Raw genomic sequence first — 115343 nt, 5'->3', positions numbered from 1 at the left:
AGCTTAGCCGCCGTTTCCAAGGCGCCCAGCCATTCCGCCTTGGTAGAAGATGATCGACCCATATTCCCCTTTCAAAAAGGCAGGAAATGAGTTTACAATTGTAGGCGAACAAAAAGCAATATAATTCTTGTCTGATTCGCCACACGGCTGTTTCCAAGCCTCTCCGGGATGGCCCACACGCGTCGCCTTCTCGCTCATCCTCCTCTTGTTACAATGTTCCCATGCCTCGTATGGTCAAATGCGCAAAGCTGGGACGCGAACTCCCCGGCCTGGATGAGCCCCCTTTCGATACCGAACTGGGACAGAAAATTTATGAAAATGTGAGCGCCGAAGCCTGGAAGATGTGGGCCGAGCACTCCAAGATGCTGCTCAATGAATATCGCCTGCAGCCCTGGAAGCCCGAAGCACAGCAATTCCTCGTCGAGCAGATGCAGCAGTATTTCTTCGGCGCGGGAGCGCAACTGCCCAAAGAGTTTGTTCCGCCACCCAAATAAGGCCACGGATGGCCGGCTCTCATCGGAATTTCATCTGGCAGCTATATTTTTCGCCGATCAGGGCTGCACTATACAAATGGCTGCACCCTTTCGGGGTTGGATTGTTTATCAAATCAACCCCGCAACTTTCCTTCAGCGTGTTGGGCCTTTGCTGGGCGCCGTTCATCTGCTCAATCGGCCAATGTTATAATCAAAGCGAACTTTCCGCTGTGAATCACCCCATTTCTTGCGCAGCGGACTTTCCTTTGTCGTCGGGACGTGGCTCAGCCTGGTAGAGCACTCGCTTGGGGTGCGAGGGGTCGGCAGTTCAAATCTGCCCGTCCCGACCATTAACCCCAGCCTTCACCAATCAGCCGTCAGCAATCAGCTTTTTCAGCTGCCGACCGCGAGCACTCCAAGGCCATCGCGGCGAAGCGCAGCGGAGACGCGCAAATAAAAGCCTTGCGAGGGGTCCGTCACGCAGTGACGCACGCAGTTCAAATCTGCCCGTCCCGACCATTAACCCCAGCCTTCACCAATCAGCCGTCAGCAATCAGCTTTTTCAGCTGCCGACCGCGAGCACCCCAAGGCCATCGCGGCGAAGCGCAGCTGAGACGCGCAAATAAAAGCCTTGCGAGGGTCCTGCGCAGTTCAAATCTGCCCGTGCCGACCATTCTTGATTTTTGGCTCTTTGAAAGATGATATCGAAGGGCTTTCTATATGTAGGATAAAGACTTGCGCCATCTACACGGCAGTTCAAAAGTACCTTTTTGAGTAATTTGCCCTGTTCTGACGGATTCTGCGTAAGATATAGAAAATAAGCCTGATGTGCGAGTTCTAAAGTCCTTTTTGCAGTAAAAAGAGTATCAGGACTCGACTGTTCCAAGCCCTGCATAGCGAAAAGAATCTGCTGTTCTTCCTGCTGCCACTCGGCATTTTTGCGCTGCCAGAAGTCCTCGGGGATTTTTCCGTCTAGTTTGTCCATATAGGATTGGTCAATGCGCTGGCGCACTGCGGAAAGGCGCTGCTCTAGCTTCTGGCGCTGTTGTTTTTTCACGCTCTCGCTGCTGGTGTGGCCTTCATTCATGCGCTTTTCAATCTGCGCCAATGCGTCATCGGGAATATGGATGTTCTTGAGCACGTCGCCTAAGCGCTTGCCTAGCTCGGCCTCAGTCATGCGGGGCAGATCGCATTTGCCCTTGTATCCGGTGCAACGGTAATAGGTGTATTTCTGCTTCTTGAATTCAGCGGTCACCATGCAATCGTCATAAGCGCAGGTAAGCAGTCCACCAAAGGCGAAGTCATGCTTCTGGTACTTGGGCTTGTTGTGGCCGTCTAAAACGTCCTGAACGCGCTGGAACAATGCGGGGCTAATGATGGCGGGATGGGTGCCCTTGTGCTGTTCACCGTCCCAAGTGAAGAAACCAAGATAAAAACGGATTGCGGAGAATGCCGTCATGGATGTGGCTCTTAGCGATGGCCTTTCCGGTTTCCGTGTGTATGATCTGGCGCAACTCGGCCAACGCGCAATTGCCGTTCGCGTATAGCTCAAAGATGCGTTTTACTACTTCGGCGTTTTCGGGATGGATTTCAATATTGCGCTGAAGCTGGTTGTTGCGATAACCCAAAGGGGCGCGGCCTGGGTAGACGCCTTGAGCGGCCTTCTCTTTCATGCCCTTTCTGACTTCCTCGCGCAAGTTCTCAATGTAGTTACGGGCCATGAGAACCTGAAAACCGTGCATCAATTTGGCCTGAGACTTGGAATCTTTATTAAGTACCTGACCTTCTTTGGCGAGATGGATTTCCACGCCTAAATCTTCGAGAGTCACGTAATCACGGAAATTGCGATACAGGCGGTCGGTCTTCTCGACAATGACAATACGGCAATCCGGGTGCTTTTGGAAAAAGCGCACCATCTCATCAAACTGCTTCCGGCCTGTACACTTGGCCGTTTCCACGTCCACAAACTCACGGACAATCTTGATTTCGCGCTTGAGACTGCAATCTTTGTTGAGTTTGATCTGTGCCGGGATGGAAAAGCCTTCGCGTTCCTGCTCACGGCTGGAAACTCTGGCGTAGATGACACCCTTTTTCATAAGTTCTCCGTTATACAAAAAATACACTGCTGCGCACAAAATTTTTTTTCTTCATTTTTCCCATAAGCAGGGCGAAGACAGGAGCGCGGAAGGGAGCTTTGTCAAGGCCGCTGGTTTCTGGCGCCGCGCTAGCGGTCGAAGCGCAGCGGAGAGCCTTTACTAAGCTCCCGCGCTCCGTAGCATCTGCGGGGGAAAAATGAAGGTGAGATTTCTTCCGCTTGGAAGTCATGCGATTTTCCTCTTTCTGTCCCATTCATCGAGCAGCAAGAGAAATTCGCAGATGGCGTCTAGCTCCTCTTTGCTGAAAGGGCCATCGGGCACAGGCAAATTGTCAGGGTGAGAGTCAACCCTTGGGGGGACGTGCTCGGAATCATCGAATTGGGGCCGGGTGGCCATAACTGCTGCCTGCTACTCTCCGATAGAAATACCCTGGCCCTCGGACATGGACGGTGCGTTGCCTGCTTCGCTTGCCATTGCTTCGCCCGACTGCTGTTCGGCGATTCCAGTGCTTTGCTCCGGGCTTATCTCTTCCCCGGCGTCTGTGGCGGTTGAGTGCGTGGCCTCGCGGCTGAGGTCGTGGGCCAGCTCCGTTTGGTCGTTGGTGTAGATGTGGGCATCATAGCGGGCGCGTGAAATAGAGACATAAGCCATGCGCTCATTAACAAGCTGTTCTCCAAGTTCGGTATCCACGTGAACCAAAACGCGGTCGGCGGTCTGGCCCTGGCTGCTATGGCTGGTGAGGGCGTAGCCGTAATCGAGATGTGGATGGTTTTGGACATTAAATTCAAGATGCCGCCCAGAATCGGTGTGAATGCCGATCTTGCCGCTTTCGTCCACATGTTCAATGGTGCCTAGCTCCCGGTTGGCAACGTGCAATTCTTTCGACGGCGCGGTGAACTGTACGCGGTCGCCTTCAGAGAAATCGCGTTCGGCCTGACGATAGACGGAGACACCCATCAGGTCACGCGGGTTATAGGTAAGTTCTTGTCCGTCCTGGCGTTCTACAGTCAAGCGGTTTTGCTCGTGGTCTATCGCCGTTACAGTGGCATATTCGCCGGACTGGATGCCTACGGCCTTGCTGCCTCGGGAATACCTGAGCACGTCATCTTGCGCGTACTGCGCGGCCCAAGCGCGGTCTGCACCCGTTAATTCCTGCCGTGGTTCCAATACGGTGAAGGTATGCGCCTGTTCGCTCGCTTGGCCGCGCTGCTGCATCTGGCGGTGAATCAGCAAATTCAGGTCGCGCCGGGATTGGTTATCGGGCGAGATGACCAACGTATTTTCCGGTTGCCGTGCGTAGTTGCTGGCGATCTGCTGAAGCCGCTCTTGGCGGTCCTCGATCTGGTGAATTCTGCCCTGCTGTTCCAAGCTACTGACGGCCTCGCGGACTTCGCCGCGGGAAAGCCGTTCTACGGCATCTTTTAACGCCGGGTCTTTCTGCCTGATGATTTCATCTAACTGCGCCGTCCGCATCCCGGCTTCCTGTAACTGGCTGTACGGCCGTCCGGCTTCTACGGCTTCATGCTGGCGCACATCGCCCACCAGCAGAACGCGGTCTTTCTGGCCCAAGCGACTCAAAAACTCATTCACCTGACGGGTTCCGGCAAGGCTCGATTCATCGACCACGTAAAGACGCCTTTGCTCGGCTTCCTGCGGCTGGCCGCGTGTCAGATGATGTTGCAAGGTGTGAGATTCAATCCCTGCTTCCTCAAGCTTCTGCGCGGCGCGGGATGTCGGGGCAAAGCCTTCCACCTTGTAGCCGTCGCGCTCCGCGCCATGACGAATGGCGGTGAGCGATGTGGTCTTTCCCGCGCCTGCTACGCCTTCAAGCGCGGTGATGCGGTCACGGCTGGACAGGATCTCCTCAACTGCTGTCCGCTGACTGTTCGACAAATGCGAGTATTCCTGTTCAATCTGGCGGCGCGTCTCAAAGCTAGTCAGCGCGGGATGCTGATTTTGTCCCTCGCGCATGGCGCGGATGTTCTGGCGTTCAAGCTCTTGCATTTCTTCGGTCGTGAATCTCCGCGCTGCCGCTCCCGGCTGGTTGGCCGTCTCGATAAAGCCGCGCTGCTCAACTTGGCGGCTGAATTCCTGGCGCATCTCAGAGAGCGTTGCTTCGCCCAATCCACGGCGCAAGGCATCACGCATGATGGCGCGTTCGTCGGCTACGGCATCCCGCTCAAGGTTTCTTTCCCGCGCATACCGAAGAGCTTCTTGGATGGCCTTTTGTTTCTGCTCTTCGCTTGCCCGTTCGCCGTGCTGGTTCCGGTCCTTGGCTTCTTCGATGACGCGCTGCGGCTGGTCGCCATACTGCGCGGCCATATCCTGATGGCGGCGCTGCATTTCCTCATGTGGGATATTGAGCTTCGGGTCGCGGGTGCGGTGCTGCGCGATCTCGGCGGCTCCCGCGCCGGCGAATCCGGCCTGCTCCAAATGTTCTTGGATTTGCTGCCGGCGCGGGCTGGACGCGGTGAGATATTCCTGGCTGTAGCCTTTGATTTCCGGCGCTCCCTTGGCGCTCAGTTCAACTTCGTAGCCTAGCTGCTTCAAGCGCAGCGACAATTCGGCGCGATAGATGGCCGTTCCATATTGCTGAGAGCGGTACAACTCGCGGGGCTGCAAGGCGCGCGTCTCGCCGTTCTCCCGCTCGGTTAGGTTGAAGAAAACCGTATGCGTGTGCAGCTGCGGCGCGGCGTAGCCATCGACAGGACGGCTGGAATCATGCTCAAACTTGGCGGCAACCCATTTGCCCGTAGTCTCTGGCGGGTTGTTTCCTCCGATTCGCGCCTGAACGTATTTTTCCATTTCATCAAGGGCCACATTCACAGCTTCCCGGTGCGCCTCCCGGACGCGCTCATCACCTCCAACCAAAGCTGTAACGCTGACGCTTTTGGGCGCTGCGAATGTGGCATCCCACCCGGCGCGGTGCTCCATCGTTTTCACCTTCTCGCCGTTTTCCTTGGTGTACTCATACGGGGCGCGGAACTGGACAAGCTGCTCTCCGGTTAAAGGGTGCTGACCATCGGCCAAGCGTTTGAACTGCTCGGCGTCTACATCACCATTGAGGCCCCATTGCTCGGCCAGCTTGCCTTGCCACTGGCCACGCACACGGTCGCCCTCGGTGTAGTAGTTGTCCTTCGCATTGGCAAACTCTTCCCGGTGATAGCTTGCGGCTTGGCCGGAAGAGAGCGGTTTGGAGATGGTCAGCATACCCGGTTAGTCGTTTTCAAAGATTGATTGTGTCTCCTCTGGCTTCTGCTCCTGCGCCGGAGCACCGTTATGGCTGGGGCCAAAGCGGTTTCGGTCTGGCGGAGGCGGCAGATCGGGCGGCGTGTCTTTGCGGGGAATAAAGCCGTTTGTCCGCTCTCCTTGGGTTGTAGGCCGGGTACGGAATTCCACCACAAGATTGCCGTGCTTGATATAGCCGTGCAGCGCGTCTAGTCCCATGATTACGGAGTCCATCACCAACGGCTTTTTGAAGGTTTGCCGCTGGAAGCTGCGCGAATCACGTTCGCGGCCATCGGTGCGGGTTTCCTGCACACGCTCAAGCTCCACGTCTCCGATGGCTTCCATAATCCATTTGGCCGACTTCGGTTCGCTGGTGCGGAGAAACACTTTGGTTGCAGGTTGCGAGAGCATGGCTTCAGAGTCCAGTCCGTAACGCGCTTCTAGCTGGCTGCGGCCCTGAAAGCCCAGCACCACAGGGTTATTCGATTTCCGGTTCTCCGTGACTGCCGTGTGCAACTGCGGGAGCCGTTGCAGGCTTGCCAGCTCGTCCAGAAGGAACCAGACCGAGCGTGGTCCTGGCCTGCCTTGATTCATCAAGCGCAATACCAGCAGATCAAGCCAGAGGCTTGTCAGCGGTAGCAGGCGCTTGCGTACCTCTGGCGTACTGGTGACGAAGATCCAGCCTTGGCGCTGCTTCGACCATTCGGCGGCGGTCCAGATGCGGGATACCTCCTGCTTCCTCGGCAGCATCTTCAAGCTGTCGGCTACCATGTTGAGCGAAGCCAGTACCCCGGCGCGTTGTGCCGATGCGCCCTGATAAATCATCGCGGCAAGCTCCGTGCCTTTCAGTCTCCGGTCTAGCTCCTGTTCGTGCGAGAGCCACCACACCAATTCATCAGGCGATGGCTTGAGCGTGAGCAAGTAAGCAAACACCTTGCGCGGGCCTTCGACAAAGAAGGGATTTTCCCGGTGACTATCAGGGAATAATGAGGCGGCTACGGTCAGCGCCTCGGCTTCGTGCTGGATTTCATCGGCAGGCGACCAGTACGGCATTCTGGCGTCCAGTGGATTCAAGATGATGTCGCCGCGTGATTGGTCGTAAAACTCCGTCACGTATTCGAGCGCCGGGTCATAGATGATGGCCGAATCATTACGCTCCTCGATCTGCTGCGCGAACTGGCGCATGATGACGGATTTTCCGGTGCCGCTGTCGCCCATGAGCAGAAGATGGGAGCTCTCTGCCTGATAGGGGATGCGTAGCATACGCGCATTACGGCGCAACACCCATTCCCCAAACGTCCTCCGCACGGTGTTGACGATGCCTATTCCGCTGGCGTGGAGCCTGCGATTAAAGGCGGCAACGGTCACCAGTTCCGGGCCCTCCAACCGGATACCCTCGCGTCGTTCCCGCGCATGTCTCAGGTCTGATGGGATCGAAAGCAGAAACACGCCAGCGAACACACCCAAGCCCCACCATAGCGGCACTGCTGCCATCTGCTTCAGTGATTCATCGGCATAGACATAGTGCCGCAGCTGGCCTTCAAGTTGGCGGTTGTCATATTTTCCAGAGGGCAAAAGCGTAAGCTGATACCCACGTTGATATGCCTGCTCGGTGATGACAAGCGGAATCACACGCCCGTTGTCCGCTCGGGTTCTGCCCGGTAGAACATCCTGTTCTCTGGGCACGAATGTTTGGGTTCCACGGACTTCGGCTAAAAGACGATAGTTGCTGTGCTCAACACCAATTGCGGGCGCGAGTGTGGCCCAAAGATAAGTGCGAAACCAATAGCTTTGTAACGGAGTCGATTGCTGGACTTTGTAATAACCTGCGCCTAGCAGTGCAATCAGCCCCAGGATGGATGCGAGAATAAAACCCCTGGGCGTGGCGCGATGCCATGCCCCTGATAAACCCTTGTTTCTTGGCATACAACAACCCCTGCTTTCTTTCTCCTTTCCGGCTGCGCCAGTTCATTTCTTGTTCAACTGGTGCAAACGGTCTATTGCTCGGCGCAACTTCTCACGGTCTGCCAACTCGGTCAAATTTGTCAGTTTTTCGCGGGAAATCGTCTCGCCGGAACCCAAAGAATGCAGCAGGTTGACAGTAATGGTGCGTAAAGCCAGGACTTCGGCTAGCAGGAGAGCGGTTTCATTTAGCGTATAAGAATTGCCGTTTGAATTTATTAAATTGGCCCGGTCTAGCAGCGCCTTCCGGCACCACTCACTGCGGCTCATCCCACTTGCACTCCACAACTGTTCAAGCTGCTTGAATTCTGTGGCCGTCACTTTGGTTGTGATGGCCTTTACAAAGCTTTCCGCATCTCGTTTCATATTGCCGTTCGCGCATCTCGGCTTCTGGTATTGACGCGGCTGAGTATCCGTCTGATTCGGCGCTCGGTCAAAAAATGGAAACTTCGTAAAAGAAAGTGAAAAATATTGACTGTATGGACAATATTGAAAGTCTTGTCATCACCATGGCCGGGGCGCTGTGCGTCACCTGCGGCTATAGACGTATTCCGAGGTATGGCCGATTCGGTCTTCGGAGCAAATTGACAAAGAGAACCAAAGATAGATGAAGACAGACAATCCGGACTAATCCACGTCACGCACGCCATACCCCGGTATAGACGTTTCAGAATGTCTGCTTGACTCGACGGCTCGGAGAAATGCGCACTCCTGCGCACGTTTGCGCACAAATGGCCACTAATGTCACAAGAGGCAGCGCGGGACAGAATGCAGCTTCCAGACCTGAACTGATATGGATCAACAGAAGCTCTGCATCTCGATCCTGGGAGTATCTAGGTTTTGAGCGAACTGGACTTATTACTGGGCCAGATCGCGGATGAGCGGTGGCCACGAGAAGGATGAGGCGTTTGGGTACGGGACCCAGAAGATTGTCGCCATGTAACACGCTGCTGAAAAAATGACCCGAATGATTTTGCTTTTTCTGAGTTGTCAGGACTGAAACCGTCCAATACGAACCTGTGTTAAGCTGCACGCATGAGCATACGAAGGTTCTACGAATCTGAAGGACAACGGACAGAGCAAGAAGGATATGAAACGGCACAGATTTGCGAGAACGGTCACATTATCACCAGCAGTGCCGACTCTTTTCCCCACTACCAAGAGGATCATTGCTCCAAATGTGGCGCGAAGACAGTGAAGACGTGCGCAAATTGTAATGAACGCATTCGCGGCCATTTGCGTGGGGTATTGCCAAGTGTCCATGAGGCACCTCCGCCGAGTTTTTGCCATAAGTGTGGTAACCCGTATCCGTGGACCGAGAAAGGGATCACTGCTGCCAGAGAAATGCTTGCTGAGGTAGAGACACTTACTACCGAAGAAAAGAGGTTCTCAACAAGAGCTTGGATGATCTGGTACGCGATACTCCAACCACTCAGGTGGCAGTAGTTCGGTTTAAGAAATTCCTGCCAAAAGCAGGACGGGAAATAGCCGAAGGTCTACGATCAATCCTAATCAACATTGTCAACGAAGCTGCTAAAAAGGCGCTCTGGCCATAATGACGACAATCGGCATTGTCCATTTGCAATCAAAGAGGAGATCAGCAATTTGTGAACACAAAAGAGAGACCAAATTGTCGCAGAATAATCATCAAAGATGGTTGGCAGCCAAATCCTAAACCCGAAGCTTGGGACGGCAAGACAGCTTTGACACAAGATGGGGAAGAGGTTCGCCTAAACCCCTGGCTTTCGGAAGCAGATGGGAAAGATGATTCAAGAAGGACATTGGGGGAAACCGCTACCGTTGCATAAGATCAAAACAGTCAAGGAGACAAGCAAGGAGCGAGAACGCCGTTTGCAGGAATTGTGCGACAAAATGTTAATTTTGGACGATGCTCGCCCTATTCCTGTTAATTCCGGTGACAAGCTTGTCCGCGTAAAGCACGCATGGCCTTGGCAGTGCGAGTGGGACTGGGACGTTGCCGATCACGTCGCAGTTAAACAGCCGCCATTTCACTACGTGCCAGCCTGGGTTTTCGAAGAGGATAACCCGGTTTCGGCCACTGGAAGAATGGTCTTTGCTTTTCTGTGCAGTCGTGGCTTGCTAGACAAAGAGAACGTGAATGATGGTCCCACGGATGTAGGTGTGTCCAAGAAGGATATTGGACGCGCACTTTTGATTTCAGATAGTGTTGCGGAGCGTGCGCTCCTTGAGCTAGAGGATTTAGGAATCGTAAACATTGAACGATGGAGTCTCAAGTTTAAAGGGCATGAAGGATACTGCAATTTTTACAATGCAAATTCTCTTAAAGCAATCGAGGACCCAGGGCGTTGGGCCCGAATCAAAGCTGCCCAAACACAAGCCGGATTCGTTAGTGGCCAGATCGCGGACGAGCATTGGTCGCGGAGAAAGATGAGGGGTTTGGGCATGGGGCCCAGATGATTGTCGCCATGCAACACGCTATTAAAAAAATAAATCGGCTGTGTCTCGGCTAGACCATGTGTCTATTCAAGCCGCTGTGCCTCCTCGACAAGCGCTTTACGGCGCGATTGCGCTGCCTCCTGGATGGCCTTGACTTCGGCTCTCTGACTGCTGATATGTTTGAAAATCGGAATAAACCTTTGCTTCTCCGCCAGAGCACTCTTACATGCTGTCTCCCAACTTTGGACGGCTTGCATGGTCGCACCGCTCCGCATGAACTGCTCAGAAAGGCCACACCTCTCATTCCAGTTTGCAAAGGTTTGATAGAGGCTTTGGCCGTTGCTCAGTATCGACAAATCCCAAACCTGTTCCACTTGAAGATCGGCCTGCCCGCCCGCTAAATCGCCCTGGCCCACATCCAGTGAGACTTGCGTTCTCGTCACAGAATCGACCGTCTGCCTTTCTCGGGCAATCAAGGCCTGCATCTGGCGTTCGATCTGCTCATAAGAATCTTTGATTCGCGGAATCCTGCGCTCATGCAATTCCGCGTCCGCAATCCATTTTTCTGTTTGCTCAACGGTTTCCCGGAATTGACGGGCGCGGCTCAGAAGCTCCACGCTGAGTTTGATGCCTTTGCCCTGGGCTTTTAAGCTGTCTGTATAGCGTTTGAATTCGTCGGCTGTGCCGCGCACCAATACAGGTGATGTGACGTTCCCTTTGGAATCGGTGATTTGAAGGCGGATTGAATTGCCATTGAACGTCCCGGCAACCGTATTGGTAAAAATGAATGAACCAAATTTGAGGGTTACCTGTCCGGCATCAACTGACCCGCTCACCGTCGTTTGCTGTGCTTTGATCTCGCCTTCTTCTTTCAGTTCTACCGAAGTAAAAACGCCGCTGATCTGCCCATTGCTGGTTTGGGTCAGTTGCAGCATCTCTGCAAAGCCGGTTCCATGTCCGACATATGCACCGCTCATTCGGGATTGGCCGGCGGCGGTTGCAGCAAAGGCCAAAACTAATGCCAAACGGATAAATAGATACTTGCGCGCCGGATCTTGCATTGCACGGAAACACCTTTCGCGCATAAGTGTGTTCCCGTGCTGCTGGAGTGTCGAATTACCTTAGTAATAAATCAATGGAAGATGTACCTGGCAAGCACGAACCCCAATACGGCGGTATACCGCCGTATACCCTCCAGGGGTGACGTGCCGCAGCGCCAACCCGATGCCGAAGGCAGCGTGCCTGCATAACCCCGCTCTTGAGGTTGTGAAGGTCGTTAAACCGGGAGCATCGATAGCTGGCTGGATATAGCGAATGAAAGAGTCGCACGGTGAAGGCGTAGCGAGCCACACCGGCTCCGAGTCATGCGGGCTTACCCGCAAGGGGGCGACCGAAGCGTTGACAGGAGAAAACTACGGGCCAAGGAAGTAGGAGCCGCGAAATACCCAAACTTCAGGATGCCGACGCCCTGACACGGTGCGGAAGGCAACATCCCGATGAGCGCCAGCGCGAGCTTGCCGGGAATCCTGCGCGGTCTGTGACCGTGGCACGTAGGGACATATCCAGCACGGAAGTTGGGAGATCCCGCGTTCTCCCGCGAGCTTCACCGCTCACGGGACGTATCGGGAAGTCCAAGGACAGGAGCCGATGATGAACGAACACGGGAAGTCGGACAGACCGATAGTACCGAAGAAGTCTCCGAACAAAGCCAGACCGTTGGCGGCGGAGGAGATGGAGGGAAGGGGTCTGGCCAAAGGAAACCTGGGCCAGCAAAACGCATCCCGGACTCAGAGCCGGACAGACGCGCTCAGTGCGCTGGAACGGGTACGACGCATAGCGGAACAGAGGAAGCAAGAGAAGTTCACCGCTCTGCTGCACCACATCTACAACCTCGACACCCTACGGACTGCGTACCGGCAGATCAAGCGGCAGGCGGCTCCAGGCGTGGACGGGGAAACGTGGCAGCACTACGGCGAGGCCCTTGAGGAAAATCTCCAGAACCTCTCCCATAGACTGAAGTGCGGAGCGTACCGGGCCAAGCCGGTGCGGAGGGCCTACATTCCCAAGGCGGATGGGCGGATGCGTCCGCTCGGCGTCACGGCGCTCGAAGACAAGATTGTCCAACGGGCGACGGTGGAAGTGTTGAACGCCATCTACGAAACCGACTTCCTCGGCTTCTCCTACGGGTTCCGGCCAGGACGCAACCAGCATAAAGCGTTGGATGCCCTGTTCCTGGGACTCTACGAGAAGCGTGTGAACTTCGTGCTGGACCTGGACGTACGCAGCTTTTTCGATACCTTGTCACACGAATGGCTGCTCCAGTTCCTCCAGCACCGGATTGCGGATCGGCGCGTCCTGCGCCTCATCCAGAAATGGCTGAGAGCGGGCGTGCTGGAAGAGGGGAAACGAATCGTGGTGGAGCAAGGCTCACCGCAGGGCGGTAGTATTTCGCCTTTGCTGGCCAACGTCTATCTCCATTACGTCTTTGATCTCTGGGTTCAAGCCTGGCGGAAGAAGCAAGCTCAGGGCGATGTCATCGTCGTGAGATTTGCCGATGATGCTTTGGTTGGATTCCAGTACAAAGCCGATGCTGAAGCGTTTTGGAAGGACTTGAAAGAGCGAATGCAAAAGTTCTCTCTGGAACTGCATCCGGAAAAGACGCGTCTTCTGGAGTTTGGCCGTCACGCGGCGGAAAGCCGGAAGAAACGCGGTCTGGGGAAACCGGAAACCTTCAACTTTCTCGGCTTCACGCACATCTGCGGGAAGACCAAGAGAGGACGGTTTGCGGTGATTCGGCAAACGATTCGTAAACGGATGCAGGCCAAGCTGCGGGAAGTGAGAATCGAACTGCGGCGGCGCATGCACGACCCCGTTCCAGAGGTAGGCAAATGGCTGAGATCAGTCGTGGGCGGGCATATTCGCTACTACGGAGTTCCGTGTAACCGATATGCACTGGCCAACTTTCGCTTTACCGTGGCCGCGTACTGGCATCGTGTTCTTCAAAGACGAAGCCAGAGCGGACGCGTTCACTGGGAGCGAATGAAATGGCTGATCGCCCGCTGGTTGCCTCCGGCCCACATCTGCCATCCCTATCCTTCGCGCCGTGTGCGCGTCACTACCTGAGGCAAGAGCCGTGTGCGGGAAATCCGCCTGCACGGATCTGTGCGGGGGGTACGGAGCAATCCGTATCCCTACCGCGACAGTCCTTCTCCCGACGCCCGCAAGGGCGGCGCAATTCGGCGCTTCAGAGCCGCTCCTTCTCGGCGCAAATGTGGGGTAACGAATTCCTTCCAGGGCTGGGAATTTGACAGCACGTTCTTGATTAACTTCTGAGGGTGCGGCCAGGGTGAGTCAACGGCGTGCACGCGCTGTGCGGTAACTCACCTGCTCCGCATACCAGCCGTTGCGGTGCCAGGGAGCGCAAGACGTTAAGGATAAATCGGATACATTGTCGCGCATGTCACGGCATTGGAGCTTCAGGCAGTGTCGCGGCAAGGAGCGCCCCCTGCCCGCCAGCAGACTACGCGTCTTCACAAGCCCGGTACTCTTCAATTGATCACGAGGGTCAATCAAGAGACTTAGCTATACTATTTCTGACACCAGCCGTACACGTCAGGAGCTGCATGAAACGAACATGGGAAGAAGCGATCCTTCGTTGTTATGCTGAATTCCCCAAAGGCTGCGCATCCGATCAAGATATCTATCGCACGGTTGGAAGGTTCAAAGAATTAAAGCCAAGTCACATGAGATTACAGGCGGGCCAGAGACCTGCTTATCACAACCAAGTCAGAAGCCACATTTCGAATCTAAGTCAGCGCGGTGATCTTCGGATTGTGGATAATGACTTTCATGGATTAACCGCGAGCGGCTGGAAACGAATTTCAGTTTGACGAATCAAGAACAAGAAAAATGTTTGAATTATTTTCACAGACGGTCGGCCCCTTCTTTTTGAGGTAACGTCATGGATACAAGAATCTTGAGATCGTTCCTCTTGGAATCACTTGCATGGCTAATGGTTATCTTGGTGGTCATGTTTCTTGTGCAGCCAAGTTGGACAATAAACGCGCTGGAGCGTCCAATCGAGCGGCCAGCACCTATCATCATTGCGCTCGGTTCTGGATTAGCTGTGGCGCATTTGCGCCGACAGTTTCTCGGACCGCGCAAGACGCTGAGAGCAAGCACGCTTGTGTTGGAAGATAGCACAGGCAAGGGACGCATCTGGTTGAGTGCCGAGGGCGCAACTCCTAACTTGGCGTTTTGGACTGCTGCTGGCTTACCACAAGTAATCCTTTCCGGTGATGAAAAAGAGCCAAGCCTTAGCATTTTCGGAGGTACTCAGTTGAACTCTGCCGCAGTCCTCTCTGTATCCGATGATGGCTCTGGTCTACGGCTCGGGGCTTCTCCTGGTGGAGAGATGGGAATAAGCCTTGATGCCAATCATAAGAAGCCGCGTCTCACTGTTAATTGCCCTGGCGGATATAGCGCCGAACTACAGGCTACAGAGAACGAAGCCAGCTTGTCGCTGACTGATGCCGACGCGCAATATCTGACCAACCTGAGTTTAGACAAGGACGGTGCAGGGTTAGTATTTCATGACACTCTGAAAGCCGGCCCACAACTGACAATTGGAGCGCAGGATGATAGCTCAAGCCTGATGGTCTCAAGCCGAGGCAGCTCTTGCCTTCTTCACGTGGACGAAGACGGCCCCATACTGACACTGCAAGATGCCGAAGGCAACCTTGTACGTTTTTCATCTCAAAAGCAAGAGGACACCTAAAGACTTCTGGTTTCATTTTTCCCGGCATGATTGTACGGAGCGTGTGAGGTTCGTCAAGGCTCTTCGCTTCGCTCCGACCACTGCCGCAGCCGCGCACAAAACGCGCGGCCTTGACCAACCTCCCTTATGCGCTCCTGTTTGCTTCCAGCTATGGGAAAAATGAAAGAAAAAAATTGAGGGGAGAGTTTTGAAGGGTTCCTGTATCATATTTCCAGCACTAGGAAGCAAGGTTTGCCCATGACCATCGAACTCAAGCCAGAACAGGAACGGATTATCCGAGAGGAAATCCGGAACGGCCATTTTCGTAACGCCGATGAGGTCCTGGACCATGCTTTGGCTGCATTGCGCGAGAAAAACTCTTCCCTAAAATCTGAACCGACGAAGGCCCGCAAGAATTTTGCGCAATTCCTGATGGAATCCCCTCTCGCCGGTTCTGGATTGGACTTGGAAAGAGATAAAGACCAGGGCCGCGACATCGAGCTATGAGCGGGTTTTTGCTCGATACCAATGTGATCTCAGAATTTGCCCGCCCAGACAACAAACCCGATCAGCGGGTTAAGCAATGGCTGGAAACCGCCGATCCTGATTCCCTCTATGCCAGCGTCCTCACATTCGGCGAGATCAGAAGAGGAATTGAACAACTCGTGCCGGGCAAACGGCGTACTCACCTGGAAACATGGCTGGAAAAAGATTTGCACGAATGGTTTGAGAACCGGCTTTTAGTTATTGATGAGGCGATTGCCAATCGCTGGGGATTGCTTGCCGCGGCAGCCCAACGAAGTGGAAGGCCACTGGCCATCATCGATGGTCTTCTATCCGCGACGGCACTGGAACACAAATTGACGGTTGTAACGCGGAATAGCACGGATTTCACTAGCGTAGGCGTGCCGATTCTGAACCCCTGGCAGATTTAGGGTTTCTCATTATCCGGGTGTGCCTGGCGGAACCTTCTGAGACATTCTAGCGTGTAGTCAAAAGCATCCTTGGCCGCATCTTTGCCAACGCCCTTTAAGTTATTGCAAATTGGCTGTGACTCTAATTCTCCAGCGTCGATAAGGGACTTTCCATCCTTGGGCCTAAATGTCAAGACTACCGCGTGAGGCTCCTGCGTGGACTCGATCTCTCTTTCCTGCCAAGTCGTGATGAATGTGGTCAACTGTGTACCCCAGATCGGCTGTGCTGGTTTCCCTGGCCCGGCAGCGGTCGTCCCAACCACTGCTGTAGTTGGACCAGTCGTGTATGCGGTATGAGTTCTGTTAACCGATTGATTGATCTGCTCATCCCATCTCACCGTGACCATCACATAAGTAGCCTTTTCCGCGTCGAGGCAGAACTCCGGATATTGTTTTCGCCCGCGTTTCTCAAACCATTTGGACTGGTCCTTCGTAAATGCCACTACCGGCAGCAGCCCAAGTTTTGAATCAAACTGAAACATGGCAAAATATGCCTTGCAGGGCTGAGGTGCTTGCTGTGCATCTGCGGACGGAATCGTGGACGCGATTATCCCCAATAGGATTATTCTGGCGAGGCTCGACATTTCAGACCTCCTGAGCACCAGCAATTATCTCGCTAAAACGCAAACAGTTACATGGTGATTTATGGCGCTGAATCAGATGACGAAAACTGTACTGGATGCTAATTGCTTCATCGACGCAATAAATTCAAACGCGCATGCTAGTGTCGCCGTGCAGATCATACTTAGTGCATGTTCTTCAGGCAAGCTCACAGTCATGGTGAGTCGTCATACGCTATCCGAACTGTCTGCGAAACCCGACGGAGCATACCAGCTTGCTCAAACCTTCGAAATTTTGCCTCACTGGCCGGTTGGATCAATTTGCGAACAAGTGGCCATGATCAAAGACTTGGCCGGGACCTGGGCAGACGCGCACGACAATGAGCGGATGCAGAAGGAACTGGGGCAACTCGCCAAGTCTGGAAATGATATTCGGGATCGAGGAGCGCTGTTGGACGCAATACGTGCAAAGGTGGACGTATTCGTGACTTCCGATCGCCAGCTTGCAGGTAGTGGTCCGGCGAAAAGAATCCAGACAAGCTTTGGAATCCGCATACTGAGCCCCGGCGAGTTGGCCAACGAAATCTCGCAAACGCTTTCCACGCCGTGAAGGATTTACGGACTGGTATCGGCAAATCGTCCAAGGAATTTTTGTGACGTAATTGTGACCTAGCCAATCACCCAGGATCAGCTAAACCCAACAGAATCAACGCTGGCAAATTTTCCTTCCGTGCGGGCTGAAATTAAGTGTTTCTTTTCTAGCACTTTACTCGCTTAGTGGGACAGTAAGAGCGGGATACAGGCGAGCAAAAAGGGAAGGTGGACGGGAGAAGGAAAGCCGGGGGGCCGGGGGGAGTCCAGAGGGGGACGGCCTGAGTGCCCCCTTTGGCGAAATTTTTGCCCCGATTTGATGATTCGGTGGTACACGGCGCAACGATGACGGATGAGATCACAGGGCGGGACAAAGCAAGAGACGCGGCGGGGCGGAGTGGCGCAACGCCACAGCAAGGCCAGGGGCCGGGAGAAACAGCGGGGAATTCTGTTGATGCGCTAAAGCGCCGTTAAATCGCAAGTTCTAAAATCGTCCGGTAGGGCCGACCATTCTTTATCCTGCGAAAACACAATCGATTCAACCGGAACTCGCGGACGTTGGCATGAACTGCCCGAGCGCAAGCACCCCACGGTCAATGCGCCGCAGCGTAGCGCAGGCGCGAACAAAAGCATGCGTCAAAAATCAAACTGCGCGATTCGTGCCACGCTTTACAGTTCTTGATCTGGGACGAAATGCTCACTTGTTATTAAACTTGTTCTCAGGTTGTGCTTATGTTCTGCACACGACATATTCCAGGTAGTAGAATTGCCGAACCAAAATACGGATGAGTCTGACGCGATATGACATACCAAGACCCCAATGCCTCGGGTGCAGCACGGCAGGAGAGCAGCCTTGAGAGCCGCTATCGCAAGCTCCTGCACGCCGTGCCGGACGCTATTCTGGAAGTGGACGAGCAAGGACGGATTACCATTCTCAATGAGGCTGCCGAGCGGATGTTTGGCTATACTCGTGCGGAATTTCTGGGCCTGAACGTGGAAAACCTGGTTCCCGCGGCCATGCGCAGCGGGCACGCGAAACATCGCTCATCGTATGCGGCGCACCCTAACACGCGGCCCATGGGCACCGGCCTGGAATTGCAGGGGCAGAGAAAAGACGGCTCACTGTTTCCCGTGGAGATCAGCCTCAGCCCGAATTGGATTGAAGGATCGCTGCACGTGATTGCTTCCGTGCGCGACATCTCAGAAAGAAAGGCCGTTGAGAACCGTATTCGCATTTTGCGCGAGCAGTATACGTCCGAACTGACGATGAAGAATGAGCAACTGGAAGCGCGCAACCAGGAAGTGGAGCGCGCGAACAGCCTGAAGACCGAATTTCTGGCCAGCATGAGCCATGAACTGCGCACGCCTCTGCATACGATTATCGGCTTCTCTGAGCTGCTGGGAGAGCAACTGGAAGGCCCGCTTACGGAAAAGCAGCAGCGCTTCGTCGGCCACATCCTGCAGGACGCGCGGCACTTGCTGGAGCTGATCAATGAGGTCCTGGACATCAGCAAGATTGAATCCGGACGCCTGGAATTAAAACGCGAATCATTTGACTTTAATGCATGTATTGAAGAGGTGATGGCCGGTATCCGCCATCAGGCCGCAACCAAGAACATTCAACTTGAGAACAAGAACGCTTTTCATGATTCGCTATATGCTGACCGCGTCCGGCTAAAGGAGATCCTTTATAACCTGCTCAACAACGCGGTGAAATTTACGCCTGAGACCGGCCGCGTGTGGATAGAAGCTGCGCGCCAGGGCGATGCTCTGCACATTTCCGTGTGTGACACGGGAATCGGTATTCCAGAAAGAGAACAGCCTTCCATCTTCGAAAAGTTTTATCAGGTGGGCGACACCACGGGAGGTGTCCGCGAAGGCACGGGCCTGGGCCTGCCGATTACCAAACATCTGGTGGAGGTCCATGGCGGCGCCATCAGTGTGGCCAGCCAGCCGGGAAAAGGCAGCAGCTTTCGCCTGGTGCTTCCGCTCATTCAGGAGCAGGCCGCGTAAAATAGTTTCTTAATTATTAATGAAGAAAATCCTGATTGCCGACGACAAAGCGACAAGCCGTGAACTCCTGCGTACCGTCCTGGAACGCCAGGGCTATGAAGTAATGGAAGCGGCGGACGGTGAAGAAGCCCTGCAAAAAGCGTTGGCGGAACAACCCGATCTCATCCTGCTGGACCTGCAAATGCCTCGGCGCACCGGATATGAGGTTCTTAGCGAGCTAAGAAAGGATGCGCGCCATGCCGCGCTGCCGATTATCGCGCTCACGGCGAGCGCAATGCAGGGTGATCGCGAAAGAGCGCTGGCTGCGGGATTCACCGGCTACCTGGCCAAGCCGGTGCCGCTCGTCCACCTGCGGGAAGAAGTCCAGCGCTTGCTCCAGACAAAGGAGTAACGGGTTCAGACCGAGCGCGACTGCTTCACAGCAAACCAAATTTTTTCATCTTGTAACGCAATGCGTCGCGGCCAATGCGCAGTTGCCGTGCCGCTTTTGACTGGTTCCCTGCCGCCTGATTTAGCGCGTCCATCACCAGCTTTTTTTCATGCTCTTCAAGGGAGGCGTTTGCAGACTCGGCTACGCCGCCAGAATGCGCGGACGGTACAGCGGCAGCAGCGCCCATGGCATGCTGCGCGAGAGGAGGAAGATCGGCCACGTCAATCATGTCCGTCATGGTCATCATTGCGCCATGCCCAATCACGTTTTCCAGCTCGCGGACATTGCCTGGCCAGTTATAACGGCCCAGCACAATTTGCGCCCGTTGCGTGAGACCGTTGATCTGCTTGTTGTATTGCTGGGCGAATTTTTTTACAAAGTGCCGGGCCAGAATCGGCAGGTCGCCCATGCGCTGCGCCAGCGGCGGTGTTTGAATCTCCACCATTGAAAGCCGGAAAAACAGGTCTTCACGGAATTGGCGCTCCGTAATCTGGTGGCGCAGGTCTTTGTTGGTGGCCGCCACCACTCGCACGTCGACTTTTTGCGGCGTTAGTGAACCCACGCGCAACACTTCCTGATTTTGCAGCACGCGCAGCAGCTTTGCCTGGGTTGATAGCGGCATGTCGCCAATTTCGTCGAGGAAGAGCGTACCGCCGTTGGCGTGTTCAAACAGCCCCATCTTATCGCGGTCGGCGCCGGTAAACGCGCCCTTAACATGGCCAAACAGTTCGCTTTCAAACAGCGTTTCCACCACGGCGGAACAATTCAGCACCACGAACCGGCCTTTCACCTGGCTGAGCCGGTGCAATGCCTGCGCCACCAGTTCTTTTCCTGTCCCGGTCTGGCCCGTGATCAAGGCCGCGCGGTAGTGCGGCGCAATGCGCCGGATGCGGGAAAACATCTCCCACATTTCCGGACTGCGTCCCACAATCCCTTCAAACTGCGCCGTCTCCAGCACCTTGTCTTCAGCGTGCCTTGCCTGTTGCCGCAACAATGCGGCATCAATGATCCGGCCCACGCGTTCGCGCAACGTCGCCAGGGAAATAGGTTTGTTCAGGTACTCCGCCGCGCCCTTGCGGATGGCTTCCACCGCGGTCTCAGTGGTGTAGTGCGCGGTCATCAGAATCACGTCAATCGCAGGATCAAATTCGGTAATCCGCTCCAGGACTTCAAGGCCGCTCATGTGCGGCATCACCAGGTCCGTCATTACCACCTGGGGACGATGCGTGTAAACCAGATCAAGCCCCTCTTCCGGATCAGACGCGGTAAGGATCTTCACATTGTCTGACGCCAGGGCCGTGGAGATATATTCCAGGCTGCGCAGGTTGTCATCAATGATGACCAGTTCGATCGGATTTCGACCTTCTGCCATGTTTTCTTTCCGGGAACTTGCGTCTGCGGCCAGATGATTTGCCCATCGGGCACGCAATGGGCTGCGTTAAATGGCGCAGCTCTGCGTTTTGCCACTCAGCAGCGATTTTAGCAGCCCGCGTAAGTCCTGTCTTTTCAGTAGCGTCGAATGGCTTCGGAAGTGCTTTTCCAAGGGTGTGCCGGTGAAGACGCTAACCCGGCATTCTGTAGGAGGAAAGAAATGGCAACCATGGCTATGAATACTGTTTCCACGAACATGCCCCCATCGATGTTTCACAACAATCTGCCGTTTGCTCACCTTAAAAATGAGGCCCTGGCGCGTTTTGAGGCCATCGCACCGGAAGTGAGCCGCTCACGCGGTGAAACTCTTTTTGTAGAAGGTGAAACGCCTCGCTGTGTCTTCGTGATACTCTCTGGCCGGGTCAAGCTCTCGGTAAGTTCCCGCGAAGGACGCACCGCCATTCTGCGCGTTGCCGGGCCTGGTGAGATTCTGGGCATCAGCGCCGCCATGAGCGGATCGGCCCATGAGACAACGGCAGAAGCCGTGGAGTTGTGCCGGGTAAAAGCCATCCGCGTCAGCGACTTTCTCCAGCTCCTGCAGCAGTTCCCTGAAGCTTCCGCTGAGGCCACCAGCTGCCTGTTGCGGGAATACCGCGTGGCCCTGAACAATGTTTGCCGGCTCGCACTGCCGAACACGGTCGCCGGAAGACTTGCCTCACTTCTTCTCGAATGGCTTGACGCGCCGCGCGCGACAGCCAGCAATGATCGCCGCTTTATCGTGGCCCTGACACAGGAAGAAATTGCCAGCATGACCAACACATCTCGCGAAACAGTCAGCCGCGTGCTGCACCAGTTCCAACAGGACAAATTGATCCGCATCAAAGGGGCCTCAGTAACGATCCTTCAACCTCAGGCACTCGAACTACTCGCGGTCTAAGGACATGAACGTGTGCGCCATATCTACGACATCTGGAACCAACACGGGACCTGGGCTTCGAAGCATCTTGTGTGTGGATGATTCGAACGAAATACTGCTGATTTGCCAGACCGTGCTGGAAGCAGATGGCTACCAGGTATTCACCGCAGGCAGCGCCGCAGCCGCGCTCCATTTGCTCCGTACGCATCTCGTTGACGCAGTTGTGCTCGATAATGTGATGCCCGGCATGAGCGGCATTGCCCTGGCGCAGGAGATCAAGCGAGTATCGCCAGACATACCGGTGATCCTATATAGCAGCCTGGAGCGGCCCGATGAAGCAGTCCCTGTCATCGATTCCTATTTATCCAAAGGGCAAGGGCCAATTGCGTTGCGCAAACTGATTCGAGTGCTCCTGCACAAATAACCTGCACCGCCTTTTTTCTACAGTTGAGCGCAAAAAAGCCCGGAGCATTTCAATGCCCCAGGCTGCGCACAAAAACTTTCCGCTACTTCAGGCTGCGAATATATTTGATCAAGCCTTTGATCTGATCATCCGTAAGCTTACCGTCATATTTCGGCATCTTGCCTTTGCCTTCCTTGGTAGTCTTGACCAGTTCGGCATCAGATTGCTTGGCCACTTCGGGCGACTGGAAGTCTTTGGCGCCCATCTTTTGGCCGGCGGCTGTCCCCTTGCCGTCAGCGCCATGGCAAACCTGGCACTTTGATTTGTAGAGCGCAGCGGCATCGTCGGCGGCGGCTGGAATGGCCGCTGCCAGCAGCATGCCCAACGCCATGGTGCAGATCATTGCTTTCATACTTCCCTCCATATTGAATATCTCACTAAGTACTAACCCGGAATTGCTAAAGCAGTCGCACTGAACTTTACCAGAATATTAGAATCTCCACCGCAATGTCAGGTGGTCTGAGAATCCTGGCCGCTCTCAATCTGCTTCAGATACATCTTGAGCCCGGTGATCACAATCGCAATGGCAATCAATGAAAGCCCCAGGCCATAGCGGCGATAATTTCGTTCCTTCAAGGCCTCTTTGCCCGCTTCATAATTTTTTTCGGCAGCCACCAGCCCCGGTTGAATATCCTGCTGCACGCGCGCGACGTTGACGCTATGGATCGTGACTCGCGCCTTAGTGAGCGTATCGCGGGTTTGTACCAGATCGAGCTTTGCCGCGCTGACCTCCATGCCGGAGCGTTCCGCCTTACTTAGAATTTGATCGGACCTGTCGATGGCTGCCGCGAGCTGGGCCAGATGGTCCCTGATGCTGTTTGCGGCAACAAAACCGGGATCGCCTTCAGTATGGCACTGTCCGCAGACTGACTTGTCGTCGGTGCCAATCAGCGCATCAGTAGGATGCTGAATGCCGTGATTGCTATGGCAGGTGACGCAGCCAGGCAATCCGGCAGAAGCGAATGCCGCCTTGTGCGGGCTTGAGTCGAATAGTTGCGCCTGGAACACGTGGCACGTGGAACAAACCGCCGCCACTGACGACGCTCCCGGAGGCGTGGCGCCATGATTTCCGTGGCATGTGACGCACGTGGGCGCGCTTAAGTCTCCGCGAACCGTCAGTGCTTCATGGTGGACGCTTTTTTTATATTCCGCGAACTGGTTGGTCGGAATTTTATATTCCTTCATGCGCTCTGCGTCAGAGTGACAGCGAGAGCACGTAGCAGGGACGTTCAGCGGATACACGGTGGACCGCGGATCGTTCGGTGGCCGGATATCGTGCACGGAATGGCAGTCCACGCAGACCGCGACTTTCGTGTCACCGGTGGCCAGCCGTTTTCCGTGAACACTGGTGTGATACTGGCTGAGCTGGTCCGTGCGAAGGCCTGGATTGTACTTGCGCATGACTGCGGGATCGGAATGGCAGCTTCCGCACAATTGCGGAATCTGTGCCCGAGTGACCTTGCCCTTGAAGCCGGCCTTCTTGCCCATGGCAACTTCAGGATCGTCACTGTTGGGGTCGCCGCCGTGGCAACTGGCGCAGGTGAGTCCTTTTTGCCCGTGGATATCCTGGCTGAATTTTTCTTCGGTCACGCCCAGGTTGTCCGTCAAGACGGAGTGGCACTCCAGACATGAGTTTTTTGTCTGCCCGTGCGCGGAGCCGGCCAGCAGTAAGCCCGCGGCCATGGCCAGAAACCATCGAGAGGTGTGTGAAGCCGCGGATTTACTTTGCAAAGTGGCCATAAATGGTCATTCCTATGATGTACGCCAGAGCTACAACTGCCAAAGCATTGACCCATCTACGGGCGCGGGCAGTGTCAATAAAAGGCAGCAGCAGCCAAACCGCTCCCGCCACTCCAAATGCCAGCACCCCCAGGACTTCGCCATCCATGAAAAATACTTTTGAGGGAATCACCTTGAGCGTTTGGAACATGAACAGGAAATACCACTCGGGCTTGATGCCCGCGGGAGCGGAAACAAATGGGTCCGCCTTGACGCCCAGGTCCCAGGGAAAGATTGCCGCCAGAGCGCCGAGCACTCCCAGCGCCACATACCACGCCATCAATTCGCGCAATGCAAAGTTCGGAAAAAACTTCATCTCACGCAATGCGGCAGGTTTGGCCAGCCATTCCGCTTCCAGCTTGGGAGGCACGCTGATGCCGAATCGCTGCACCAGAAGAATGTGCAGGCCGATCAACATCGTCGCCAACCCGGGCAGCACGGCAACGTGAAATCCGAAAAATCGCGTGAGCGTGGCCCCGGTGACTTCTTCTCCGCCGCGAAGAAAGATCATCAGCGGGCGTCCGATGATCGGCACTTGCCCGGTGATTTCCGTTCCTACTTTGGTAGCGAAGAACGCCAGCGTGTTCCATGGCAGCAGATAGCCGCTGAATCCGAAACCCAGCACCAGGAACAGCAGAATCATGCCGCTGATCCAGGTGAGTTCGCGTGGTTTGCGGTAGGCTTTGAGAAACGCCACGCTGAACATGTGCGCAAACGCGGTGAACACCATCAGGTTGGCGGACCAGGAATGGATGGAACGGATCAGCCAGCCGAATTTTACCTGCGTCATGATGTGCTGAACGCTCTCAAACGCTTCATTGGCCCCAGGCCGGTAATAGAGCAGCAGCAGGATCCCAGTGAGCACCTGAATGACAAAAAGAAAGAGCGTAATGCCGCCGAGAAAATACCAATGCGACAAGCGATGGACAGGAACGGTTTTCTTGCGCAAGGGAGCAAGCAGTTCGTTCCAGCCAAAGCGATCGTCAAGCCAGTCGTGCAGTTTGCGGAAGAGACCCATGTCAGGATTCCTGGCGGCGCCGGACAAATATCTCGTCGCCCCGGACTTGCACTTCAAAGGCCTCAAGCGGACGCGGCGGCGGTCCGGAAACGTTGCGCCCATTCACGTCATATTTACCGTTGTGGCAGGCGCACCAGACTTCGCGGGTATCGTCACGATATTGCACCGTACACGCCAGGTGCGTACATGTGGCTGACATTGCCTTGTACTCGCCACTGGTGGTACGTACCAGCAATCCCGGGCGGCTGCCGAAGCGAAATATCTTGCCGCTGTTCGGCTTCAGATCGCCTATCTTTGCGGCAATTACGGAACCGCTGCCCATGTCAGATTCCTTGGGAGGAACAAGAAACCGCAGCACGGGATAAAAAAAGGCTGCCGCGCTCAGGAAAAAACCACTGCCCAGAAGCGCTTCTATGAACCGCCTACGCCGTACAGGCGCTGGACCATGCGGAGATTGGGGAATGCCGGGATCAGAGGGAACCATGCGGCCTCACTGGAATGAACTTGAAATGCGGGCCCAACTTCTACAAAGATGTTCACAAAAAATCGTTGCTTTCCTTCGACCAGCGGACGCTACTTGCCCTTGGGCCCTGCCTTCGCCAGATCACGCATGTACTTGATCAGTTCCGTGAGCTGATTGTCCGTGAGTTTGCCGCCATAGGCCGGCATCTTGTTTTTGCCTTTTTTGGCGACTTCCAGAAGCTCGGCATCCGTTTGTTTCTGGACCTCAGGGCTTGTGAAATCCTTGACTGCAAGTTTCTTGCCGGCGACGCTGCCCGTGGCGTCAGGCCCGTGGCAGATTTGGCATTTCATCTTGTATAGGGTCTGAGTAGCATCTTGGGCAGCGGACTGACGTACGGAGCCCAGGAGCAGACCGAGCATAATGATGGCGATGGCGCTGAGTTTTAATTTCATTCTCTCTTCCCTCCAAAGCGTGGCTTGCTATTACATGGTATAACGCAGTGACAGCGAGAACATGTTTCCGCGGAAATCCCGTGGGAACGTTGGGCCCGGGTTGGACTTCTCATTATAGTCGTAATAGTTCCATCCCGACTTGAACGTCACCTTCTCTGAAACCACGAATGCTATGGAGGCCGTGGGCAGATGGTAGTTATAAGCCAAAGGCCCCGTAGGCGCGATCGGGTTCAGGATCAGGGTATTGCCGTTTGTTGTGGTAACGGCATAGCCCGCTCCGGCGGTGATGCGCTTGGTGGGCCGCATGATCAGTGACGCAGAGCCATAATTCGAGGTGTTGGTATAGACCGACAAGCCGGAAAGAAATGGCGTTCCGCAACTGATTGTGCCCGGAGGATTCAGGTTCGGCGTGGCGACAAAGCAGATGTTCGTCTGCGAGAAAATGTCGTTGTAGTCATAGGAAAGGTCCACACCCCACATGGCTTCAGGTTTGGCAAGCGCGGCGCTGAACCCATAGCTGCGGTTGTGCTGAAGCAAGCCGATATCGGCGCTGGTATTGCGCGCTTCAAGGATGCGAATCGCCGCTCCCAGATTGATCCAGTCCGCCGCCTTGTAACCGGCGCGGACGCGGTAGTCCTGCGAGTGGCGTGGCGTGATACGGAAGAACACATTGTCTCCCGAGAAGAACTCTACATCACTGCTCAAGCGGAACTTCTCTGTGCGGGCGGCAAAACCGACAAGCCCGGTGCTTCCATTGATCTGGGTGAAGTCTTCTCCCACGTCCGCGGCGGGAACAGCCACGGTGCATGTGCCATCAGGATTCAGCGGATGGGCAATGGCCGGAGCGCAAGCGCCACGGTTGGCCAGGGCCGCTGTGGGTCCAGGATAGAAAGTCTGGATCTGAACGTTGTCCACTCTTTGCGTGATTTCCCTGCGCTCAAAGCGGTAGCCAACATGCGCGGTAATGCGCTTGGTGAAGTCATATTCCAGAAGGAAGGTATTGGATGTCCGCTTCTGGCCCAGAAAATCATTGCGGCTGTCCACAATCAAGTCAGCCGCGGAGCTGGAATTGTGCTGCGGACACGTTGCCGCGGTAAACGGCGGTGGGCAGGTGGCCGGCGTGAACACATTAGGATTGGATAAAAGCGTGGCGCCGATAAGGTTAGAAGTGACCAGGCTCCAGTTGCCCGGAATACTGAACCCGTCATACCGGAATGAGTCCACGATACGGAACTTGTCGGTTACGTGGATGGTCGCACCCAAATCTGCTGCCAGAGAAATACGCTTTGCCAGGGCGCCGCCGGTTAGAGAAAAAGCCCGCACGCGATTGCGGCTGGTAAGGCCATTAAATAATTCCGCCGTTGAAGGATCATCGGCCTCGGCGTCTGAATAGTTCAACCTTCCGGAGAGGTCCACATGGTGGAAGTACTCACTTTGGAAGCTGAACTGTTCGGTAGGGAATGAATTGCGCAGGCGTCCAAAACGGCTGTAGCTGAAGTATCCGTTGCAGGCTGGATTGGCAAAACCGGTGCCGAGCACGGTCGGGGTGCATGGTTGCCCCGCGCCTGTGTTGTAAGGGATGCCTAAGTTAACTGGGATGCCGCCTGCCAGCGTGAAACTAGGAATGCCAAACAGATTTTGCAGGCTTGGGTCGGCCAGGTTGGCGGTCGTGTCGCCTTTAAAATAAGTATAGAACTGATCGTAATTAATGCTGGTCCTGGGTATAAAGCGGAGAGAAACTCCAAAATTATAATTATCGGTAGTATTCAAGGTCGGTGAAAATAGCAATGCTTCTGTGCCCTGATGGTCGCTGCTGAAAGTGTTGCCTTCATTCACCACTCTTGACCAGCCCAGTTTTACCCTGATGTTGCCGACCGGGAAGAGCGTGAGATTGGCATCGCTCATCCTGCGAGTTACGAGAAATTCATGCGGCGAGTTCACGATTGGGACAATTGGGACTGAGCTGCCCGGAGCAGTCGGATTCAGCGGATTGGCGAACAGGTCATAATCGAAGATATTCTGATCGCGCCTGAAGCTTGCGTTGAAACTGTAGGTTTTTCCCTTCTGCGCGCGCACCCGGCTCAGGTTGTTAGGATCGCCGCCATAGCCGAAGTTGCTGAATAGAAGATCGTCGAAGAGAAATCCCTTGTGATCAGGTGAATGCAGGTCAAGGGTATATTCCAGCAGCCGGGGACCGGTGCCCAGATTCACGAAAGTGTCCCATGTACCCTGATTGCCGGTAAAGTCAGTCAGGCGTCCGCCAAATTCCGCAGACTGTTTGATGACCCACGGACCGGCGTTTTCACCCTCATTGTGCTCTGTTGTGACTGAGGTGGCCAGCACATCGGATTTGCGGGCGGAATCCACGGCCACGCCAAGATCAGGCTGGCGATGCTCCTCATCTTCTTTCTTGGCCGTTGCCGTTGCCGCAGGCTTCTTGTCTTTGTCCGCCTGCATTGCCGGCGTCGCCGCCGGCTGATCACTTGGCGTCTGCGCGAAAAGTGTAAGGCCAAACAGTCCCATTCCGACCAACAGAAGGCGCGATGGCCACATACCCGGAATATGCAATTTTCTATTCATCTCATCACCTTTATGTTTTACGGTTTGAAGAACACCCTGTCTGAGTTGGAGCCGTGAATGGCCGTGTGACACATCGTGCAGGCCTGATATTTCTGGGCCTGGTTATGGAACGATGGAGCCGCAGGAGCCGGCGCATCCACCGTGAGCGTGTGGCACTCCAGGCAGAGCAGGTTTACATTGCTGCGCTTTAACAGCCGCGGATTCGACGAACCGTGGGGGGTATGGCAGGCGACGCAGCCTTCAGTCTTGATGGGGGCATGTTCCCAGGCAAAGGGACCAGCCTTATCCGTATGGCAGTTGAAGCAGACCTGGTCTTGCGCGGCGGTGGAACGCAACTGGTGCTTCATAAAGCCGCCATGCTGGTTGTGGCAGTCGCTGCAGGCAATCAGGCCTTCATTCACGCGATGGTGGAATGGCTTAGAGAAATCCGGCTTAACTTCAAGGTGGCAGCTGTAGCAAAGATTCGGCTGCGCCATTTTCAAAAGCTGGCGATTCACCTTGGGAGAGTGAACGGAGTGGCAATCCACGCAACCCACGTTATTTTTCAGGTGCTGCGAACGCAGGAAGTTCGCGTGCTCTTCACCAAACTCATGGCAGGTAAGGCAACGCTTGGAAGACTCTTCACGCGAGAGCGAAGCAAAACGGATGATCTTGGCGGGATCGGCCGATTCAGCGTGCTCCTTGCCGGGACCGTGGCAGGCCTCGCAACCCTGGAACTCCACGCCTTTATGCTTGTTCAGCTCGGTCTTCCAATGCGGGCCCTGATCATAACCTTTGGCCTGCTGCTCGTGGCAGGTCTTGCAGGTTTCAGCCCCCACATATTGCGAGGGATCGACGCCCTTATGGCTCTCGGCTAAGTCTTTAGCCTTTGTCTGGCTGCCCTGCTTATCGGTATCAGTTCCTTTGTCTTTCTTCGGGCTGGCGTTGGTGAGACCAACCAGTCCTACAAGAAAGACCAATAGAATAAACAGCCTGAGTCCTTTTCCTGACATGAGCGACCCTCGCTTTTCTCCATTTTTCGCAATGAAACAACCGACTATAAGCAAAGTCCTATGTTAGCTCTGTGATATGGATCACACGTGTAAAGAAACTTTACGAATCACCGCGGGAGTGCCAAAACGGGACTCAGATTTTGTAATTTCCAGAGTTGCTGCCCAGGGCCGCAGGCGAGTTGGAATCCAGAGACTGCTTTCATGAGTGTTCAAAGAGAAAGAAAATATGGCGTGGGGACTTGTGGCTTCTCGATCCACCGGCGACCTTAATCCGGCTTTACGGTACGAGAGCGAGGGCCGCAAAAGAAACGGCGAGAATTGCTACGCAAAATCCGGTCCGCAATTTTCAAATCACTGCTGAGGACCTTGGCAACACCGAAATAAATCTCCGGCTTGTCTTGCAGTAAGGACAGAAAAGCATCGCGGGGAACAACCGTGATGGAACAGGTTTCGACACAGGTAACGTTGATTTCCGGCAGCTCGCCAGAAACCAGGGCGCGCATTCCAAACACCTTCCCAGGTTCCGAGTAATCCACCGAGGCGGCCCCGCGCATGCAATTCAGGCTGACTGCGACCTTGCCCGAGTTGATGATGACTAGATTTTCCGGCGGCACACCCTGCTGAATAAGCGTTGTGCCTTTCGGTACGGTCATCGACTGTTCGGCTTTGACCAATTCCGCCCGCACTTCCTGCGAAAGCATTTCATACAGCTCATTGGCGGCGGCGCTTTGTGGTGTGCTGTTCATAGATTGCTTATAGACCCATTTGATATGAGGCACTGTGATGACAGTCACCTCAGCTTGTGATGATCAGGTGGTTACCAGATTTTCCAGAGCGCGTCGATTGGTGATCGTCCATGTAGCGCCCTTCACCCTGATAAAGCCCTTTTTGCGAAAACTGGTGAGCACCCGCGAAACCGTCTCTCGTGAGGTGCCGATGAATTGGGCAATCTCTTCCTGCGTGAGTGTTACCCGCAACGCGATTTCATTGGGTTTTTTTGTAGACAACTCCAGAGGATGCTCCGCCCAGCGCAGAATCAGCTTGGCGAGTTTTTCAGGAACTGAATTCGAAAGTCCCAGGGAACGAATTTCGTCATAGGCGCATTTGCAGTTGTGAGTGAGCTGCCTGGCCACCTTCATGCCAACATCCGGAAACTCTTGCAGAAAGCGCACGAAATCCGCCTGGGCAATAAAGTTGGCCTGGCTGGGCTCCAGTGTTTCCACAGTGGCTTCATAGGGAGAATTTGCAACTGCCGCCGTAAGACCAAGGACTTCACCCGGTTCAGCCACGCGAAGAATCATGCTCTTTCCTTCACTGGAAGTAGTGGAGAGTTTGGCGCGCCCGGTGCACAGAACAAAAATTCCTCTGGGCGACTGGCCTTCCAGACACAACAATGCCCCCTTGGGATAAACGGAGGTCGCTTTGATTTGTTGCAGGCGAACCAGCGCTTCCCGCGAAAGATCACAAAAAAGGTTCTGCTCGCGAAACGCACATTTTAAACAGTCTTCAATGATCTGGAAGTGATATGCCATCCCCAACTCCTGACGGAGAAAATGAACAACTTTGAGATTAAACGGAGGACATCACGCAGATATGTGACGGTCGTCACATTCCAGATGTGCTCCCGATTCTGCCCGGGGGTACTGAAAAGCTCCCGGTCAAAGCCAAAGCACAGGCATTCAGCTCTCCTGAGCAGGGACACCAAAATGAGGGCACGCAAATCACAGACAGCGTGTGATTTAGTGACCGCGGTCACAGTTTTCGTCCTTCGCCTTAAAGCAAACTGGAAAGTTGTAAACCATCATTTGGGTCCCGGGATCTCATTCCAAATTTCTTCAGAGGTTTTTATGCCACTTGTACGACCGGGCACTGCCATTTCCTTTAAGAACATCCTCTTTCTTACCGATTTTGGTCAGGCCTCCACGGGAGCCCTGGCCTACTCTCTAGCCTTCGCGCGGCATTTCAAGGCGCGCCTTTATCCCGCGCATGTATTGGATACCGTGTTGACTGAAACGGCCGTTGCAGGCGAAGCCGCCGTACAAGAATTAGAAGAGCAAAAACGCCGGCAGCTCTCTCGCCTTGCCCAATATAACGGCATTAATTTCCAGCCACTGCTTAGCCGCTGCGATTTTGAGGCTGCCATAGCACACTGGATTTCACAGCTTGGGATTGACCTTGTGGTGGCCGGCACGCATGGCCGTCGCGGCGTGCAGCGGCTTCTGCTCGGCTCGACCTCTGAAATGGTCCTGCACAATGCGCCTTGCCCTGTGCTCACGGTAGGCCCGAACGTTGAAGTACCGCGCCTCTTTAGCCTGAACCTGGAAAAGATCGTGTTTGCCACAGATCTGGGCGAGCAATCACAGCATGTTCTGGGATTCGCTCTTTCACTGGCCCGGGAAAAATGCGCCCGCCTGATGCTTCTTCATGTGCTCCCTGAGGAATCACGCGATTATCCAGATCGTTTGCGGGTTTTGAGTTTCGTCCTGAATGAGGCGGAACGATTGCTGCCAATACAAGCGCGCAGCTGGTGCAAGCCGGAGTTCGCCGTGGATGCAGGCCCTACGGCTGAACGGATCGTAAACCACGCACAGAATGAGCAGGCTGACTTGATCGTGATGGGCCGCGGGCACAGTGAAAACTTCAGTCTGAGAGGCAGCCCTGGCGTGACGCATAAAGTCATTTGCGCGGCGCCTTGCCCCGTGCTTTCCGTGCCTGAGGCGTGGGCGCGCTAAAGCTGCGCAATCCGGCTAGGGTGATCTGCATCACAGCCGCGATGTGGCCCACGATTGCAAACTATAAAGGAAGATTTGAGATGAGAGGCGGAATGACGGAATGGAAACCAGCGCGAAACGGCCTGCTTCTACAGACGTTGGAAAGCGCGCTGGCTTTCTTCGCTACGGAAGAGGCCGGAAGGCCCTTCCGCGGCGAATGCCACATTTCGCTGCACCTGCGGGGTTCCGGGATCCCGCAGGCGATCCTGCCGGTAACTTCATTCCGGTCGATGCGCATGGCAACAGGGTTGCCGGCGTGCAGCAGGAGAACACTCAAGGGGAACCTGACGGTCGCGAAAGCGAATGAGCCCAGTGCTCCGGACCAGCAAACACTGCAACTTTAAAAAGGAGTTTTTTTATGTCAACTATGCATGCTCTGCCAGTCGTCAACAAAATTTCATTCAAGAATATTTTATTTCTCACCGATTTCACTGAATCCTCACAGGGCGCCATGGCGTATGCGCTGGGATTTGCAAATCATTTTGGGGCGCAGGTCTATCCCGCGCATGCCTGTGATCCAATCATCCTTACCGAAACAGCCGCGCCGAACATTGTGGATGAAGTGGAAGAAAACAGCCGTCGCCGCCTGAGCGCGCTGGCCAAGGAAAACAATTTCAACGGCACGCCGCTCTTCGCGCGCGGACCAGTAGCAGAGGCAGTCCCCAAATGGATTGCCGAGCACGGGATTGATCTTATCGTGATGGGCACGCACGGTCGCCAGGGACTGAAGCATCTTTTGATGGGCTCCGTTGCTGAAGCCATCTTCCGCAATGCCACCTGCCCGGTGCTTACTGTAGGCCCGCACGTTACTGTACGGCCTACGCATGATTTCAAGGCGGAGAACATTCTTTTCCCCACGGACCTGGGCGCGCACGCGGAATTCGCGACGCAATATGCGCTCTCCATTGCGCAGGAAAGCCGCGCACTAGTGACCGTTATGCACGTGGTTTCACTGAACGACGCGTTCCAGCGCGACCGCACAGAATTGGTTGCGGATTCCTATAAGAAGCTGGAAAAACTGGTGCCGGCTGAAGCAAAGAAGTGGTGCAAGCCTGAAATGGTGGTTGAAATTGGCGATACGGTAAAAGAACTGCTGGGCTATGCGGAGACGGAACGGCCTGACATGATCGTTCTGGGGCTGCCTTCGGGAAAGAAATTCAACGGCGGATTCCACTCGAGCGTTACCTATAACCTGGTTGCCGGAGCGCCTTGCCCGGTGCTCACAGTGCGTGACGTTTTGAACGATTAAGTTGTCGTACGACGAAGCAGAACTAGCCAGAGATCCTGGCACGACGGTTCCCTGGAGCACGATGTCAGGACTAACAGAAAAGCAGCGCTTACGGGCGCTGCTTTCGTGCGGAAGAAACATATTTTTTTTACACGGACGTGCTGGGATCGACTTAGTTTGCTGCTTCAGGATGCTTTTTTAAATACGCTTTCACGAATGGGCACACTGGAACGACCTTGAGCTGATTGAAGTGGGCGTAGTCCAGCGCAGCGCGAATCAGTTGATTTCCCAGCCCGCGTCCCCGTGAAGCTTGCGGAACCTCTGTATGGATCAGCGTGATGCTGTGGTCTGTGCGGCGGTATTGCAGCAGGGCTCTCTCATTTCCCAGCGCGATCTCAAACTGGCCTTTCGCTTCATTGTGCGTAACGGGATTGCTATCCATAAGACTTACTACTCCATTGAAGCCGATTCTACGCCAACGCCGCTTCGCGGCAATAGGTTGTTCTTTAGATACGCCCTGGATCTTTTTGGCTTCCAGCGTGCGATCACGTGCCTTGTTCCAACTGTCCGCCTGGTTCCGTAACAACATCCCTTACCGGCCACGATCCCGTGAGACATGCCAGCAGATAGATTCCGCCGACAATCGCGAACCCTTGCGCCAACCCGCGAGTGTGCGCCACAGTGCCCACGGTAAATGAGAATACAAGTTGCATCAGCGTTCCCAGAAAGTAAAAAGTATTCTGCACGCGTCCCATGAAATGTTTTGGGACCAGTTCCATCATGGTGCTGGTAATGGCTACGCCGCCCAGCGCGCGACAACACCCCATAAGGCAATAAACCGCCGCGCACACAACCAATGCAACGCCCACTGTGAGTGAAGCAGAAACAACGAGCGCACCCTGGATGTGCGACCCGAGGAACGGCAATGAGATCAAGCAAAGCCCCAGCAGCGCCATGGAAATTCCCACGGCACGGCGATGTCCGGTGCCGCGTATGAGCGCGGGAGTGTAAATCGCGCTCATGAACGCGCCAATGGCCCAGCCGGCGTTGAGCCAGCCATAGCCGACTGCGCCCGATTTTAGGATGCGATCGCTAAAAGGCGCGGTGATCACGCCCTGCGTCAGCATTCCGCCGATGAACAACGCCCAGGCAATGCCCAGCAGTAACAATCGTGGACGCAACTTGATATAAGCGATGCCTTCTTTCAATTCATGAACAAACTTTGCCACGGCGCTGTCATGCACTATGGTTTCTTCAGCCATGGCGACCGTGTGCTTACCCTTGCGCACAAACAGATAGCAGGTGAATGACAGCACGTAACTGGCGAAGTCGATAAACAGCACGCCGTGCAGACCAATCTTGTTGTAAACGAATCCAACGACCGCGCCGGCGACCAGCCATCCGCCTTGAACGCCCGCCAGCAAAAAACTGTTGGAGTGCACAAAGTGCGAGTCCGGCGTGAGCTCCTGAACAAGCGCGGTGATGGTGGGCCAGAACATCCAGAAGCCCGCCGCCACAATCACGGACATTAAATAGACTTCCCAAAGCGTGGCCACGCCGCGATACGCCATGATTGCCACGCACAGAATTACAAGGCCGCGAGCGGCGTCCAGAACCATCAGCAGACGACGGCGATCTTCACGGTCAATCACCACGCCGGTGAATGGCAGCATCATGAGCGCCGGGATAGTTTGCAGCATGAGCAGAGTTCCCAGCGCCATTTCCGAGTGTGTTTTTTGCAGCACAAACCAGGTCACGCCCGCGGAGTTCATGCCGCTGCCGACCATGGAGATCAAATTCGCGGCAAAAATCAGCCGCATTCCGCGATGCTGGAGAATGTTACGCACGTCTACTCACTTTAGCATCCCGCAAAGCGCGTAAACGCCTTGCCCTGCCGCCTGCGGCCTGCAATAATTTTGGCAATGCCGGGCCGCCACTTACGTGTGGTCTCCATCATCGCGATTTCCGCCGCCGCTTTTGTTGCCGGCGCTTCCATGCGTGAAGTGGTGAAGCCGTTTTCCGTTTATCACGATGGCGATGACCTTATTTTCACACCTGAAGCGGCGGGCAAACATCGGCTGGCCAGCGTTGGCCCGTGGAACCTGGGCGAGCGCGTGGCGGAAGACAAGCCTGTCGATAAACGCCTGAACCTTTATTTTGTTGCGCCGGGCGTGCAATATCGTTGGACGGGAAAAGCGGAATACGATCACAACCTGGTCATCAACAAATACACCGTTGACGGCAAGCCGCGCGACTGGGACATTTTCTGGTGTTTTATTCTTGATCCCACGCTGCGGCCAGACCTGCGCAGTGAACGCGACCTGCTGATGGCCAAGCACCAGACGTTTCGTCCGGCAACGCTGTTTGAGTTCAAAGACATTCCTGCACACGCGCTGCTTGCGGAACGCCTCAGCATAAAATCCATGGCCGACCTCCGGCGGCGCTTCCGCGAAAAAGATGGCTCGCTGCCGCGGCTGCTGATTGTGCCTGCGCGGCTGGTCGTCCGCGCGACGGCTGCGGTGCGCGGCGCGGTGCCAAGGCCGACGCCGAGATAGTTCTGCGGCCCTCCGCTCAAGACCCACAGCCTCCATTTATACTGGCTCTTCATACTTTCACCCTTCGAAGGGACTTCAACTGCTTCCTTATATACACATTGGGCCGCTGGAAATTCCGACCTTTGGCCTGCTGATGGTTGTGGCGTTTGCCGCCGCTTATTACGCTCTTGAAGGCGAGATCAAGCGGCGCAAAATCCAGCTTGATCCTTACACCATCGTCGCGGTGGTGGCGTTCGCGGGAATTCTGGGCGCAAAGATCTGGCACATCGTGGATACACCTGCCGACCGCCTGAACGCCGACACATTCAAAAGTTTTGGCGCGCTGCTGAGCTGGTTCCGCGGCGGCTTTGCCTGGTTTGGGGGCTTCGTCGCAGGTATTGCCGCGCTGCTGATCATCGCCCGGCGCAATGGCGTGAACATGCTTACCATGCTGGATATTTCCAGCTCGGCGGCAGCCGTGGGTTATGCCGTGGGCCGCATCGGGTGCCTTATCTCCGGCGACGGCGACTACGGTATGCCGACGCGTCTTCCCTGGGGCATGGCGTTTCCGGATGGATTGGTTCCCACCACTGGCCCCAGCGGCGCATGCGCGCTTTACGGCTGGCCGCAAAACTGCGCAGTCCATCCCACGCCGATCTATGAATTCATCGCCTGCGTGCTCATCTATTGGTATATATGGCGGCGCGGGGCGCGGGCCATCCAGCATCCGCTTGCGCCCGGCGTGATCGTCGGCGAATTTCTCATCCTGTTTGGCATTGAGCGCTTTCTGGTTGAGTTCATCCGCATCAATCCCCGCATTCTCTGGGGCATGAGCAACGCGCAACTGGCCGCGCTGCTGACCATCGTTGCCGGAATTATTCTGCTGATCGTTGCGAGGCGTCGATTTCGCAAAGTAGATCCCGTACACAAAGTTCTGGACCACGTGGTCCAGCATGGCAACCAGGAAACCAAACCGGAATACCATCGCGCCACGCCTGAATGCCCGAACCCTGAGCGCTGGAGGATGTTTGACACCATGACCGCCGAAGTTGAAGTCCTGGACTTTCTGAAATGCCTGATGACCACCGTAAAGCCCAACCTGGTGGTGGAGACCGGGACGTTTCTTGCCGTGAGCACCATCTATATGGCTGAAGGGCTCAAGCAGAACGGCTCTGGCAAGATCATTACCTGCGAGCCGGATAAAGAAGTCTTTGCCAAGGCCAAAGAAAAGATTGAGGCCTCAGGACTCAAGAAGTTTATCGACTACCGCTGCGAATCAAGTTTAGAGACGCGCGTGGCCGGGACGATCGACGTGCTTTTTTGCGACTCACTGCCTGAACTGCGCGAGCCTGAGGTCCGGCACTTTCTGCCGCAGATCAATCCCAACGGGCTGATCCTGATGCACGATGCCAGTTCGCATCTCAAGACCGTGCGCGAAGCCGCCAAGCGGATGGAAGATGAAGGTTTGATTTCGGTGGTGTTCCTGCCCACGCCAAGGGGGCTCGTGATTGCACAGAAGAGGGCGGGGAGGAAGTGAGGGGGAAGTTCGCCCTTTGGCTTGCACAGTAAGAGTGTTTTGCTCTGACTCGGCGAGTTCCTTTTGCCATTCGCCGCCGTCAGTTTAAGCCCTTGGGTAGCAATATAAATCTGGACCTCTAGAACGCTCTCGAACGGCAAAACCCGCATAACGCCCGCCGAGGCCTAGGCGCTGGATCAAACTCACCACAAACGAAATTGGCCTTTTATTTAAGCATTGGAGGTACTAATATAGCCTGATTCACCCCCTTTAATAACCAAAGTTCTTGTGAGCAAGAATATAAAAATATCTATCTATCATTGGCTGCCTCTGGCAGACAACATGCTGCCGGACGCCCTCCGCCATTTGCATGAACTAGAGACCAGTAGCCCAATTTCGGACATCGAGCCTGGGGCTGGCTTTGTACAATACAAAGCCGAGCATACAATCAAACGAGATGGCAAGCCGATTTGCACGGTACGGTTTCATGGAAAGATCGATGGCGAAGGATTCTGCCAGCACGTCACTGAAATACCACCAATTCATGAACTTTCTTTGTCTTCATCGCTATCGTTGATCATTCCAGAGCTCCGCGAATTCCTAGCAGAATTCATTTTTGACATTGCGCCTGCGGCTATTCGGAACAAATTGGCAGTTTTGCATGAAGGCGTTATATCATTTTCCCAGTTTTACTACACGCCTGGCTTCAAACCCTCCATTGATGCGCCGGCTAGGAATTTTCTGACCAAGCACAATGTGGTGATCATACGTCTGACAAAAGATCACCGCGCAGATATGGAAGCGGGATTCAGCGCACCCGAGCTGCGGCTCAGGATTGATCCAACACTTGATGACGCTGTTGCCATCAGCGAAAGCCACAACGCTATTCTTTTTTTTGCCAGCGAGTATAGCGAGGAAGAGAACCAGCGTTTTGATGGAGTATTTTACAAACTCAGCGGCATTCTCAATCTCGTTGATTGTGGCGCACGAGCCATAGCGATTTTGAAAAATACGCGCGATCATGTAGTGCCATTGCGCCGACAGCTTGCGATTACTCTCCAACGCAACACTGAGGAACACTTTTCATTTCTGACAGAGATGAAAAAGTATCTGACGTATGCAAACGTTAAACTTCCTGTGGTTCAAAAGGTGATTAATCATCTTAAAGACACGCGCAAGTCCAAGCAGTGTGAACAGGCCATGGAATTAGCTTCAAATAAAAGCATCATTAATTCATTCACTACTACAAGAATGCTCTCTCTGCAAGACAATCCCGGTTTCATGCCGATTGAACTAGTATCTCGGTTGGCAGAAGACTTGGACCGGCTGGAGAAGTTGTATGAAGAAGATGAAGAAGAACTCAAAGTCCTTTCCAATGAAGCATCGCAAGTTCTGCAGGGTACCTTAAGCGCGGAGGATATCCAGTTATCGATTCGCAAGCTGGATACAGGGGAAGCCTCACTTGAGTTGGATAGAGCCGCGAAGAACCGGGCCAATGCGTTAAAGATTCTCAGCATCCTGCTCTCCATCAATACCGGCATCACAATTGCCGACGTTATGCACTTGAGTGCCCCTTTGCGGTCAGGGGTAGCGCTTATTTTTGTGGCTATCACGTGGGTTTTGATCGAATGGTACATCAGGCTTAAGAGTCGCTATTATCGCCTAGTGATACCTCTCAATTGGACCGTTCCCAGGGACAGTTTGTTCAAACTTCAACAGAAACGCAGCCTTAAACGATCTGAAACAAATGGCAGTAGACGAATTCGCACATGGGATTTCAATCTTTATTGTGGGGCTCCAGGCATGGACAATTCGGAACAAACAATTAAACGCCTTATAGAGCCGGAAAGTGGCCATTCTTATAGTGCGGACATCACTGTCGATTATGAGCAGCGAGGTTTCCTACATTCGATAACAATTGAGATCGAATCCAACTCAATCAAAATGGTAGACAGCCGTGCCATCGTAGTACAGATTTTGAAAGAATTTTCAAAGTTTGGCTGTGTTGCTGCGGACGCAGACCGCAAATCAGTTTTGGCGGATGCTCTTTCGCGGTTAGACCTATTCATCGATGTCTCTTTACCATCCTTGAACTGGGTACTCGTCCAAGACCCGGACAAACTTCGGCGCATCCTTTCTTCTAAAACGGCGATATCTAGCAGCCTCGATGAATATGAAGGTGAATTGGAGGAATATGTCAATCATGCTGATGAAATTCTTTCGCATTTTAGAGAATATAAAGAATGGCTAACAAAAGCAGATCAAAAGGCAGAAGAGCTGGGTTATTTACTGGGAAAAGCGACTCTGCCTGCGAAGCTTGCTGTTATCTCTAATCTGGAACTGAATTTATGACGCAATCCAACATAGAAGCTAGCGCACTGGAAGACATGCTTTCTGCGCTTGCGAAGATTATCGCGTATGGACTCTCATATGAGCAACGTACAGCTGTGCTCCGCGGCTACGACTTACGCCTTTCAAATACACAGCGCCCGGATGAATTCCGGGTTTTTCATGCACTGAAGAGCTTGGCAAGCACATCGCAGCCGCTGGAGTATGTGCGCGACTTGCTGCATCGCATTGAAGGCACCCGGAGCTTTTACCAGAATGTGGGGCCCGAGCTAGATCGCCTCCGTTATCTGGTGGCAAAGCATTTACTCCCTCAACAGGAGGAGCTAACCCCACCCTACGTTTTTGTGTTGTTGCCATTTAAAGAGGAATTCTTGGCGACGTTTGAGAGTGTTATACGGCCTTGTCTTCAAGATCTCGGATGTGCTGCTGAGCATGCGAAGGACATTGCAACGGTTGGAAGCATCATCGAAGTCATTTTCTTGCAAATATCAAAAGCGGCATTTCTTGTTGCAGATACGACTGGGAGCAATCCAAATGTATTTTATGAAATTGGATATGCGCACGCCCTCGGAAAGAAAGTCCTACTTCTCACTCAGGACACCGCGAAAATTCCGTTCGATATCGGAGGCCTAAAGCATATCCATTACCACCCAGGGTCTCCCCACACTTTGCAGCGCGATTTGAGGCGCTATGCTGAAGTTTTATGTAAACAGCTTAAGAGTCCGTAGGCCAACCGAACCCACGCGATACGGAGGCCCGCTAGGGCGTCCGCGCGGCGGGGCTGCACGAAGAAGCTTTGATCTTGAAGCGCCAGAACGGACGCATTGTCGGTAGAACTCCCTGAGTCGCCGTAGCAGAGGACACAATCTCGGGGCCCTTCGGAGCTCCCTCGGCTACGCTCGGGATTTCGCCTGCGGGCTCAGACGCCCGCAATGCGGCTCAACTTCGACTTCGCGCTCAAGATCAATGCGCAGGATGAATTACTAAGGCGCTTCGCTCAGGGTGACAGTGGGAGAGGGAGTGGTCGGAAAATCACATGTTTCCGGGGGATGCGCCTGGGGTCGCCGACATCGCACGTCATCCCACCCCTGAAAGCCAAGACCGGGCTTTCTGGGAGGATCCCGGTCATCGCCGGCATTGGAAAACAGGAAACTCTGACCACTGATCTACACAGAGGAGAGGTTGGGAATAAAGAGAGAGGGTGGGTTATCGCCGAAATCGAGAAACCCAGAGCTTTACCATAAAGGGCACGAAGGAACACAAAGGAGATTGGGGGCCTGGTCATCGCGCGTGATCAGAAACCCCAATCCCCTCGCGTGGCTTACTATTTCTCGCTTATCCCGACCGGAGCCGGGTTCTTTTGCAGGTGCAGCTTGCGCGAGATGTCCGGCCAGAATTCCCTCAGCACGTCGAATCCCATGGATACACCGATGCTCTCGCCAAACCGTTTGGCAGCGGGGTTGAATCCCCGGTCGTTTCCGGGATGATAGAGGTTCTCCAGGGCCACGGTGCTGGCGGTCCCAGCCCACAGCGACAAATTCGGCATGTGGTGGCCTGAATCGGTGTTGCCCACGAACGTATTGCCGACGGCGTGGCCGAGACGCTGGCCGGTGGTGGCGTTTTGACCTTTACGGAAATAGCGCGGGTCCTGCCGGAAGATTACCGGATAGGCGAATTTGTTAAAGAAGGCTTTGGCCACATTGTCAGCGTAGGACGCGGCAAAACGCTGGCCATAGGCATCGGCTCCCTGGCCCCATTCAGGATCGTGGTTCTGCCATTGCGACCAGCCTGCGAGCGCTCCGGCTGTGGCCAATGTATAAGGACTGGCAGCAACCTTGGCAAACAACCGGAACTTGCCACCGGCATCAAGTGGGCAATTTTTCCGTCCCGCCGGCGCTGTGGTGATCTTTAGCCTGATGGAGAACCAGGAAGATTGCTGCGGTATGCACGGCTCCCCGTTCGCATCCCGGCTAAGAACGAACGGCTGGTCCCTGCGCGATGAGCTTTCTTGCGTTATGTCCAGTGGCTGCGCAAACTCCTTGCCGCCGGGCAACGCGGCATTGTCAGCAAGGTGCAGGTCTGGCCCCTGCATGGCGAAGCTGGTAATAGCAAAGCTTGGAGATGGAGTAGTGGTTGTTTGTGAGACGGCCGCAAGCCCAAGCAAGAAAATGATAGAGATGAAAAAGAATATGCGAGCTTTCACAGAGGCCCCCTTTTGGAATCCCGGGCTGCAAGTCCCACTCCGCGCGATGGGATTTCAGCCCATTTCACTCTCATGGTGAAATCCAAGCTTTAAAGTACTTCTCTGGCGGAGATAAAGGAGCTGCCAGTATTCACAGGGCTGGCAGTATTGACAGTGCTATGTGAAGCGCGGGTATCGCGGCAGCGAGACAGTCGGGGGGAGAAGAGCAAAATGCTCCGCGCCTTGGTATTTCGATAGTAGTTTCCGTTTGCAATGTGTTAGACATTTGTCTTACAGTAACCTTGTGACTATCAATTACATGCAGATGCTGCTCGACCTGATGGAAGAGCGGCAGAAATGGATCGAAAAACGGGACGAATCGATCCGCGAAATCTCGCGCCTCTCTGACCTGGTCCGGGCGACCATGAACATGATTCCCGCAGAACAGATCGCTCGCTATGAGCCCATCTTTGAACGCATTGAAAAGCGTCCGGCCGGGCTTTCCACGGCGATCCGGGCGTGCTACACGGGCGCGACAGGCTTTGCGCAGGCTTTGCGGCAAGAGACGGAAAAAGGAAGCGCCGGAAAAGACCAGACAAAAAACCGCACAGGAGTAGCCGGACGAGAGGCCGAAGAGAGCCAGTCTGAAACGTCGGCCACTGGCTCCGCAAAAGACGCATGGTTTACCCCGGTTGAGATCCGCGACGCGCTCAAGCGCATGGGTTTCCCCTTTGAGGATTACAAGGCCAACCCGCTGGCGTCGATTCACACTACATTGAAGCGAATGGTCCCCGCTGAAATGGAAGTGAAGACCCTGAAGGACGGACAGAAAGCTTATCGGCTGAAGAGCGCCGGGGAATGGAAAGACGCGTTTGCTGAAGTTCGGCAATGGCTGCAGGGCAGCTTCAGCGTGATGGAGTCGGCTGTCCCGGTGATCGTAAAGCGCAGTAAGAAAGACGCGGATAAAGACGCGGACAAACAAACGCCCGCAGAAGGAGAGAAACGTGGAACGTCTGGAAGCGCATAGAGCGTTCTTTGCCGGCCTGATTACGGCGCAAGCAGGCCTGCCCGCTGGACGCCTCTCTGAGGCCTTTGCCGCCACGCCCCGTGAGCGCTTTCTTGGTCCCGGGCCGTGGAAGATTTTTACCAGCACGGGATACATCACCACGCCAACCGACGATCCGGCGTTTCTTTACCAGGACGTGACTGTGGCGCTCTCTGAGGCCAGCAAGATCAATAATGGCCAGCCGGTGCTACACGCGGTGAGTCTTTCCGCGTTGAATCCGCAGCCGGGTGAAACGGCCATCCATATTGGAGCGGGTACCGGATATTACACGGCGATACTGGCGCGGCTGGTCGAGTCGCAGGGAAAAGTTCTTGCCTATGAGATTGAGCCGGCACTGACGGAGCTGGCCAAGGCGAACCTGGCGGACATGGAGAACGTGACGGTCTACCAGCGGTCCGGCGCGGAAGGCACGTTGCCAGAATGCAACCTTATATACGTGAACGCGGGCGCAACCGCGCCGCTGGATATCTGGCTGGATGCGCTGCTTCCCGGCGGACGTCTTCTGTTTCCTCTCACGCCCGATGGTCCCGGCGGAACTCCGGGCGCAGGCGGAATGCTGCTGATTACGCGCGTTCCTCCTGACGGCTACAGCGCAAGGTTCCTGATGCCGGTGATGTTTATCAACTGCCAGGGCGCGCGCGATGAAGAGACAGCAAAGAAGCTGGCGGAGGCGTTTAAGCGCGGTGACTTAAGGAGCGTCCGGTCGTTGCGACGCAACACCAAGCCGGATACAACCTGCTGGTGCGAAGGCAAAGGCTGGTGGTTATCGACGGCGGAAAGCGGTTAGCCGCAGGATTTTAGATGGCCCGGCGATCGCGGCCGTTCCCGGCGCATCATATCTGACATCACACACCATTTTTTAAGACACGTTCTTGCAAGACACATTTTTGTACGACGCTTTCTTGTAAGACAAGGAATAGAAGTATGCGGATGTCGATGATTACCGTGATTGCGTCGGTTTGTGCAGCGTCTTTGCGGGTCCCGGCCTGGGAAGGTCCCAAACCTGCTCCGCTCACCAGCGTGAGCACCGTTGACCTGAAACGCTACATCGGAAGGTGGTACGAGATTGCGCGCTATCCCAACCGGTTCCAGAGGGAATGCGCCTCAGATACCACGGCCGAATATGAACTTAAACCCAATGGCAAAGTGGGAGTCGTCAACACCTGCCGCAAGAGTGATGGAGCTACAAAAAAAGCCAGCGGCATAGCTAAAGTGGTTGATCGCTCAAATGCCCGGCTCAAGGTAACTTTTTTCTGGCCGTTCTATGGAGACTACTGGATCATTGGGCTTGATCCGGAATACCGCTGGGCTGTTGTGGGGGAGCCGGGCCGCAAGTATCTATGGATACTAAGCCGAACGCCGCGGATGACTGAAGCCGATTACCAGCAGGCCGTCGAGCAGGCGCGCGCTGCCGGATATGATCCGCAACGACTGGTAAAGACATCGCAATCGGCCAGCTTAAAGTGAGTTTTAGGAGACCTTGGCGTGCACGTCGAACATGCCTTCGCGCTCGGCTGCCCAGATGCGCAGCGCGTATTTGTTGATGATCTCCTTGTTGGCCTCAAGGAAATCCACGAGCAGACCGGGGGCCAGCAGTTCAAAGGTGCGGATCAGGTCAGTTTTATCTTCCTGGCGGTAGCCGCCGCGCTTGGGCGTTTGCGGGCCAATCAGGTGACGAAGCTCAGCCTGGACCTGCGGCTGTTCAAGGTTTTGCCGGACAAAGCTTTGCATCTCGTGCATCAAGGTGATCCAGACAGTTTCATTCAGTTCTGCGGCCATGGATGACTCCTAAGGGGTCCCGGAAACGCCGGAACCCCATAGTGGGGGGATGGGCGACCAAACAGTATATATAAGGTGCTTACCTTACAAAACGATTAAAGAGAAATTAGGAAGATTAATTCAGAGAAGAGTATGCGGTGGCTGCTCGATGGTGCAAAAGTTTTCAACTTTTCAAAGCCCCTAGGCTCTTGCTGGAATGAACCCTGAGTCACTTTCCGCGCGCAATGTCGGCCATCACGGCTTGGGTCGCGCGCACGTAGTCTTCCGGCCGCAGAATCATCTGGGTGCCGCGAACACCGGCGGAGATAGAAATGGAGTCCCACAACTGGATGGTTTCGTCGGCAAATACCGGAAAGGCTTTTTTCGCGCCCAGCACCGTCACGCCGCCGCGAATATATCCTGTGAGCGCCAGCAGCTCTTTGACCGGGACAAGTTCCATTTTGCGGTCTCCCGTGGCTGCGGCCAGAGCCTTCAGATCGAGCTCCGTGTTGGCCGGAATCACGGCAAAGCAGAGAGAATGGCGATCGCCGCGCGCCAGCAGTGTCTTAAAGACCTGCTCCGGCGGCATTCCGATCTTGGCCGCCACGGTCTCCGCCGCCAGATCGTCGGGGTCAACGTCATATTCGCGCAGTTCGTACTGCACACCCAGGGTTTCGAGCAGTCGGACGGCGTTTGTTTTCACTTTTGTCCTCCTCCAGAAAGGGCGAGGCCGGCTTGCGCGCCGAGCCCAATGCCGCTGGCGCAGAAGATATCACCGTTGGTTGATGGTGTTAAGCGGTTTGGAGCGCAGCGACATGAATGTAGTTTGACCGTGCCCGTTTGCCTCTGCTAGCTTTGGAAGTCTGCCCTGAGCGGGTTTTGCTTGCTGTAAGTGTTCCCGCTTGCCCGGCGATACATCGGCCCCATCCAAAAGAGGAGAATATGCCCGTTTTTAAGTTCAAGGGCGTGGATTTCATCGAGTTTGATTCCCTGCTCACCGACGACGAGCGTCTGGTGCGTGACACCGCGCGCCGCTTCATCGAAGAAAATCTCATACCGATCATTGAAGAGTGCAACCGTGAAGGCCGCTTCCCGCGCGAACTGGTCAAGCCCATGGCCGATCTCGGCTTTTTTGGAGCCAGCCTGAAAGGTTATGGCTGCGCTGGAATGGGCAACGTGGAATACGGCCTGGTCATGCAGGAGCTGGAACGTGGCGACAGCGGCGTGCGTTCCTTCGTCAGCGTCCAGTCCGCGCTCTGCATGTATCCGATTTACGCCTATGGCAGTGACGCGCAAAAAGAAAAGTGGCTGCCCGCCATGGCCCGTGGAGAAAAGCTTGGCTGCTTCGGCCTCACCGAGCCCGATTTCGGCTCCAACCCCAGCGGCATGCGCACACGCGCCGTGAAGTCCGGCAATGAGTACGTCCTGAACGGCGAAAAAATGTGGATCACCTCAGGCTCCATCGCCGATATCGCCATCGTATGGGCCAAGTCTGAAGAGCATAAGGACCGCATCAAGGGCTTTCTGGTCGAAACCAACCGCCCCGGCTTCAAGGCTTCTGACGTTCACGGCAAGTGGTCGCTGCGCGCTTCGGTCACCTCCGGGTTGTCACTGCAAGACGTTCGCGTGCCGCTGGAAAATCTTCTTCCCGGTTCCGACGGCCTGAAATCCCCGCTGGGCTGCCTGAACCAGGCGCGGTATGGCATTGCCTGGGGCGCGATTGGCGCGGCCATGTCCTGCTATGACACGGCGCTGCAATATTCCCAGGTGCGCAAGCAGTTCCGTGACCAGCCAATTGCATCTCATCAGCTTGTCCAGGAGAAGCTGGCATGGATGATCAGCGAGATCACCAAAGCGCAGCTTCTGGCCCTGCAAGTGGGCCGCCTCAAGGATGCAAATAAAGTTGGGCACCAGCACATCTCCATGGCCAAACGGAACAACGTATGGATGGCCCTGGAGTGTGCACGCATGGCGCGTGACATCCTGGGCGCAAACGGCATTGCCGACGATTACCCGGTGATGCGCCACATGATGAACCTGGAGTCGGTAAAAACATACGAAGGCACGCACGACATTCATGCGCTGATCATCGGCGAGAATGTTACAGGCATCAGCGCGTTTTGAAGCGCGACTTCTGGAGGATCACAAATGGCAACCCGCGTAGCAGACAAGCAACCTGAAACAAGGACCCTGGCCAACCAAATGGAATTTGAGCTGGCGCTGGAGTTTGCGCGCGTGGTGGAAGATGCCGCTATTGCTTCAGCGCACACCATGGGCACCGGCGATCGCGAGCGGGCTGACCACGTTGCCACTGAAGCCATGCGCACCACCATGGACACGGTCCCCATGCGAGGGACCATTGTCATAGGGGAAGGCGAGCGTGATCAGGCTCCCATGCTCTATATCGGCGAGCATGTGGGCGCAGGCTGGCATGACGGCGACACACTGCCGGAAGTTGATATCGCGGTGGATCCTCTCGAAGGCACGAACCTTTGCGCCACCGGCGCTCCGGGTGCCATCACCGTGCTGGCTGCATCAGAAAAAGGCGGCCTGCTGAACGCCCCGGATTGCTACATGGAAAAAATCGTTGTCGGCCCTTCCTGCAAAGATGCTGTTGACCTTGACGCGCCCGTAAAAGAAAACTTGAAGGCAATTGCGCGCCGCCTGAGCCGTGACATTAGCGATCTTGTTGTGGTGGTCCTCGACCGCCCACGCCATGAAAAACTTATCGATGACATTCGCCGCGCTGGAGCGCGCATTCGGCTGATTACAGACGGCGACCTTTCCGCCGGCATTGCCGCAGCCGTGATCGGTACCGGCGTGCACGTCGTGATGGGCAGTGGAGGCGCGCCGGAGGGCGTGATCACCGCCGCCGCCATGCGCTGCCTGAATGGAGAAATTCATGCGCGTCTGGTCATCAACACGCCAGAGCTTGAGGCTCGCATTGAGAAGATGGGCATCAAGGATAAAAAGAGGATTTATACGGCCAAGGATCTTGCGCCAGGAAAGCACATCATCTTTGCCGCTACCGGCGTGACCGATGGCGCTCTCATGAAAGGTGTGCGCTTCTTTGGTGAAGGCACGCGCACGTCATCCATTGTAATGACGCGCAAGAGCGGTAAAGTGCGCTTTGTGGAGAGTATTCACTTGGCCAAGCGCGCAGACGTGAAAGTCAGGTTCATGTAAACCTCACCGCTGATAACACCGATTTGACTGATTTTCACGGATCAGAAAAACCATAGCTGCGAATCACGCGAATGAACACGAAGCGATCTATTTTAATTTTTTATTCGCGCTTTTTCGCGAGCATTCGCGGCCCAAATGTTTTATCTGCGCTCTTCGGCGCAAATCTGCGGCAAAAGGTCTTCTTCATCGCGCCTAACGATCTCTTTCCTGATCCGTGAAAATCAGTTTTATCAGTGTTATCCGTGGTAAGTTTTTGTTCTAAGGCTTCCGCTGCTTCGGCATCGGCGGCCAATCCTTTGGATTGCCCTGGAACAGCGCCTTGGCCACTTCATGTCTTGCTGGCCCATTGCCATCTGCAATGGCAAAGCGATATGGGCGGTTCGCCGGACCTGACCACATGGAAACCCCGGCATACGCTCCGTCCTTGCGCAGGATGTAAAAGTGCATGCTCACATAAATCAGCTTCGCCATGTCTCCATTAAAGTTGCGCACAATGCGCTTAAGCACGTCCATGCCGGCTTCCTCCGGTGACATGCCACGTCGCATGTTTTCCACGATGGTATGCGCCCCGCACACCTTGATGTTCTCTTCACCGCTGCCGGTAGCGCCCGCCGCACCCACATCCTGGTCGCAATAGCAGCCTGCGCCGATAATCGGCGAATCTCCGCACCGTCCCGCAAGCTTCCACGCCAGCCCGCTCGTCGTGGTTACGCTTGACATCTCCATTTTTTCATTCAACGCTGAGCAGTTGATCGTGCCGGTGGGCGGATACAGGACTTTCTGGATTGCATCCATGCGGCGCTCTTCGGAAATCCCAATCTCCGCCGCCAGGGCATAAAGCCGCTGGATGGGCTGCGGCTGGTCTTTGAGCGAGCCTGTCTCCAAACCAGCCGGGAATTTGAAATTGGGATCAGCCAGCCCCGGTCCCCACCAGTCGCGGTCAGAGTGGTATTCCTTCCACAATTGCCATATCTTTCGTGAATGCTCGGTCAACAGGTTCTCTTTAGGAAAGCCCATAAGTTCGCCAAAGCGCGTAGCCCCCTGGCCCACCAGCATCACGTGACCAGTGTGCTCCATGACGGTGCGCGCCAAAGAAGCAACATTCTTGATATCGCGCACGCCGCCTACCGAACCCGCGCGGCGCGAGGGACCATGCATGCAGCAGGCATCCAGTTCCACCACGCAATCTTCATTCGGCAGGCCGCCCAGGCCAACGCTGTCGTCGTCGGGATCGTTCTCCGGACCAGAAACTGTGGTAATGGCGGCTTCCAGCGTGTCCGCACCAGCCACCAGCTTTTTATAGCCCGCTTCAAGATGGTTTCCCCGCGAGGTGATTCCGTTGGCCGCAGAAATCATGATGTTCTTCGCCGAAGAGGTGCGCGGCACTTTCAGGTTGTCTTTATTTTGCGATTGTGGCGCGTCGGCGCTCTTGGCTGCTTGTCCTGTGGCCAGCGTGGCCGAAGTAACTGCCAGTCCGGAAAGAAAATCTCTGCGCTTCATAGGGCCTCACTTTCGTGATGAAGGAAACGCAGAAGGATAACAGATGCAGCAGCTAGCTACTAGCCGCTAGCTGCTGGAAACGGTTTCTTCGATTTACGAACGGTCTAGACTTGAGCGCTCGGAAATGCAGTCAGTCGAAGCTTCTTGATCGGATGCAATCGGCTTTGGAAGCTTGCACGATGGTCGGAGACCAAACAGACACCCTTTTGGCTAGCAGCCAGCAGCTAGCGGCTAGCAGCTTCTTTCTCACACCGCCATCTTTTTCTCCGCCGTGTTCTGGTCGGCGCGGAACCTCAACAGCGCCGCGATTTTTCCGGCTTTTTCCAGATCGGCATCGCCATCGATAAAACTTATTTCCGCTCCATTGCGCAAGGCCAGGTTAACCAGCGTGTCGGAACAATCCTTTAATTCTCGCGTCTCCTGCCCGCAAACTGCGCAGGATTTCACCATGCGCGTATCCATATGGCGGCAGTTGGTGCACTCCACGGCTTCCGCCTTGAAATCGCGCGTGAGCAGCAGGTCCTGAACTTCCTGGCGCTCCAGCGCGCTGAGCACATGCTTTAAGCCAACGGCGCCCCGCGCGTTGCGTTGCGCTTCACCAATCGTTTCACGCACCAGGCCGCGCTGTTCTGCCTGGAGCGCTTTTGTCAGGATGCGGTCTGCCTGTTCGCGCACCTCTTCCGCGGTGGCCACCATGGGATCCACCGGGATTCTGCCCCGTAACCGTTGTTTCAGACTGCCTTGCAGCTGTGGCTCGATCTCCGGCCAGGCTTCATCATGGCAGCCGACGAGCAGAGCACTGAACTTTTCGCGGTTATAGAGCATGAGCAGCGATTCCGCAAACATCTTGTAATGCTGCATCACCATGTTCTCAACGTGGCGCTCGCGATGGCCGGCCTCATAGCCCTGGAAGCCATCGCTTCGCGGCACCGCGGGAGACGGGCCAAATTCCAGGTCGGGCTTCTGTGTGATTGCCCCCGCCTGCAGTTCAAAGATGCGCGCTCTCTTGCGGTCCACCAGGGCAATGCATGTGCGCGGACGTCCGGACCTTGCGTCCACCAGCGGGCGCATGTGAAAACGCGAGTTCACCGTGATCTGTGACGGCTCCGGTCGCGGAGGAATATCCAACTCGCGCCATATTCCCTGCTCGCGGCAGGCAAAAATAGCTTTGCCGCGCGAGTGGTTTCCATGCAGCCCTTCGGCAATCGTCAATATTTTTTTCAGGTCCTCGCGCAGGACAGCATCCTTGCCATTGCGCTCGGCTTTACGCAGCGCATCGCGTACCAGGTCTTTGGCCATGATGGCTTCTTCACGGTGTGATTTGTTTTGGGGTGTCTGTGGCTGGAAATAGAAACTGATGGCGCATCCCGCCGGCGATTCAAACTGTGCCAGTTGGCGAATTTCTTCACGCGTAATCATGCGCGGATCTCCTTATGTGTTCTCCGTTACGCAACCCGGGAATGATGCAGCAGACTTTTCCTGAGCTGGTTCTGCGTTGGTAACTTTTGCTGGATGTGGGCACGCGCGTCGTGAATGGACTGGCGCACCTGTTCCGCAGAACGCCCCGCCAGGCGCGAGATTTCATCCACTGTAAAACCTTCCAGCGTGTACAGCACAAAAGCTTCGCGATCACCCGTCTTCACGCCGCCCAGAACAAGGTCAAGTTGCGCCACCATTTCATCGCCGGCCATGATCTCTTCCGGCGTGCGCACACTTTCGTCGCGAATAATGCTTTCTTCCGGCAAACTGTCATCGGGCTGGTGATACTGCAGCACATTCTCGTCACTGCCCGTCACGTTTTGGATTCCGGCGGGCGCGTCCAGTGAGATGGTGGCCGTATCCGCGTTGTCATGGATCAGCCGTCGAATGGCCTGCAAAGCCAGCCGATGAAACCAGCTCTCTGGTGACAGCAGCTCTCGCTTGCCGCCTTCATCCGAAAGAGCGCTTACAATCACCTCATCGATGACCTCTTCTCTCGTAATCTGGCCTTCGCGGATTTTGTCCGACTCAATCTGAAAGTTCAGCTCCTGGTCGATAAACTCTTCCAGCTTGCGCAGGTTTGCGCTCAGCCATAGCTCCACATCGGCGACAGCCGCACCATCGGTTTGCGCTGCCGGAACCGGCATCTCCGCACGGACTGCGCGATGCGGTTCCGGGTGAGCTTTCCCATTACCGCGCGTAGCGGCTGCCTCGGCGGGGATTGGCATTTGCGTAAGCCGCTCACGGCCTGCTCGCCGCAATGATTTTCGTGTCCAGTGGCCGCGCAGCAGCTCTTTGTGTTTCGTCACCTGCGCGATCAAGTCGGCAAAAGCGGATTTGGTTGCCGCCAAGGCGTTTTTCTCCGAGCGCTGCGCTGCCATCTGTCCCGACGGTAATCGCAGGTTCAGTGACGCGCTAATGCCACGATCTTCGGCCTGCTCCACCACAGCGTGAAGAGTCACCAGATCGGGCTTGAAGACCTGTAGCCGCGGCTCTAATTTTTTGATTTGATACTCGAATTCGCGCTCGACATCGGGCGTCTTGCCTGCCTTGTAGCTGACGTGAACATTCATGTGTGCCTCGGCTGGGAGAAGATCCCTTTCGGAAGGTCCGCAGGCCCTCATTCACTTGCAAATTTTACACCTGCCAATAAGACGCCAACCAAATTTCGTACGTTGCACAAAAAATAGTATTGAAATGTAAATGTATTTCTTGCTTTAAGGAACATTTTATGAACGGAGTTGCTGAATGAACTTGATGGCGGTCACATAGCAATGTGACGCGCATCATCGCCGGGTTGCGATTAAAGGCGGTTAATCATTGACGCGACGTAGCCCGCGCCAAAGCCGTTGTCGATATTCACCACGCTCACGTTTGAAGCGCATGAGTTGAGCATGCCCAGCAGAGCTGCCAGGCCGTTGAATGAAGCACCATAGCCGATGCTGGTTGGCACAGCGATAACCGGCACTCGCGCAAGCCCGCCAACCACGCTCGGCAGAGCGCCTTCCATGCCTGCGCAAACGATAATTACTCGCGCTTTGTCGAATACTTCCCTGCCCGCCAGCAGCCGGTGGATTCCCGCCACGCCCACGTCATACAGATGGGCAACTTCATTGCCCATGATTTCCGCCGTCACCAGCGCCTCTTCCGCCACAGGAATATCGCTGGTCCCGGCTGAGATGATCACCACAACGCCTTTGCCGTAGTTCGCTGAATCCTGCTGTAGAGTGATGGTCTTTGACAACTCCCGGTACTCAGCTTTGCGGACCAGCTTTTTTACGGCACGAAAATGCTCTGCCGTGGCCTTCGTGGCTAGCACATTGCCGCCCTGCGCGGCCATGCTCTTGAAAATCTTTGCCACCTGCGCAGGAGTTTTGCCCTGGGAAAAAATTACCTCCGGCATGCCCGACCGCACACGTCGATGATGGTCAATCTTGGCAAAGCCCAGATCTTCAAAAGGCATGTGGCGCATGCGTGCCACCGCATCATCGGGCGACACCTTGCCGCTGCGAACTTCTTGAAGCAATTTTCGGAGGGAAGCGGTATCCATCTAAGGATTCAGATTAACACTAAACCCAAACCTACCACGGAGGCACGGAGGCACGGAGACACGGAGAACAGAGAGAGTTTATGTTTTTAAAATCGAAGCGGCACTGGCCAAAGGTTGAGAATGGAGTTCACTGAGGGGGAGATTAAAAACTCCACCTGTTCTTCTCCGTGCCTCTGTGTCTCCGTGGTAGGTTTTGTTTAACAGAACAGCTTCCCCTGCCCGGGATTCACCCTTCTTGCCAGTTCAAAGTACGTTTTCCTGGCCACGCCGGGCAAATGTATCTTGCGGAAGAAAAGCGACCGCAGAAAGCTCTTGCTCATTAATCCTGCCAGATACGCCTCATGCATCTCAGCGCCGAGCATCGCGCCAAGATGGCGGACCAGGAACTCGCGCTTCTTTCCGCTCGATGCAATGCCGGTGGCGATGACGCGGGGCAATTCAGAACGCAGGCGAGCATGCCCTTCAGCTTCTTTGTGCAGCACCAGGAATTCAATCATCTCGCGATGTTCACGGACGCTGAAGGCTTTGTGTATTTTTGCGGCATCGCGTGGCTGGCTGCTTAGCGCGCGAAAATCATGCTGTCGCATGACCGGATAGTGCGGCAGCAGCACACGCGCCCCAAATGTAATGAAAGCGCGCTCAATCACGTCAAAATAGAACTGGTCCTGGTGTGAACTACCCGCCCACGGGCCGTTGGAGCAAGCCGCGCCACGGCACTCATACTGGACAAAGCGCACCGCTTCTTCCGCGGCATTCGAGAGCTGAAAGCGTTTGATCAGCAGAAGATTGTGCTTGGGCGAATAGACGCAGCCTTGTTGCCGCAACTTCTCCAGCACCGGCCGACGCTCGGCGGCGGGAATCTCTTTGCGCGCCAGCAGCTTTTCAAAATCTTTGGCGCCAGGCCGCAGATAAACCTCTGGATAATCTTCTATCAGTGCGCTGGAATGACTGCCGGTAACTGGCGAATACTGCTCCAGTCCCATCGAGCGCATAAACGTATCCACCAGGTTATAGAACGTAGGCGCAAGATCGGGTTGGTTCGGCTCGGTCCGCCACTTGCCGATATAGATACGGTAGCTTTCGTATTTTTCCAGCGGCGTGGCGTTAAAGACGCATAGCACGTCATCACTCACCTGGACGCCATGAACGCTGTCGCTCAGCTCGCCCGCGGCCTTCCAGTAAAGTTCGTCAAGATTTTGCAGCACGGTGAGCACGCGATCACATGGTCGCAACAAGCGCAGCCAGTGCGGCAGATGTTGAGGAGCCAGATGCGCTTCTCCAAACAGCGTGAGAACGCGCGCTTCAGGATGCGCACGGCGGATCTGCGCGATCTGTGCGGCGGCATGGCGGTCACGCGCGCCGATCTTGCGCATATTGCCGCGCGGCTTCAGGTCAATGCCATAGACCGGGCAGCCATGTTTCCGAGCTTGGCGCAACAGGCGTGCGAACGGCTCCCAGTCATATCCCCATTCGGCGTCATAGCGTATGCCAGCGCGAAGTTCGTCTTCACTGATTTCGCCGCGCAGCCATTCGTCCAGCACGTATTGATCGCGACTGAAGGCCATCTCTAGCGCCAAAACTACGGGACGATCACTCTGCGCAAGCTGTCCAATAAATGACGTTGCAAAATCCTGCGACGCGGCAAGCGCATGATAATCGCCCAGTAGAAAAACGTCGGCGGTGGAACACTGTTGCTTGAATTCGATGTCGTTGAGAGCGCGGCGGTAATCGCGAAAGGCTTCGCTGAAGTCGCGAATGTATTTCAGGCGGCCGTGCGGGTCGGTGGCGCTAATTTCGCGCTTCACCTGAAGCAGTGCGAGTTGCTGCGCTGCTGTCCTGCGGCGGGCCCGAATTGAGAAACCACTGCCCATGAAGTAGCCTGGCTTGACTTCAGCGCAGGCGCCTCCCTATGCTCAATTACTATTAGTCTGTAATCCAGACCTTACACCCTTAGATGCCGAATCCGTTACATCCGTCAGCCCATGTACTCACGGTTGCCGCCACCGGAGCGAGCGGCGCGCTGTTCACGCGCGAGCTGCTGCTGACTCTTGAGCGCGACGAACGCGTGCAGAGAGTAAATTTCATCGCGTCAGACAACGCGCTGCGCGTTTTTGCTGAAGAACTTGGCATCAAAGGACGCAACAATCTTGTCGAGCAGCTACTCGGAAAGAACTCTGACAAGATCCAGGCGCAGAATAATGGCGACATTGGCGCAAACATCGCCAGCGGCTCTTACCCGACGCATGCCATGATCGTGATACCGTGCAGCATGGGAACTCTGGCCAGAGTTGCGCATGGACTCGCAGGCAACCTGATCGATCGCGCAGCCGATGTCTGCCTGAAAGAGAAACGTCCGCTGGTGCTCTGCACGCGAGAGACTCCGCTGAACCGCGTGCATATCCGCAATATGGACTGGGCCGCCGAAGCCGGTGCGACAATCTATCCGCTAATCCCGACGTTTTACAACCAGCCGAAAAGCTTTGACGAGATGGCGCACCAGTTCGCTTGCCGCGTGTTACAGTTTGTTGGATTAGAGCAAAAGGATGCTTATCGGTGGGGAAAGTGAATTTCACCGCGGAGGCGCGGAGACGCGGAGAAAAGCAAGCCTTAGCCGCGAATTCACGCGAACGAACGCGAGTCAAGGCGCTGCCTCAAATCAATTTGAAAATTCGTGTTTATTCGTGTTGATTCGCGGCTAAAAACGCCTTTCGAATCACTTCAATCGCGGACTTTTCTAATTTGTATTTTCCTAGTTCACTCTCGCTCGTCCAAGCAACATCCGCGGCATCGCCGCCTGCGCGGAGATCGCCACCCTTCACCACGCAAAGAAAATCGATCAGCACGTAGTGATATTGCGGCGCGCCGTCTTTTCCTGGAATGATGCGGTCCAGAACCTCAAGAACTTCACCGGCCTTCACAATCAATCCGGTCTCTTCCAGGGCCTCGCGTTCGGCAGCGGCGCGCAACGTTTCTCCCAGTTCCACAACGCCTCCCGGCAGCGACCATTCTCCCAGCAGCGGCGGGTTGCCGCGCTTCACCAGTAGCACACGATCCAAATGAATAATGACTGCGCCCACGCCTACGATGGGGCGATCAGGATATTCACGCGTGGTCGATTGCGGCGGGGTTGGTTTAGGCGACGGTGCTTTTCTTTTCATGGCAGCAAAAACATTGCTTTAGTTTTCATCGGGGCAAGCACTATTCCAGCGAGAAAAACGATCGCGGCTGCACTTCAATGAACTTCCACTTGTCGCCCTCTCTGGCGACAGCAAAGTTCAGCCGCTCATTTCTGCGGGTGATAGCTCCGCCCGCGCCCGGTTCGGCTTCCATCTGGGCGTCAACGGCCAGTGTCGCCTTGTCACCGTCCACAGATGTATCCACCAGATTCATATGCACGCGAATCGATATGGTTTTGGAGAAGAACGAGCTGACCTGCTGCCTGAACAGCGCACCATCTTTCATCCGTGAAAGGTCGAACAGCTCGAGGAAGTGTTTCTGGCTCTGTCCTTGCAACGATTCGCTGAGTTGCAGGAGCAGATGGGAAGCAGCTTGCGCGTCAAATGCATCCGGGGCCGGCTGCGGTTGCGCCTTATCCTGCGCGCGTAGAGTCATACAAAAGAGCAGCGCGACGAGAATGGCTGTCACGCAGCTACGCACGTTCGCCGCCTTCTGGGCCGTAGAACACCACCCAGGTCAGCAGGTCCTCAGTGAAATCTTCAAAGCGATGGTCTTCACCGGCGGCGGCAAAAATAGCGTCACCGGGACCAAACTGAAAGCGTTGCCCTTCCACGGAAAACCAGCCCCTGCCGGCGACAACGATATAGAGCTCATCGCGCGTGTGCGGCTGCTGCAAATCGCTGCCCTTAGGCGCGTAGATTTCCACCGTCAGGGTGCCGTGGCGGAAAAGTTCAGCGTAAAGTTTTCCATCTCGCGTGGGGATGGCGTCATGTGCGTCGGCAAGTTTAATGATGTGTTCGGCAGAGAAGTCCATAGTTGTGTCGCGCCTTAAAAGCTCTTCTTTCCTGTATGAGTTGGATATCCTGTGTGAATCCACGACCACTTTTTGCGTGGCATCGATTCCGAAACCAGCCCCTCTATCGAATGGTCCTGCCACTCTCTGTACTTCAATGATTCTATCTGGAAGACCGCTTGACTATGTTTCTGCCACTGCTTGTCCGTTTTGATCTGTGATTAACCTTGCCGCATCAGAACTCGATGCTTTTACCCCATGTGTCGGCAAACACGGAGCGGGCCGGCTCGAATCTTCCGGCATACATCTTATCCTTGCCTTTGAGTCTTCCAACAGCAAGCATAGCCACCACGCGGACGCGCTCGGGAATTTTCAGCACGGCTTTTACCTGATCTTCCATAAAGCCTTCCATTGGGGCGGTGTCATAACCCATGGTTTCCGCAGCCCACATCATGGTGGTAAAGGCGATCATTGTCTGTCGGTTGGCCCATAGATCAAACGTCGGCTCAATGCCGGCGGCCTTTCCGGCGGGCCCACCCAGAAATCCAGAGACTGTTTTGCGGATCTTCTCCTGCTCCGCGGGATCATTGAAGCCGTGTTGCGCGCTGATGCGCAGCATTTCTTCCAGATCGCCATCTTTCCATCCCAGGGGATCACCGCAGGCGACAATGACGGCGCTGGCTTGTTCGACTTTCGGTTGACCGAATGCGGCCACACTCAGCTTCTTTTTCTGCTCAGGATCGCGTACCACTACAAAACGCCATGGCTGCGTGTTGTAACCGCTGGGCGCTTCCAGTCCAGCACGGATAATTCTTTCAAGATCTGCGGTATGAATTGGAACATCTTCAAAGCTCGGTGTGGCGCGGCGTTCTTTTACGGCCTGGCTGAATGGTTTCTCTGCGGCAAGTTTTGCCATGATCTTCTCCCGTACAATTAGAAGCGCAATTGTTTCACACGGATTCAGAGTTAGCCAGAACGCGGCCAGGCACGCGCATCAAAACTTCTATGGCTTTAGAGCAATACAACAAAAAACGCCGATTTAATGAGACGCCGGAACCTGAAGGCAAACTGGAGCGCGGCGAGCAGCACCGCTTTGTGGTCCAGAAGCATCGCGCCTCGCATTTGCACTATGACTTCCGGCTGGAAATGGATGGCGTGTTGAAATCGTGGGCCGTGCCCAAAGGACCATCGCTTGATCCGGGAGACAAGCGGCTGGCGATGCAGGTGGAGGACCATCCAGTTTCTTATTTCCATTTTGAAGGCAGGATTCCTGAAGGCAATTACGGCGCTGGCACGGTGATGGTGTGGGACACCGGAACATGGAAGCCGCTGGGCGATGAGCACGCCATGCTCAACAAAGGCGACCTGAAATTTCAGCTCAACGGAGAAAAACTGAAGGGCGAGTTTGTGCTGGCCAAGATGCGCTCGCGCCGTCCGGGATCAAAAGGCACGGAGTGGCTGCTGATCAAGAAAAAAGATGACGCAATGAAGCCGGGATTTAATATCGACAAGCTCGATTACTCCGTGCTGACCAAGCGCAGCCTGAGCGAGATCGCTGGCGACGAAGGCTCCGACGAATGGCAGAGTAATCGCAAGGCGGCGGTGCGGAAGGGCGCGGAGTGGCTGCAGGGATCGGTTGATCGGAAGATCGGGAAGTCGGGTAATCGGAAAGCCCAAACGCAAAAGCCTGAAGTCAACGCAACAGAGTCTGGCGTGGCCCGAAAACCCTCCGCAAAGATGGCGGAGGGGGCGGGGCAATCGCGCAAATCATCCAGCACGACCCGGAAGAAAACCAGCCTAAAAAAAAAGACGCGCAAGGCAGCGTAAGCGCGCAGCCTAAGAAAGTAATCGCAGAAAACCTGGACAAGCTGCTGGCGCAGACCCCGGGCATTCGTCGCGCAGGCATGCCACGGGAAATTCATCCCATGCTGGCCACCCTGGTGGAAGAGCCTTTTGACGATCCGCAGTGGCTCTATGAGGTCAAGTGGGATGGCTATCGCGCCGTGGCATTCATCAATGACGGGCGCGCGCGATTGGTTTCACGCAACCAGAATGAGCTGACCGGCGAGTTTCCGGAGATCGCACAGGCGATGCAAGATTTGCCGGTGGAGAATGCAATCCTTGATGGCGAAGTGGTGGCGTTAGATGACGAAGGCCGTCCGTCTTTCAGCCTGATGCAGCAGCGCACCGGCATGACCAGTCCGGGCGCGCGCGGATCGCGCAATCGCTCTGTACCAATCGTTTATTACGCTTTTGATCTTCTGTATCTCAACGGACACAACTTGATGGCATCGCCGCTGGAGCAGCGCAAGGCGCTCCTTGAGCAGATGATCCCAAAAGACAAAGGCTTTCTGCGCTACTCTGACCACTATCCTGAACAAGGCACGGCGCTTTATGGTGTCGCACGCGATAAAGGCCTGGAGGGAATTGTGGCCAAGCTGCGAACGGGCGCGTATGTGCAGAAGCGTTCGCGCGAGTGGCTGAAGATCAAGATCACGCGACGGCAGGAGTGCGTGATTACCGGATACACCGATCCTAAAGGATCGCGGGAAAATTTTGGGTCTATCGTTTTGGGACTCTATGACGAAAACGGCAAGCTGGTGCATGTTGGCAATGCAGGCAGCGGCTTTACAGGATCAACGCATGCGGCGCTTTGGAAGAAGCTGCACGCGCTGGAGACGGACAAGAATCCGTTTGGGGAGAAAATTGAAAGCACGCGTAAGCCGCACTGGATCAAGCCGGAACTGGTGGCGGAAATCAAATTCTCTGAATGGACACATGAGGGAGAGCGCGGCGGAATTAAAATGAGAGCGCCCATATACCAGGGATTGCGCCTGGATAAAAAGCCGCGCGAGTGCATTTTTGAATTTCCCCGGCATACCCAGGCCGAGGTCCGCAAAGCAGAAGAGGAAGCAGCAACCTGATTACCGTCTCTCGCTCGCTTAAAGCACATTTGCTGCTGGTGATGATTGCCTTCATCTGGGGCAGCACATTCGTGCTGGTTAAAGCGGCGCTGAGCGATGCTTCTCCGCTGGTTTTGAACTCTGCACGCATGATTGTGGCGGCGGTGTTGCTGGCCGTTTTCTATCGCAAGAAAATTGCCGTGTTGACCAGAACGTCCCTGGCAGGCGGCGTTCTTGCGGGAATCTTTCTGTTCGCAGGCTATGCATTCCAGACGACCGGACTGAAACTGACGACGCCGTCAAAATCGGCATTTCTTACCGGCACATCTTCAGTGCTGGTGCCTTTGGCGCTTGTCGCGATCTGGCACGTGCGCATTCACTTGTGGCGAGTGGTGGGGATCGTGCTCGCTTTAGTCGGGCTGTTTCTGATGACAGTCCCTGCTGGGCCGAGCGGGCTGGCTGACTTCGCCAATGTAAATCTGGGCGACATCCTCACCATCGGTTGCGCGATTTGCTTCACCTTCCACGTAATCTTTGTAGGACGCGCGAGCCAGCGCTTCCCTTTTGAGCAGGTTGCCTTTTTGCAAGTCGCCACAGCTGCTGTGCTCATGACCATCAGCACGCCGCTGCTCGAGCATCCTTATTTCCGCCCGACGCCAACAGTGATCGCCGCGGTTTTGATTACCGGGACCCTGTGCACGGCGGTTGCTTTCAGTGTGCAATCCTGGGCACAGCAATTTACCCCCGCCACCCATACGGCGCTGATTTTCACTACGGAACCGGTCTTTGCCTGGCTCACGTCTTTCATCTATCTGCATGAGCGGCTTGGCTTTCGGGCTGGGGCCGGGGCGTTGCTGATCCTGGGGGGCGTAATGGTTTCCGAGCTTCTGGGCCAGGTTGCGAAGCCGGATGACGAACCGGCCGGCGCGGAATCACCGGCCAGCTCTGGTGGATAACGCTCAGTTTGCTTTGTGCGTCTAAGTGATAGCGCTCCAGTAACCAAAAGGAACCAGCAGCCGGTGGGAGTATTGGATTTATAATCATTGGAGAACTTAGTCCGGAGGTAAGACGAAGTATGAACTCGCGTTTTGGCGCCCTGGTGTCACGCATGCGCACACAAAGGGCGCTCTCCACACTGGCGATCCTGTTGACATTGGCAGTCGGCATTTTGATTGGCACTGTCCTGAGCCGGGGCAAAGTGAGAGGCTATTCAGGCCCTGACGGCTCGCTATTGCCAGCAATGCAGTCACCGCAGCAACTGAGCAACACCTTCGGACAGGTGGCAAGCGCGGTTGAGCCAACGGTAGTAAATGTGAGCACAGAATCCACGCCAAAAGTGCGACGTCGCGGCAGGACGCCCAACCGCGGACAGCGCGACAACGGCGGCGATGATCCGTTCCAGGATTTCTTTGATCGCTTCTTTGGCGGACAGCAAGGCGGCCAAGGCGGGCAGGGCCCGGGCGACGACGATGATCAAGGCCCACAGAGTCCATTCGGTGGTCCCGGAGGCGGCGGTGGACGCCAGCGTTCGCTCGGTTCAGGCGTAATCCTGAATGCGAACGGCTACATCATGACCAACTTCCACGTAGTAGATAAAGCAGACCGCATCCGCGTAAAACTTTATGACGAACCGGCAACTGTGCTGCATGACGCCAAGATCATTGGCGTGGACACTGAAACCGACCTGGCGCTGATTAAGATTGAGCCGCCAAAAGACAAGCCTCTAACGGCGGCGCGGCTGGGCGACTCCGACAAGATGAGCGTTGGCGATTGGGTGCTGGCCATCGGCAGCCCTTTTGATCTGGAAGCGACAGTCACAGCCGGTATTGTCTCCGCCAAAGGACGCAATCTTCCCGGGGGACGCCAGTTCCAATCCTTTATCCAGACCGACGCGGCCATAAATCCCGGAAATTCCGGCGGGCCGCTGGTTAGCATGAGCGGCGAAGTCATCGGCATCAATACGGCCATCTATACCCAGTCATTTGGATATCAGGGCGTGGGTTTTGCCATGCCGTCCAACGTGGTTCGCGATGTTTATGAGCAGTTGCGGACGGGCAACCACAAAGTTGCGCGCGGATCCATTGGCGTGGAATTCAGCGCGGTGCCAAACCCGGCTGTGTTGCGCATTTACGGCGCGAAAAATGGCGTGCCGATCACCAACGTGCGGCCTGACAGCCCAGCCGCGAAGGCGGGCCTGCAGGGTGAGGACACCATTACGGCGGTCAACGGCAAGCCGATCAAGAATGGCGAAGAACTGGTCAGCTTGATCTCAGCCACGCATCCAGGCAATAAGCTGAACCTGACTTACCTGCGCAACGGCCAGGAAAAGCAGGCGACCGTGGTGGTGGCGGATCGGGCCAAACTTTTTGGAGATCGCACTGACCAGAGCAGCAACGACGATACCCCTGATGACAGCAGCCAGCCCGCGCCGACAAAGCTAGGCGTTACGGTAAAGTCGGTTTCTCCGGAAATGGCCGAACGAATGGGCACGGCTGAAGGCAAGGGCGTGCAGGTAGTGGATGTGAAACCCGGCTCGTTTGCCGACGATCTTCAACTGCAACCCGGGCTGATCATCCTGAAGATCAATAAACAGCCGGTCAACAGCGAAGAAGATTTCCGCAAGATCACGTCGCAACTTAAAAGCGGTCAGGATGTGGTGTTCCTGGTCCACTCCGGGCGCGGCGCTTCCGGCGGAAACTCATTCATTTCCGGCACGCTACCGTAAATCCGGGTTTAAATCTTCCGGGGAGGCCTCCATGGCAGCCCCGGAAAATACCCAAATTTGGGTCGTTTGCTAGCGCATCTTGTTCAAGCAACTATCCAAAAAATTCAACAAAAATCCAGAATTTATTGATTCCATTGCACTTCGGTAATCCCGAGCTGCACAACAATCTTCTAGCGTCTCGGCATCCAAACATGGGATGATGTTGGGATGTCGGGTTTTTGCCAAAGCAGTACCCGATAGGCTTGAGCTCGAAAATTACCAAGGATTTTGTCAGCAATTCTCTTCTTGAGGTGAGTCGGTGCGTTCAGCCATTAAAAAACTCGTGATTTTAAGCTTTGCCATGGTGCTGTGCGCCGGGTACGCTCCGGCGGCAACCAAGGCGGCGAGTAAGTCGGCCAGGCACGGACACCACAAAACCAAACGCAAAGCCTCATGGAAGAAAAAAGGCCAGCAAGGCATCAACTCTGAGCGAGCAACGGAGATTCAGCAGGCGCTGATCCGGCAAAATTACCTGACCGGTGAACCTACCGGAGAATGGGACTCCCGCACCCAGGCAGCCCTGATCAAATATCAGGGTGACAATGGCTGGCAAACCAAAGTTGTGCCCGACTCACGCGCCCTGATCAAACTGGGATTAGGTCCAAACTATTCCGCGGAACTGCTGAATGGGCCACCGAAAGCCCTCCCAGCCGCGACGCCCAGCACTACTGCTTCCCGCAGTATTGAAGGAACAACCGGCGGCAAGCAGTAAAAAGCGACTATTGATTATTAGCTTTATTGCCAGATAGTGGCGCTTACGTCCTTCTGCATTCTTTGCCATTCGTTCTGAGCAGAATCTCGCTGTCCGCCGCTCATGTTCCTTGAGGTAGCCTTCCTTGAAAGCCATGTCCTTACATGGCGGGTTGTTTTATAATTCCACGCCATGGACACCCCCTCTATTATTGAAGCACTTACCGAGCAGCGGGATCGCGTAATCGCTGCTATAGAAGCTCTCACCGGAGGCCGCACGCGACGGGCCTCATCCTCCGCTGCTGCCGGTCCGCGCAAACGCGGCCAGATGAGTGAAGCGGGAAGAAGAAGCATCTCAATGCGGATGAAAGCGCGCTGGGCCAAAGCCAAAAGAGCCGGCAAGAACGCGCTCTAAAGTTCGAAATAATTCATGACGCTCGGCCTCCGCAGGGATGCGGGGGCGGCGCATTTTTGCGCCCCGAATCGGACCCGATCAACTGGAAGCTTAAGGTAAACAAGCACGCCGAATGCTTCAGGCAGAGCAGTATCCCGAACAGAGAAAGCTTCTCTACACACTGCCCTTGGAAACACACGCACAGGAAACCTTGCGCGCTTAATATATTCATCACGCGCGCAAATAGTTCCATTCAGGCGCACGCCTAAATGAACCGAAAGCTTTGACCGGCAGCTGAGGTTACTGCAACCCCTGTTCCTGCATCTTCTTTCGCAGAGACAACGGCCGCATGTCCGTCCAAACTTCTTTGATATAGGCCAGGCAATCGGCTTTGGGGCCGCTCTTGCCCGCATCCTTCCAGCCCAGCGCGTTTTCCTTGTGTGCAGGCCAGATGGAATACTGCTCTTCATGATTGACTACGACTTTGTAGATGGTTTTATCTTCTGTTTCTTCAGGCATTGCGCTTTTTCTCCTTGAGAATTTCTTCGTATCCGACGGCCGGCTTAGACCGCCTTTTGCAGCAAATCCAGAGTTAGGCGGTTGAGCCGGACAGGATCTGCGATCTCCGAGCCTTCAGCCACCAAGGCCAGTTCAAATAGCAATTCAATTGCGTCGCCCAGAGTGGCATCGTCATTGTTCGACTTAAACCGTTCATGCAGTTTCTGTATGATCGGATGGTCCGGGTTCAGTTCCATGATGCGGCGCTGTTTGGGCCCGCCGCCTTTGCCTTTTTGCAGCAAGCGCTCCAGGTGCGGGCTATATTCATGCTCTTCAGTCACCAGGCATGCGGGCGAACCCACCAGGCGGCTGGAGACGCGAATCTGTTTAACGTATTCATCCAGCTTCTTTTGGCAGGCTTCCAGGAAGCTCTTATACTCTTCCTCTTTCTGCTTGATCTGCTCTTCGGCCTGTTTCTTCTCCTCGTCGGTTCCCAGTTCAAACCTGCCCTTAGTGACTGACTTAAGTTTGTGCTCCTGAAATTCATGCAGGCTTTGGACCATAAGCTCATCCACCGGATCGCTCAGGTACAGGACCTCATAACCTTTTTGCCGCACGCTTTCCAGATGAGGAGAGTTTTCTATCACCTTGCGCGATTCGCCGGTGAGATAGAGTATTTCTTTTTGTTCCGGCTTCATCCTGCCAACATAATCGCCCAGCGTGGTCAGTTCCTTTGCGTCATGGGACGATTCCAACAGCAGCAGCGGCAGAATCTTATCTTTGTTTTCATAGTCGGAGCTGACTCCTTCTTTCATCGCCCTGCCAAACTGGCCCCAGAACTTCAGATATTTTTCCGCTTCCTTCTCTTTCAGTTCAGCGAGCGCTTCCAGCAGTTTCTTGGTGAGCCATTTGCGAATCTGGGTGATGTGGCGGTCCTGCTGGAGCCTTTGGCGTGAAATATTGAGTGGCAAATCGCTGGAATCAACCACGCCTTTCACAAAACGCAGATAATGCGGCAAAACTTCCTCGCATTTCTCCATGACCATTACGCGCTTGGCATAGAGCTTAAGACCGGATTCCGAGCCATGGTAAAAAAGATCTTGAGGGGCCTGCGCCGGAATAAAAAGCAGCGCCTCAAGCTCAAACGTACCTTCCGCCTTGAGCGGAAGCACTTTGAGCGGATCAGTCCAGTCATTAGCAACGTGCTTGTAAAAATCGTTGTAATCGCTGTCGCTGACTTCCGAGCGCCTGCGCGTCCAGAGCGGCTTCTGCGAATTCAGCGTTTTGGTTTCAATCTTGATTTCTTTGGATTCCGGCTCGCCCGGTTCCTGCGGAGGCCCTTCATAAATGATGGGGTACGGGATAAAGTCAGAATATTTGTGAACGATCATCGAGAGCTTCCAGCGGTCGGTATAGTCCTCAATCCCGTTTTCGGCGTCGGGCCTTTTTAAATGAAGAATAATGTCCGTGCCGCAGCTTGCCTTCTCAGCTTCCGCTAACGTGTAGCTGCCATCGCCCGCGGACTCCCATTGCGTAGCCGTGGCTTCACCGGCGCGGCGCGTGATGATGGTGACTTTGTCCGCCACCATGAACGCCGAATAAAAACCCACGCCGAATTGCCCGATCAGATCGGCAACAGATTCCGCCGACTGCGATTCCTGCATGCGCTTGCGCATCTCCTGCGTTCCCGATCTCGCAATGGTGCCAATATGATCAATCAGGTCCTGGCGGCTCATGCCGATCCCCGTGTCGCTGATAGTTAGAGTCTTGTTCGCCTCATCCGGCTTGAGCTTGATCTCGTACTTATGGCCGTCCGGGACGAGATCCGTATTGGTCAGCGCTTCAAAGCGCAGCTTGTCCAAGGCATCAGAGGCGTTGGAAATCAATTCCCGCAGAAAGATTTCCCTTTGCGTATAAAGGGAATGGATCATGAGATGAAGAAGTTGTGTAGTCTCAGCCTGGAATTGGAAAGAATCCTGAGCAGTTGCGGTGGACACAGTTCACTCCTAGTCTGGTGTTGGTTGTTAGCTGCCGAAAGATTCCTGTGACAGGAACACAGCTAGCTGGATGCTGTATTTTACCAAGAATGAAGGGGTGTTCGGCAGCTGTCAGAGCGTAAATGCCTGGGATATTGGTTCCATTTTGGGATAGGAGAGGACGGTGAAGAATTCGTCAAAGTACAGACAATGATTCCGGCAGATGCTTCTTGCGTACTGGTTTATGCAAGGTTTTCCTGGTCTTCTTTGCAACATACGCGCTTTCCGTCTCGATGAGGGGCGCGCAGTTGTACTGGAAGCGGACTACTAAGGTCAAAGGGTTGGGTCCGCTATATCGGCCAATTACCCAATTGCGAATCGCATTAGTTGCAGCCTGCTGGAGGATGGGGTGTCCTGTTTTCGCGACCACCGAAGTGACTTTTCCCGAATCATGATCGATTGAAACATCCACTTCCACGTCCCCAGAGATGTGAGCAATTATGGCCATCTGCGGGTAGTTAATCATCTCTTTGTGCAGCAGAATCCCTGGAATATCGGAGTCTGGCACATCTCCAAAATTGACCTCCGGCGCTGTAGCTTCCTGTGAATCAGGCATGACCTCAGACAATTTGGCGCGGTCATCGTCGCGCTGATCCTCCGGAATCCTTGGCGCCGCCAGGTCGAAGTCGCCATTGCGTATCTCAACTGCGGCCGCCTGGGCCCGCTCCTTTTCTTCAGCAGGACGCAACTCCCACGGCACAGACAGCCAAACCTCATGTCCGGTTTCTTTGACGAATCGCGCATGGATTTCTTGCGCCAGGCTCCACAGGGCGGCCGTATGAGGTGCTGCACCCTGGATTCGTGAAAAGCGTAGCGAGTTCACCGGCGGCAGTTCATGTAAGCGCTTCTCGGTCCCGCAAACTGCCGCTATTCCTTGACTCTCTTCTCCCCATGAATCCTGATCTTTCTTGCTGGCCGACCGAATGAGTTTTGCTACTGCATCTTCCCTGGCGCATAAGTCTGCCCCTGCCGCCAGTTGTGCCACGGATAGATGTTCAAAAAAATATTCGCTTTCATCGATACGGTAACTCCCACAGGCGCGCCGGACACGAATGAAGCGTACTTTCGTCTCAGAGTCTGAAGCCGGCTGCACGTCTACGATGCTCCATGAACCATTCTCCAGGGCGACGATATAAAACGATTCAGGAGGTTGCGGCAAAGTGGCCGAAAGCGGAACGGGACTTTGTCGACTCTGCGTCCACACAAGTGAGTGAAGGCACAGGAGTCCAACAACTACTCTGGCTGACATATAGGAAGAACGGCCAAGAACGCGCTTTCTTGCGAAGTGCTTTTGGTAGCAGCAAGGATGAATCGTCTACGAAGCTCGACTGAAAACGAGGTAAAGCCTGGGTTTTAGAACTGGTGCCGAAGAAGGGACTCGAACCCCCACACCCTTGCGAGTACATGGACCTGAACCATGCGCGTCTGCCAATTCCGCCACTTCGGCATTGAATGAGGCGCCAGACAAAAACCGGCGCTTGCGACGGGAAATACTCATCTATTTTAAAGGGTTTGCTGAAGGTGTCAAATCAGCGGGGGCATCTGGAAATCGGGGCATCGGGAAATCGGGACATCTGGGAATCGGGAAATCGGAGAACGTCGATGACTTAGACGATGAGAGACCTGGGAGATTTAAAGACCGGCAATCGGTGAATCCCCGGAGTCCGCTTGCACATCCATAAATTGAGTAATCGAATGAAGGCGCGAACTTGCGAAACGGCGCGCGCAAGAGCAATATCACAGTCGCAGCAGATTTGGGCGCAAGAGGGATCTCGCAATCGCAGCAAATTCGTATTCAGATCTGCAAAGCTTTTACATTCAAAACGTTTTGCTCGCACGCATCAGAATTCATCAGCCATCCATAGGAGATAAGAATTATGTCCACCACGCTTGTTGCAGCAGTTCCGGCCAAAACAAAGACCGCTGGATACGGGGCCACGTCGGCGCAGTCGCCGCTGGCGCCATTTTCTTTTGCGCGACGCGAGCCGCTGCCTCAGGACGTGCAGCTTGAAATTCTTTATTGCGGCGTGTGCCACTCTGATCTGCATACGGTGCGCAACGAGTGGAGCGGCACAACGTATCCGGCGGTGCCGGGGCATGAGATTGTGGGCCGCGTGACGGCCGTGGGCAGTGAGGTAAAGCGCTTTAAAGTGGGCGACATTGCTGCTGTGGGATGCATGGTGGATTCATGCCGCAACTGCGCCAACTGCGAAGCCGGGCTGGAGCAATACTGCGACGTGGCTTTTGTGGGCACATACAACTCGCCGGACAAGCATCTGGGCGGCATGACGTATGGCGGATACTCAAAGAGCATTGTGGTGGACGAATATTTCGTTTTGCATGTGCCGGACAAGACAAACCTTGCCGGAGTGGCGCCGCTGCTCTGCGCCGGCATTACAACGTATTCTCCGCTGCGCCACTGGAAAGTGAGCAAAGGCCACAAGGTGGGCATTGTGGGACTGGGCGGCCTGGGCCATATGGGAGTGAAGATCGCGGCGGCGCTGGGCGCGCACGTGGTGTTGTTTACTACGTCGCCCAATAAGAAAGAAGACGCGCAACGGCTGGGCGCGCATGAAGTGGTGGTCTCAAAAAATCAGAATGAAATGGACCACCACCTTGGCAGCTTTGACTTTATTCTTGATACCGTCTCCGCACCGCACAATCTCAACGCCTACCTGACCCTGATCAAGCGCGATGGAACGCTGACTCTTGTCGGCGCGCCGCCGCAGCCGCCCACCATTGAGGTCTTCAACCTGATCTTTAAGCGCCGACAGATCGCAGGGTCGTTGATCGGCGGAATTCCTGAAACCCAGGAGATGCTGGATTTCTGCGCGAAGCACAAACTCACAGCCGACGTTGAGGTAATTCCCATACAGAAAATCAATGACGCCTATGAGCGCATGCTGCGCAGCGACGTGAAATACAGGTTTGTGATTGACATGGCGTCACTGTAAGAAGGCGCGGACCAGACAGATAGCTAGCTTTGCGGCGCGTGCAAGAGCGCGACCACTTCCCGCTCGATCACGGAAAAGTCGGCTGTGCCGTTGTGCTTACTGTGGATTCGGCTGTCTCTGCCGATGAGGAAAGTGGTGGGAAGGCCCAGCACTCCGCCGAAGCCGTCGGCAATCTTCAGGTCGCCCGCAACCACGGGATAGTTCATCTGGTACTTGCGATAGAAGCGCAGCAGAACTTCAGGATTGTCATCTACGGAAACGCCGACCACCTGCAACCCCTGGTCCTGATACTTCTTCTGCAGCGCGATGAATTGCGGAACTTCTTCAGCACACGGTGTGCACCACGCGGCCCAGAAATTCACCAACACGACCTTACCTTTGTAGTCCGGCATGTTTACGGAGCCGCCATTGATGTCCTTCGCGGAAAACTGGGGCGCGGCGGAGAGATTGGACAGGGACATAACGGCTTTGTGGCTGCCAAAACGGTGGAATCCCTCATAAACGCCGATCGCCAGAACGGCGACCACGATCAAGAGAACGAACCTGCGCGACATTAACTCGGACCCCTATTCACCCTTGGCAACAGGAAAGCCCTTGTCTTTCCAATCGACGCCAAAGCTGGTAGCCAGATAAAGCACGCGCACCTTACTGAAGCCCTCTTTCTTCAACTCGGCAAATGCCGGACTGATATTGGGGCAGTGGTCCCAGGGACAGCAGCCACAGTAGATGACTACCGGCATATTTTTTGGCAATGACGCACCGCGAGTACGGAGCGCCGCCATGCCGTCTGGTTGGCCCACCGGGCCGATAAACTCTGCGCCGGGTATGTGGGCCTGAGTGTAAAAGGCCTTTGGGCCTACATACAGGACTGTGGGCTTTTGCGTTCCGGAAGCCTTCATCGCCATGACTAGTTTGTCAGGCTGAATCTGGCTTGCCGCTGGCACATCGTTGGCCACGCTTTGCGCGGAAGCAATCACCATTGCCGTAAGCAGAGCTGCAAGTGATGACAGTCGCAAAAGAAAAGTACTGGTTGATCCAAGGTTCATCAGGGCCGCCATTCTGTTTTTTGAAGATGAAAGAAAATCTTAATCGCTGGTAAAGACGAGAGTCAATTTGAGCGATGGCGTAACACGGGCCATTATGAGTCTGTACTTAACCGTTTGATTCTACTGGAAATATAAAATTCTTTGCCTTGTATATCTAAATGATATCATTTCGATAACAGACAGAGAACAAGCTGCCTGTTAGATCAAGGAAACTCCGAAGATGAATACCAACAAAGTCACTGCCGCGCATGAACAGGTGGTCCGCGTACAGAACGGATGGGCGATGCTCGTCCTGTTGCTCGCTGCCCTGCTTGCGGATATCGGGCTCATGGTTTTCTCCATTAAGGATGGCGTTGAAACAACCGGCGAGCCGCACGTCGGCCTGCTGCTGCTTTCGATTTTGGCATTGCCATTCCTCATCATCCTGCTGACCGGGTTTTTCACCCTGCAGCCGAACCAGGCACGCGTGCTGGTGCTGTTTGGCGCTTACAAAGGCACGGTTCGCACGCCGGGATTCCACTGGGGCAATCCGTTTTATAGCCGAGGGCCGCAAGGGAGCAGCAATTTTCAGGCGCGGATCGCCGCAGCCAAGGGCATTGCCACTGCGCCGGCTTCAGAGCAGAAGACGCTGGGCAGCAACAAAATCTCGCTGCGCGCGCGCACGCTGAACGGCGACAAGCTCAAGGTGAATGACAAGCGCGGCAACCCGATTGAGATTGCGGCTGTCGTAGTCTGGCGCGTGGAAGACACGGCGCAAGCCATGTTTGACGTGGACAGCTACCAGAACTATGTGCCCATACAGAGCGAATCGGCTTTGCGGCACCTGGCCAGCCTCTATGCCTATGACCATTCTGAAGAAGACACCGAGATCACGCTGCGCAGCAATGTGGACGACGTTTCGAAGTCGCTACGCGATGAGTTGCAGGAGCGGCTAAGCAAAGCCGGTGTGGTGGTGGATGAAGCGCGGCTCACGCATCTGGCCTATGCACCGGAAATTGCGCAGGCCATGTTGCGACGGCAGCAGGCGGAAGCCGTCATCGCCGCGCGCACCAAGATTGTGCAGGGCGCGGTGAGCATGGTGGATATGGCGTTGAGAGAGTTGGCGGAAAAATCCGTGGTACACCTTGACGACGAGCGCCGCGCGGCCATGGTCAGCAATTTGATGGTGGTGTTGTGCGGCGAATCTGAGGTGCATCCGGTGGTGAACACCGGCACGCTGTATGCATGAAGCTTTTTTATCGCAGCGCTAAAGCGCTTCTTAAGTTAATGTGCTCTGACAGGCTTACCTCAGCGGCTTGAGCCGGGAATCGACGAGCACTTACCGCAGGCATGAATGCCTGCTCCACCCCGAGAGGGATACAGCAACTCTGGAACTGCGGCCAAAGCCGGTCGCAGACCAGAGGAGATAACAACCAAGATGAAAGCAAGCTGGTGACAATGGCAGAACGGAAATCATTTCTTCTGCGGATGGATCCCGCGCTCTGGGACGAACTGGAAGGCTGGGCGCAGGCCGAGCTGCGCAGCGTGAACGGCCAGATTGAATACATTCTTCGCCAGGCCGTGAACAAGCGCAAAGGGGAAAGGGCCGATCTGCCGCAGCCTGAATCAGACGATCCGAAAAAATTACCGTAGCAGGTTACGGCAAAACTAAGCAGCTTCGGTCTTGGCTTCTCTGCGATGCAAGGTGCGGAAGGTAATGGAATATCGCAGTTCTTTTACCGGAGGGATGCTGTGCTGGAATTTCCAGCGGGCAGGGCCGCGCATCACGTAGATGGAACGCCGCTCCAGCGTAAGCGCCACTGGCTTGCCTTCCGCCTTGTATGGTTTAAAGCGCATGCGCGACGTGCCGGCCAGGGAAATGCCGATGACGGCGCCAAACTGCGGAGCGTCGCGATGCCAGCCGATGGGCGCGCCAGAAGAATATTCCGTGACCATGCCTTCCACCAGATCAGCAGCAGAGATGCCGGCGAATCGCGCTGCACGCTCACGCATCGGCGAGAGAAACACAGGAAAGCTTTGTGTGGGCGTGGCCCTGCGCGTGGTGAAGTCATATTCAAAACCAAATTCCAACACGCGACGCTTGGCTATGTATCCGTGAAAATCAAATGCCTGAAAAGGCAGCTCACGGAAGATTCGGACCAGATCAGCTTCTTCCGCTTCACTAAGAAAGTCCGCTTGGTAGAGCAGACCTTCAGGCAAATTGTCGATAGGGAAAAGCGTGCCGGAGGTGATGGAAGAGCCCATTTCTTAATAGATGCCGAGCTTTATGAATGTGATCCATAGAGAAACGATCTGGAGATGACCACGCCATCCATCCTGTAGACACGCTACTTTGGATTGAACTCCGGTGTTACCTACTTTGTCTCTAAAGGCTTCTTAGCGGGAGCTTACAAAACTCAACTAGGAAGCTATACAGTGAAGCAGGTACACTGAACTGTGTTCAAGGACGGCTACCATGACTTCATTCTTGCGAGCTGTAGCTTTGGGTACATTGGCGTTTCTGATTGCCGGTTGCGGAAGCAAGATGCAGCCCTCGATCGCATGCACGCAGGCGCTCCCGGTGGAATTTGCCTATATGCTGGGGTCGAGCAGCAACAGCACCGCGGTCTCAATGTTCACGATCAACTCCTGCACCGGTGCCTTCACGGCGATGACGCCGGCAACGGTATCAACCAGCGTCGGGCCAGGACAGCAGGGCGCTGAAGATATGGTGGTGGACCCGCTCGGCAGGTTCGTCTATGTAGCCAATCTGATTTCCAATTCTGCTCCCAACCAGGCCACCATCGCCATGTTCACCGTCAATTCCTCCACGGGCATTCTGACCCCGACCAATCCGCCTACTGTCCCTACGGGCTTCCTGCCGCAGGCAATCGCCATCGATCCCGCAGGCAAGTTCGTTTACACGGCCAACAGCGATGACAACACGGTTTCAATGTTCACAGTCAATGCCTCCACCGGGGTCCTCACACCCACGACGCCGGCATCGGTTGCCGCCGGCCGAAGCCCCAACTTTTTGACGGTGCATCCCTCTGGCAAATTCCTATACGTGATCAATCAAGATGACTTCACTGTTTCGATGTACACCATTGATCCGAACACCGGTGTGTTGTCGCCCGCCACGCCAGCCACAGTGAGTAGCGCCGGCGGCGATTTTGGAATCACCGTCGATCCTTCCGGCAAGTTTGCTTATGCGGTGAGCAACTTTTTCAATTCGGTAACGACGTTCAGCGTCGATTCCACCACCGGCGTGCTGACGCAGACTGGAACCGTCGCAGTCGGCCAGGGGCCGACAGCCATTGCTCTTGATCCCACCGGAAAATTCGCCTACGTGACGAACCGGGTCGACAACACCCTTTCACTTTTCAACGTCAACCCAGTAAATGGAAGCCTGACACCGAACGTTCCCGCCACCATCCCGACCGGATCGCACCCGTTCCAGATCCAGTTTGATCCCGCACGGCGGTTTGTGTATGTGGTTAATGAGGAGAGCCCAGCCTCCATTTTCAGCATGAATACGAATGGCACGCTCAACTTCATGGGCATGACTGGATCCGGCGCTCTATCACTGGCCATAACTGCCGGCAAATAGACTTGTTTGGGGGAAGTTTTGCAAAACAGCCATTTCCAGCCGAACTTGAGCTACCCGTTTGCGACAGTCGTTCATCCATCTTTCAAATTATTTGGGACTCTTCCGATTCGCGACACGAAAGGATGGGAGTAAGCAGAGTAGCTTAATCCCAAAGACCCGACCCTATAAAAATCCCGCATCTACTCTGGATCTATGTAGACTCCACAGAACGTCACCGTCTAAATCCTGACACTCGGAGAGAGTTCCCCTAATGCAGAAACTGAAGAAACTGCTATGCCCGAGTCTTGTCGTTTTCACTATTGCGGTTTGCGCCGCGCTTGCCGGATGCGGCGGGAGCATGGCGTCCTCATCGTCCACTACGGCCAACAGCTCCAACCCGGCACCTAGTCCGGGCGCCAGTCCCAGCCCAACGCCTACAGGCGGCACACCAAGCAATGCCCAGATAATTTCCGACATACAGAAGCTCACCGGATGGCAGACTTGCGTGCTCTCCTGTGCGGGAGCCCCGGCGGCGGTCTTCTCTATGACGCAGGGGATCGCCTCGCCGTCGCTAAGCGGATCGTCTGACCGGTTCTCACTGCTGGCAGGCACGAGCAGCTTTGGCGCCGTGATGTGGTTCAAGGCCCTAGGCGCGCACAACAGCGCCACGCATTTTCTTTTTGACCTGAACTTTTACGTGGACAATCCGGGCGCGGCCCAGGCACTTGAGTTTTACGTGACCCAAAGCACCGGCGGCGCGCGCTATAACTTTGGCACGCAGTGCGACCTGGCGGGCGGCCATGCCTGGCGCATGTGGGACAACATCGGGAAGAAGTGGGTAGCTTCTGCCGCTACGTGTCCAACGCCGGCGGCCAAGACCTGGAACCATCTGGTCTTTGAGTTCCAGCGCCAGACCGGCGGCGACGTGATCTTTACCGCCGTGACCATGAACGGCCAGCGCAGCGTGGTAAACCTGAGCATGCAACATACCACCGACTCCAGCAGCGGCCTGGATGTCGCCTATCAGTCAGACGCGAACGGCTCGGGAACGCCGTATTCAGTCTGGCTGGATAAGATAAGCGTAACGTACTGGTAATTCGTCTTAGCGCGGATCGGCGCGGATGAAAAACCTACCACAGAGGCACCGGGGAAGATTGGGATCGAGAAGAACCAGGAAGCATTTCGCGAGAATCCGGTGTGATAGGAGGTCAAGGTTTCCACGACCGAGAACAAGTGGCAGGGCTGACTTGAGCGCCTTGCCCGAGCGCGAAGTCATGCGCGAAACGCGCTCAATATGTAACGGCCTTCAGTCCCTGTGACGTTTTTTGCCACAATAAGCATAACCATAAGAATAGTTCTCAGAGGAATGGCGCGGCCAGCCTTGACGGCGTATTGTCAATGCATGCCGCAGGAAACTTTCGTCGTGCCAGACTCGCTCGCCGGAAAACCGGTTGCCAGATTTCAAGCCGGCAGCTAATTCCTTTTAGCGCGATAAAAGAGATTTCCATTACAGCCAGGCCGTCTTTTCAAGCGTCAAGCGGCCATCGAGAGTGGGCTTCAAACCGAAAATGGTTGGCATTACGACCAAATCATACAGCCTGAATTTGGCGTTAACGTAGTTTTTGCAGAACGTCGATAAAGAAATTAGCCCATAATTCCGTTCCATCCACTTAAATTTGGACACCGAATAGTCCTGCAGTTGGCCAGGTCAAAACAGGATTCTTTAACTGCCGAACCGTTCCACCGGATAGACGCCGGTACATTTCAGGATATTATGCACATAAGATGCCGGAAGATAAGCCAGCCGCCGACGCAAGAGCGCAGGGCGCAGGTACCGCGCCGTCTTCGGCGAGCGATGCTAAATTTGCGACCACTACCACCGCACAGGGAGAGCCGATGGAGATCCACGCTCCGGACAAGCCGATTCATTCCAGGAAAGAATTCATGTTCCATATGTTTACCGTGGTGCTGGGCATCCTGATTGCGCTGGGGATGGAGGGCATTGTGGAGTGGGCACACCATCGCGCGTTGGTGCGTGAGGCGCGGGAGAACATTGCCACCGAAATCCGCAAAAATAAGGAAACAGTAGACACCGACCTTGCCGAGATCCGCAAAAGAGAAGAAGAGCTGAACCATGTAATTGAAGCAATGCGGCAACTGGAAACAGACCCCGGTTCGTTTAAACATGGTTTCCTGGGCTTTCATGTTGTGAACCATGACCTGTATTCCACGGCATGGCAAACGGCCACGGTGAGTGGGGCGGTAACTTATATGAAGTATAACGAGCTCAATCGGTACACCGATGTTTATCTTACGCAACAAGCTTTTACCGGCTTTCAGGAGCAGGCGTTGAACCAGATGATTGCGATTGGCGGCATGATGGAAGTCACAATGAAGGACCGCGACCTGAAGAAGGTGCCAGCCGAGAAGTTTCAGGCGATCGCTCAGGAAGCCTACAAGGATTTGATCATCCAGCAGACGCTGGAAGGCATCAGTACAGACCTGAGCAAGACCTATGGTGATATCTTAAAATCGATGTAACTCTGCTAAACTTTGAGCAATGTCCTTTCCCGTCACACGCATGCGCCGCATGCGCCAGACCGACTCGCTGAGGTCGCTGGTGCGCGAAACCCGTCTCACGCCTACCGGTTTTATCTACCCGCTGTTTGTGTGTCCGGGCGAAGGCGTGCGCAAAGAGATCAGCTCCATGCCGGGAGTGTTTAACCTGTCGGTGGACGAAGCGGTGAAAGAGGCGCATGAAGCGAAGTCGCTAGGCGTGGGCGGAATCATTTTGTTTGGCTTGCCGGAGAAGAAAGACGAAGTCGCTACCGGCGCGTGGGCGGATGATGGAATCGTGCAGCGGGCCACGCGGGCCATCAAGCGCGAAGTGCGAGACCTGGTTGTGGTCGGCGACGTTTGCCTGTGTGAATATATGTCGCACGGGCACTGCGGGATTGTGCAGAAGAGAAATGCCGCGGGCGGAAATGGTGGTTCGGCATCGAAGCGGGCCGGCAGCGGCAATGGCGGAAGAAGCGCCGTGGCGACGCAGGTCGCGGCTGAGGTCGAATATGAAATCCTGAACGATCCGACGCTGGAAATCCTGGCCAAAACCGCTGTCTCACAGGCTAAAGCAGGCATGGATATTATTGCTCCGTCCGATATGATGGACGGCCGCGTCGCTGCAATTCGCAAGGCGCTGGACCATGCAGGCTTCCTGAATACGCCCATCCTTTCTTATGCGGCCAAATTTGCTTCAGGATTTTACGGTCCATTCCGTGAAGCTGCGGATTCCACGCCGCAGTTTGGCGACCGCCGTTCTTACCAGATGGATGGCGCGAATATCCGCGAAGCCATGCGCGAAATTTCGTTGGACATCAAAGAAGGCGCGGACATGATCATGGTTAAGCCCGCCATGCCTTACCTCGATGTGATCAGTGAAGCGCGCCGCCGTTTTGATTTGCCCATCGCCGCTTACCAGGTTTCTGGCGAATACTCGATGCTGCAAGCGGCCATCCGCAACGGCTGGCTGGATCGCGATCGCGTGATCATGGAATCGCTCACGTCAATCCGTCGCGCAGGAGCGCAACTGATTCTCACCTATTTTGCGAAGGACGCGGCAAAGTTGCTGGGATAGCCGCAACGCTATCACTGCACATAAAAGCCCAGCCCAACCTCACTTGGGATCGACTTTGTGTTCCTCCGACTCGTTATCCTCTTCTTCCGGATTTTCCGCCGCCTGCTTTAGATAACTCACATTTTTGATCGCGCCCATCGCCAGCCAGATCATGCCTATGATGGCCAATGCCGCCAGCGGAAATGGCAGCCATCGCCACCGCAGCTGATCTTGCGTTTGCTGCAATGCCTGCAGCGCTTCACGGTGCGCATTTTCCGTGGCCATTTCAAGGTTAATGATCTGTAAATCCTGCGGCGCCGCGCGATATTTGGCGAGAAAATCTTCCGGCAATCCCTGTCCCACCGCCAGCTTCCTGCGTTCTTCAATCAGGGGCTGCACGGCTTGCGCGTACCACTTCTGCTCTGCCGCTACCAATCCCTGCAAGAGCTTGTCATTCTGTGCGTCGGTGTTTGCCTGCGCCAGTTGCTCGATTCTTTGCTTGTCGGCCTGGAGTAGTCCTGTGTTCGCGGAATTTCCATCCAACAGGTAACGATTGAACGATACGTCCATCTCGCTCAGGCGATTAATCGCCTCTGTCCTCATCTGCTGTTGCAACATCGCTTGCTGGTAGCTGCTCAGCGCTCCATTTAGCCGATAAAGCTCATAGCCGTAAAACCCCAGCGCGGCCGCAGCCAGCAAGCCAAGCAGCAGCACGCCTATGACGCGAAGCCACGCGGCACGGGCCAGCTTTGCAGGCGGAACGGGAATGATCAATGTGGAAGACATAGCGAGCCAAGGCTAGCACAACATTCAGCTGCGTCAATGAGCAAATGCGATGCCACGCGATCACCGCTGTATAAGCAATCGATGCTCCTTAATTCTTCATTCATGGCGCAGCGCGATCATGGGATCGACTTTCGTCGCCCGGCGTGCTGGAACCCAGGCCGCGCCCAGGGCCACGATCATCATCAGCAAGGCGGCGCCGATCAGAGTAACGGGATCACCCGGTTTAATCTCAAAAAGCTGGCTGGCCAGCAGGCGCATCAGAAGCAGCGAGCCAATCGCGCCACAGACCGCTCCTGTGACCGCAAGAACAGCAGCCTGGCGCAGGACCAACCCCAGCAGGCTGCCTGATTGTGCGCCCAGGGCAATGCGAATCCCCATTTCCCTGGTACGCTGGCGCACTGAGTAGGAAATGACGCCGTAGATGCCGATCAATGTGAGGATCAATCCGGCGGCGGCGAATATGCCGAGCAGCCATGTGCGAAAGCGCGGCTCGGCCACCGATTCTGAAATGACCTCGCCCATGGTGCGCGTCTTGCTGAGAGGCAAGTCCTTATCCACGGACCAGACCGCCCTTTGCACTTCGGAGATGGCGGCGGCCGGATCCAGCGAACTTCTCACCAGAATATGGACCCGCTGGGAAGGATTCTGTAGCAGCGGGAAATATGCCTGGAGACGCGGCGGCGCATTTAGGCCGCTGTCGCGCGTATCAGCGACTACGCCCACAATTTGAGACCCGGTTTTGTCATCGGCGTCGAACTTCAGCTGCTTACCGATTGGGTCCTGGCCGGGAAAAAACCGCCGCGCCATAGATTGGTTGATCAGTGCGACGGAAAGCGAGCCAGTTGTATCGTGCTCATTGAAAATGCGTCCCCGCTGAATGCGAATCCCCAAAGCCGAAAAATAATCGGGAGTGACGGAGCGTATCTCAAGGGTGGTTTTCTTTTCGGTGCTTCCCAGGACGGCCGGATCGAAACTGCTCACGGTGAGACTTCCCGTAAGAAGCGGGCTATTGGTCAGTACCACTCCACTGAACTGTGGCCGGGCGTGAAGGGCTTGAAGCAGCCGTTCCAGAAAAAGATGCTGAGAATCTTTTGAATCGTACAGGGCTTTCGGCAGCGCTAGCTCTCCGGTCAGCAAATGGTCAGTGGTCAGGCCTGTATCCACCCTGAGAAGCCGCATCATGCTCTGCGCCATGAGGGCCGACCCGGTAAGCAGAACCAGGGCCAGCGCCACTTCAGCAACCACCAGAAAGCTACGCAGAGAAACCATGCGGACAGGCGCGGAGGATGCCGCGCTGTTGTCTCTGATCGGCAGATTCAGGTCGCCACGCGTAATCGTCAAGGCCGGTGCCAGACCACAAAGAATGCCGGCAAGCGCCGATACGATCAAGGCAATCAGCAGCGTGATGGGTTCCGTGCGCAGTTCCTCGATTCGAGGAAAGCCCGCGGGGGCCAGAATGCGGAAGAGTCGCACACCGGCGATCGCCAGGGCTGCCCCGGCCACTCCACCGGCCATAGCCAAAAGAAGACTTTCAATCACAAGCTGGCGCAGGATGCGCCCGCGGCTCGCGCCCAGTGCGGCTCGCACCGCAATCTCCCGTTGTCGCCGCAGACCTCGTGAAAGGACCAGGTTACTCACATTGGCGCAGGCAATGAGCAGCAGAAATCCTACCGCGCCCAGCAGCGCCAGCAACTGGGGCTTGCCGTTGCGGGTTGCGTTAGCTTGAAGCGTTACCAGCGGAAATTGAATGCCCGTGGCGTCCTTAGGATATTGATGCGCTAGAGCGGAGGCGATGCCGTTCATCTCAGACTGGGCCATGGCGAGCGGAACATCCGGCCGCAGCTTTCCGAGGGTCATATACATCCAGGCCTGCCGCTCCCGCAGGTGTTCCGGCGGAATATTCCTGGGAACCAGGGCATCGATGTTTGTGGGGAATGCAAACCCCGAAGGCAAAACACCGGCAACCGTCCAGGGCTTCTGGTCCAGCGTGATTATCTTCCCGACAATACTCCTGTCTCCGCCAAATCGGCGCTGCCAAAGTCCGTAGCTCAACAGAACCACATCGCCGTCTTTTCTCTGCTCATCTTCTGGGCGAAAATCGCGGCCCACAACCGGATGAACTCCGAACAATGTCAGAAAACCAGAAGATACATCCGCAGTGCGAAGCTGTTCCGGTTCGCCGCTTCCCGTCAGATTTCTCGCCCGCGTTTCATAGGTCGCAAGAGTCTCAAAGGAATGCGACCGTGCCTCAATGTCCTGAAGATTGGGAATTGACTGGCCAATAGTGAACTCTGGAAACATCGTGCTGGTCGTCCAAACGTGCACCAGCCGCGAGGAATCCTTATACGGCAGTGGACGCAGCAAAACCGTGTTAACGATGCTGAAGATTGCGGTCGAAGCGCCAATGCCCAGCGCCAGCGTCAGCATGGCCACTGTAGTGAAGCCGGGCGATTTGCGCAGGCCCCGCAGTCCGTAACGAACATCCTGGGCCACACTTACAATGGATCTCCGCGAGATCTCGCCAATGCCTGACATCGGGTTTCCTCCTTACGTGGTCTTTCAGCGAAAGCCAAGAGTCCCAAATCGCTCCGTGTGGCAGGTCAGCTCGCGATTCAAGTCGGTCAGGATCCTGCCGCCATTTCCAAAAGAGCAGCCACGAAATAAACCTTTTTGTCGCGACCATTGTTGATCGCCGCTATCTTTAGACGACCGTGAGAACCTTTTGTCGCGATCATCTTAGTCGATCAGAGCAACCTTGTCGTCGTTTCATCTCCATGGGGCCGCGACGAATCCCAACCCCCTTCCACGCTATCTAATGTAGGGCGGATGAGAAGTAGGGCAAACTGCAGATGGGAATATTTCCATTTGGCTGAGTGCTGATTGCTGACTGCTGAGTGCTGCTTTACAATCGCTTGTTTGCCTGCTTGGTCTCAAGAAGAGAAGATTTTTCCAACCAGAGGGAGCTCTACTTTGCCAGATACCATTTATGACGTTGCCATCATCGGCGGCGGGCCCGGCGGATACTCAGCCGCTTTCCGCGCCGGCCAGCTTGGACTGAAGACCTGCCTGATTGAAAAAGAGGACAAGCTCGGCGGCACATGCCTCCACGTTGGCTGCATCCCCACAAAAGCTCTGCTGTTCAATGCTGAAGTGTATGACCACCTGAAGGCCGCTGAAGAATATGGCATTGACGGCCTGGGCGCGGGCAAGCTCAACTGGAAAAATATCCAGGACCGCAAGAACAAGATCGTCGCCAAGCACACCAAGGGTCTGGATTTCCTCGTGCGAAAGAACAAAGTTGAGCGAGTGCTCGGTTTCGGACGCCTCACCGGTCCGGCCAAAAACGGCGTCCATACCGTTCAGGTGGATGGCGCTAAGGGTGCGAGTCAGGTGCAGGCGAAAAATATCGTTCTGGCCACCGGCTCGTATGCGCGCATGCTGCCAGGCCTGCAAGCGGACGATCGCATTCTCACCAATATTGAAGTGCTCAGCCTGCCGACCCTTCCCAAATCGATGGTGATAATTGGCTCCGGCGCGGTTGGCGTGGAATTTGCCTCCATCTATCGTTCATTCGGCGCGGAAGTCACGGTAATCGAAATGCTGCCGCGACTGGTGCCGGTGGAAGATGAAGACGTGAGCAAAGAACTGCTGCGCTCGTTCAAGAAGAAAGGCATCAACTGCTTCGTCAACACCAAAGTAGAAAAAGTTGAGAAGACGAAGAATGGCGTCTCCGTAAGTTTCACGCCGAACGGTGAAGCCACGCAGAAGCTGGAAGCGGAAAAGGTTCTGGTTGCCGTGGGCCGTGGGCCCAACACCGAAGGCATTGGCCTGGAGAAAGCGCCAGGGATCAAAGTGGAGCGCGGTTTCGTTCATACCAATGAATGGATGGAGACCGGCGAAAAGGGCATTTACGCCATTGGCGATATCGTTGCCGGCATGCCGCAGCTCGCGCACGTCGGCTCAATGTGCGGGATCGTCGCCGTAACTCGCATTGCCGGCAAGCCCGCCAAAGCCGTTAACAAAAACCACATTCCCGGCTGCACCTATTGTGAGCCGCAGATTGGCAGCGTGGGCCTGACAGAAGCCAAAGCCAAAGAAGCTGGACATCAGGTGAAGGTCGGCAAGTTTCCGTTCACCGCCAACTCCAAGGCCACCATCATCAATAACCACGAGGGCTTCATTAAGGTTGTGTCTGACGCGAAGTATGGTGAAATTCTGGGCGTGCATATCATCGGCCCGCTGGCCACGGAGCTGGTTGCGGAAGCCGTAACTGCGCTGGAACTGGAAGCCACGGTCGAAGACATGATGTTTACCATCCACGCGCATCCCACAGTCTCAGAGGGCATGCTCGACGCCTTCAGCTCGGTGGAAGGCAAGGCGATCAACGCGTAAGAAAGCAATTGGCAATTAGCAGTTAGCTTTTTCTGAAATCCCGAGCGCAGCGAGGGAGCCCTTTAGCCACGATTCTCTCCGGGAGAACGCGGCGATGTTTTTCGCGAATCGATGGGCTATTGATCGCCAGTTGATCATCAAGAGCTATCCTGCCTTTCGTTCGACGAAACAATTGGCGCAGCAATCGTTTTTTTTTCTGAATCGTGTTTATTCGCGTCAATTCGCGGCTAAGTTTTTCCGCAGATCGCAGTTCCTTCCCGTGTCGCAACGTTCCGCGCAAAGAACCAATCCACGGCTTTAGCTGGGCCAATTGCTATTTGCCAATTGCTAGCTGCTTTTCAGGAAACGTTTCCTGTTCCTGTGGTATCAAATCAACAGGAGGGCCCTGCCATGCCTATCGATCCGGTTTGCAAGATGGAAGTCAGCATTGCCGATGCGGCTGCGAGCCACGATTATCACAGTGAAACGCTCTATTTCTGTTCCATTGACTGCCTGCGCAAGTTTGAGAGCGACCCCGCTGTTTACATGGACGACATGGGAGACGAAGAGCGGATCGCCTAAACCAAGCGCTAGTTGGAGTTGGCCGGAGTTGCTGCTGGCTGCTCTGTTGTCTCATCAGGCAGCTTAATGCCGTGCCAGGGACAGTACTTCCAGCTCGGTTCAAGTTGCTCTTTTCCTACTGGACAATACTTGGGCGGACTCAGGGAGGAGAGAGGCAATCGCCACGCGTAGATGTTCGTGGACGATCCCATCAGGTTTCTCACTTGCATCGAAATCTCTGAGGGTTTAAGCGGGTTTGTAGAGGTGGTTCCAGCAGGGTCTGTGGTGGGAAACAAGAGAAGGTACGAACTCTCACGAAAGCTACCCTGCATGGCCTTGAGTGTGGGTTTCAGGGTGTCAAGCAGGACCTGTATGTCCAGCGGGACTACTTCGATTGGCCGGTAGATGTTACCGTTTGAGTCGAACAGCACAGTTGCTTTTCGTATCTCCTCTTCCGTCCGCCATTTAATATTGCCGGTCTCATTTGTACCCGCTGCAATCAGGAACAGATTGTATTTCCTGAGTGGAAGGAATTTCTTACGCGCCTCCTCGCTGCTATGGCCCTGTTTTTCCCATCCTATCTCCCAGAAATCGGTCGGTATCCACCAGAACATTCCAATCTTGTTATTTCTAGTCTCAATCTTCTGTGTCTCTCGGAGTAGTGACGGCAAGTCGACTTCGGGTTCGCGGATGATGATTCCACCGATAATGCCACCGCTTCCAGTCTTTTTATCGGGAGTTGCGGACGGCTGCTGGCAAAACCCGGCACAGGCCGCGAAAACAAGCGTAACGAGCAGGACTTTCTTGATCATGGTGATCCATGATGGAGCAACTCCGTTAAAACTTCAAGAATCGCCACGAGAGTTTATGGCTCCGCTCCCATACAATGAAGTTATGCCCCTCCGCGTCATCAACGTCCTGTATCTCGGCCGCGTGGATTACTCCATCGCGCTTGAGCTGCAGCAGACGCTCGTCCGCCTGGTGAAAGAAGGACGGATCAGCCACACATTGCTTCTGCTGGAACATCCCCCGGTCATCACGCTAGGACGTAATGCCGGAGCACAGAACATCGTCGCATCGCGTGAGTTCCTGTCCACCAATGGCGTTGAACTGCATGAGACTGATCGCGGCGGTGACGTGACCTTTCACGGCCCCGGCCAGCTTGTCGGTTATCCCATTTTTGATCTGCGCGCTTTTGAGCCGCGCATCGGCGCCGTGGACTTTGTGCGAAAGGTGGAAGAAGTTCTCATCCGCACCTGCGGCGATCTCGGCGTTGTCACCGAACGCATCGCTGGACTTACCGGCGTGTGGACGCAGAATGACCCGCCCGGAAAAGTCGCCGCCATCGGCGTTCATATTTCACGCGCGGTTACCTCGCACGGCTTTGCGCTGAACGTGAACACCAATCTCGACTATTTCAAACTCATCGTCCCATGTGGGATAACAGACAAGCCCGTGACCTCTTTAGAGCATGAGATGGCGCAAAGCGCGCTTAGTCGCGGACGCACAGTTCCGGCGCTTGATGATCTGTCCCAGCAGGTGGCGCGCAACTTCGGCCGTGTCTTTGAAGCGCAGACACTCTGGCTGGAGTCTCTGGATGCGCTGCTCTCTTCACCTGGAATGTCTGAGTACGATACAACCCCCGCCAATCAGGACACGCCGGCCCGCGCACCAGATGAAATTCGCCGCATGGTGGGCAAAAAAGACACGTTTATCGTCTGAGTGCACAAACTCCGTGGCAGTAACTTTCATCCTACTTACAGCTTATGCCCGCCGAACATCGCAAACCGTACCTTGAGGCCCATCAGCAGGTCCGGAAATCCGGTGGCCTCAACTTGTGGTTCAGCCGTTTTGCCAGCGGCACCGCGCAGATCGTCGGACATCCTTATATGTTCCTGCTGGCCGTTGTTGTCCTGGTGCTATGGGCTGCAAGCGGGCCGTTCTTCCATTTTTCCGACACTTGGCAGCTCATCATTAACACAGGCACAACCATCATTACGTTTCTCGTGGTCTTTCTCATCCAGAACACGCAAAATCGAGACGCCAAAGCGCTTCACCTGAAGTTGGACGAGCTCATTCGCTCACATCATCCGGCAAACGACGATCTGATCGATATCCAGAAGCTTTCCGACGAAGAGCTGGACGAACTGGAAAAGCGCTACGAAAAAATCCGCAAGGCCTGTGAAGCCCGCCGCGCAGGCAAGCCGCCTGAAATCGTGGCGCAGCATGATTCAGCGAAGCACAATTCAAATAATGGCGCAAAGCAAAATGCTCCGGCGACAGCCAAACAGAAAACCCCAGTCGCCTGACTCCACGCTCCTGCGCCGTAGGCGCTTCTTCCCTTCAAAGAATTCATCATGAAAGCAACCCGTTACATCGGTACGGCTGGTTGGAACGTCCCGGGAATTCATGCGCGACATTTTGATAGTGAAGGGACCCACCTCATTCGTTATAGCCGTAGATTGAATTGCGCGGAGATCAATTCCTGCTTTTATCGCGAGCATAAAACGGAAACCTACCGCAAATGGGCGGCATCGGTTCCAGAAGACTTTCGGTTTGCCGTAAAGGCCCCGCGAACAATCACGCACGAAGGCGTATTGCGCGTTCAAGGCGAGGAAGCGTTAGTGCGCTTCCTGCTCCAGACCAGCGCGCTGGGCGAAAAACGCGGCCCGGTGCTTTTGCAGATACCGCCGAGTCTGGTATTTGATAAAGCCGCAACGCTGTCTTTCCTCAGCATGTTTCGCGGGCTTTATGATGGACCGGCTGTTTTAGAACCACGGCACGTGAGCTGGTTTGGCGCGGAGCCTGATTCCATATTGCGGGAATTTCATGTGGCGCGCGTGGCGGCTGATCCAGCCCTGGCGCCGGAAGCCGCGCAACCCTCGGGCTGGCCGGAGCCGGTTTATTTTCGTCTTCATGGATCGCCCAGACGCTACTACTCCGCTTATTCTGAAAAGTTCATGTCCCTGCTGGCGGAAAATCTACGGCAATTTTCAACCACCGCGTGGTGCATCTTTGATAACACTGCCTCTGGCGCGGCCCTGGGCAATGCACTGGAATTGACTGCGCGGACATAGAAATCCTTAACGTCCCCGATGATGTTATGAGCCAATCATCCGAGTGCTAAACTAATGGAGTCGTATGCCTTCGAAACCTAAACCTGACAAGAATGCCAAGATGTCCGTAAAAAAATCTTCATCCAATGGCAATCGTGATAACGGCGGCGCAGGCCATGGACGCTCCGCGGCGGCTGTCCGCATAAACCAATACGGCATCCCTGACTGGCGTCTGGAGCAACCGGAATTCGAGGTCCGCGAAGTGAGCGACGGTCCTGAAGTCCATTACGAGATTAAAGGCAAGCTCAACACTCCGGTGCCACCGATTCGCGAATCAAAATATCTCACCAAAGAACAGCACCTGGAGCTTTACCGCTGGATGGTGATGAACCGCCGCATGGAAGTGGCCCTGGAAAATCTTTACAAGCAGAGCAAAGTCGTCGGCGGCGTCTACTTTGGGCTGGGACAGGAAGCCTGCTCCTGTGCTTCGGCTTACGCGCTTGGTCCCGACGACTGGTTTGCGCCGATGATCCGCAATCAGGGCGCGCAACTCGTCCGCGGTTTCCACTCGCGCGACATCATGATGCAATACATGGCCAAGGCTGGCTCGCCGACCAAGGGCAAAGACGGCACCTCGCACTATGGCGACATCGAGAAGCGCCACATGGTCTCACCCATCTCCATGCTGGGCGATCTGCTGCCGGTGATGGCCGGCGTTTCTCTCGGCGCGCGTCTGCAAGGCAAAGAACTGGCCTGCCTCACCTGGATCGGCGATGGCGGACAATCCACCGGCGTGAGCTATGAAGGCATTAATTTTGCCGCAGTGCGCAAGCTCGGATTGGTGCTGATCATCGAGAGCAATCTTTGGGCATACTCCACGCCCACGGAATATCAAGTCAACGTAAAGGACTTGGCCAACCGCGCCATCGGCTACGGCATGCCCGGCGTAATTATTGACGGCACTGATGCTTGCCAGGTCTACGACGCGACCTATGAGGCAGTGGAGCGAGCGCATCGCGGCGAAGGACCGACGCTGATCGAGGCCAAGCTGATGCGCATGAAAGGCCACGCCATCCACGACGCCGCGGCATATGTCCCCAAAGAGATGCATGAGTTCTGGCGCAAGCGTGATTGTATTGACCGCTTCCAGAAATATCTTCTGGAGAAAAAATGGCTGACTCCGGCGCAGGACAAAGAAATGATTGCCGCGATTGAGAAAGAAATCGACGCAGAACGCGAATTTGCCGAGAACTCTCCGATGCCGGAAGGTCACACCGCCGCCGAAGGCGTCTTTTGCAACGGCTGCCATGAGATCAAGCCGAAGTATGGCATGCCGCAAAAAGCGCGGCGCAGCGAAGGCAAACTGAAGGAGAGCGAGGCAGCGATACATTTCAAGTAAGCAATTAGCATTGGCAATTTGCCAAAAACATTAACCGCAAAGGACGCAAAGAGCGCAACGGAAACCGGGAACTCACCGCAGAGTACGCTGAGGAAATAGCAGAGCATTTTAAATTCGAGATTTGGATAATTCGCCGCGGTCTCTCGGGTTCTCCGCGATAAAGTTTTCTTCCTTTGCGGCCTTAGCGCCCTTTGCGGTGAACAGGTTTGCTAATTGCTATTTGCTAATTACTAAGTGCTAATTTATGGCCCAAGCAACATATCTCGAAGCAATACGGCAGGGACTCTGGGAAGAGATGGAGTCCGACCCCACCGTCTTCTGCATTGGTGAAGACATTGGCATTTATGGCGGCGCGTTCAAAGTCACGGACGGCTTTGTTCACCACTTTGGCACGCAACGCGTGATCGATACGCCTATCGCCGAGTCGGCCATTGTGGGTGCGGCATTTGGCGCGGCGCTTACCGGCATGCGTCCCGTGGCGGAGTTCCAGTTCATGGACTTCATTGGATGCGCATTCAATCAGATCGTGAACATGGTGGCCAAGTCGCATTATCGCTGGGGCGCGCCCGCTCCGCTCGTCCTGCGCGGCCCCTGCGGCGGCGGCGTGCACGGCGGCCCGTTCCACTCGCAAAATCCGGAAATGCATTTTGTGCACACGCCCGGGATGAAAGTTGTTGCGCCGGCTACGCCCAGTGATGCCAAGGGCCTCATCAAGTCTGCCATTCGCGACAATAATCCCGTACTGTTCCTCGAGCACAAGTTTCTCTATCGCCGCATTAAGGAAGAAGTGCCAGAGAACGGCCACACTGTTCCTATCGGCAAGGCGCGCGTGCATCGCGAAGGCCGCGACCTCAGCATCATTACCTATGCCGCGATGGTCCACACCGCGCAAGAGGCCGCTGATATCCTGGCCAAAGAAGGAATCGAGATTGAGATCATTGATCTGCGCACGCTCTGCCCGCTCGATCGCGAGGCCATCACGCAGACCGTGAAGAAGACCAACAAAGTTATTCTTCTTCACGAAGACACAAAGACCGGTGGTCTAGCCGGCGAGCTAGCGGCCATCATCAATGAAGAAGCTTTCGACGATCTGGACGGCCCCATCGTCCGCATTACGGCGTTAGATACGCCGGTGCCGTTCTCTCCGCCGCTGGAGCATTTTTTCCTGCCCAAGGTGGAGGATGTGGTGAGAGAGGCGCGGAAGCTGCACGCGTACTAAGCTTTGTCTGAAATCCCGAAGCGGAGCGAGGGGTCCCTACCCGCAAAAATAGGTTTAGGGACTGCCCTTATTTTGTATTTTGCCCGCAGATCAATCGCGATTATAGGGATCTCTCGCTCCGCTCGAGATTTCAGAAAACCCCTATGGCCCGCTCACCACTGGCAATTCCACAAAGCTCGCCTGTCCCGGCTGATGGTAAATCCGCTGCGTGGCTTTCTTATAATCTCCCGGCTTGGCCCAGAAAATATTCGGCACAAAGGTTTGCGGATTGCGGTCATACAGCGGGAACCAGCTTGACTGCACTTGCACCATGATGCGATGTCCGGGCAGAAAGACGTGGTTAGTTGTCGGCAGCTCAAAGCGATAAACCAACGGCGTATCGGCCTTGATTGGCTTCGGTGTCTCCAGGCTCTCGCGATAGCGCCCGCGAAAAATGTCCATCGACACAGCCAATTGATAGCCACCCATCTGCTCCTGGCCCGCAACTTCATCGGGATAGACATCAATCAGCTTCACCACCCAGTCAGAATCCGTGCCGCTGGTGGAAGCCACAAGATTCGCCACCGGCTGCCCGCTGATTTTTACCGGCGCGGTGAGCACCTCTGACGTGAACGCCAGCACGTCAGTCCGGCCAGAGGCTTCGCGCTGATCGTCGACGAGCCACAGCGGCCAAGTCAGGCCTTTATCAATGTCATACCCCACCGGTCTTGTAGGGCGTGCGCGGAACGGAACAGGCTTCGCCGGATCGGAAATATATTCTTCATAGGCAGCGTCGCCCGCTTTTGGCGCAGAGAATCCCGCCTTCATTCCCGCATTCAAATAGAGCGGCGTCGCTTTCGGCGCGCATCCACTGGCGCAGCCTGACGGCCACGCATTGAGCTTGCGCCACGTGTTGGTTCCGGTCTCAAATGCCGACACCGGCGGCACGTCAGCTTTCGGCGCGTCATCTTTCAGGTAATGATCCAGGAATGGGCGCAGGATCTCCCGCCGAAAATACAGCCCTGTATCGCTCGAGAACTTCAACGCGCCCAGCGTGCTGCCGTCGCCAATCTCCTGCCCGTGGTGCCATGGGCCGATTACCAGAAAAACTTTATCGTTATCTTTATCTTTGGGCTTAATGGCTTTGTACACCGCCATGGCGCCGTAAATATCTTCCTGGTCCCAAAGGCTGTCCACCAGCATTACAGGCACTTTCAGCGGCTGCGCGGCCAGAATCCTATCCATGGCCTGGTCTTTCCAGAATGCGTCATAGCTGGGATGTTCCAGCACTTTGCGCCAGAAGCCGATTTGCTCCAGCCCATGCAACTTGCCCAGCTCTCCGGCTGACCCGGACTGCATATATAAGTCATAGTCATCAAAATGGTCAGTCCACCACTTAGCGTCATTCTTGCGCGTAGCCACCTGCTCGTAAATGTAAGGCATGTTCTGTTGGCGAAACGCGCCATTGTGGAACCAGTCGTCGCCGCGCCACCCGTCCACCATGGGGTTCATCGGGACAGAAACTTTCAGCGCCGGATGCGGGTTCACCAGCGCCATCAGCGGCAGAAATCCGTCATAGGAAATTCCCAGAATGCCCACCTTGCCATTGCACTCCGGAACATTCTTGACCAGCCAGTCAATCGTGTCGTAAGTGTCGGTCGAGTGATCGACAGGTGTTGGATTCAGCGGCCCATGCAGCGGACGGTTCATCACATAATCGCCTTCAGATCCGTATTTGCCGCGCACGTCCTGCACCACGCGAATGTAGCCGCCTTCCACAATCACTTCCGTGGCATTGTCATATCCCCAAAGCGTGGGCCCCAGGTGTGAACTGTGGGCACGATTCGTAAGCTCGTCCGCGCTATAGGGCGTGCGCGTCAGCAGGATGGGCGCAGGCTTGGCCTTGGTGGCGCTGCGCGGCACCAGGACCACCGTGTACAACTTCACGCCGTCGCGCATGGGGATCATTACCTCGCGGCGCTCATAATCGAAAGTGGGACCGCCCGGCGGTTTCAGATTGTCCGGCGTCTCACTGGGATAGTTGGGATATTTCGGCGCGCTCTGTGGCTGCTCCCTCGTCTGGGCTTGCGACGGAACGTTGCAGAAAAGGACAAACAAAGCGACAACAAACAACGGTAGCATGGACAAACGTTTCAGTAGCATGGCGACCGCGATTATAAACTTTTCTGAAATCTCGAGCGAAGAGCGAAAGATCGCTGCCACCATCCACCGGCCTTGGAAGCACAGAACGCACAGAGTTGATTTACACTAGTGCACTGATCGATTCATTGAGCCTGAAGAGCGTAGTGGTCATAGGGATCCCTCGCTACGCTCGGGACTTCAGAAGCTGCGCTCGGGATAAAGAAAAATGTACTATCTGCTCAAAACCGAACCCACCGTTTACGGCTTTGCCGACCTGCAAAAAGAGCAGTCCACCATCTGGGACGGCGTAACCAATCCTGTGGCGGTAAAGAACCTGCGCGGCATGAGCAAAGGCGACAAGCTGGTGATCTATCACACGGGCGACCAGAAAAGCGTAGTCGGCACGGCCACGGTCGAGTCGGTGGATGCCGCTGATCCCAAGGTTCCCAAGGTCAGGATCAAAGCCGGTAAGCTCATCTCCCATCCCGTTACGCTGGCGGAGATAAAAACCAGTGAACTGTTTGAAAGCTCCGCGCTGGTCCGCCAGGGCCGGCTCTCCGTCGTCCCGCTGAGCAAAGAGCAATATGACTGGCTCACCGGCCGTTAGCCCCCGCACGCAGCCGCTTCGCTGATTTATAATCAAGGGTTGATCTAACCAGCGTGAACACACCTGTGGAAGGAACTCATGGCAACTGATGTGGTAATGCCCCAAATGGGGGAATCGATCTTTGAAGGCACGATTACCAAGTGGCTGAAGAAACCGGGCGATAAAGTCCAGCGCGATGAACCCCTGTTTGAAATTTCCACCGACAAAGTTGATGCGGAGATTCCCGCACCAGCGGCCGGCGTGCTGAAAGAGATCAAGGTCAAGGAAGGCGCCACGGTGCAGGTAAATACCGTGGTGGGCGTGATTGATGCTGAAGGCAGCGCCGCAGCGGCAACTCCGCCACAGCCCGCCCAGTCTGCTCAAACCAAGCCTGCTCCAGCCCAGTCTTCTTCGTCCAAAGCTGCACCGCAAGCCGATGGCGCGCCAGCAGCCCAGCAGCCTCCAGCCACGGAAAAATCAGCTCCGGTACAGGAAGAAAAGGGCTCTGCTCCGGCTGGGGCCAACGGCGGCGCAGGCGTTGATGTGGTGATGCCGCAGATGGGCGAATCGATTTTTGAAGGAACCATCACCAAGTGGCTAAAGAAAGTTGGCGACAAGGTACAGCGTGACGAGCCGCTGTTTGAAATCTCCACAGACAAAGTGGACGCGGAAATTCCCGCGCCTGCCGCCGGCGTGCTGCGCGAAATCAAAGTCAAGGAAGGCACCACCGTACAGGTAAACAGCGTGGTGGCCGTGATCGGCGGAGCGGGCGGTCCGGCACAAGCTGCTCCGGCAAAGCCGCAGGCAGCCCCGGCTCAGCCAGCACAACAACAGCAGCCTCAGGCTCAGCAGCCGCAGCCGGTTGTCAGCTTCCCTGCAGGCGATCGCGGGCAGGATGGCGAGCGTTTGCGCTCGTCACCGCTGGTGCGCCGCATGGCGCGTGAGAACAATGTTGATCTCAGCCAGGTCCCCGGCACCGGTCTGGGCGGACGGATCAGCAAGAACGATATCCAAAACTTTATCCAGCAGCATGGCCAGGGCGGAGGCAGGCCGCAGATGGTCAGCACACCGCCACCATCGCGCCCCGCGCAGCAGCCCGAGGCTCAACAACAGCAAGCACAGCAGCAGCAGCAGCCGCAGCAACAAACGCAGACACAGCCTGTTCCTGTACCACAAATTCAAACTGTTCCCGGTGAAGTTGTCCCCATGACGCCGATGCGCAAGAAGATTGCCGAGCGCATGGTGGAATCCAAGCGCGCCAGCGCCCACGTGCATTCGGTTTTCAAGGTGGATATGACGCGCATCGCCCGGTTCCGCGAGAAGAACCGCAAGGCGTGGGAAGCGCGTAACGGCGTGAAGCTTACATTCCTGCCGTTTATCGCCAAGGCTATGCTGCATGGCATCCGCGTAAAGCCGATCATGAACTCATCGGTTGTGGGCGATGGCATTCAATATCACAAGAACGTGAATATCGGCATTGCTGTTGCCCTGGAGTGGGGGCTGATTGTCCCGGTGGTCAAGGGCGCGGAAAACCTCAGCTTTGTAGGATTGCAACGCGCTATTGTCGATCTGGGCGAGCGCGCACGCACCAAGAAACTAAAGCCGGACGACGTGCAGGGCGGCACCATCACCATTACCAATCCTGGGATCTATGGGCCGCAGTTCGGATTGCCCATCATCCTGCAGCCGCAGGTAGCGATCCTGGGCATGGGCGGCATCTTCAAGGAGCCGGTGGTTGTGACCGATGAAGACGGCAACGATTCAATTGCCGTTCGGCACATCATCCGTCTCTCCGTGGGTTACGATCATCGCATCATCGATGGCGCGGACGCCGACCAATTCATGGTGGCAATAAGAGAGTATTTAGAGGGCTTTAATGAGGATATAGGGTAGAGAGATCCTTCGCGCTAAGCTCTCAGGATTTCGCCTGCAGGCTCCCGCTTCGCTCACGCCTGCAAATCGGCTCAAATTCATGGTGGCCGTGCGCGAGTACCTGGAGAACTTTAACGAGGACATTGGGTAGGACGTAGGTCCTGCCCCTTCAGCTAGAGCTCCCAAGCACTGAAGTTAGCAGCTCTGGTGTGATCGTGAGCCAAACAGAAGTAAACTTTGCTGACGTTTTAGTAAGGCGTTGGGAATGGAACCGGCGCCTACGTTAGCAAAGCTAGTCGTCCGCGCCAGGCCTTTATGTTGCCTCAACGCAAAATACTAAGAGCTGGTCACCTGCGAGATCGCCTGGAGCGTTCTGTCTGCGCCTGTTGAAACTCTTTAGCCAGTTCGGGTTCATTCAGGCCTTTCAGGTTTTGGATAATGCCCTGGTACTCAGGATAGTTTGCCGATTCCAGTTCAGCCAGGAAGTCGATCAATTGCCCGCGCTCCTGCGGTGAAAGCTGGTGAAGAAAGACGGCAAATGACCTGGTGAAATGGCTGCCGTAATTCGCCATTACATTTTGCAGGCAGCCGGGAGCGTTGCCCTGGGATTCCGCGTCTTTGCTCAACCGGACCAGCAGGCTGCCGACCTCCGCTACATGATGGCCCTGTAACGCAGACAGCGCAAAAATATAATCGCACTCATTCCCATCCGCCAGCGCCCCGCCGACGCCGAAATACGCCTGAAACTTTTTATAAGTCCGGGGAAATGCCTTCAAGAAACGGTGCTGTGCTGACCGGTTGGTTGGAGCGGCTTTGAGGCTATTAAAGGCCGCCTGCAATCTTTCCGGACTTTGCGCATGGTGGAGCGGCTGCGCCGCTGCGATTGATGAGCATGGCGCCAACAGAAGCAGCGCGAGATAAATTGCAATTCCACGAAATATGCGTTTCATTTGGAACATAAGTCTTGCAATGCCATCGTTGGTTGGTGGATGCATTCTGCGTTTATCTGAAGGGGGATTTCACTGCGGTTCTTTGGTGCAGCATATTACCATCTCCAAGACGGACCCGCTTAAGGAAATAAATCGGCTTGGGAAAACGGAATGACAGCAGGTTTTTAGTCGTCCGCGCCCACCTGCGATTGCGGCACGCCCAGTTCCTGGTCTTTGTATTGCAACTGATAGAGCTTCCAGTAGATCCCGCGCTGGCCCAGCAGTTCCTGGTGGCTGCCGATCTCGCGCACGTGGCCTTTGTGCATGACAATGATCTTGTCCGCCCGCTGGATGGTGGAGAGCCGATGCGCAATGATGACCGAGGTGCGGCCTTCCACCATGCGAGTAAGGGCTTCACGCACGCGGATTTCGGTTTCCGTATCGACACTGGAGGTGGCTTCGTCCAGCACCAGAATCCTGGGATTGTGCGCCAGAGCGCGGGCGAAAGAAATGAGCTGCTTCTGGCCTGTGCTCATGGTACTGCCGCGCTCCAGTACGGGAGCCTTAAAGCCTTCCGGCAAGTTGCGAATAAAATCAGCCACGTTTACATTCTCCGCTGCAATCTCAATGTCTTGATCTGTGATCCACGCCGTGCCCAGGCGGATATTGTTTTCAATGGTGCCGGTAAAGAGAAATGGGTCCTGCAACACCACGCCAAAACGGCGCCGCAGATCGTTCAGGTCCATCTGGCGGATATCGACGCCGTCAATCCTGATCGCGCCTTTTTGGATGTCATAGAAGCGCATGAGCAGCGAGATGATTGTCGTCTTGCCCGCGCCGGTATGGCCGACGATGGCCACGGTATCACCGGGTTCGATGGTGAACGAGACATCGCGCAGGATCCAGTCGTAAGTCTCAGCGTTGGCTTCTGTGTTGCCATCGATTACGCCATGACCGTTGGAAGTTGCAGAGACAGAAGGCTTATCGCCGTCATCAGTTTCCACCTTGCGGTAGGCGAACCAGACGTGATCAAACTCAATGCGGCCCGCGCCTTCAGCCTTCTGCGGAAGAGCAGGAGAGGTGATTTCCACAGGCGTATCCAGCAGTTTGAAAACGCGCTCGCTGGAGGCCATGGCACTCTGGAGAATGTTGTACTTGTCGCTCAGGTCCTGAATGGGACGGAAGAAACGCTGCGCGTACTGCATGAACGCCGTGAGCACGCCGATGGTCACTGCGCCACGAAGCACCCCGAATCCGCCGAAATAGATGACCATGGCGATGGCTACGCTGGAAAGGACTTCCACCACCGGATAGTAAAGCGCGTAGGCCATGATGGCGTCTTTATACGCGTCCATGTGCTGGGCGTTGACTTTATCAAAGCTGCGGTAGGCGCGCTTTTCACGATTGAAAAGCTGTAGCACCACCATGCCAGTGACGTGCTCCTGCAGATAAGCATTGATACGGGCAATGGCGGTGCGGATGCGCCGGTAAGAATCGCGCACGGAGTTGCGGAAAACCATCGTCGCCCAGAAGATGAGCGGCAGCACGGCAAAGGTAATGAGCGCGAGCCACCAGTTCATCCCCAGCATGATGAGCACGATTCCGGCCAGCACGAAGATATCTTCAAAGATCGCTACCACGCCGGAGGTAAACATTTCGTTCAGCGCGTCCACATCAGTAGTGACGCGCGTTACCAGCCGGCCTACGGGATTTTTGTCATAAAACCCGATATGCATGTGCTGCAGGTGGCGAAAGATCTGGCTGCGGAAATCAAACATGACCTTCTGGCCGGTCCACAACATGAGATAAGTCTGCGTGTATTCCAGGCCAAAGCTGATCAGCAGCAGCGCGAAGTAGGCAAATCCCAACTGTGCGATGCCGACCAGCGGAAGCGGACTGAGAAAACGATCGAGAATGCTGTGATGCGCAGTCGAGGAAAGATATTTATCGATGGCGGTCTTGGTGAGGAAAGGCCCTAGCACGTCCGCGGCGGCCTTAAGGATGATCGATATCAGCGCGACCACGACCTGCCATTTGTATGGCCGCAAATAACCCAGAAGCCGCTTCATCAGGCGGCTGTCATACGCTTTACCTAGTACCTCTTCTTCCTGCGCCATGTGTTGAGACCATTTTAAATGCAAAGTGCGGAGCGTTTGGCGGAGACCATGGGAAAGTCGCCAATATTTGGAAGCATCTGGCCGGATCCGAAACCGCAGCTACGCGGCAAATCACTTATACATCCGGCTTCGGCCACTTTCGGGCCGCCCGGGCCCGAAAACTATCAGATGCCGCAGCTTAGCGTGTGGCCGCAGAAAGTTGAGCCGTTTGTGGGCGTGAGCGAAGCGGGAGCCCGCAAGCGAAATCCTGAGCGAGCAAAGCGAGTCGAAGGATATTGAGCCGTTTTGCGGACTTAACCCTGTTACACTCACGCGAAGACCATGCAACAGGCCCCGCAAATCCCGTGGATCAAGGCCGCCGAAACCCCGTGGGCCTAGAGGCGCAGCATGCTTTTCTCTACGTGGAAAAATTGGAAACGCCAGCGAGCTCCCGGTATTCTGGCACGCGCCGACCCAGCAGCCATGCTTCAATCATGGCGTTCACCTCATCCGGCGCTTCCTGCTGGATCCAGTGAGAGACTCCGGGGAAGACGCGGAATGTCAAGTCAGTAACGTATTTCTCTGTGCCGCGCGTGGTGCGATTGGTGAGAGCAACGTCCTGGTCGCCCCAGAGGAAAAGCGTAGGAATGTGGATGCGAGGAATGTCGCGGCGAAAAAAGCGTTTCAGGCCGCCACTGCGAAAGAATCCACGATACCAATTGAGCATGGCACGAAGACCGCCGGACCGTGCAGCGTTGGCGCGGTAGATTTCCAGAATCTCGTCGGGAAAGAGAGCAGGCTTGCTCGAAGTCTTGCGGATAAGTTCAGCAGCGCCGCGCCCATGCCGCCGGCCAAGAATCTTTTCTGGCAGCCAGGGAAGCTGGAAGAAAAGCGTGTACCAGGATTTGAAAAACTGAGTTGGCCTACGGACTTCGCGGGCGAAGCACGCGGGATGCGGAAGGTTGAGAATCACCAGACGGTCGATGAGTTGCGGCTGCTCCATGGCGAGCAGCCACGCTAGGACAGCGCCGAGGTCATGAGCGACCACAAGTTTTTCTCTGGCGTTGGCAGCCTTGATCAGCGAAGCAACGTCTTCGACCAGCGTTTTCGGCTGATAGGCTGAGACTTCGCTTGGTAAATCAGTAGCACCGTAACCACGCAGGTTGGGCGCCCATACGCGATAGCCGAGGCGCGCCAGCAGAGGCATTTGATGTCGCCAGGAATAAGCGTGCTCAGGGAAGCCGTGCAGGCAGAGCGCAAGGCGATCGCCCGAGCCCGGCGTCCCCAACGCACACGGGTTTGGCGTGCTGGGGCGGGAGTCCATGGTGGCGACTTCAAAGTTGATGCCGTTGGCGGCAACGCGGATGAATGAGACGTCAGGCCAGTTCATGAGTAGAGTTCCTCTTAGACGGCTTGTTTCTTTCGTCGGTCGCCTGTTGGAACTTTCATTCGTGCTCGCTGCTTAACCACATAGGAGATTGATCTTTTAGATCTGGCTTTCTCTGATAAGCTTTCGGCCTTCGTGTTTTGGCGGGCACGTATATTCGCGCCGTTTGCCATCGATGCCCTTTGTAGACCATTGCAGCTGAAGTTCAGTTTGTGTATCTGCCCCGTGATCGCCACAAGCCCAGTCAAGCACATCCACAGCATTCGATGAGGCATCGCGAAGTGCTTGCCACTCCCGCCTTTGCATATAGAGCGGTTTTGAAGGGTTTGCGACGGTGCCGAAGACATGCAATCGAGGGTTGTTCGTTGATAAACCAACTACCACTCCTACGCTCTTTCCGCACGGCGCCGATTCTGTTTGCAAATAAAATTCTGATTTGTTGCCATCGTGATCATAATCCTCAAGGTGCATGACCTGGACAATCGGCCTCTTGCTCACCATTTCAGAAATATCCTCCTTATCTGATGAGCGGAAGTCCGCTCGATCGTCTTTGGACCAGCGCTGCACCACAGCTGTTCCATTCTCTTCAAACAATGGTGTCAAATGCAGCCGCTCGATCTCTCTTCCGTCCCGTGCCCTGACAAGATATAAGTCGCCGGATTCACCATACGCAAATCCTTCACACGGACAAGTGATAGCCATAGATAGCTCGTTCGCTCCACAGTATGGTTTTGCGGGCCCCTTCCACTCCAAACGCCATTGCTCGCGTAGGCCATGTATAACGACTTCCCGCTGTTCTCGAACTGATATGGCCGGGTGCTCTGATGTCTCTGTTGGGGTCGAATTCTGCGAATGGATGAATCCAGCCCACCAAAACACAGTAAGCAAACAAGATGGAAACAATTTGCGCATCATGGCGTAATCAACAATGCACGGGCTTGCCGCCTACTCCATTCTTCGCAGCACCAGCGCCGAGTTTTTCGATCCAAACGCAATGCAGTTACAAACGGCGTGCTCAATCTGCGCCACGCGTCCGGCTTCAGGGACATAATCAAGGTCGCAGTCAGGATCGGGTTTTTCCAGGTTGATGGTGGGCGGAATCTGATTGTGCTGCATAGCGATGAGCGTAGCCGCGATACCAGCGGCGCCGCACGCGCCCTGCGGATGTCCAATCTGGGACTTGAGCGCTGACATGGGAACTTTATAAGCGTGGTTGCCCAGCGCCAGCTTGAGCGCGCGCGTTTCAATGCGGTCGTTCAAATCGGTAGATGTTCCGTGCAGGTTTACATATTGAATATTCTCCGACGAAACGCCTGCTTCCTTCATGGCCAGACCAATGGCGCGCGCGGGCTCCTCGCCGCATTCCTGCAGGCGCACGCGGTGGAAAGCTTCGCAGGTTGAGCCGTAGCCGGCGATCTCTGCGTAGATATGAGCGCCGCGTGCGCGCGCGTGTTCATATTCTTCGAGGACAAACATCCATGAGCCCTCCGCGAGCACAAAGCCGTCGCGGTCAAGATTGAACGGGCGCGAGCCGCGCTCAGGCGCGTGGTTCCATGATTCGGTCATGATGCGCATAAACGTGAAGCCCTTGAGGATGCCCCAAGCCAGAGGCGAGTCCACGCCGCCGACGAGCGTCATGGGCAGCGTGCCGAGTTGAAGCTGGCGCGTGGCATAAGCAATGGCGTCAGTCGAAGAAGTGCAGCCGCTGGTGACTACATGGCTCAGGCCACGAAAGCCAAAGCGCATACTGACTTCGCTGGACATGGTGCCCATGGTTCCGCTGGGAATGCTGAAGATACTGATCTGCTTTTCCTTGCCGGCATAAAACTTGTGATACTGCGCGTCAGAAAAATCGTGCGCGCCACCGCCCGTGCCCAGCACCACGCCGATCTCACGCTTTTCATCCAGAGACATTTTTTCGGGATCCAGGCCCGCGTCTTTCAGCGCTTCGGTCGAAGCGGCGACGGCCAGCGGTACGCAGCGAGAAACGTGTTTGCGCTCTTTCGCCTCGATCCAGTCAAGCTCGTTGAAGTCCTGAATTTCGCCGGCGATTTTTACAGGAAGGTCTTTGGTGTCAAAACTGGAGATGAGCTTCACGCCGCTCTTGCCGTCAAGGATGGCGCGGCAGAACGCCGTCTTTCCAATGCCGTTGGGGCTGACCACGCCCATGCCTGTAATCACCGCGCGTTTAAGCATAGACTCTGATTCTATAATTGATGCAGGATTTATGCGCCTGGTAACGCAATTAATCGCCTTGTACAAAGGATGGTCGCGGCTGCTTAGGTTCGGCGGAGCCATCGGCTCAGCGCTTGTGGCGGGGTTGATGGCCTTTTTTGCGGGAGTGGTAGTTCCAACAACCTTGTGGGAGCGATTTGTTGGACCTCATCAAACTGCACCCTCAGCGGATGTTCCAGTAACCGCCTTCGGCTTGGTGCTTGGAGTAATTCTCGGATTGGTAACGATTTACTTTACTGTCCGCTGGCTTTGGCCAACGAAAGAAGATCAAGATTGAGCCAAGATTAATGACCTTAGGTATTTACATCTCGGTTCCGTTCTGCCGCTCAAAATGCACCTATTGCAACTTTGCCTCGGGCGTGTTTTCCGCCGCGCAGATGGGGCGGTATGTGGAACGGGTAAGCGAGGACATGCAGTGGCTGCGCGCGCATGCGGATGAGCTTGGCGCGACCATTCCAGAGATGGTCGATTCAATCTATCTGGGCGGCGGGACGCCGAGCCTGTTGCCGCCGGACGAGCTGAAGAAGCTTTTCTTTACTTTGCGACAGGAGTTCAAGATTCTTCCGAAGGCGGAAGTCACGGTCGAATGCGCGCCGGGAACGCTGACCGACCAAATTATCCATACACTGGTCACTCGCGGGGTAAATCGGGTGAGTCTGGGAGTGCAGTCTTTTGTCGATCAGGAAGCGGCTTCGGTGGCGCGGCTGCATACGCGCGAGAAAACGCTCAACGATATCGAGAGGCTGCGCAAGGCAGGAATCAGCAACATTAATGTTGATCTGATTGCCGGGCTCCCACACCAGACGCGCGAAAGTTGGGAATATTCTCTTGAGCAGGCGATTGCGACGGGCGTCCCGCATGTGAGCGTTTACATGCTTGAGGTGGACGGAGACTCGCGGCTGGGACGCGAGTTGATTGCCGGCGGAACAAAATACCACGCCCACTTTGTTCCTGACGATGACTTGACAGCTGAGTTTTATGAAACTGCGTGCGAGCGCTTGAATGCAGCGGGCATTGCGCAGTATGAGATTTCTAACTTCGCGCGTGAAGGGTTTGAGTCGCGGCACAACCTTAAATATTGGATGCGGCAACCGTATCTCGGCTTTGGCGTGGATGCGCATTCGATGCTGCCCGCTGTGAGTGGCCAAGCGGAAAGCGTTCGGCTGGCGACGACAGACGACTATGATCGTTTCTTTATATCGGCGGACTTCAAGGCATCAGCGGTGAGCAAGGAGCAGGCGCTGGAGGAAAGCTTCTTTCTGGGATTGCGGTTGAATCGCGGCGTCGACCTGGAACGTGTACGGGAGGAGTTTGGGGCAGCGGTCAACAAGTTTGGGGCAGCGATCGACGAACTGGTGGAAGAAGGTCTGTTAATTCGCAGTGGGGAAAATCTGCGATTGACGAACCGTGGACGCTTGCTATCGAATGAGGTGTTTGGAAGATTTATTGGAGCAGAGAAGTCGATTGTGAGCCAGGCAAAAGGTCCCTCCGACCTACTCGCGCGCTGAAGACAGCGCGCGCTCGCTTTACGGTCGTCGGGATGACGATCTCATTGGGTATAACAAGTTATTTCGTCGGGACAAGGACGCGCTGAGAATAAGAATGTCTGAAAAGCACAGGACAGGATCAACATGCCATCAAAGCTAGAGCAGCCGGAAGTAGCTCAATCCGAAGAACGCAAAATGAAACGCGCTATCGATCTGCGCAGTGATACCGTCACGCAGCCCACAGCGGAGATGCGCCGCGCCATGGCCGAGGCCGAGGTGGCGGACGACGTTTACGGTGAAGATCCAACCATGAACCGTCTGCACGAGCGAGCGGCCCAGATCTTCCAGAAAGAAGCCGCGATTTTTGTGCCTTCGGGGACCATGGGCAACCAGGTGGCGATTCGCTGCCACACGCAGCATGGGCAGGAAATTATCTGCGAGGAGCGCGCGCACTTCATCAACCTGGAATCGGCAACGGTGGCGGCGTTTTCCGGCTGCCAGCCGCGGACGATCTATGGCGAAGATGGCGTGATCACCTGGGCGCAGATCAAGAAGAGAATTGCGCCGCCGGCGTACTATCGCGCGCAGACCGGATTGATTGAGCTGGAGAACACGGGCAGCCTGACGGGCGGGACGGTTTTCCCCCAAGACGTGGCCGATGAGATCTGCGATGGCGCTCACGAGATGGGATTGCCGGTGCATCTGGATGGCGCCCGCATCTTTAATGCGGCAACGGCGATGAAGAAATCGGTGGCGGACATCGCGCGCAAGTTCGATTCGGTGATGTTCTGCCTGTCCAAAGGGCTGTGCGCGCCAGTGGGCTCGATGCTGGTGGGAAGCAAGGCGTTTATCGACAAAGCACGCGTTTTCCGCAAAGCCATGGGCGGCGGCATGCGGCAATCCGGTGTCTTGGGCGCGGCCGGGTTGATAGCGCTGGAGAAGATGCCGGCGCGCTTACAGGAAGACCATGACAATGCGCGTCTGCTCGCCGAAGGGCTGGCGGAGATCAAGGGAATCAAGATTGACGCGAAGAAGGTGCGGACGAATATTCTTGTGTTCAGTATCGTGGGCACGGGCATGGACACCACCGAGTTCAGCCGCAAATTAGGCGAGAAAAAAGTTTTGGCGGCGGGGATCGATCACGAGCAGATGCGGTTTGTGACACACAATGACGTGAGCCGGGAAGATTGCGGGAAGGTGTTGGAGGCGGTGAGAGGGATTTGCAGGAAGTGATGAACCTTTTGCATCACGTTGCGCCTTAGCGGCATCGATAACGGGATGGAGGAATCACCATGTACGTTGTAACGGGAGCAACCGGCAATACAGGGCATGTGGTCGCAAGCCGCTTGCTGGACCAGAAGAAAACAGTTCGGGTGATCGGAAGAAGCAAGGAGCGCCTGCAATCGCTGGTTGATCGCGGGGCCGAGGCGTTTGTGGCCGACCTGAGCGACCAGGCCGCTCTTACCAAGGCATTCACTGGCGCGGAAGGCGTGTACGCCATGATCCCGCCAAGCGCGACCAGCCAGGACTTTCGCGGCGATCAACGCCGGGCGAGCGATGCAATTGCTGGCGCTCTGGAACGCGCGGGAGTAAAGCACGCCGTATCGCTCAGCAGCGTTGGCGCGGACAAACAGGCCGGCACCGGACCAGTAGCCGGATTGCATGAGTTTGAAGAGATCCTGAACCGGATTGCGGGATTAAACGTGGTCCACCTGCGCGCGGGATACTTCATGGAGAACACGCTGGGCCAGGTGGGCGCGATCGGCGCGATGGGCAAAACCGCAGGGCCGCTGAGCGGTGATCTTAAGCTGCCCATGATCGCGACCAGGGACATTGGAAGCGCCGCGGCCGAATTGCTGAACGCCCTTGATTTCAGCGGTAAGCAGACGCGCGAACTACTGGGCCAGCGCGATCTCAGCATGGATGAAGCGACCACGATCATCGGCAAGGCAATCGAAAAGCCTGATCTCAAGTATGTCCAAGTGCCGGGTGAGCAGATGCAGCCCCTCTTCATTCAAATGGGCATGTCGCCGAACGTGGCAAGCCTGATTCTGGAGATGGCGGAGGCCTTGAACTCCGGACATATGCGCGCGCTGGAACAACGATCCGCCAGGAACACGACAACTACATCGTTTGAAACATTCGTGAAAGAAGAGTTTGTGCCCTTATATCGAGCGCAGACGAAGGCAGCTTAGGTTTCGCGCCGCTGCAGGAGTGGCAACTCAAAGAGGATCTTATTTCGATTCCTGGGTTGAGAACAGCGGTCCACTACTATGCCAGGTGAGTGGACCGCTTTGAGGGTTAAAAGTCAGGTTGAAAAGGGATGCTAGGGAGTTGCGTCATTTGAGGCTTGCCTTGCCCCATTATCTTTTGAAATTCCTCGGCGCTGATCTCACGAGCAGTTCTGCGACAGAGTACGCGATTGCTGTTATGGTCTGACATACATTCCTCCTTTCAGCATTCGGTCTTCTTATGGTAATCCTGGAAGCCAGATGGATGACTGAAAATGACACTCAAGCGCATCAATGCAGTTTCAAATTGGCACCAGAGCAGTCTACCTGCCTGTGATGACCTCGCCGTTTTCCATGATGGCCACCAACGACGCAGTCCAAGATCTTCGCAACGCGCCTCCGGCGCTGAGCGTGATCCTGTATCGGTAATTGCCGAAGTCATGTGCAAAGTATGCTAAGAAATTAGCCAGCGTAGTGCGCAAATGCCGCGGCCACTTTCTCGTCAGGGCCAAAAATGAATACCTCAGCGACCATGCCTCGATGGCCCTTGTAATAAAGGGTGATGCTAGTGGTCCCCAGCAGCGTTGAAACAAGCTCAAAGTGCAGATCGGGAATACCCTTGAGAGCGCTTGTCCAGTAAGCGCCGACGGCCTTCTTGCCTTTCAGTTTTCCTGAGGGTTCACCAGCAACCTGGGCGATGTACGGAGAACTCATCTCAAAATCGTCAGCATAGTGCGAGAGCACGCGGTCAAGATCATGGCTGTTCCAGGCAGCAATCCACTCGGCTGCAAAGCGTTCCGCAAACCTCCTGGCGATCATGGGGCCTCCTTCTGAAGTCTCTACGTTCGCACAGGCACGGCGACAGCGCAATCATCTTGGATTCTTGTGCTGCCTGTCCGCGTGGTAGACCATGCCTCTTGCCCTTTTGGTAGACTTTTAAGTTCTCCCGCTGAATAGAAAAGGAACCAGCCATGCCCTCACAAGTTTCAGCCGCCCCGGAAGTTTCTCTTGCAGAGTTTCAAGCCGCCAGAAAAATCGTTTCGTCGTTTGCTTATCACACGCCGCTGCTTACGTCGCGGCTGCTGAGCGAGCACACCGGCTTTGACATCCGGATGAAGGCGGAGATATTCCAGAAAGGCGGATCGTACAAAGTCCGTGGGCCTCTGAACAAATTCAGCCACCTGACGGAGGAGCAGAAGAAGCGCGGGGTGATCTGCTCGTCGGCGGGCAACCACGCTCAGGGTGTGGCGCTGGCGGCGGGCGTATACGGGATAAAAGCTGTTGTGGTGATGGCCACCAACGCAACGCAATCCAAAGTCGACGCCACGCGGGCGTACGGCGCGGAAGTGGTGCAGCATGGCCTGATCTGGGACGAGGCCAATGAAAAAGCCAAGCAGCTAGTGCAGGAGCGCGGATACACCTACATCCATCCGTTTGACGATCTGCAACTGATCGCCGGACAGGGCACGCTGGGGCTGGAAGTGTATGAAGACTTTCCACAGATTGATGTGGCGGTGGTGCCGATTGGCGGCGGCGGGCTGATCTCCGGCGTGTCGATGGCGCTGAAGGCGCAAAACCCGAAGATCAAAATCATCGGTGTGGAATCGTCAGACGGGCCGGGCATGAAGCGGAGCATTGAAGCCGGGCACGTGGTTACGCTGGACAGGATTGACTGCATCATCGACGGGCTGCGGGTAAAGCGCGTGGGCGAGAATAATTTCTCCATTGTGCAGCGCTTTGTGGATGACATTGTGACGCTGCCGGACAAAGAGATTTTTGACGCGATGATCTGGGTCATGTCCCGCTGCAAGCTGGTAGTGGAAGGAGCAGCCGCTGCGCCGGTGGCTGCGCTGCTGCATGGGCTGATCAAAGCGCCTTCAGGATCAAAAGTGGTGGCCGTGCTGAGCGGTGGCAACGTGAATCTGGACCAGCTTAAAGGATTGAAGTGGAATTGAAAAGCAGCTCTTAGCTCTTAGCCTTTGGCTATTAGCTTGATCTGGTGAGTTGAAACAATTGGCTAATGATCCTCAATCTTCTTGTTTTTAGTCTTCTCTTTAGTGTGGCGGAGCCATTTTTTCAACTTCCTGGCTTCACGCCGTTGCTTCTTACCACAATTATCGACAGACTTGGAAATTATAGTTCTGAAGCTCCAGCCGACGGCATCTCTCAGCATTTATCGGATTGCCTTGCTCCATCGCTTACCGCAGCGCCTGAAGCCCGGAATTTGCATCCCGGGACGCAAGCCTGAAGTCTTAACAACAAACCCTTTGCTTCCCTCGGAGAGATGCGATAGCTTACCCGCATGGCCAATCCACAAGATGAACTGGAGGCCCTGCGGGCGCAGGTAGCGTCTTTGACTGCGCGCGTTCACCGGTTGGAGCGATCGACCGGGATTGAACCTCAATTTTCAGGTACAGCGGCCACGCCGCCACCACCAATCACCAGACCTCCTGCTGAGGAAGCGCGGATCAGAGTCTTACGCGAAGAGGCTGAGCGTGGTCCAGTTCCTCCTCCGCCGCCCATGCCGCATATTCCGCCAAGGCCAGAGATAGCGGCGCCGAAGTTTGCGCAGACGCCGCAACGCTCGTCAGAAGACCTGGAAGGCACAATTGGCAAGCTGTGGCTGAACCGGATTGGGATTATCGCGATTCTTATTGGCGTTGCTTATTTCCTGAAGTATGCATTTGATAACGGCTGGATTGGTCCTGCTGGCCGGGTGGCGATTGGCCTGATAGCGGGCACTGGTGTGCTGGTGTGGAGCGAGAGCTTCCGCAGGAAAGGAAGCGCGGCGTTTTCTTACTCGCTCAAGGCTGTCGGCATCGGCATTCTTTATTTGTCGTTATGGGCGGCGTCGCAATATTTCCACCTGGTTCCCGCGTCAGTGGCATTCGTCGCCATGATCCTGGTGACCGCTTCCACCATTACGCTGGCGATCGCGCAGGACGCGGAGATACTAGCCGTTTACGCGATGATTGGCGGCTTCAGCACGCCCGCACTGGTTTCCACCGGAGAGAACCACGAGATCATCCTGTTCTCTTATGTGCTGCTGCTTGATGTGGCAATCCTGGCGATGGTGACTTTCAAGCCCTGGCGCCGGATCGTATGGGGCGCGATGCTGGGAACCGGGGTGATGTATATCGGCTGGGCGGCGCAATTTTATGATTCGACAGAACGCACGGTAACGGTTTTATTTGCCTCGGCATTCTTTGCCGTCTTTGCACTGGTGCCGTTGTTTACGCCGCTTACGCGCTCACGCTGGCATCCAGGCATGTCCATTACGCTGGCGCTATTGCCGCTGGTGAATGGCGGAGCATATTTTCTGGCGTTATTCGTGATGTATAACCGTGAAACAGTCACCCTCACCTGGTATGCGCTGGCGCTGGCTGCCGTGTATCTGCTGCTGAGCAGCCAGTTCAAACGCCGTGTGGACGGTGAGCCCGACGTGGTAAAGACGGTCAACCTTCTGCACGTGGCGGTGGCGATTGCCTTTATCACGGTTGCCGTTCCGCTCAAACTGGACGCGCACTGGATCACGATTGGCTGGCTGATTGAATCTGCCGTGCTGCTGTTTGTAGGCGTTAAAGCGGACACGCACTTTCTGCGCATTTTTGCCGGATGCACCCTGGCGCTGGGCGTGTGCAGGCTGTTGTTCATCGACGACTTCTCCACGCAGACGTTGGTCTTTAATACCCGGTTTGCCACTTTCCTGGTAGCGATTGCCGTAATGGCCGGCATAGTAATTGCCGGAAAGAGGTTAGCTTCTGAGAGGGAGCAGCCTTTCATCATGCTGGCCGGGATTGCGCTCAACGTGCTAGCGCTGATCGCGCTGACGCGGGAGGCCAATGACTACTTTACCCGTCACATTGCTGAGACATACCTGCAGCGCGATATGTATGAGGCCGCAACACAACTGGGGATTGCGCGCGATTTCAGCTTCTCCGCCATATGGATTGTCTATGGCGCGGCGCTGATGATCATCGGCTTCTGGAAGCGCTCAGCATTCATCCGCTGGCAGGCTATGGTGCTGCTGGCCGTGACCATCGGAAAAGTTTTTCTGTATGACTCGCGAGCGCTGCAGCAGGTTTACCGCATTCTGAGTTTCATTGCACTGGGCGTGCTGCTAATGGCTGTTTCGTATGCGTACCATCGCGACTGGTTCAAGTTATCGCCCAAGAAAAGTGGTGGCAGCACGGAGCAGGAGACATCCGCATGATGAAGATAGTGGCGGCGTTGCTGGCGATGTTTCTTGCCGGGCCTTCTATTTCGTACTTCAAGTATCAGAGACCGGTGCAAGCGCAGCCGGGCGGGCAGCGATATATAGCAGTGGATGAACAGACGTGGAAGAATGCGCGGCGTGATCTGGGCGACTTGCGTCTGTACAACGGCCAGCAGGAAGTGCCTTATGCGCTGATAGTGGAGCGGGGCAGCCGCGAAAATGACAGTAAAGACGTGACCGTGCTGCAACAGTCTGTAGTGGGCGGCAAGACGCAGTTCCTGATAGATATGACAGGCGTTGCTGAGTACGACCACATTGATGTGAAGCTATTGACGAAGAACTTTGTGGCGCATGCCCGCGTGGAAGGCCAGGACGATCTGCATGGCAAGGATTGGGCTTTGCTGGGCGAATCCATTCTTTACGACCTGTCAAAAGAAAATCTGGGCGCGAACAGCGTTCTGCGGCTGCCGCTTTCCACATACAAATACTTGCGAGTCACTATTGACGGGCCAGTGAAGCCCGCGGACATTATTGGCGCAAGCTCAGAATTTCGCCAGGAGCAGAAAGCGGTGTGGCGCGATGTGGGCGGAGCGCCAACAGTGGCGGAGATGCCCGCAGGCGTGGCGCGCAATGATTCTTCACGTCGGACCGGCAAAGCTACGGTGCTAACGTTTGCCGTCCCGGAAAATGTTCCAGTGAACCGAGTGACTTTCGATATCGATGCGGCGCAGCCCAATTTCCGCCGCTCAGTGCAGGTGGAGGGCGACAAGGACGCTTACATCGGATCAGGAGAGATTGACCGCGTTCACATGGTGCGACAAGGCCAGAAAATTGATACAGACGATTATGACGTTAGCTTCTCCGCAGTGGGACACAAAGAGATCAAAGTCACAATCAATAATGGCGACGATCCGCCGCTGAAAATAAAAAGCGCGCGGCTGCAGCAATTGGAACATCGGCTCTACTTTGACGCGCCGGCATCCGGACCGCTAACGCTTTACTACGGCGACGAAAAATTGGATCCACCTATCTATGATTACGCGAAGCTTTTTCTGCTGGCGAAAGATGCGGCCCCGGCACACCTTGGAGCGGAGCAGGCCAATGCGGCATTTACGGGAAGGCCGGATGAACGTCCGTGGACAGAGAAGCACCCGGCAGTCTTGTGGATTGCGATTGTGGCCGCAGTACTGATCCTGGGCGCGATTGCCTTACGGTCAATGAAGACCGCGGTTGCCGCCTAGTGGAAGACAGCCATCGATTCTTTCTTCGGCTGGCTTGCCAGATTCTGAACATAGCCTTTTAACCGTTCTTCAGAATCTTCCGCCGTGAATCCGTTAAAGGCGACTCCCATACCCACGCCGGGATGCGAGCTGACGGTTTTGCCGGCAACATGAATTTCCTTGTCGCCAGCCTTGATGTCAAGCGTGACTACCTGACCGGCGGGTAGTGGCGAAAAAGTAAATATGTAACAGCCGCCCAGCGAGATGTCGCCCACGGTGCCCCAATATCCGGCCTGGCTGATTTCAGGATGAACACGCACGCCGGTGTCACAGACGAAACGGGGGAACCTTCGTTTTTCTTTGTATTCAACTGCCATACAAACTCCTTGCTACCTCAGACCCCTTACCTCCCGTGAACCCTTGATGGGCAGTATTGTTCCACTGTTTGGAAGCGCTGGAGCATTACGTTGGATAGGGGTGAAAAGGTACAAAAGGGCCATGTACGGTGGAGATGCTCTATCCCGAGCGAAGCGAGGGAGCCCTATCAGGTTGAAGCTACTTAGGGTTGAAATGAGCTGCGCGCTAATTTAAATCAGTTCGCGAAGACATTCTTGTCTATAAGACGCAAAGACGATCTCCTTGACTCATGAGTATGCGTGGCTATAGGGCTCCCTCACCCGCTACGCGGGATTCGGGATTGCAGAAGACTACCGCAGCGCTTCTTCAACTTCACTGAGCCAATCTGGTTTCTTTAAAACTTCGCGCGGTTTTGGGCCGTCCGCCGGTCCCACAATTCCGTCATTTTGCATAAGGTCTATCAAGTGTGCGGCGCGGCCGTAACCGATTCGCAGCCGGCGTTGCAGCAGCGAAGTGGAAGCTTTGCCGAACTCAATCACCAGGCGCACGGCGTCCTGATAAAGCTCGTCGTGCTCGCCTTCGCCATCGTCGCCGGACGCGCCATCCGCGGCCGATCCAGCCACTGCCTCTCGTTCTTCTTTCGGAGCCTCAAGGAACTTCTGCTCGTAATGCGCTTGTGCCTGCGCGCGCCAGAACTCGACCACGGCATGCGTCTCTTTTTCTGACGTGTACGGCGCGTGCAGCCTGTGCACCCTCGCTGATCCTGACGGCAGATACAGCATGTCGCCTTTGCCCAGCAGCGATTCCGCGCCGTTCGCGTCAAGAATCGTGCGGGAATCGATCTTCGTGGCCACGCGGAAAGAAATGCGCGACGGAAAATTCGCCTTGATCAAGCCGGTTATCACGTCCACTGACGGTCTTTGCGTCGCCAGCACAAGGTGAATTCCGACGGCCCTGGCCATTTGCGCCAATCGCGTAATCGATTCCTCGACGTTGGACTGATCAAGCATCATGAGATCAGCCAATTCGTCAATTATGATTACGATCTGCGGCAGTGGCTTCTCATCGCTTTCATCTTCAAATAGGCTGGGCGTATCGCTTTCAAACAGTTTGTTGTACTGCTCCAGATTGCGCACGCCTTTGGCCGCCAGCACTTTCAACCGACGCTCCATTTCACGCACCGCATTGCGCAACGCGTTCGCCGCCAGCTTCGGCTCCGTAATAATCGGGACGTACAAATGCGGCACGCCTTCATAAATTCCCAGCTCCAGCCGCTTCGGGTCGACCAATATCAGCCTCACCTGCTCCGGCGTCGATTTATACAAAATCGACATGATCATCGCGTTGATCGCCACAGATTTTCCTGAGCCTGTCGATCCCGCAATCAACAGATGCGGCATCGTCGCCAGGTCCGCGGTGATAATACGGCCGTTGATGTCCTTACCCATCGCCAGCGTGAGCTTCGATTTCGTCCCCAGGAATTCCTGTGACTCCACCACTTCGCGCAGCCAGATTGTTTCGCGATTATGGTTCGGCACCTGTATCCCGACTGTCGATTTTCCCGGCATGCGCTCAATCAAAATGCTTTCTGCGCGCAGCGCCAGGCAAAGATCGTCAGACAGCGAAGTGATGCGGCTATATTTCACGCCTGCATCGGGCTTGAATTCGTAGGTCGTCACCACCGGGCCGGGATTGATCTGCGTCACCGCGCCGCCTACTGAAAATTCTGCGCACTTTTCCGTCAGGACTTCCGCCAACGCTTTGACTTCCGCTTCATTTATGGCCTGCTGGTCTTCGCCACGATGCAAAAGTGAACTCGGCGGAAGCTTGTAGCCTCCGGCAGCAATCTTCGGCAACACGGTCTTGCGTTTTCCTGAAAGGTCTTCGCGCGCATGGATCGCCGGCTCTGCTTCACCTGCAACCCCAGCCGAAGAAGTCCCAGCCGCGCCCATCGAACCTGCACTAGAACCTGCACCAGCATTCCCCGCAGCCGACTCCACGGCCTCAGCAAAAGCTGCCTGCATCGCAGCATCAGCCGCTAAAGGCTCTTCATCTTCAAACGTCCGCTCAATGCCTGTCTTCACCGGCTGAGCAGCGGCGTCAGTCGCTGCGCGTCTCCGCGCCAACTGCGCCGGGCTCACTATCACTCCGCGCTCATTCGCATTGCGCAGCGCAGCCGCTTTAGCAGCTTCTTTCTCAGCTTTCTTTTGTGCCGTAGCTTTCGCGCGGGCCGCGCGCCAATCCTGGAAGCGCTGCCACACCGCCAGCACAAAGGCAAAGCGAGTATTCAGCCAGATCTGCATGTTCACAAATGAGAAAGCGGTAGATAGATACATGGCCACCGCCACCACGGCCCCGCAAACTATATATGCGCCCACGGTATTGAAGTAGTGGAGCAGCACATCGCCCACAATGCGGCCCAGCAGGCCTTCAATGGCCACGGCATGCATCCAGCGCAGGTGCCACGGCAGCAGCGCCAGCAGCGCCGGAGTAAAGATCAGCAAAATCGCAGCGCCCAGCGCCTTCGCTCCCGCGCTAGCCACCGGCCTGGACTTAAACCAGCGCGCGCCCAGCAGGGCAATCATCACCGGCGCGGCAAACACAAATATGCCTATCGACTGCAACAGCAAATCGCTCACCATGGCGCCAAACAGGCCAATCCAGTTGTGCGCGGACCCTGAGCTCAGCGATCCCGCCGTATTCAGTGAGGGATCCAGCGGCGAGTAGCTGGCCAGCGCCAGGAAAAGGAGTGTCGCGGAGACAAACAGCAGGAACCCGACCAGCTCATTGAGCCGGCGGTTCTTCGTAGGCGTGAACGCACGCAGAAAATACTTCATTGGGGTCTGTCCTTTAGCCCGTAAGCCGCGGTAAAAGCCGCATTTTCGCTGGCCAAACCAGCGTTGCAGGCCAAAAGTCCAGAGTACACCAGAGCCTGCTCATTATAACGGAATCCCGGCGCGAAATAGGCCACAATTCCGTAGTCCTTTAGGACCATGGGGTAACGAGACATGTTCCTGCTCATGTTGTCATCCTGACCGACCGCGAACGCCGCTTTTGTTTAGATGCAAGTAGCTGGATCGCGACCGGCCACTCCGTGCCCCTCTGTGCCCTCTGTGGTTCCGACTTTTGCTTTCCGATCAGTGTCATCAGTGTGTATCAGTGGTAAGTCTTTGTTTTTCCGATCTTTTATCTTTTCCTGATCCGCGCATATCCGCGTTCATCAGCGGTAAGTTTTGTTCGTTCCGATTTCCTCCGTTTCCTCCGCTTCCTCCATGTTTCAAAGGTTTTTGTTTTCCCCGATTTCCGGTTTTCTCCGCGACTCCGCGGTGAGCTTTTGCCTTTCCGATCACCGGATCACCCGATCACCCGATCTTCCCCGGCCTGTGCCACGTCATCGTGCTCAGTTCCAGCACCTCCAGCGGACACTCCGGCCAATTATGTTTCCAGCACACAATCCCATCGCATCCGTCCACCGGATGCAGGTGTAACAAAAAGTTTCTGCTTTCATATTCAAATTCAAGCTTCTGCGGCTGCCATTTTTCCGGCTCAATTTCGCGCATCGCTTCGCAGTCCGGAAAAGCCGCCTGCACCCGCGTAATGGCAAAGCCCTGTTCGCGCGCCACCGCTCCAAACAGGACCATCACTCCAGCTTCATTCGTCGGCGCATAAACCAGGGGTCCGGCCGTCATCATTGGAGGCCCATAGACCGGCCCTTCAATCGTTCGCTTCGGCCTCGTAAACCTGCTGGCGGTCCGCCTCGTACTACCGGGCTTTCCCGGAGCGTTCTCCACATAGTCCGCCACAACGTCCAGCACATCTTTCCAGTCGGCTTCCAGTTCTTCCCCTCTGGCGTACTCCAGCATGCCTGCGGGCACATTGCCCCAGCCCCCATAATGCCGCAGCAAAGGACGGCAACTGTACTTGGCATGAATTTCATATTCTCCAAGGGTAGGGACCTTTCCCAGCTCGCGCACCACACCGGCCCAGTCGGTAAATAGGCTGCCCAGGTCCAGCCGGTACGTTCCTTGCCGTTCCAGGCCGCTTTGTACCAGGGCCTCTCTGTAGGAAACAAAGTTTTTCCGTATCGCATGGCGGCGGACAGGACTTATTTTCAGCAATTCCAAAAGACTCGGCACGTGGCCAATGTCCTTGGCACACTGCTGGATTATGGCGATCACTTCTTCTTTGCTCACAGCCTTCTCCTGTAAAGCTCGTGTGGCACAGCCGCCCTCGGCTGTGGGATTGGGTCGACTTCAGGGCTAAAGAGGTGCAAAGACCTGAAACACAAGGGCTAAGGGCCAAAGGCTAATGGCTAAGCGCTTTTTCTGATGTTTTGAAGGCTGACGAAAGGATGTTGGCGGGGTAATTTGCGGCTAAGACTCATAGTTGAGGCTCTCTTTGCTTGAATTTTCACATCAGGCCAGTTTCCCTCAACTGGCCATGGTTCCGTCCGGCGCCGCAGCCGGAAACGAAACCAGAGATGAATATAGCAAACAATGAACGAAGAGTCAATAGTCACCGCTAAGGATGCTATGCCGCCAAGGGTTGTTGCATGAACCTATCGAATACAGCTACGATGCGACTACCAGAAACAAAAGGAACAGCATGTCCCGCAAAAAGCAAAAGACGTTTCCCTCTATGGCATCATGGAAACTGGCGACGCTGGTCGCTCTGATAGCAGCCTGCGTTTTCGCGCTGCTGTACGGGGCGCAATTTATCCCTCCGTACCACCCGGTCTTCAAAAGCGCCGTTCAAAGCTTTGCTGCTCTTCTGCTCACTTCTGGAATTCTCTCTGTCATTTCGAGTATTTTGGTCCGCCGTGAACTGGCGAACTTTTGGCTCAACGCGATCGGTGTACGAGACAGCGTTTCGACATCTGGACTTTATGATGTTGAGATGGATTTTCAATCATATGATTTTCATACTCTCGTGCGCGATGCTAAGAGAATCGATTTGTGTTTTATCCACGCAGAAAAGTTTATTGGCAATCGATTGAACGATTTCAAGGAATTTTTATCGCACAAGGACCACGAGCTTCGAGTTTGCCTCTTGCGCGAAGATTGTAGCTGCGCCCAAAGTCTATCGGAGGATTTTAATTATAAAGAGGGCGAACTCGCGCAAAAAATCAACAATTCGATTGCCGCTCTACAATCGTGCATAGCAGATTTGGAGAAAGCGAACCAAAGCACCGGGTGGGTGAGGATTTGGAAACACCGACGGGGCCCAAAATATACGTATTACCGATTCGACGATTTGTTATTCCTCATTCCATACAACCTAGCCGCAGGACATACTAAAATTCCCGTGTTCGGTTTCATTCGGAAGGAAGGCGGCGTTTCCGATTTCTTGGTAACAGACTTCGACCGTATGATGAATGATCACTCAGAGAAAGTGTACGACTCTCGGGAAGCTAAGCCAGTAGCGTCGAAAACGAACTAACTAATGAGTTTTTCGGTTTATTTTCATCGAGATTTCGACGGTATTTGTTCGGCTGCCGTGTTCACCGCCTACGTGCGCGCTATGGGCATCGCGGTAACACCTACGGAGTATGTGCCCGTCGATTATGATCTAAGGAAATCATGGCTAGAGAGGCGGCTCAACACACCCTGTGCAATAGTTGACTT

Annotated in this window: 108 protein-coding genes and 2 tRNA genes (2 of these 110 running past the window's edge); 58 read left to right on the top strand and 52 right to left on the bottom strand. The window is 55.2% G+C overall.

What is annotated here, in order from left to right; translation table 11 throughout:
* Positions 1–62 carry the beginning of a hypothetical protein gene (locus LAO76_09570; protein MBZ5491167.1) on the bottom strand. 760 nt of this gene lie to the left of the window's left edge, so only the first 62 of its 822 coding nucleotides appear in the window; it begins with the start codon at positions 60–62; the stop codon falls past the left edge of the window.
* A 159-nt stretch (positions 63–221) separates the two neighbouring features.
* Here LAO76_09570 and LAO76_09565 point away from each other — a divergent pair, with 159 nt between their 5' ends.
* The gene (locus LAO76_09565) at positions 222–494 is read left to right on the top strand and encodes an oxidative damage protection protein (GenBank protein MBZ5491166.1); all 273 of its coding nucleotides are present in this window, start codon (positions 222–224) and stop codon (positions 492–494) included.
* Between the two features lie 252 nt (positions 495–746).
* Positions 747–823, top strand: a tRNA-Pro gene (locus LAO76_09560).
* Positions 824–1035: 212 nt separating this feature from the next.
* Here the strand turns inward: LAO76_09560 and LAO76_09555 are convergent.
* From LAO76_09555 to LAO76_09535, 5 genes are all read right to left on the bottom strand, one after another.
* Complete coding sequence (locus tag LAO76_09555) at positions 1036–1932, bottom strand: recombinase family protein (protein MBZ5491165.1); 897 nt, start codon at positions 1930–1932, stop codon at positions 1036–1038.
* On the bottom strand, positions 1877–2569 hold the full coding sequence (locus LAO76_09550; protein MBZ5491164.1) for a recombinase family protein: 693 nt from the start codon (positions 2567–2569) through the stop codon (positions 1877–1879). The genes LAO76_09555 and LAO76_09550 overlap by 56 nt, the downstream gene beginning before the upstream one ends.
* Positions 2570–2977: 408 nt before the next feature.
* A complete protein-coding gene (locus tag LAO76_09545; protein ID MBZ5491163.1) occupies positions 2978–5779 on the bottom strand; it encodes a relaxase domain-containing protein in 2802 nt (933 codons plus the stop codon).
* 6 nt (positions 5780–5785) lie between these two features.
* Positions 5786–7723, bottom strand: coding sequence for a type IV secretion system DNA-binding domain-containing protein (locus LAO76_09540; protein ID MBZ5491162.1), 1938 nt, complete (start codon positions 7721–7723; stop codon positions 5786–5788).
* Between the two features lie 42 nt (positions 7724–7765).
* Complete coding sequence (locus tag LAO76_09535) at positions 7766–8080, bottom strand: hypothetical protein (GenBank protein MBZ5491161.1); 315 nt, start codon at positions 8078–8080, stop codon at positions 7766–7768.
* 714 nt (positions 8081–8794) lie between these two features.
* Here LAO76_09535 and LAO76_09530 point away from each other — a divergent pair.
* From LAO76_09530 to LAO76_09520, 3 genes are all read left to right on the top strand, one after another.
* A complete protein-coding gene (locus LAO76_09530; protein ID MBZ5491160.1) occupies positions 8795–9205 on the top strand; it encodes a DUF2321 domain-containing protein in 411 nt (136 codons plus the stop codon).
* On the top strand, positions 9160–9315 hold the full coding sequence (locus tag LAO76_09525; protein ID MBZ5491159.1) for a DUF2321 domain-containing protein: 156 nt from the start codon (positions 9160–9162) through the stop codon (positions 9313–9315). Before LAO76_09530 ends, LAO76_09525 begins: the two co-directional genes overlap by 46 nt.
* 208 nt (positions 9316–9523) lie before the next feature.
* Positions 9524–10198: a hypothetical protein gene (locus tag LAO76_09520; GenBank protein MBZ5491158.1), complete on the top strand. Its 675-nt coding sequence runs from the start codon at positions 9524–9526 to the stop codon at positions 10196–10198.
* A gap of 62 nt (positions 10199–10260) precedes the next feature.
* Here LAO76_09520 and LAO76_09515 read toward each other — a convergent pair whose 3' ends face one another.
* Positions 10261–11238 carry a hypothetical protein gene (locus LAO76_09515; GenBank protein MBZ5491157.1) on the bottom strand — a complete coding sequence of 326 codons (978 nt, stop codon included), beginning with the start codon at positions 11236–11238 and terminating at the stop codon, positions 10261–10263.
* A gap of 586 nt (positions 11239–11824) precedes the next feature.
* Between LAO76_09515 and ltrA the strand changes: the two genes are divergently transcribed.
* The 4 genes from ltrA to LAO76_09495 all read left to right on the top strand — a co-directional run bounded on the left by ltrA (position 11825) and on the right by LAO76_09495 (position 15868).
* Positions 11825–13300 (top strand): group II intron reverse transcriptase/maturase, encoded by a 1476-nt coding sequence (gene ltrA, locus LAO76_09510; protein ID MBZ5491156.1) that lies wholly within the window; start codon positions 11825–11827, stop codon positions 13298–13300.
* Positions 13301–14138: 838 nt separating this feature from the next.
* Positions 14139–14954, top strand: a complete 816-nt coding sequence (locus tag LAO76_09505) for a hypothetical protein (protein MBZ5491155.1) — start codon at positions 14139–14141, stop codon at positions 14952–14954.
* A 237-nt stretch (positions 14955–15191) separates the two neighbouring features.
* Positions 15192–15440, top strand: coding sequence for a type II toxin-antitoxin system ParD family antitoxin (locus LAO76_09500; protein ID MBZ5491154.1), 249 nt, complete (start codon positions 15192–15194; stop codon positions 15438–15440).
* Positions 15437–15868 (top strand): type II toxin-antitoxin system VapC family toxin, encoded by a 432-nt coding sequence (locus tag LAO76_09495; protein ID MBZ5491153.1) that lies wholly within the window; start codon positions 15437–15439, stop codon positions 15866–15868. Before LAO76_09500 ends, LAO76_09495 begins: the two co-directional genes overlap by 4 nt.
* Here the strand turns inward: LAO76_09495 and LAO76_09490 are convergent.
* The gene (locus tag LAO76_09490) at positions 15865–16389 is read right to left on the bottom strand and encodes a hypothetical protein (protein ID MBZ5491152.1); all 525 of its coding nucleotides are present in this window, start codon (positions 16387–16389) and stop codon (positions 15865–15867) included. The genes LAO76_09495 and LAO76_09490 overlap by 4 nt on opposite strands.
* 163 nt (positions 16390–16552) lie before the next feature.
* On the opposite strand from LAO76_09490, the gene LAO76_09485 reads away from it, so the two are divergent.
* The 3 genes from LAO76_09485 to LAO76_09475 all read left to right on the top strand — a co-directional run bounded on the left by LAO76_09485 (position 16553) and on the right by LAO76_09475 (position 19462).
* Positions 16553–17077, top strand: coding sequence for a type II toxin-antitoxin system VapC family toxin (locus tag LAO76_09485; protein MBZ5491151.1), 525 nt, complete (start codon positions 16553–16555; stop codon positions 17075–17077).
* Between the two features lie 782 nt (positions 17078–17859).
* The gene (locus LAO76_09480; GenBank protein ID MBZ5491150.1) at positions 17860–19071 is read left to right on the top strand and encodes a PAS domain-containing sensor histidine kinase; all 1212 of its coding nucleotides are present in this window, start codon (positions 17860–17862) and stop codon (positions 19069–19071) included.
* A 19-nt stretch (positions 19072–19090) separates the two neighbouring features.
* Positions 19091–19462, top strand: coding sequence for a response regulator (locus LAO76_09475; GenBank protein MBZ5491149.1), 372 nt, complete (start codon positions 19091–19093; stop codon positions 19460–19462).
* Positions 19463–19487: 25 nt separating this feature from the next.
* Here LAO76_09475 and LAO76_09470 read toward each other — a convergent pair whose 3' ends face one another.
* Positions 19488–20873, bottom strand: coding sequence for a sigma-54 dependent transcriptional regulator (locus LAO76_09470; GenBank protein MBZ5491148.1), 1386 nt, complete (start codon positions 20871–20873; stop codon positions 19488–19490).
* Positions 20874–21092: 219 nt separating this feature from the next.
* Here LAO76_09470 and LAO76_09465 point away from each other — a divergent pair, with 219 nt between their 5' ends.
* Together LAO76_09465 and LAO76_09460 are read left to right on the top strand one after the other, a co-directional pair.
* The gene (locus LAO76_09465; protein ID MBZ5491147.1) at positions 21093–21809 is read left to right on the top strand and encodes a Crp/Fnr family transcriptional regulator; all 717 of its coding nucleotides are present in this window, start codon (positions 21093–21095) and stop codon (positions 21807–21809) included.
* Positions 21810–21882: 73 nt separating this feature from the next.
* Positions 21883–22212 carry a response regulator gene (locus LAO76_09460; GenBank protein MBZ5491146.1) on the top strand — a complete coding sequence of 110 codons (330 nt, stop codon included), beginning with the start codon at positions 21883–21885 and terminating at the stop codon, positions 22210–22212.
* Positions 22213–22294: 82 nt separating this feature from the next.
* On the opposite strand, the gene LAO76_09455 is transcribed toward LAO76_09460, so the two are convergent.
* The 9 genes from LAO76_09455 to LAO76_09415 form a co-directional block, all read right to left on the bottom strand.
* The gene (locus tag LAO76_09455) at positions 22295–22603 is read right to left on the bottom strand and encodes a cytochrome c (GenBank protein MBZ5491145.1); all 309 of its coding nucleotides are present in this window, start codon (positions 22601–22603) and stop codon (positions 22295–22297) included.
* Between the two features lie 98 nt (positions 22604–22701).
* Positions 22702–23991, bottom strand: coding sequence for a cytochrome c3 family protein (locus tag LAO76_09450; protein MBZ5491144.1), 1290 nt, complete (start codon positions 23989–23991; stop codon positions 22702–22704).
* Positions 23972–25048: a cytochrome bc complex cytochrome b subunit gene (locus tag LAO76_09445; GenBank protein MBZ5491143.1), complete on the bottom strand. Its 1077-nt coding sequence runs from the start codon at positions 25046–25048 to the stop codon at positions 23972–23974. Before LAO76_09445 ends, LAO76_09450 begins: the two co-directional genes overlap by 20 nt.
* 1 nt (position 25049) lies before the next feature.
* Positions 25050–25532, bottom strand: a complete 483-nt coding sequence (locus LAO76_09440) for a Rieske (2Fe-2S) protein (protein ID MBZ5491142.1) — start codon at positions 25530–25532, stop codon at positions 25050–25052.
* Positions 25533–25621: 89 nt separating this feature from the next.
* Positions 25622–25963 carry a cytochrome c gene (locus LAO76_09435; protein ID MBZ5491141.1) on the bottom strand — a complete coding sequence of 114 codons (342 nt, stop codon included), beginning with the start codon at positions 25961–25963 and terminating at the stop codon, positions 25622–25624.
* A 30-nt stretch (positions 25964–25993) separates the two neighbouring features.
* Positions 25994–28543: a hypothetical protein gene (locus tag LAO76_09430; GenBank protein ID MBZ5491140.1), complete on the bottom strand. Its 2550-nt coding sequence runs from the start codon at positions 28541–28543 to the stop codon at positions 25994–25996.
* 17 nt (positions 28544–28560) lie between these two features.
* Positions 28561–29535 (bottom strand): DmsE family decaheme c-type cytochrome, encoded by a 975-nt coding sequence (locus LAO76_09425; protein ID MBZ5491139.1) that lies wholly within the window; start codon positions 29533–29535, stop codon positions 28561–28563.
* 266 nt (positions 29536–29801) lie between these two features.
* Entirely contained in the window at positions 29802–30281 is a 480-nt protein-coding gene (locus LAO76_09420; GenBank protein ID MBZ5491138.1) for a Crp/Fnr family transcriptional regulator, read from the bottom strand.
* Positions 30282–30344: 63 nt separating this feature from the next.
* On the bottom strand, positions 30345–31073 hold the full coding sequence (locus LAO76_09415; GenBank protein ID MBZ5491137.1) for a Crp/Fnr family transcriptional regulator: 729 nt from the start codon (positions 31071–31073) through the stop codon (positions 30345–30347).
* 309 nt (positions 31074–31382) lie between these two features.
* Between LAO76_09415 and LAO76_09410 the strand changes: the two genes are divergently transcribed.
* The 3 genes from LAO76_09410 to LAO76_09400 all read left to right on the top strand — a co-directional run bounded on the left by LAO76_09410 (position 31383) and on the right by LAO76_09400 (position 33555).
* Complete coding sequence (locus LAO76_09410) at positions 31383–32267, top strand: universal stress protein (GenBank protein ID MBZ5491136.1); 885 nt, start codon at positions 31383–31385, stop codon at positions 32265–32267.
* A 92-nt stretch (positions 32268–32359) separates the two neighbouring features.
* Positions 32360–32650: a hypothetical protein gene (locus LAO76_09405; GenBank protein MBZ5491135.1), complete on the top strand. Its 291-nt coding sequence runs from the start codon at positions 32360–32362 to the stop codon at positions 32648–32650.
* A 14-nt stretch (positions 32651–32664) separates the two neighbouring features.
* On the top strand, positions 32665–33555 hold the full coding sequence (locus tag LAO76_09400) for a universal stress protein (GenBank protein MBZ5491134.1): 891 nt from the start codon (positions 32665–32667) through the stop codon (positions 33553–33555).
* Positions 33556–33706: 151 nt separating this feature from the next.
* On the opposite strand, the gene LAO76_09395 is transcribed toward LAO76_09400, so the two are convergent.
* Both LAO76_09395 and LAO76_09390 read right to left on the bottom strand, forming a co-directional pair.
* Entirely contained in the window at positions 33707–33976 is a 270-nt protein-coding gene (locus LAO76_09395) for an N-acetyltransferase (GenBank protein MBZ5491133.1), read from the bottom strand.
* Between the two features lie 103 nt (positions 33977–34079).
* Positions 34080–35381 (bottom strand): MFS transporter, encoded by a 1302-nt coding sequence (locus LAO76_09390; GenBank protein MBZ5491132.1) that lies wholly within the window; start codon positions 35379–35381, stop codon positions 34080–34082.
* A 75-nt stretch (positions 35382–35456) separates the two neighbouring features.
* Between LAO76_09390 and LAO76_09385 the strand changes: the two genes are divergently transcribed.
* The 4 genes from LAO76_09385 (at position 35457) to LAO76_09370 (ending at position 40661) form a co-directional block, all read left to right on the top strand.
* Positions 35457–36089: a hypothetical protein gene (locus LAO76_09385; GenBank protein ID MBZ5491131.1), complete on the top strand. Its 633-nt coding sequence runs from the start codon at positions 35457–35459 to the stop codon at positions 36087–36089.
* An 808-nt stretch (positions 36090–36897) separates the two neighbouring features.
* Positions 36898–37605 carry a class I SAM-dependent methyltransferase gene (locus LAO76_09380; protein ID MBZ5491130.1) on the top strand — a complete coding sequence of 236 codons (708 nt, stop codon included), beginning with the start codon at positions 36898–36900 and terminating at the stop codon, positions 37603–37605.
* A gap of 267 nt (positions 37606–37872) precedes the next feature.
* A complete protein-coding gene (locus tag LAO76_09375) occupies positions 37873–39936 on the top strand; it encodes a hypothetical protein (GenBank protein ID MBZ5491129.1) in 2064 nt (687 codons plus the stop codon).
* Positions 39933–40661 (top strand): nucleoside 2-deoxyribosyltransferase, encoded by a 729-nt coding sequence (locus tag LAO76_09370; GenBank protein MBZ5491128.1) that lies wholly within the window; start codon positions 39933–39935, stop codon positions 40659–40661. The genes LAO76_09375 and LAO76_09370 overlap by 4 nt, the downstream gene beginning before the upstream one ends.
* A gap of 596 nt (positions 40662–41257) precedes the next feature.
* Here LAO76_09370 and LAO76_09365 read toward each other — a convergent pair.
* Entirely contained in the window at positions 41258–42136 is an 879-nt protein-coding gene (locus tag LAO76_09365; GenBank protein ID MBZ5491127.1) for a hypothetical protein, read from the bottom strand.
* A 283-nt stretch (positions 42137–42419) separates the two neighbouring features.
* Between LAO76_09365 and LAO76_09360 the strand changes: the two genes are divergently transcribed.
* From LAO76_09360 to LAO76_09350, 3 genes are all read left to right on the top strand, one after another.
* Positions 42420–43142: a hypothetical protein gene (locus LAO76_09360; GenBank protein MBZ5491126.1), complete on the top strand. Its 723-nt coding sequence runs from the start codon at positions 42420–42422 to the stop codon at positions 43140–43142.
* Entirely contained in the window at positions 43120–43968 is an 849-nt protein-coding gene (locus LAO76_09355; protein ID MBZ5491125.1) for a protein-L-isoaspartate(D-aspartate) O-methyltransferase, read from the top strand. Before LAO76_09360 ends, LAO76_09355 begins: the two co-directional genes overlap by 23 nt.
* A gap of 137 nt (positions 43969–44105) precedes the next feature.
* Positions 44106–44648 carry a lipocalin family protein gene (locus LAO76_09350; GenBank protein MBZ5491124.1) on the top strand — a complete coding sequence of 181 codons (543 nt, stop codon included), beginning with the start codon at positions 44106–44108 and terminating at the stop codon, positions 44646–44648.
* Between the two features lie 3 nt (positions 44649–44651).
* Here LAO76_09350 and LAO76_09345 read toward each other — a convergent pair whose 3' ends face one another.
* Both LAO76_09345 and ybaK read right to left on the bottom strand, forming a co-directional pair.
* Positions 44652–44960 (bottom strand): hypothetical protein, encoded by a 309-nt coding sequence (locus LAO76_09345; GenBank protein MBZ5491123.1) that lies wholly within the window; start codon positions 44958–44960, stop codon positions 44652–44654.
* A 208-nt stretch (positions 44961–45168) separates the two neighbouring features.
* Complete coding sequence (gene ybaK / locus LAO76_09340) at positions 45169–45642, bottom strand: Cys-tRNA(Pro) deacylase (GenBank protein MBZ5491122.1); 474 nt, start codon at positions 45640–45642, stop codon at positions 45169–45171.
* A 239-nt stretch (positions 45643–45881) separates the two neighbouring features.
* On the opposite strand from ybaK, the gene LAO76_09335 reads away from it, so the two are divergent.
* Entirely contained in the window at positions 45882–47063 is a 1182-nt protein-coding gene (locus tag LAO76_09335; protein ID MBZ5491121.1) for an acyl-CoA dehydrogenase family protein, read from the top strand.
* 78 nt (positions 47064–47141) lie between these two features.
* Positions 47142–48125, top strand: coding sequence for a class II fructose-bisphosphatase (gene glpX, locus LAO76_09330; protein MBZ5491120.1), 984 nt, complete (start codon positions 47142–47144; stop codon positions 48123–48125).
* Positions 48126–48383: 258 nt separating this feature from the next.
* Here glpX and LAO76_09325 read toward each other — a convergent pair whose 3' ends face one another.
* The 5 genes from LAO76_09325 to LAO76_09305 all read right to left on the bottom strand — a co-directional run bounded on the left by LAO76_09325 (position 48384) and on the right by LAO76_09305 (position 55025).
* Positions 48384–49625: a N(4)-(beta-N-acetylglucosaminyl)-L-asparaginase gene (locus tag LAO76_09325; GenBank protein ID MBZ5491119.1), complete on the bottom strand. Its 1242-nt coding sequence runs from the start codon at positions 49623–49625 to the stop codon at positions 48384–48386.
* A gap of 246 nt (positions 49626–49871) precedes the next feature.
* Entirely contained in the window at positions 49872–51044 is a 1173-nt protein-coding gene (locus LAO76_09320; protein ID MBZ5491118.1) for a hypothetical protein, read from the bottom strand.
* Between the two features lie 26 nt (positions 51045–51070).
* Positions 51071–52177, bottom strand: a complete 1107-nt coding sequence (locus LAO76_09315; protein ID MBZ5491117.1) for a sigma-70 family RNA polymerase sigma factor — start codon at positions 52175–52177, stop codon at positions 51071–51073.
* Positions 52178–52407: 230 nt separating this feature from the next.
* Entirely contained in the window at positions 52408–53154 is a 747-nt protein-coding gene (larB, locus tag LAO76_09310) for a nickel pincer cofactor biosynthesis protein LarB (protein ID MBZ5491116.1), read from the bottom strand.
* A gap of 197 nt (positions 53155–53351) precedes the next feature.
* Positions 53352–55025 carry a ChaN family lipoprotein gene (locus LAO76_09305; protein MBZ5491115.1) on the bottom strand — a complete coding sequence of 558 codons (1674 nt, stop codon included), beginning with the start codon at positions 55023–55025 and terminating at the stop codon, positions 53352–53354.
* A gap of 83 nt (positions 55026–55108) precedes the next feature.
* Between LAO76_09305 and LAO76_09300 the strand changes: the two genes are divergently transcribed.
* Positions 55109–55720, top strand: coding sequence for a UbiX family flavin prenyltransferase (locus tag LAO76_09300; protein MBZ5491114.1), 612 nt, complete (start codon positions 55109–55111; stop codon positions 55718–55720).
* A gap of 109 nt (positions 55721–55829) precedes the next feature.
* Here the strand turns inward: LAO76_09300 and LAO76_09295 are convergent, their stop codons facing one another.
* From LAO76_09295 to LAO76_09280, 4 genes are all read right to left on the bottom strand, one after another.
* On the bottom strand, positions 55830–56312 hold the full coding sequence (locus LAO76_09295) for an NUDIX hydrolase (protein MBZ5491113.1): 483 nt from the start codon (positions 56310–56312) through the stop codon (positions 55830–55832).
* Between the two features lie 40 nt (positions 56313–56352).
* A complete protein-coding gene (locus LAO76_09290; GenBank protein MBZ5491112.1) occupies positions 56353–56811 on the bottom strand; it encodes a hypothetical protein in 459 nt (152 codons plus the stop codon).
* A complete protein-coding gene (locus LAO76_09285) occupies positions 56804–57145 on the bottom strand; it encodes a cupin domain-containing protein (GenBank protein ID MBZ5491111.1) in 342 nt (113 codons plus the stop codon). The genes LAO76_09290 and LAO76_09285 overlap by 8 nt, the downstream gene beginning before the upstream one ends.
* Before the next feature lie 214 nt (positions 57146–57359).
* The gene (locus tag LAO76_09280; GenBank protein MBZ5491110.1) at positions 57360–58040 is read right to left on the bottom strand and encodes a nitroreductase family protein; all 681 of its coding nucleotides are present in this window, start codon (positions 58038–58040) and stop codon (positions 57360–57362) included.
* An 89-nt stretch (positions 58041–58129) separates the two neighbouring features.
* Between LAO76_09280 and LAO76_09275 the strand changes: the two genes are divergently transcribed.
* From LAO76_09275 to LAO76_09250, 6 genes are all read left to right on the top strand, one after another.
* Positions 58130–58951: a hypothetical protein gene (locus LAO76_09275; protein MBZ5491109.1), complete on the top strand. Its 822-nt coding sequence runs from the start codon at positions 58130–58132 to the stop codon at positions 58949–58951.
* A 77-nt stretch (positions 58952–59028) separates the two neighbouring features.
* A complete protein-coding gene (gene ligD, locus LAO76_09270; GenBank protein ID MBZ5491108.1) occupies positions 59029–60048 on the top strand; it encodes a non-homologous end-joining DNA ligase in 1020 nt (339 codons plus the stop codon).
* Positions 60049–60089: 41 nt separating this feature from the next.
* The gene (locus tag LAO76_09265; protein ID MBZ5491107.1) at positions 60090–60983 is read left to right on the top strand and encodes a DMT family transporter; all 894 of its coding nucleotides are present in this window, start codon (positions 60090–60092) and stop codon (positions 60981–60983) included.
* A 119-nt stretch (positions 60984–61102) separates the two neighbouring features.
* On the top strand, positions 61103–62752 hold the full coding sequence (locus tag LAO76_09260; protein MBZ5491106.1) for a Do family serine endopeptidase: 1650 nt from the start codon (positions 61103–61105) through the stop codon (positions 62750–62752).
* A gap of 340 nt (positions 62753–63092) precedes the next feature.
* Positions 63093–63503, top strand: coding sequence for a peptidoglycan-binding protein (locus tag LAO76_09255; GenBank protein ID MBZ5491105.1), 411 nt, complete (start codon positions 63093–63095; stop codon positions 63501–63503).
* Positions 63504–63674: 171 nt separating this feature from the next.
* Positions 63675–63896: a hypothetical protein gene (locus LAO76_09250; protein MBZ5491104.1), complete on the top strand. Its 222-nt coding sequence runs from the start codon at positions 63675–63677 to the stop codon at positions 63894–63896.
* Positions 63897–64175: 279 nt separating this feature from the next.
* Here LAO76_09250 and LAO76_09245 read toward each other — a convergent pair whose 3' ends face one another.
* The 4 genes from LAO76_09245 to LAO76_09230 all read right to left on the bottom strand — a co-directional run bounded on the left by LAO76_09245 (position 64176) and on the right by LAO76_09230 (position 67856).
* On the bottom strand, positions 64176–64394 hold the full coding sequence (locus tag LAO76_09245; protein ID MBZ5491103.1) for an MbtH family protein: 219 nt from the start codon (positions 64392–64394) through the stop codon (positions 64176–64178).
* Between the two features lie 44 nt (positions 64395–64438).
* Positions 64439–66304 carry a molecular chaperone HtpG gene (htpG, locus tag LAO76_09240; protein ID MBZ5491102.1) on the bottom strand — a complete coding sequence of 622 codons (1866 nt, stop codon included), beginning with the start codon at positions 66302–66304 and terminating at the stop codon, positions 64439–64441.
* 241 nt (positions 66305–66545) lie between these two features.
* Positions 66546–67568 (bottom strand): energy transducer TonB, encoded by a 1023-nt coding sequence (locus LAO76_09235; protein MBZ5491101.1) that lies wholly within the window; start codon positions 67566–67568, stop codon positions 66546–66548.
* 201 nt (positions 67569–67769) lie between these two features.
* Positions 67770–67856: transfer RNA gene (locus LAO76_09230), tRNA-Leu, on the bottom strand.
* A gap of 430 nt (positions 67857–68286) precedes the next feature.
* Here LAO76_09230 and LAO76_09225 point away from each other — a divergent pair.
* Positions 68287–69363: an NAD(P)-dependent alcohol dehydrogenase gene (locus tag LAO76_09225; GenBank protein MBZ5491100.1), complete on the top strand. Its 1077-nt coding sequence runs from the start codon at positions 68287–68289 to the stop codon at positions 69361–69363.
* A 23-nt stretch (positions 69364–69386) separates the two neighbouring features.
* Here the strand turns inward: LAO76_09225 and LAO76_09220 are convergent, their stop codons facing one another.
* Both LAO76_09220 and LAO76_09215 read right to left on the bottom strand, forming a co-directional pair.
* Positions 69387–69917, bottom strand: coding sequence for a TlpA family protein disulfide reductase (locus LAO76_09220; protein MBZ5491099.1), 531 nt, complete (start codon positions 69915–69917; stop codon positions 69387–69389).
* A 12-nt stretch (positions 69918–69929) separates the two neighbouring features.
* On the bottom strand, positions 69930–70421 hold the full coding sequence (locus LAO76_09215; GenBank protein MBZ5491098.1) for a rhodanese-like domain-containing protein: 492 nt from the start codon (positions 70419–70421) through the stop codon (positions 69930–69932).
* 271 nt (positions 70422–70692) lie between these two features.
* On the opposite strand from LAO76_09215, the gene LAO76_09210 reads away from it, so the two are divergent.
* Both LAO76_09210 and LAO76_09205 read left to right on the top strand, forming a co-directional pair.
* Positions 70693–71637: an SPFH domain-containing protein gene (locus tag LAO76_09210; protein ID MBZ5491097.1), complete on the top strand. Its 945-nt coding sequence runs from the start codon at positions 70693–70695 to the stop codon at positions 71635–71637.
* A gap of 209 nt (positions 71638–71846) precedes the next feature.
* Positions 71847–72041, top strand: coding sequence for an Arc family DNA binding domain-containing protein (locus tag LAO76_09205; GenBank protein ID MBZ5491096.1), 195 nt, complete (start codon positions 71847–71849; stop codon positions 72039–72041).
* A gap of 15 nt (positions 72042–72056) precedes the next feature.
* On the opposite strand, the gene LAO76_09200 is transcribed toward LAO76_09205, so the two are convergent.
* Complete coding sequence (locus LAO76_09200; protein ID MBZ5491095.1) at positions 72057–72653, bottom strand: alpha-ketoglutarate-dependent dioxygenase AlkB; 597 nt, start codon at positions 72651–72653, stop codon at positions 72057–72059.
* Positions 72654–72864: 211 nt separating this feature from the next.
* Here LAO76_09200 and LAO76_09195 point away from each other — a divergent pair, with 211 nt between their 5' ends.
* From LAO76_09195 to hemB, 4 genes are all read left to right on the top strand, one after another.
* Positions 72865–73998: a lactonase family protein gene (locus tag LAO76_09195; GenBank protein ID MBZ5491094.1), complete on the top strand. Its 1134-nt coding sequence runs from the start codon at positions 72865–72867 to the stop codon at positions 73996–73998.
* 250 nt (positions 73999–74248) lie between these two features.
* On the top strand, positions 74249–75073 hold the full coding sequence (locus tag LAO76_09190) for a hypothetical protein (GenBank protein MBZ5491093.1): 825 nt from the start codon (positions 74249–74251) through the stop codon (positions 75071–75073).
* A gap of 689 nt (positions 75074–75762) precedes the next feature.
* Entirely contained in the window at positions 75763–76518 is a 756-nt protein-coding gene (locus tag LAO76_09185) for a hypothetical protein (protein ID MBZ5491092.1), read from the top strand.
* A gap of 19 nt (positions 76519–76537) precedes the next feature.
* Entirely contained in the window at positions 76538–77611 is a 1074-nt protein-coding gene (hemB, locus tag LAO76_09180; GenBank protein MBZ5491091.1) for a porphobilinogen synthase, read from the top strand.
* Between the two features lie 39 nt (positions 77612–77650).
* Here the strand turns inward: hemB and LAO76_09175 are convergent, their stop codons facing one another.
* On the bottom strand, positions 77651–78376 hold the full coding sequence (locus tag LAO76_09175; GenBank protein MBZ5491090.1) for a hypothetical protein: 726 nt from the start codon (positions 78374–78376) through the stop codon (positions 77651–77653).
* Between the two features lie 96 nt (positions 78377–78472).
* Positions 78473–80911, bottom strand: a complete 2439-nt coding sequence (locus LAO76_09170; GenBank protein MBZ5491089.1) for an ABC transporter permease — start codon at positions 80909–80911, stop codon at positions 78473–78475.
* 435 nt (positions 80912–81346) lie between these two features.
* On the opposite strand from LAO76_09170, the gene lpdA reads away from it, so the two are divergent.
* Together lpdA and LAO76_09160 are read left to right on the top strand one after the other, a co-directional pair.
* Positions 81347–82768 (top strand): dihydrolipoyl dehydrogenase, encoded by a 1422-nt coding sequence (lpdA, locus tag LAO76_09165; GenBank protein ID MBZ5491088.1) that lies wholly within the window; start codon positions 81347–81349, stop codon positions 82766–82768.
* A 390-nt stretch (positions 82769–83158) separates the two neighbouring features.
* Positions 83159–83329: a YHS domain-containing protein gene (locus tag LAO76_09160; GenBank protein MBZ5491087.1), complete on the top strand. Its 171-nt coding sequence runs from the start codon at positions 83159–83161 to the stop codon at positions 83327–83329.
* A gap of 8 nt (positions 83330–83337) precedes the next feature.
* On the opposite strand, the gene LAO76_09155 is transcribed toward LAO76_09160, so the two are convergent.
* A complete protein-coding gene (locus tag LAO76_09155) occupies positions 83338–84120 on the bottom strand; it encodes a hypothetical protein (protein MBZ5491086.1) in 783 nt (260 codons plus the stop codon).
* Positions 84121–84202: 82 nt separating this feature from the next.
* Here LAO76_09155 and lipB point away from each other — a divergent pair, with 82 nt between their 5' ends.
* The 5 genes from lipB to LAO76_09130 all read left to right on the top strand — a co-directional run bounded on the left by lipB (position 84203) and on the right by LAO76_09130 (position 88982).
* Positions 84203–85030: a lipoyl(octanoyl) transferase LipB gene (gene lipB, locus LAO76_09150; protein ID MBZ5491085.1), complete on the top strand. Its 828-nt coding sequence runs from the start codon at positions 84203–84205 to the stop codon at positions 85028–85030.
* Positions 85031–85074: 44 nt separating this feature from the next.
* A complete protein-coding gene (locus LAO76_09145; GenBank protein ID MBZ5491084.1) occupies positions 85075–85617 on the top strand; it encodes a low affinity iron permease family protein in 543 nt (180 codons plus the stop codon).
* Positions 85618–85665: 48 nt separating this feature from the next.
* A complete protein-coding gene (locus LAO76_09140) occupies positions 85666–86385 on the top strand; it encodes a DUF72 domain-containing protein (protein ID MBZ5491083.1) in 720 nt (239 codons plus the stop codon).
* A 64-nt stretch (positions 86386–86449) separates the two neighbouring features.
* Positions 86450–87763, top strand: coding sequence for a thiamine pyrophosphate-dependent dehydrogenase E1 component subunit alpha (locus LAO76_09135; GenBank protein MBZ5491082.1), 1314 nt, complete (start codon positions 86450–86452; stop codon positions 87761–87763).
* 244 nt (positions 87764–88007) lie between these two features.
* Positions 88008–88982 carry an alpha-ketoacid dehydrogenase subunit beta gene (locus tag LAO76_09130; GenBank protein ID MBZ5491081.1) on the top strand — a complete coding sequence of 325 codons (975 nt, stop codon included), beginning with the start codon at positions 88008–88010 and terminating at the stop codon, positions 88980–88982.
* 141 nt (positions 88983–89123) lie between these two features.
* Here the strand turns inward: LAO76_09130 and LAO76_09125 are convergent, their stop codons facing one another.
* On the bottom strand, positions 89124–91103 hold the full coding sequence (locus LAO76_09125) for a CocE/NonD family hydrolase (GenBank protein ID MBZ5491080.1): 1980 nt from the start codon (positions 91101–91103) through the stop codon (positions 89124–89126).
* A gap of 226 nt (positions 91104–91329) precedes the next feature.
* Between LAO76_09125 and LAO76_09120 the strand changes: the two genes are divergently transcribed.
* The gene (locus tag LAO76_09120) at positions 91330–91710 is read left to right on the top strand and encodes an EVE domain-containing protein (protein MBZ5491079.1); all 381 of its coding nucleotides are present in this window, start codon (positions 91330–91332) and stop codon (positions 91708–91710) included.
* Between the two features lie 78 nt (positions 91711–91788).
* Entirely contained in the window at positions 91789–93582 is a 1794-nt protein-coding gene (gene sucB / locus LAO76_09115) for a 2-oxoglutarate dehydrogenase, E2 component, dihydrolipoamide succinyltransferase (GenBank protein ID MBZ5491078.1), read from the top strand.
* Positions 93583–93908: 326 nt separating this feature from the next.
* Here the strand turns inward: sucB and LAO76_09110 are convergent, their stop codons facing one another.
* The 5 genes from LAO76_09110 to LAO76_09090 all read right to left on the bottom strand — a co-directional run bounded on the left by LAO76_09110 (position 93909) and on the right by LAO76_09090 (position 100169).
* Positions 93909–94511 (bottom strand): hypothetical protein, encoded by a 603-nt coding sequence (locus tag LAO76_09110; protein ID MBZ5491077.1) that lies wholly within the window; start codon positions 94509–94511, stop codon positions 93909–93911.
* Between the two features lie 164 nt (positions 94512–94675).
* Positions 94676–96607, bottom strand: a complete 1932-nt coding sequence (locus LAO76_09105) for an ABC transporter ATP-binding protein/permease (protein MBZ5491076.1) — start codon at positions 96605–96607, stop codon at positions 94676–94678.
* 397 nt (positions 96608–97004) lie between these two features.
* Entirely contained in the window at positions 97005–97910 is a 906-nt protein-coding gene (locus tag LAO76_09100; GenBank protein MBZ5491075.1) for an alpha/beta hydrolase, read from the bottom strand.
* Between the two features lie 162 nt (positions 97911–98072).
* On the bottom strand, positions 98073–98675 hold the full coding sequence (locus tag LAO76_09095; GenBank protein ID MBZ5491074.1) for a hypothetical protein: 603 nt from the start codon (positions 98673–98675) through the stop codon (positions 98073–98075).
* A gap of 243 nt (positions 98676–98918) precedes the next feature.
* A complete protein-coding gene (locus tag LAO76_09090) occupies positions 98919–100169 on the bottom strand; it encodes a beta-ketoacyl-[acyl-carrier-protein] synthase family protein (protein ID MBZ5491073.1) in 1251 nt (416 codons plus the stop codon).
* Here LAO76_09090 and LAO76_09085 point away from each other — a divergent pair.
* The 4 genes from LAO76_09085 to LAO76_09070 all read left to right on the top strand — a co-directional run bounded on the left by LAO76_09085 (position 100141) and on the right by LAO76_09070 (position 103890).
* Positions 100141–100485, top strand: coding sequence for a hypothetical protein (locus LAO76_09085; protein ID MBZ5491072.1), 345 nt, complete (start codon positions 100141–100143; stop codon positions 100483–100485). The genes LAO76_09090 and LAO76_09085 overlap by 29 nt on opposite strands.
* A gap of 10 nt (positions 100486–100495) precedes the next feature.
* Positions 100496–101716 (top strand): radical SAM family heme chaperone HemW, encoded by a 1221-nt coding sequence (gene hemW, locus LAO76_09080; protein MBZ5491071.1) that lies wholly within the window; start codon positions 100496–100498, stop codon positions 101714–101716.
* Positions 101717–101890: 174 nt separating this feature from the next.
* Complete coding sequence (locus LAO76_09075; GenBank protein MBZ5491070.1) at positions 101891–102928, top strand: low specificity L-threonine aldolase; 1038 nt, start codon at positions 101891–101893, stop codon at positions 102926–102928.
* Positions 102929–102987: 59 nt separating this feature from the next.
* On the top strand, positions 102988–103890 hold the full coding sequence (locus LAO76_09070) for an NmrA family NAD(P)-binding protein (GenBank protein MBZ5491069.1): 903 nt from the start codon (positions 102988–102990) through the stop codon (positions 103888–103890).
* Positions 103891–104388: 498 nt separating this feature from the next.
* Here LAO76_09070 and LAO76_09065 read toward each other — a convergent pair whose 3' ends face one another.
* Positions 104389–104745 carry a nuclear transport factor 2 family protein gene (locus LAO76_09065; protein ID MBZ5491068.1) on the bottom strand — a complete coding sequence of 119 codons (357 nt, stop codon included), beginning with the start codon at positions 104743–104745 and terminating at the stop codon, positions 104389–104391.
* Between the two features lie 152 nt (positions 104746–104897).
* Between LAO76_09065 and ilvA the strand changes: the two genes are divergently transcribed.
* From ilvA to LAO76_09050, 3 genes are all read left to right on the top strand, one after another.
* The gene (gene ilvA, locus LAO76_09060; protein MBZ5491067.1) at positions 104898–105881 is read left to right on the top strand and encodes a threonine ammonia-lyase; all 984 of its coding nucleotides are present in this window, start codon (positions 104898–104900) and stop codon (positions 105879–105881) included.
* A 347-nt stretch (positions 105882–106228) separates the two neighbouring features.
* Entirely contained in the window at positions 106229–108139 is a 1911-nt protein-coding gene (locus LAO76_09055) for a DUF2339 domain-containing protein (GenBank protein ID MBZ5491066.1), read from the top strand.
* Positions 108136–109383, top strand: coding sequence for a DUF3999 domain-containing protein (locus LAO76_09050; protein MBZ5491065.1), 1248 nt, complete (start codon positions 108136–108138; stop codon positions 109381–109383). The genes LAO76_09055 and LAO76_09050 overlap by 4 nt, the downstream gene beginning before the upstream one ends.
* On the opposite strand, the gene LAO76_09045 is transcribed toward LAO76_09050, so the two are convergent.
* The 3 genes from LAO76_09045 to LAO76_09035 all read right to left on the bottom strand — a co-directional run bounded on the left by LAO76_09045 (position 109380) and on the right by LAO76_09035 (position 113912).
* On the bottom strand, positions 109380–109739 hold the full coding sequence (locus LAO76_09045; GenBank protein ID MBZ5491064.1) for a PilZ domain-containing protein: 360 nt from the start codon (positions 109737–109739) through the stop codon (positions 109380–109382). The two genes, LAO76_09050 and LAO76_09045, sit on opposite strands and share 4 nt — an antisense overlap.
* A gap of 330 nt (positions 109740–110069) precedes the next feature.
* Positions 110070–112556: a DNA translocase FtsK gene (locus LAO76_09040; GenBank protein ID MBZ5491063.1), complete on the bottom strand. Its 2487-nt coding sequence runs from the start codon at positions 112554–112556 to the stop codon at positions 110070–110072.
* A gap of 525 nt (positions 112557–113081) precedes the next feature.
* Positions 113082–113912, bottom strand: coding sequence for a hypothetical protein (locus tag LAO76_09035; GenBank protein MBZ5491062.1), 831 nt, complete (start codon positions 113910–113912; stop codon positions 113082–113084).
* Between the two features lie 412 nt (positions 113913–114324).
* On the opposite strand from LAO76_09035, the gene LAO76_09030 reads away from it, so the two are divergent.
* The gene (locus LAO76_09030; GenBank protein ID MBZ5491061.1) at positions 114325–115158 is read left to right on the top strand and encodes a hypothetical protein; all 834 of its coding nucleotides are present in this window, start codon (positions 114325–114327) and stop codon (positions 115156–115158) included.
* A gap of 3 nt (positions 115159–115161) precedes the next feature.
* Positions 115162–115343, top strand: partial view of a hypothetical protein gene (locus tag LAO76_09025; GenBank protein ID MBZ5491060.1) — the start only. It continues 802 nt past the right edge of the window; the window shows 182 of its 984 coding nt (coding positions 1–182); its start codon is at positions 115162–115164; its stop codon lies off the right edge, out of view.

This window comes from Terriglobia bacterium (assembly GCA_020072645.1).
Taxonomy (GTDB): Bacteria; Acidobacteriota; Terriglobia; order Terriglobales; family Acidobacteriaceae; genus Angelobacter.
Note: the sequence above shows the minus strand (reverse complement) of the source record. Positions and strands in the feature narration are given on the sequence as shown.

Bases quoted from the DNA above. Each gene is read 5' to 3' on its own strand.
- LAO76_09565 (MBZ5491166.1), top strand. From the start codon at position 222: ATGCCTCGTATGGTCAAATGCGCAAAGCTGGGACGCGAACTCCCCGGC.
- LAO76_09555 (MBZ5491165.1), bottom strand. From the start codon at position 1,932: ATGACGGCATTCTCCGCAATCCGTTTTTATCTTGGTTTCTTCACTTGG.
- LAO76_09550 (MBZ5491164.1), bottom strand. From the start codon at position 2,569: ATGAAAAAGGGTGTCATCTACGCCAGAGTTTCCAGCCGTGAGCAGGAA.
- LAO76_09545 (MBZ5491163.1), bottom strand. From the start codon at position 5,779: ATGCTGACCATCTCCAAACCGCTCTCTTCCGGCCAAGCCGCAAGCTAT.
- LAO76_09540 (MBZ5491162.1), bottom strand. From the start codon at position 7,723: ATGCCAAGAAACAAGGGTTTATCAGGGGCATGGCATCGCGCCACGCCC.
- LAO76_09530 (MBZ5491160.1), top strand. From the start codon at position 8,795: ATGAGCATACGAAGGTTCTACGAATCTGAAGGACAACGGACAGAGCAA.
- LAO76_09520 (MBZ5491158.1), top strand. From the start codon at position 9,524: ATGATTCAAGAAGGACATTGGGGGAAACCGCTACCGTTGCATAAGATC.
- LAO76_09515 (MBZ5491157.1), bottom strand. From the start codon at position 11,238: ATGCAAGATCCGGCGCGCAAGTATCTATTTATCCGTTTGGCATTAGTT.
- ltrA (MBZ5491156.1), top strand. From the start codon at position 11,825: ATGATGAACGAACACGGGAAGTCGGACAGACCGATAGTACCGAAGAAG.
- LAO76_09505 (MBZ5491155.1), top strand. From the start codon at position 14,139: ATGGATACAAGAATCTTGAGATCGTTCCTCTTGGAATCACTTGCATGG.
- LAO76_09500 (MBZ5491154.1), top strand. From the start codon at position 15,192: ATGACCATCGAACTCAAGCCAGAACAGGAACGGATTATCCGAGAGGAA.
- LAO76_09495 (MBZ5491153.1), top strand. From the start codon at position 15,437: ATGAGCGGGTTTTTGCTCGATACCAATGTGATCTCAGAATTTGCCCGC.
- LAO76_09490 (MBZ5491152.1), bottom strand. From the start codon at position 16,389: ATGTTTCAGTTTGATTCAAAACTTGGGCTGCTGCCGGTAGTGGCATTT.
- LAO76_09485 (MBZ5491151.1), top strand. From the start codon at position 16,553: ATGGCGCTGAATCAGATGACGAAAACTGTACTGGATGCTAATTGCTTC.
- LAO76_09480 (MBZ5491150.1), top strand. From the start codon at position 17,860: ATGACATACCAAGACCCCAATGCCTCGGGTGCAGCACGGCAGGAGAGC.
- LAO76_09475 (MBZ5491149.1), top strand. From the start codon at position 19,091: ATGAAGAAAATCCTGATTGCCGACGACAAAGCGACAAGCCGTGAACTC.
- LAO76_09470 (MBZ5491148.1), bottom strand. From the start codon at position 20,873: ATGGCAGAAGGTCGAAATCCGATCGAACTGGTCATCATTGATGACAAC.
- LAO76_09465 (MBZ5491147.1), top strand. From the start codon at position 21,093: ATGGCAACCATGGCTATGAATACTGTTTCCACGAACATGCCCCCATCG.
- LAO76_09455 (MBZ5491145.1), bottom strand. From the start codon at position 22,603: ATGAAAGCAATGATCTGCACCATGGCGTTGGGCATGCTGCTGGCAGCG.
- LAO76_09450 (MBZ5491144.1), bottom strand. From the start codon at position 23,991: ATGGCCACTTTGCAAAGTAAATCCGCGGCTTCACACACCTCTCGATGG.
- LAO76_09445 (MBZ5491143.1), bottom strand. From the start codon at position 25,048: ATGGGTCTCTTCCGCAAACTGCACGACTGGCTTGACGATCGCTTTGGC.
- LAO76_09440 (MBZ5491142.1), bottom strand. From the start codon at position 25,532: ATGGTTCCCTCTGATCCCGGCATTCCCCAATCTCCGCATGGTCCAGCG.
- LAO76_09435 (MBZ5491141.1), bottom strand. From the start codon at position 25,963: ATGAAATTAAAACTCAGCGCCATCGCCATCATTATGCTCGGTCTGCTC.
- LAO76_09430 (MBZ5491140.1), bottom strand. From the start codon at position 28,543: ATGAATAGAAAATTGCATATTCCGGGTATGTGGCCATCGCGCCTTCTG.
- LAO76_09425 (MBZ5491139.1), bottom strand. From the start codon at position 29,535: ATGTCAGGAAAAGGACTCAGGCTGTTTATTCTATTGGTCTTTCTTGTA.
- LAO76_09420 (MBZ5491138.1), bottom strand. From the start codon at position 30,281: ATGAACAGCACACCACAAAGCGCCGCCGCCAATGAGCTGTATGAAATG.
- LAO76_09410 (MBZ5491136.1), top strand. From the start codon at position 31,383: ATGCCACTTGTACGACCGGGCACTGCCATTTCCTTTAAGAACATCCTC.
- LAO76_09405 (MBZ5491135.1), top strand. From the start codon at position 32,360: ATGACGGAATGGAAACCAGCGCGAAACGGCCTGCTTCTACAGACGTTG.
- LAO76_09400 (MBZ5491134.1), top strand. From the start codon at position 32,665: ATGTCAACTATGCATGCTCTGCCAGTCGTCAACAAAATTTCATTCAAG.
- LAO76_09395 (MBZ5491133.1), bottom strand. From the start codon at position 33,976: ATGGATAGCAATCCCGTTACGCACAATGAAGCGAAAGGCCAGTTTGAG.
- LAO76_09385 (MBZ5491131.1), top strand. From the start codon at position 35,457: ATGCCGGGCCGCCACTTACGTGTGGTCTCCATCATCGCGATTTCCGCC.
- LAO76_09380 (MBZ5491130.1), top strand. From the start codon at position 36,898: ATGAGCAACGCGCAACTGGCCGCGCTGCTGACCATCGTTGCCGGAATT.
- LAO76_09370 (MBZ5491128.1), top strand. From the start codon at position 39,933: ATGACGCAATCCAACATAGAAGCTAGCGCACTGGAAGACATGCTTTCT.
- LAO76_09350 (MBZ5491124.1), top strand. From the start codon at position 44,106: ATGCGGATGTCGATGATTACCGTGATTGCGTCGGTTTGTGCAGCGTCT.
- LAO76_09345 (MBZ5491123.1), bottom strand. From the start codon at position 44,960: ATGGCCGCAGAACTGAATGAAACTGTCTGGATCACCTTGATGCACGAG.
- LAO76_09335 (MBZ5491121.1), top strand. From the start codon at position 45,882: ATGCCCGTTTTTAAGTTCAAGGGCGTGGATTTCATCGAGTTTGATTCC.
- glpX (MBZ5491120.1), top strand. From the start codon at position 47,142: ATGGAATTTGAGCTGGCGCTGGAGTTTGCGCGCGTGGTGGAAGATGCC.
- LAO76_09325 (MBZ5491119.1), bottom strand. From the start codon at position 49,625: ATGAAGCGCAGAGATTTTCTTTCCGGACTGGCAGTTACTTCGGCCACG.
- LAO76_09320 (MBZ5491118.1), bottom strand. From the start codon at position 51,044: ATGATTACGCGTGAAGAAATTCGCCAACTGGCACAGTTTGAATCGCCG.
- LAO76_09315 (MBZ5491117.1), bottom strand. From the start codon at position 52,177: ATGAATGTTCACGTCAGCTACAAGGCAGGCAAGACGCCCGATGTCGAG.
- larB (MBZ5491116.1), bottom strand. From the start codon at position 53,154: ATGGATACCGCTTCCCTCCGAAAATTGCTTCAAGAAGTTCGCAGCGGC.
- LAO76_09305 (MBZ5491115.1), bottom strand. From the start codon at position 55,025: ATGGGCAGTGGTTTCTCAATTCGGGCCCGCCGCAGGACAGCAGCGCAG.
- LAO76_09300 (MBZ5491114.1), top strand. From the start codon at position 55,109: ATGCCGAATCCGTTACATCCGTCAGCCCATGTACTCACGGTTGCCGCC.
- LAO76_09295 (MBZ5491113.1), bottom strand. From the start codon at position 56,312: ATGAAAAGAAAAGCACCGTCGCCTAAACCAACCCCGCCGCAATCGACC.
- LAO76_09285 (MBZ5491111.1), bottom strand. From the start codon at position 57,145: ATGGACTTCTCTGCCGAACACATCATTAAACTTGCCGACGCACATGAC.
- LAO76_09280 (MBZ5491110.1), bottom strand. From the start codon at position 58,040: ATGGCAAAACTTGCCGCAGAGAAACCATTCAGCCAGGCCGTAAAAGAA.
- LAO76_09275 (MBZ5491109.1), top strand. From the start codon at position 58,130: ATGGCTTTAGAGCAATACAACAAAAAACGCCGATTTAATGAGACGCCG.
- ligD (MBZ5491108.1), top strand. From the start codon at position 59,029: ATGCCACGGGAAATTCATCCCATGCTGGCCACCCTGGTGGAAGAGCCT.
- LAO76_09265 (MBZ5491107.1), top strand. From the start codon at position 60,090: ATGATTGCCTTCATCTGGGGCAGCACATTCGTGCTGGTTAAAGCGGCG.
- LAO76_09260 (MBZ5491106.1), top strand. From the start codon at position 61,103: ATGAACTCGCGTTTTGGCGCCCTGGTGTCACGCATGCGCACACAAAGG.
- LAO76_09255 (MBZ5491105.1), top strand. From the start codon at position 63,093: ATGGTGCTGTGCGCCGGGTACGCTCCGGCGGCAACCAAGGCGGCGAGT.
- LAO76_09250 (MBZ5491104.1), top strand. From the start codon at position 63,675: ATGGACACCCCCTCTATTATTGAAGCACTTACCGAGCAGCGGGATCGC.
- LAO76_09245 (MBZ5491103.1), bottom strand. From the start codon at position 64,394: ATGCCTGAAGAAACAGAAGATAAAACCATCTACAAAGTCGTAGTCAAT.
- htpG (MBZ5491102.1), bottom strand. From the start codon at position 66,304: ATGATCCATTCCCTTTATACGCAAAGGGAAATCTTTCTGCGGGAATTG.
- LAO76_09225 (MBZ5491100.1), top strand. From the start codon at position 68,287: ATGTCCACCACGCTTGTTGCAGCAGTTCCGGCCAAAACAAAGACCGCT.
- LAO76_09220 (MBZ5491099.1), bottom strand. From the start codon at position 69,917: ATGTCGCGCAGGTTCGTTCTCTTGATCGTGGTCGCCGTTCTGGCGATC.
- LAO76_09215 (MBZ5491098.1), bottom strand. From the start codon at position 70,421: ATGGCGGCCCTGATGAACCTTGGATCAACCAGTACTTTTCTTTTGCGA.
- LAO76_09210 (MBZ5491097.1), top strand. From the start codon at position 70,693: ATGCTCGTCCTGTTGCTCGCTGCCCTGCTTGCGGATATCGGGCTCATG.
- LAO76_09205 (MBZ5491096.1), top strand. From the start codon at position 71,847: ATGGCAGAACGGAAATCATTTCTTCTGCGGATGGATCCCGCGCTCTGG.
- LAO76_09200 (MBZ5491095.1), bottom strand. From the start codon at position 72,653: ATGGGCTCTTCCATCACCTCCGGCACGCTTTTCCCTATCGACAATTTG.
- LAO76_09195 (MBZ5491094.1), top strand. From the start codon at position 72,865: ATGACTTCATTCTTGCGAGCTGTAGCTTTGGGTACATTGGCGTTTCTG.
- LAO76_09190 (MBZ5491093.1), top strand. From the start codon at position 74,249: ATGCAGAAACTGAAGAAACTGCTATGCCCGAGTCTTGTCGTTTTCACT.
- LAO76_09185 (MBZ5491092.1), top strand. From the start codon at position 75,763: ATGCCGGAAGATAAGCCAGCCGCCGACGCAAGAGCGCAGGGCGCAGGT.
- hemB (MBZ5491091.1), top strand. From the start codon at position 76,538: ATGTCCTTTCCCGTCACACGCATGCGCCGCATGCGCCAGACCGACTCG.
- LAO76_09175 (MBZ5491090.1), bottom strand. From the start codon at position 78,376: ATGTCTTCCACATTGATCATTCCCGTTCCGCCTGCAAAGCTGGCCCGT.
- LAO76_09170 (MBZ5491089.1), bottom strand. From the start codon at position 80,911: ATGTCAGGCATTGGCGAGATCTCGCGGAGATCCATTGTAAGTGTGGCC.
- LAO76_09160 (MBZ5491087.1), top strand. From the start codon at position 83,159: ATGCCTATCGATCCGGTTTGCAAGATGGAAGTCAGCATTGCCGATGCG.
- LAO76_09155 (MBZ5491086.1), bottom strand. From the start codon at position 84,120: ATGATCAAGAAAGTCCTGCTCGTTACGCTTGTTTTCGCGGCCTGTGCC.
- lipB (MBZ5491085.1), top strand. From the start codon at position 84,203: ATGCCCCTCCGCGTCATCAACGTCCTGTATCTCGGCCGCGTGGATTAC.
- LAO76_09145 (MBZ5491084.1), top strand. From the start codon at position 85,075: ATGCCCGCCGAACATCGCAAACCGTACCTTGAGGCCCATCAGCAGGTC.
- LAO76_09140 (MBZ5491083.1), top strand. From the start codon at position 85,666: ATGAAAGCAACCCGTTACATCGGTACGGCTGGTTGGAACGTCCCGGGA.
- LAO76_09135 (MBZ5491082.1), top strand. From the start codon at position 86,450: ATGCCTTCGAAACCTAAACCTGACAAGAATGCCAAGATGTCCGTAAAA.
- LAO76_09130 (MBZ5491081.1), top strand. From the start codon at position 88,008: ATGGCCCAAGCAACATATCTCGAAGCAATACGGCAGGGACTCTGGGAA.
- LAO76_09125 (MBZ5491080.1), bottom strand. From the start codon at position 91,103: ATGCTACCGTTGTTTGTTGTCGCTTTGTTTGTCCTTTTCTGCAACGTT.
- LAO76_09120 (MBZ5491079.1), top strand. From the start codon at position 91,330: ATGTACTATCTGCTCAAAACCGAACCCACCGTTTACGGCTTTGCCGAC.
- sucB (MBZ5491078.1), top strand. From the start codon at position 91,789: ATGGCAACTGATGTGGTAATGCCCCAAATGGGGGAATCGATCTTTGAA.
- LAO76_09110 (MBZ5491077.1), bottom strand. From the start codon at position 94,511: ATGAAACGCATATTTCGTGGAATTGCAATTTATCTCGCGCTGCTTCTG.
- LAO76_09105 (MBZ5491076.1), bottom strand. From the start codon at position 96,607: ATGGCGCAGGAAGAAGAGGTACTAGGTAAAGCGTATGACAGCCGCCTG.
- LAO76_09100 (MBZ5491075.1), bottom strand. From the start codon at position 97,910: ATGGACTCCCGCCCCAGCACGCCAAACCCGTGTGCGTTGGGGACGCCG.
- LAO76_09095 (MBZ5491074.1), bottom strand. From the start codon at position 98,675: ATGGCTATCACTTGTCCGTGTGAAGGATTTGCGTATGGTGAATCCGGC.
- LAO76_09085 (MBZ5491072.1), top strand. From the start codon at position 100,141: ATGCCTGTAATCACCGCGCGTTTAAGCATAGACTCTGATTCTATAATT.
- LAO76_09090 (MBZ5491073.1), bottom strand. From the start codon at position 100,169: ATGCTTAAACGCGCGGTGATTACAGGCATGGGCGTGGTCAGCCCCAAC.
- hemW (MBZ5491071.1), top strand. From the start codon at position 100,496: ATGACCTTAGGTATTTACATCTCGGTTCCGTTCTGCCGCTCAAAATGC.
- LAO76_09075 (MBZ5491070.1), top strand. From the start codon at position 101,891: ATGAAACGCGCTATCGATCTGCGCAGTGATACCGTCACGCAGCCCACA.
- LAO76_09070 (MBZ5491069.1), top strand. From the start codon at position 102,988: ATGTACGTTGTAACGGGAGCAACCGGCAATACAGGGCATGTGGTCGCA.
- LAO76_09065 (MBZ5491068.1), bottom strand. From the start codon at position 104,745: ATGATCGCCAGGAGGTTTGCGGAACGCTTTGCAGCCGAGTGGATTGCT.
- ilvA (MBZ5491067.1), top strand. From the start codon at position 104,898: ATGCCCTCACAAGTTTCAGCCGCCCCGGAAGTTTCTCTTGCAGAGTTT.
- LAO76_09055 (MBZ5491066.1), top strand. From the start codon at position 106,229: ATGGCCAATCCACAAGATGAACTGGAGGCCCTGCGGGCGCAGGTAGCG.
- LAO76_09050 (MBZ5491065.1), top strand. From the start codon at position 108,136: ATGATGAAGATAGTGGCGGCGTTGCTGGCGATGTTTCTTGCCGGGCCT.
- LAO76_09045 (MBZ5491064.1), bottom strand. From the start codon at position 109,739: ATGGCAGTTGAATACAAAGAAAAACGAAGGTTCCCCCGTTTCGTCTGT.
- LAO76_09040 (MBZ5491063.1), bottom strand. From the start codon at position 112,556: ATGAAGTATTTTCTGCGTGCGTTCACGCCTACGAAGAACCGCCGGCTC.
- LAO76_09030 (MBZ5491061.1), top strand. From the start codon at position 114,325: ATGTCCCGCAAAAAGCAAAAGACGTTTCCCTCTATGGCATCATGGAAA.